The sequence below is a fragment of the Micromonospora olivasterospora genome, assembly GCF_007830265.1.
GTDB classification, from domain to species: Bacteria; Actinomycetota; Actinomycetes; order Mycobacteriales; family Micromonosporaceae; genus Micromonospora; species Micromonospora olivasterospora.
The window spans coordinates 2,640,796-2,754,298 of record NZ_VLKE01000001.1; the positions used below are offsets into that span (position 1 = coordinate 2,640,796).

Annotated in this window: 101 protein-coding genes, 4 tRNA genes, 6 pseudogenes and 1 riboswitch (2 of these 112 running past the window's edge); of the genes and pseudogenes, 65 read left to right on the top strand and 46 right to left on the bottom strand. The window is 72.2% G+C overall.

Translation table 11 applies throughout. The annotated features are described in order from the left end of the window. Together rnpA and rpmH are read right to left on the bottom strand one after the other, a co-directional pair. A protein-coding gene (gene rnpA / locus JD77_RS12040; RefSeq protein ID WP_145774389.1) for a ribonuclease P protein component crosses the window boundary here: on the bottom strand, positions 1-159 show its 5' end (the start). The gene continues 246 nt to the left of window position 1, outside the view; the window shows 159 of its 405 coding nt (coding positions 1-159); the start codon lies at positions 157-159; the stop codon falls past the left edge of the window. 36 nt (positions 160-195) lie between these two features. Further along, complete coding sequence (rpmH, locus tag JD77_RS12045) at positions 196-333, bottom strand: 50S ribosomal protein L34 (protein WP_013736606.1); 138 nt, start codon at positions 331-333, stop codon at positions 196-198. Positions 334-943: 610 nt separating this feature from the next. Here rpmH and dnaA point away from each other — a divergent pair. The 5 genes from dnaA (at position 944) to JD77_RS12070 (ending at position 7,502) form a co-directional block, all read left to right on the top strand. Beyond that, positions 944-2,827 (top strand): chromosomal replication initiator protein DnaA, encoded by a 1,884-nt coding sequence (gene dnaA / locus JD77_RS12050; RefSeq protein ID WP_145774390.1) that lies wholly within the window; start codon positions 944-946, stop codon positions 2,825-2,827. A gap of 841 nt (positions 2,828-3,668) precedes the next feature. Continuing rightward, positions 3,669-4,802, top strand: coding sequence for a DNA polymerase III subunit beta (dnaN, locus tag JD77_RS12055; protein WP_145774392.1), 1,134 nt, complete (start codon positions 3,669-3,671; stop codon positions 4,800-4,802). Positions 4,803-4,845: 43 nt separating this feature from the next. After that, positions 4,846-5,724 (top strand): phosphogluconate dehydrogenase (NAD(+)-dependent, decarboxylating), encoded by an 879-nt coding sequence (gene gnd / locus JD77_RS12060; RefSeq protein WP_145774394.1) that lies wholly within the window; start codon positions 4,846-4,848, stop codon positions 5,722-5,724. A 16-nt stretch (positions 5,725-5,740) separates the two neighbouring features. Then, positions 5,741-6,874: a DNA replication/repair protein RecF gene (recF, locus tag JD77_RS12065; RefSeq protein ID WP_145774396.1), complete on the top strand. Its 1,134-nt coding sequence runs from the start codon at positions 5,741-5,743 to the stop codon at positions 6,872-6,874. Then, positions 6,864-7,502 carry a DciA family protein gene (locus tag JD77_RS12070; protein WP_145774399.1) on the top strand — a complete coding sequence of 213 codons (639 nt, stop codon included), beginning with the start codon at positions 6,864-6,866 and terminating at the stop codon, positions 7,500-7,502. The genes recF and JD77_RS12070 overlap by 11 nt, the downstream gene beginning before the upstream one ends. A 145-nt stretch (positions 7,503-7,647) precedes the next feature. On the opposite strand, the gene JD77_RS12080 is transcribed toward JD77_RS12070, so the two are convergent. Then, positions 7,648-8,202, bottom strand: coding sequence for a hypothetical protein (locus JD77_RS12080; RefSeq protein WP_145774401.1), 555 nt, complete (start codon positions 8,200-8,202; stop codon positions 7,648-7,650). Positions 8,203-8,730: 528 nt separating this feature from the next. Between JD77_RS12080 and gyrB the strand changes: the two genes are divergently transcribed. From gyrB to JD77_RS12105, 6 genes and pseudogenes are all read left to right on the top strand, one after another. After that, complete coding sequence (gyrB, locus tag JD77_RS12085) at positions 8,731-10,674, top strand: DNA topoisomerase (ATP-hydrolyzing) subunit B (protein WP_145774403.1); 1,944 nt, start codon at positions 8,731-8,733, stop codon at positions 10,672-10,674. A 252-nt stretch (positions 10,675-10,926) separates the two neighbouring features. Beyond that, entirely contained in the window at positions 10,927-14,574 is a 3,648-nt protein-coding gene (gene gyrA / locus JD77_RS12090; RefSeq protein WP_387226988.1) for an intein-containing DNA gyrase subunit A, read from the top strand. Between the two features lie 3 nt (positions 14,575-14,577). After that, a pseudogene (locus tag JD77_RS12095) lies at positions 14,578-15,480 on the top strand (DUF3566 domain-containing protein). 146 nt (positions 15,481-15,626) lie between these two features. Then, positions 15,627-15,700 (top strand) — tRNA-Ile (locus JD77_RS12100). Positions 15,701-15,744: 44 nt separating this feature from the next. After that, positions 15,745-15,873 (top strand): DLW-39 family protein, encoded by a 129-nt coding sequence (locus JD77_RS32825; protein WP_211372543.1) that lies wholly within the window; start codon positions 15,745-15,747, stop codon positions 15,871-15,873. Positions 15,874-15,920: 47 nt separating this feature from the next. Next, positions 15,921-15,993 (top strand) — tRNA-Ala (locus JD77_RS12105). Between the two features lie 86 nt (positions 15,994-16,079). Here the strand turns inward: JD77_RS12105 and JD77_RS12110 are convergent. The 9 genes from JD77_RS12110 to JD77_RS12155 form a co-directional block, all read right to left on the bottom strand. Continuing rightward, on the bottom strand, positions 16,080-17,300 hold the full coding sequence (locus tag JD77_RS12110) for a tyrosine-type recombinase/integrase (protein ID WP_145774407.1): 1,221 nt from the start codon (positions 17,298-17,300) through the stop codon (positions 16,080-16,082). Between the two features lies 1 nt (position 17,301). Next, positions 17,302-17,487: a helix-turn-helix transcriptional regulator gene (locus tag JD77_RS12115; protein WP_145774409.1), complete on the bottom strand. Its 186-nt coding sequence runs from the start codon at positions 17,485-17,487 to the stop codon at positions 17,302-17,304. Then, on the bottom strand, positions 17,484-18,779 hold the full coding sequence (locus JD77_RS12120; protein WP_145777549.1) for a replication initiator: 1,296 nt from the start codon (positions 18,777-18,779) through the stop codon (positions 17,484-17,486). The genes JD77_RS12115 and JD77_RS12120 overlap by 4 nt, the downstream gene beginning before the upstream one ends. A 160-nt stretch (positions 18,780-18,939) precedes the next feature. After that, positions 18,940-19,875 carry a hypothetical protein gene (locus JD77_RS12125; RefSeq protein WP_145774411.1) on the bottom strand — a complete coding sequence of 312 codons (936 nt, stop codon included), beginning with the start codon at positions 19,873-19,875 and terminating at the stop codon, positions 18,940-18,942. Beyond that, positions 19,872-21,230 (bottom strand): FtsK/SpoIIIE domain-containing protein, encoded by a 1,359-nt coding sequence (locus tag JD77_RS12130; RefSeq protein ID WP_170286435.1) that lies wholly within the window; start codon positions 21,228-21,230, stop codon positions 19,872-19,874. The genes JD77_RS12125 and JD77_RS12130 overlap by 4 nt, the downstream gene beginning before the upstream one ends. Before the next feature lie 115 nt (positions 21,231-21,345). After that, positions 21,346-21,585, bottom strand: coding sequence for a hypothetical protein (locus JD77_RS12140; RefSeq protein WP_145774415.1), 240 nt, complete (start codon positions 21,583-21,585; stop codon positions 21,346-21,348). After that, positions 21,585-21,860, bottom strand: a complete 276-nt coding sequence (locus JD77_RS12145) for a hypothetical protein (RefSeq protein WP_145774417.1) — start codon at positions 21,858-21,860, stop codon at positions 21,585-21,587. Before JD77_RS12145 ends, JD77_RS12140 begins: the two co-directional genes overlap by 1 nt. A gap of 425 nt (positions 21,861-22,285) precedes the next feature. After that, positions 22,286-22,468 (bottom strand): hypothetical protein, encoded by a 183-nt coding sequence (locus JD77_RS12150; RefSeq protein ID WP_145774419.1) that lies wholly within the window; start codon positions 22,466-22,468, stop codon positions 22,286-22,288. Positions 22,469-22,557: 89 nt separating this feature from the next. Beyond that, positions 22,558-22,887 carry a hypothetical protein gene (locus tag JD77_RS12155; RefSeq protein ID WP_145774420.1) on the bottom strand — a complete coding sequence of 110 codons (330 nt, stop codon included), beginning with the start codon at positions 22,885-22,887 and terminating at the stop codon, positions 22,558-22,560. Between the two features lie 250 nt (positions 22,888-23,137). On the opposite strand from JD77_RS12155, the gene JD77_RS12160 reads away from it, so the two are divergent. After that, a complete protein-coding gene (locus tag JD77_RS12160; RefSeq protein WP_145774422.1) occupies positions 23,138-23,977 on the top strand; it encodes a GntR family transcriptional regulator in 840 nt (279 codons plus the stop codon). Positions 23,978-24,773: 796 nt separating this feature from the next. Then, positions 24,774-24,968 carry a hypothetical protein gene (locus JD77_RS12170; RefSeq protein WP_145774426.1) on the top strand — a complete coding sequence of 65 codons (195 nt, stop codon included), beginning with the start codon at positions 24,774-24,776 and terminating at the stop codon, positions 24,966-24,968. Positions 24,969-25,683: 715 nt separating this feature from the next. Here the strand turns inward: JD77_RS12170 and JD77_RS12175 are convergent. The 3 genes from JD77_RS12175 to JD77_RS12185 are packed head-to-tail and all read right to left on the bottom strand — an operon-like array spanning position 25,684 to position 26,787. Next, a complete protein-coding gene (locus JD77_RS12175; protein ID WP_145774427.1) occupies positions 25,684-25,929 on the bottom strand; it encodes a hypothetical protein in 246 nt (81 codons plus the stop codon). 16 nt (positions 25,930-25,945) lie between these two features. Further along, on the bottom strand, positions 25,946-26,491 hold the full coding sequence (locus JD77_RS12180; RefSeq protein ID WP_145774429.1) for a WXG100 family type VII secretion target: 546 nt from the start codon (positions 26,489-26,491) through the stop codon (positions 25,946-25,948). Positions 26,492-26,547: 56 nt separating this feature from the next. Continuing rightward, the gene (locus JD77_RS12185; RefSeq protein ID WP_145774432.1) at positions 26,548-26,787 is read right to left on the bottom strand and encodes a hypothetical protein; all 240 of its coding nucleotides are present in this window, start codon (positions 26,785-26,787) and stop codon (positions 26,548-26,550) included. A gap of 124 nt (positions 26,788-26,911) precedes the next feature. Between JD77_RS12185 and JD77_RS12190 the strand changes: the two genes are divergently transcribed. Continuing rightward, complete coding sequence (locus tag JD77_RS12190) at positions 26,912-27,451, top strand: hypothetical protein (RefSeq protein ID WP_145774434.1); 540 nt, start codon at positions 26,912-26,914, stop codon at positions 27,449-27,451. A gap of 16 nt (positions 27,452-27,467) precedes the next feature. On the opposite strand, the gene JD77_RS12195 is transcribed toward JD77_RS12190, so the two are convergent. Next, positions 27,468-27,728, bottom strand: coding sequence for a hypothetical protein (locus JD77_RS12195; protein WP_145774436.1), 261 nt, complete (start codon positions 27,726-27,728; stop codon positions 27,468-27,470). 208 nt (positions 27,729-27,936) lie between these two features. Here JD77_RS12195 and JD77_RS12200 point away from each other — a divergent pair, with 208 nt between their 5' ends. After that, positions 27,937-28,185 (top strand): GntR family transcriptional regulator, encoded by a 249-nt coding sequence (locus JD77_RS12200; protein ID WP_145774438.1) that lies wholly within the window; start codon positions 27,937-27,939, stop codon positions 28,183-28,185. A gap of 250 nt (positions 28,186-28,435) precedes the next feature. Here JD77_RS12200 and JD77_RS34715 read toward each other — a convergent pair whose 3' ends face one another. Then, complete coding sequence (locus tag JD77_RS34715; RefSeq protein ID WP_281292098.1) at positions 28,436-28,561, bottom strand: hypothetical protein; 126 nt, start codon at positions 28,559-28,561, stop codon at positions 28,436-28,438. 19 nt (positions 28,562-28,580) lie between these two features. Between JD77_RS34715 and JD77_RS12205 the strand changes: the two genes are divergently transcribed. From JD77_RS12205 to JD77_RS34720, 3 genes and pseudogenes are all read left to right on the top strand, one after another. Further along, positions 28,581-29,450, top strand: coding sequence for an alpha/beta fold hydrolase (locus JD77_RS12205; protein ID WP_145774440.1), 870 nt, complete (start codon positions 28,581-28,583; stop codon positions 29,448-29,450). A gap of 101 nt (positions 29,451-29,551) precedes the next feature. Next, entirely contained in the window at positions 29,552-30,514 is a 963-nt protein-coding gene (locus JD77_RS12210) for an L-threonylcarbamoyladenylate synthase (RefSeq protein ID WP_145777550.1), read from the top strand. 152 nt (positions 30,515-30,666) lie between these two features. Continuing rightward, a pseudogene (locus JD77_RS34720) lies at positions 30,667-30,774 on the top strand (CBS domain-containing protein); the annotation flags it as partial. 77 nt (positions 30,775-30,851) lie between these two features. On the opposite strand, the gene JD77_RS12220 reads toward JD77_RS34720, so the two are convergent. Together JD77_RS12220 and JD77_RS12225 are read right to left on the bottom strand one after the other, a co-directional pair. Beyond that, positions 30,852-31,709, bottom strand: a complete 858-nt coding sequence (locus JD77_RS12220; RefSeq protein WP_246140640.1) for an MBL fold metallo-hydrolase — start codon at positions 31,707-31,709, stop codon at positions 30,852-30,854. Positions 31,710-31,731: 22 nt separating this feature from the next. After that, on the bottom strand, positions 31,732-36,243 hold the full coding sequence (locus JD77_RS12225) for a cation-translocating P-type ATPase (RefSeq protein WP_145777551.1): 4,512 nt from the start codon (positions 36,241-36,243) through the stop codon (positions 31,732-31,734). Positions 36,244-36,469: 226 nt separating this feature from the next. Between JD77_RS12225 and JD77_RS12230 the strand changes: the two genes are divergently transcribed. The 4 genes from JD77_RS12230 (at position 36,470) to JD77_RS12245 (ending at position 39,258) form a co-directional block, all read left to right on the top strand. Next, positions 36,470-36,730, top strand: coding sequence for a hypothetical protein (locus tag JD77_RS12230; RefSeq protein WP_145774445.1), 261 nt, complete (start codon positions 36,470-36,472; stop codon positions 36,728-36,730). A 195-nt stretch (positions 36,731-36,925) separates the two neighbouring features. Next, on the top strand, positions 36,926-38,353 hold the full coding sequence (locus JD77_RS12235) for an MFS transporter (RefSeq protein ID WP_246140641.1): 1,428 nt from the start codon (positions 36,926-36,928) through the stop codon (positions 38,351-38,353). A 91-nt stretch (positions 38,354-38,444) separates the two neighbouring features. Further along, complete coding sequence (locus JD77_RS12240) at positions 38,445-38,639, top strand: hypothetical protein (RefSeq protein ID WP_145774446.1); 195 nt, start codon at positions 38,445-38,447, stop codon at positions 38,637-38,639. 70 nt (positions 38,640-38,709) lie between these two features. Continuing rightward, entirely contained in the window at positions 38,710-39,258 is a 549-nt protein-coding gene (locus JD77_RS12245) for a YbaK/EbsC family protein (protein ID WP_145774448.1), read from the top strand. Positions 39,259-39,310: 52 nt separating this feature from the next. Here the strand turns inward: JD77_RS12245 and JD77_RS12250 are convergent, their stop codons facing one another. From JD77_RS12250 to JD77_RS12275, 5 genes are all read right to left on the bottom strand, one after another. Next, positions 39,311-39,946, bottom strand: coding sequence for a DsbA family oxidoreductase (locus JD77_RS12250; RefSeq protein WP_145774450.1), 636 nt, complete (start codon positions 39,944-39,946; stop codon positions 39,311-39,313). 53 nt (positions 39,947-39,999) lie between these two features. Further along, positions 40,000-40,431 (bottom strand): SufE family protein, encoded by a 432-nt coding sequence (locus tag JD77_RS12255; RefSeq protein WP_145774451.1) that lies wholly within the window; start codon positions 40,429-40,431, stop codon positions 40,000-40,002. Between the two features lie 104 nt (positions 40,432-40,535). Continuing rightward, complete coding sequence (locus JD77_RS12260) at positions 40,536-40,961, bottom strand: CBS domain-containing protein (protein WP_145774453.1); 426 nt, start codon at positions 40,959-40,961, stop codon at positions 40,536-40,538. Between the two features lie 60 nt (positions 40,962-41,021). Next, positions 41,022-42,779, bottom strand: coding sequence for a proline--tRNA ligase (locus JD77_RS12265; protein WP_145774455.1), 1,758 nt, complete (start codon positions 42,777-42,779; stop codon positions 41,022-41,024). A 527-nt stretch (positions 42,780-43,306) separates the two neighbouring features. Further along, complete coding sequence (locus JD77_RS12275) at positions 43,307-44,809, bottom strand: hypothetical protein (protein ID WP_145774460.1); 1,503 nt, start codon at positions 44,807-44,809, stop codon at positions 43,307-43,309. A gap of 393 nt (positions 44,810-45,202) precedes the next feature. On the opposite strand from JD77_RS12275, the gene JD77_RS12280 reads away from it, so the two are divergent. Together JD77_RS12280 and JD77_RS12285 are read left to right on the top strand one after the other, a co-directional pair. Then, complete coding sequence (locus JD77_RS12280) at positions 45,203-45,970, top strand: SGNH/GDSL hydrolase family protein (protein ID WP_145774462.1); 768 nt, start codon at positions 45,203-45,205, stop codon at positions 45,968-45,970. Between the two features lie 37 nt (positions 45,971-46,007). After that, a complete protein-coding gene (locus JD77_RS12285) occupies positions 46,008-46,910 on the top strand; it encodes a sulfurtransferase (protein ID WP_145774464.1) in 903 nt (300 codons plus the stop codon). A 1-nt stretch (position 46,911) separates the two neighbouring features. Here the strand turns inward: JD77_RS12285 and JD77_RS12290 are convergent, their stop codons facing one another. After that, a complete protein-coding gene (locus JD77_RS12290; RefSeq protein ID WP_281292099.1) occupies positions 46,912-47,718 on the bottom strand; it encodes an MFS transporter in 807 nt (268 codons plus the stop codon). Positions 47,719-47,946: 228 nt separating this feature from the next. Between JD77_RS12290 and JD77_RS12295 the strand changes: the two genes are divergently transcribed. Next, complete coding sequence (locus JD77_RS12295) at positions 47,947-49,269, top strand: IS110 family RNA-guided transposase (RefSeq protein ID WP_145774470.1); 1,323 nt, start codon at positions 47,947-47,949, stop codon at positions 49,267-49,269. An 89-nt stretch (positions 49,270-49,358) separates the two neighbouring features. On the opposite strand, the gene JD77_RS12300 is transcribed toward JD77_RS12295, so the two are convergent. Then, positions 49,359-49,982 (bottom strand): MFS transporter, encoded by a 624-nt coding sequence (locus tag JD77_RS12300; RefSeq protein WP_246140643.1) that lies wholly within the window; start codon positions 49,980-49,982, stop codon positions 49,359-49,361. Positions 49,983-50,112: 130 nt separating this feature from the next. On the opposite strand from JD77_RS12300, the gene JD77_RS12305 reads away from it, so the two are divergent. The 8 genes and pseudogenes from JD77_RS12305 to JD77_RS12340 form a co-directional block, all read left to right on the top strand. Beyond that, positions 50,113-51,909 carry an HSP90 family protein gene (locus JD77_RS12305; RefSeq protein WP_145774472.1) on the top strand — a complete coding sequence of 599 codons (1,797 nt, stop codon included), beginning with the start codon at positions 50,113-50,115 and terminating at the stop codon, positions 51,907-51,909. Beyond that, positions 51,906-54,755 (top strand): hypothetical protein, encoded by a 2,850-nt coding sequence (locus JD77_RS12310; RefSeq protein WP_145774474.1) that lies wholly within the window; start codon positions 51,906-51,908, stop codon positions 54,753-54,755. Before JD77_RS12305 ends, JD77_RS12310 begins: the two co-directional genes overlap by 4 nt. A 68-nt stretch (positions 54,756-54,823) precedes the next feature. Then, complete coding sequence (locus JD77_RS12315; protein WP_145774475.1) at positions 54,824-55,435, top strand: TetR/AcrR family transcriptional regulator; 612 nt, start codon at positions 54,824-54,826, stop codon at positions 55,433-55,435. A 134-nt stretch (positions 55,436-55,569) separates the two neighbouring features. Beyond that, the gene (locus JD77_RS12320; protein WP_145774482.1) at positions 55,570-56,937 is read left to right on the top strand and encodes an acetyl-CoA carboxylase biotin carboxylase subunit; all 1,368 of its coding nucleotides are present in this window, start codon (positions 55,570-55,572) and stop codon (positions 56,935-56,937) included. Positions 56,938-57,185: 248 nt separating this feature from the next. Further along, the gene (locus JD77_RS12325) at positions 57,186-58,106 is read left to right on the top strand and encodes a hydroxymethylglutaryl-CoA lyase (protein WP_145774484.1); all 921 of its coding nucleotides are present in this window, start codon (positions 57,186-57,188) and stop codon (positions 58,104-58,106) included. A gap of 230 nt (positions 58,107-58,336) precedes the next feature. After that, positions 58,337-59,869: an acyl-CoA carboxylase subunit beta gene (locus JD77_RS12330; protein WP_145774486.1), complete on the top strand. Its 1,533-nt coding sequence runs from the start codon at positions 58,337-58,339 to the stop codon at positions 59,867-59,869. 119 nt (positions 59,870-59,988) lie between these two features. After that, positions 59,989-61,137 carry an acyl-CoA dehydrogenase family protein gene (locus tag JD77_RS12335; protein ID WP_145774488.1) on the top strand — a complete coding sequence of 383 codons (1,149 nt, stop codon included), beginning with the start codon at positions 59,989-59,991 and terminating at the stop codon, positions 61,135-61,137. A gap of 125 nt (positions 61,138-61,262) precedes the next feature. Continuing rightward, a pseudogene (locus tag JD77_RS12340) lies at positions 61,263-63,809 on the top strand (ATP-binding protein); the annotation flags it as partial. A gap of 248 nt (positions 63,810-64,057) precedes the next feature. Here the strand turns inward: JD77_RS12340 and JD77_RS12345 are convergent. Beyond that, positions 64,058-64,552: a MarR family winged helix-turn-helix transcriptional regulator gene (locus JD77_RS12345; protein WP_145774491.1), complete on the bottom strand. Its 495-nt coding sequence runs from the start codon at positions 64,550-64,552 to the stop codon at positions 64,058-64,060. Between the two features lie 99 nt (positions 64,553-64,651). Here JD77_RS12345 and JD77_RS12350 point away from each other — a divergent pair, with 99 nt between their 5' ends. Then, positions 64,652-65,233 carry a YceI family protein gene (locus JD77_RS12350; RefSeq protein ID WP_145774493.1) on the top strand — a complete coding sequence of 194 codons (582 nt, stop codon included), beginning with the start codon at positions 64,652-64,654 and terminating at the stop codon, positions 65,231-65,233. Between the two features lie 319 nt (positions 65,234-65,552). Further along, positions 65,553-67,031: a glutamate-cysteine ligase family protein gene (locus tag JD77_RS12355; protein ID WP_145774495.1), complete on the top strand. Its 1,479-nt coding sequence runs from the start codon at positions 65,553-65,555 to the stop codon at positions 67,029-67,031. Positions 67,032-67,038: 7 nt separating this feature from the next. On the opposite strand, the gene JD77_RS12360 is transcribed toward JD77_RS12355, so the two are convergent. After that, on the bottom strand, positions 67,039-68,400 hold the full coding sequence (locus JD77_RS12360) for a hypothetical protein (protein WP_145774497.1): 1,362 nt from the start codon (positions 68,398-68,400) through the stop codon (positions 67,039-67,041). A gap of 92 nt (positions 68,401-68,492) precedes the next feature. Between JD77_RS12360 and JD77_RS12365 the strand changes: the two genes are divergently transcribed. Further along, complete coding sequence (locus tag JD77_RS12365; protein ID WP_246140644.1) at positions 68,493-69,200, top strand: PASTA domain-containing protein; 708 nt, start codon at positions 68,493-68,495, stop codon at positions 69,198-69,200. Between the two features lie 85 nt (positions 69,201-69,285). Further along, positions 69,286-69,951 (top strand): PASTA domain-containing protein, encoded by a 666-nt coding sequence (locus tag JD77_RS12370; protein ID WP_145774499.1) that lies wholly within the window; start codon positions 69,286-69,288, stop codon positions 69,949-69,951. A 49-nt stretch (positions 69,952-70,000) separates the two neighbouring features. Here the strand turns inward: JD77_RS12370 and JD77_RS12375 are convergent, their stop codons facing one another. Both JD77_RS12375 and JD77_RS12380 read right to left on the bottom strand, forming a co-directional pair. Next, positions 70,001-70,426: a hypothetical protein gene (locus tag JD77_RS12375; protein ID WP_211372544.1), complete on the bottom strand. Its 426-nt coding sequence runs from the start codon at positions 70,424-70,426 to the stop codon at positions 70,001-70,003. Positions 70,427-70,528: 102 nt separating this feature from the next. Then, positions 70,529-70,813, bottom strand: a complete 285-nt coding sequence (locus JD77_RS12380) for a hypothetical protein (RefSeq protein ID WP_145774501.1) — start codon at positions 70,811-70,813, stop codon at positions 70,529-70,531. A gap of 635 nt (positions 70,814-71,448) precedes the next feature. Between JD77_RS12380 and JD77_RS12385 the strand changes: the two genes are divergently transcribed. The 3 genes from JD77_RS12385 (at position 71,449) to JD77_RS12395 (ending at position 73,153) form a co-directional block, all read left to right on the top strand. Beyond that, positions 71,449-72,327: a helix-turn-helix domain-containing protein gene (locus tag JD77_RS12385; protein ID WP_145774502.1), complete on the top strand. Its 879-nt coding sequence runs from the start codon at positions 71,449-71,451 to the stop codon at positions 72,325-72,327. Then, positions 72,300-72,518 (top strand): DUF397 domain-containing protein, encoded by a 219-nt coding sequence (locus JD77_RS12390; protein ID WP_145774505.1) that lies wholly within the window; start codon positions 72,300-72,302, stop codon positions 72,516-72,518. Before JD77_RS12385 ends, JD77_RS12390 begins: the two co-directional genes overlap by 28 nt. A gap of 224 nt (positions 72,519-72,742) precedes the next feature. Further along, positions 72,743-73,153 (top strand): hypothetical protein, encoded by a 411-nt coding sequence (locus JD77_RS12395; protein ID WP_145774506.1) that lies wholly within the window; start codon positions 72,743-72,745, stop codon positions 73,151-73,153. A 63-nt stretch (positions 73,154-73,216) separates the two neighbouring features. Here the strand turns inward: JD77_RS12395 and JD77_RS12400 are convergent, their stop codons facing one another. From JD77_RS12400 to JD77_RS12410, 3 genes are all read right to left on the bottom strand, one after another. Next, on the bottom strand, positions 73,217-74,020 hold the full coding sequence (locus JD77_RS12400; protein WP_145774508.1) for a WecB/TagA/CpsF family glycosyltransferase: 804 nt from the start codon (positions 74,018-74,020) through the stop codon (positions 73,217-73,219). Beyond that, positions 74,017-75,090: an NAD-dependent epimerase/dehydratase family protein gene (locus JD77_RS12405; protein ID WP_145774510.1), complete on the bottom strand. Its 1,074-nt coding sequence runs from the start codon at positions 75,088-75,090 to the stop codon at positions 74,017-74,019. The genes JD77_RS12400 and JD77_RS12405 overlap by 4 nt, the downstream gene beginning before the upstream one ends. 131 nt (positions 75,091-75,221) lie before the next feature. Next, positions 75,222-75,307: transfer RNA gene (locus JD77_RS12410), tRNA-Leu, on the bottom strand. A gap of 208 nt (positions 75,308-75,515) precedes the next feature. Here JD77_RS12410 and JD77_RS12415 point away from each other — a divergent pair. The 8 genes from JD77_RS12415 to JD77_RS12450 all read left to right on the top strand — a co-directional run bounded on the left by JD77_RS12415 (position 75,516) and on the right by JD77_RS12450 (position 85,454). Beyond that, positions 75,516-76,352: an FHA domain-containing protein gene (locus JD77_RS12415; RefSeq protein ID WP_145774512.1), complete on the top strand. Its 837-nt coding sequence runs from the start codon at positions 75,516-75,518 to the stop codon at positions 76,350-76,352. A 6-nt stretch (positions 76,353-76,358) separates the two neighbouring features. Next, the gene (locus JD77_RS12420; protein WP_145774514.1) at positions 76,359-76,844 is read left to right on the top strand and encodes an FHA domain-containing protein FhaB/FipA; all 486 of its coding nucleotides are present in this window, start codon (positions 76,359-76,361) and stop codon (positions 76,842-76,844) included. Then, positions 76,841-78,277: a PP2C family protein-serine/threonine phosphatase gene (locus JD77_RS12425; RefSeq protein WP_145774516.1), complete on the top strand. Its 1,437-nt coding sequence runs from the start codon at positions 76,841-76,843 to the stop codon at positions 78,275-78,277. Before JD77_RS12420 ends, JD77_RS12425 begins: the two co-directional genes overlap by 4 nt. 29 nt (positions 78,278-78,306) lie before the next feature. Then, entirely contained in the window at positions 78,307-79,794 is a 1,488-nt protein-coding gene (locus JD77_RS12430; protein ID WP_145774518.1) for an FtsW/RodA/SpoVE family cell cycle protein, read from the top strand. Then, positions 79,791-81,293 carry a peptidoglycan D,D-transpeptidase FtsI family protein gene (locus tag JD77_RS12435; protein ID WP_145774520.1) on the top strand — a complete coding sequence of 501 codons (1,503 nt, stop codon included), beginning with the start codon at positions 79,791-79,793 and terminating at the stop codon, positions 81,291-81,293. Before JD77_RS12430 ends, JD77_RS12435 begins: the two co-directional genes overlap by 4 nt. 1 nt (position 81,294) lies before the next feature. Next, the gene (locus JD77_RS12440; RefSeq protein WP_145774523.1) at positions 81,295-82,815 is read left to right on the top strand and encodes a serine/threonine-protein kinase; all 1,521 of its coding nucleotides are present in this window, start codon (positions 81,295-81,297) and stop codon (positions 82,813-82,815) included. Next, a complete protein-coding gene (pknB, locus tag JD77_RS12445) occupies positions 82,812-84,596 on the top strand; it encodes a Stk1 family PASTA domain-containing Ser/Thr kinase (protein ID WP_145774525.1) in 1,785 nt (594 codons plus the stop codon). Before JD77_RS12440 ends, pknB begins: the two co-directional genes overlap by 4 nt. Positions 84,597-84,866: 270 nt before the next feature. Further along, entirely contained in the window at positions 84,867-85,454 is a 588-nt protein-coding gene (locus JD77_RS12450; RefSeq protein ID WP_145774528.1) for a SanA/YdcF family protein, read from the top strand. An 80-nt stretch (positions 85,455-85,534) separates the two neighbouring features. On the opposite strand, the gene JD77_RS12455 is transcribed toward JD77_RS12450, so the two are convergent. The 4 genes from JD77_RS12455 to JD77_RS12470 all read right to left on the bottom strand — a co-directional run bounded on the left by JD77_RS12455 (position 85,535) and on the right by JD77_RS12470 (position 88,838). Beyond that, positions 85,535-86,185 carry an aminodeoxychorismate/anthranilate synthase component II gene (locus tag JD77_RS12455; RefSeq protein WP_145774530.1) on the bottom strand — a complete coding sequence of 217 codons (651 nt, stop codon included), beginning with the start codon at positions 86,183-86,185 and terminating at the stop codon, positions 85,535-85,537. Between the two features lie 4 nt (positions 86,186-86,189). After that, a complete protein-coding gene (locus JD77_RS12460) occupies positions 86,190-86,462 on the bottom strand; it encodes a hypothetical protein (RefSeq protein ID WP_145774532.1) in 273 nt (90 codons plus the stop codon). A gap of 2 nt (positions 86,463-86,464) precedes the next feature. Continuing rightward, positions 86,465-87,289, bottom strand: coding sequence for a class E sortase (locus JD77_RS33560; RefSeq protein WP_246140645.1), 825 nt, complete (start codon positions 87,287-87,289; stop codon positions 86,465-86,467). 742 nt (positions 87,290-88,031) lie between these two features. Further along, positions 88,032-88,838, bottom strand: a complete 807-nt coding sequence (locus tag JD77_RS12470; protein ID WP_145774536.1) for a DUF881 domain-containing protein — start codon at positions 88,836-88,838, stop codon at positions 88,032-88,034. A gap of 227 nt (positions 88,839-89,065) precedes the next feature. Here JD77_RS12470 and JD77_RS12475 point away from each other — a divergent pair, with 227 nt between their 5' ends. From JD77_RS12475 to JD77_RS12495, 5 genes are all read left to right on the top strand, one after another. Then, complete coding sequence (locus tag JD77_RS12475) at positions 89,066-89,329, top strand: cell division protein CrgA (protein ID WP_145774539.1); 264 nt, start codon at positions 89,066-89,068, stop codon at positions 89,327-89,329. 341 nt (positions 89,330-89,670) lie between these two features. After that, a complete protein-coding gene (locus tag JD77_RS12480; protein WP_145774541.1) occupies positions 89,671-91,869 on the top strand; it encodes a (Fe-S)-binding protein in 2,199 nt (732 codons plus the stop codon). Between the two features lie 251 nt (positions 91,870-92,120). After that, entirely contained in the window at positions 92,121-93,431 is a 1,311-nt protein-coding gene (locus JD77_RS12485; RefSeq protein WP_145777555.1) for a hemolysin family protein, read from the top strand. Then, the gene (locus tag JD77_RS12490) at positions 93,424-94,425 is read left to right on the top strand and encodes a hemolysin family protein (RefSeq protein WP_145774543.1); all 1,002 of its coding nucleotides are present in this window, start codon (positions 93,424-93,426) and stop codon (positions 94,423-94,425) included. The genes JD77_RS12485 and JD77_RS12490 overlap by 8 nt, the downstream gene beginning before the upstream one ends. A 178-nt stretch (positions 94,426-94,603) precedes the next feature. Then, positions 94,604-95,617: a C40 family peptidase gene (locus tag JD77_RS12495; RefSeq protein WP_145774544.1), complete on the top strand. Its 1,014-nt coding sequence runs from the start codon at positions 94,604-94,606 to the stop codon at positions 95,615-95,617. Between the two features lie 71 nt (positions 95,618-95,688). Here the strand turns inward: JD77_RS12495 and JD77_RS12500 are convergent, their stop codons facing one another. Beyond that, complete coding sequence (locus JD77_RS12500) at positions 95,689-97,728, bottom strand: N-acetylmuramoyl-L-alanine amidase (protein WP_145774546.1); 2,040 nt, start codon at positions 97,726-97,728, stop codon at positions 95,689-95,691. 214 nt (positions 97,729-97,942) lie between these two features. After that, positions 97,943-98,083, top strand: a riboswitch (cyclic di-AMP (ydaO/yuaA leader). A gap of 12 nt (positions 98,084-98,095) precedes the next feature. Here JD77_RS12500 and JD77_RS12505 point away from each other — a divergent pair. Further along, positions 98,096-99,136, top strand: coding sequence for a C40 family peptidase (locus JD77_RS12505; protein WP_145774549.1), 1,041 nt, complete (start codon positions 98,096-98,098; stop codon positions 99,134-99,136). 52 nt (positions 99,137-99,188) lie between these two features. On the opposite strand, the gene dcd is transcribed toward JD77_RS12505, so the two are convergent. Then, positions 99,189-99,767: a dCTP deaminase gene (gene dcd / locus JD77_RS12510; RefSeq protein ID WP_145774551.1), complete on the bottom strand. Its 579-nt coding sequence runs from the start codon at positions 99,765-99,767 to the stop codon at positions 99,189-99,191. A gap of 100 nt (positions 99,768-99,867) precedes the next feature. On the opposite strand from dcd, the pseudogene JD77_RS12515 reads away from it, so the two are divergent. Then, a pseudogene (locus JD77_RS12515) lies at positions 99,868-100,347 on the top strand (pyridoxamine 5'-phosphate oxidase family protein); the annotation flags it as partial. A gap of 147 nt (positions 100,348-100,494) precedes the next feature. On the opposite strand, the gene JD77_RS12520 reads toward JD77_RS12515, so the two are convergent. Continuing rightward, the gene (locus JD77_RS12520) at positions 100,495-101,478 is read right to left on the bottom strand and encodes a zinc metalloprotease (RefSeq protein WP_145774553.1); all 984 of its coding nucleotides are present in this window, start codon (positions 101,476-101,478) and stop codon (positions 100,495-100,497) included. A gap of 238 nt (positions 101,479-101,716) precedes the next feature. On the opposite strand from JD77_RS12520, the gene JD77_RS12525 reads away from it, so the two are divergent. Then, positions 101,717-101,790: transfer RNA gene (locus JD77_RS12525), tRNA-Gly, on the top strand. 181 nt (positions 101,791-101,971) lie between these two features. Here the strand turns inward: JD77_RS12525 and JD77_RS12530 are convergent. The 3 genes from JD77_RS12530 to JD77_RS12540 all read right to left on the bottom strand — a co-directional run bounded on the left by JD77_RS12530 (position 101,972) and on the right by JD77_RS12540 (position 103,625). Beyond that, positions 101,972-102,277: a VOC family protein gene (locus JD77_RS12530; protein ID WP_246140646.1), complete on the bottom strand. Its 306-nt coding sequence runs from the start codon at positions 102,275-102,277 to the stop codon at positions 101,972-101,974. 587 nt (positions 102,278-102,864) lie between these two features. Then, complete coding sequence (locus JD77_RS12535) at positions 102,865-103,200, bottom strand: hypothetical protein (RefSeq protein WP_211372545.1); 336 nt, start codon at positions 103,198-103,200, stop codon at positions 102,865-102,867. 44 nt (positions 103,201-103,244) lie between these two features. After that, on the bottom strand, positions 103,245-103,625 hold the full coding sequence (locus tag JD77_RS12540; protein WP_145774556.1) for a VOC family protein: 381 nt from the start codon (positions 103,623-103,625) through the stop codon (positions 103,245-103,247). 89 nt (positions 103,626-103,714) lie between these two features. Between JD77_RS12540 and JD77_RS12545 the strand changes: the two are divergent. The 3 genes and pseudogenes from JD77_RS12545 (at position 103,715) to JD77_RS12560 (ending at position 105,853) form a co-directional block, all read left to right on the top strand. Next, positions 103,715-104,280 (top strand): annotated as a pseudogene (locus JD77_RS12545) (GNAT family N-acetyltransferase). 139 nt (positions 104,281-104,419) lie between these two features. Next, a pseudogene (locus JD77_RS33565) lies at positions 104,420-104,710 on the top strand (LysR substrate-binding domain-containing protein); the annotation flags it as partial. Positions 104,711-104,959: 249 nt separating this feature from the next. Continuing rightward, on the top strand, positions 104,960-105,853 hold the full coding sequence (locus JD77_RS12560) for an LLM class flavin-dependent oxidoreductase (RefSeq protein ID WP_145777556.1): 894 nt from the start codon (positions 104,960-104,962) through the stop codon (positions 105,851-105,853). Between the two features lie 33 nt (positions 105,854-105,886). On the opposite strand, the gene JD77_RS12565 is transcribed toward JD77_RS12560, so the two are convergent. Further along, positions 105,887-106,435, bottom strand: a complete 549-nt coding sequence (locus JD77_RS12565; RefSeq protein WP_145774558.1) for a phosphoribosyltransferase family protein — start codon at positions 106,433-106,435, stop codon at positions 105,887-105,889. 189 nt (positions 106,436-106,624) lie between these two features. Here JD77_RS12565 and JD77_RS12570 point away from each other — a divergent pair, with 189 nt between their 5' ends. From JD77_RS12570 to JD77_RS12585, 4 genes are all read left to right on the top strand, one after another. Then, the gene (locus JD77_RS12570; protein ID WP_145774561.1) at positions 106,625-107,278 is read left to right on the top strand and encodes a septal ring lytic transglycosylase RlpA family protein; all 654 of its coding nucleotides are present in this window, start codon (positions 106,625-106,627) and stop codon (positions 107,276-107,278) included. Positions 107,279-107,403: 125 nt separating this feature from the next. Next, positions 107,404-108,531 (top strand): PP2C family protein-serine/threonine phosphatase, encoded by a 1,128-nt coding sequence (locus JD77_RS12575; RefSeq protein ID WP_145774562.1) that lies wholly within the window; start codon positions 107,404-107,406, stop codon positions 108,529-108,531. 218 nt (positions 108,532-108,749) lie between these two features. Further along, the gene (locus JD77_RS12580; protein ID WP_145774564.1) at positions 108,750-110,606 is read left to right on the top strand and encodes an acyl-CoA dehydrogenase; all 1,857 of its coding nucleotides are present in this window, start codon (positions 108,750-108,752) and stop codon (positions 110,604-110,606) included. A gap of 217 nt (positions 110,607-110,823) precedes the next feature. Continuing rightward, the gene (locus JD77_RS12585) at positions 110,824-111,093 is read left to right on the top strand and encodes a DUF6458 family protein (protein WP_088996804.1); all 270 of its coding nucleotides are present in this window, start codon (positions 110,824-110,826) and stop codon (positions 111,091-111,093) included. Positions 111,094-111,201: 108 nt separating this feature from the next. Here the strand turns inward: JD77_RS12585 and JD77_RS12590 are convergent, their stop codons facing one another. Then, positions 111,202-111,732, bottom strand: coding sequence for a SixA phosphatase family protein (locus tag JD77_RS12590; RefSeq protein ID WP_145774566.1), 531 nt, complete (start codon positions 111,730-111,732; stop codon positions 111,202-111,204). Between the two features lie 115 nt (positions 111,733-111,847). On the opposite strand from JD77_RS12590, the gene JD77_RS12595 reads away from it, so the two are divergent. Then, positions 111,848-112,135 (top strand): DUF6458 family protein, encoded by a 288-nt coding sequence (locus JD77_RS12595; protein WP_145774567.1) that lies wholly within the window; start codon positions 111,848-111,850, stop codon positions 112,133-112,135. Between the two features lie 93 nt (positions 112,136-112,228). Here JD77_RS12595 and trhA read toward each other — a convergent pair whose 3' ends face one another. Next, the gene (gene trhA, locus JD77_RS12600) at positions 112,229-112,906 is read right to left on the bottom strand and encodes a PAQR family membrane homeostasis protein TrhA (protein WP_145774568.1); all 678 of its coding nucleotides are present in this window, start codon (positions 112,904-112,906) and stop codon (positions 112,229-112,231) included. A 98-nt stretch (positions 112,907-113,004) separates the two neighbouring features. Here trhA and JD77_RS12605 point away from each other — a divergent pair, with 98 nt between their 5' ends. After that, a protein-coding gene (locus JD77_RS12605) for a 5-oxoprolinase subunit B family protein (RefSeq protein ID WP_145774569.1) crosses the window boundary here: on the top strand, positions 113,005-113,503 show its 5' portion. 113 nt of this gene lie beyond the right edge of the window; only the first 499 of its 612 coding nucleotides appear in the window; the start codon lies at positions 113,005-113,007; its stop codon lies off the right edge, out of view.

Genomic DNA, 113,503 nt, shown 5'->3' on the forward strand with positions numbered 1-113,503 from the left:
CTCCTCCGCACCGGTATTCCGCGCCGGCTCAGGCGTGGCCTCGGGCGTGGTGGGCAGGGTCAGATGGACGACGACGGAGCCTCGGCCCACGCGTCGGCCACTCCGGACCGCTGCGGCGAAGTCGCTGCTGCGCCGCAGTCGTTGCGCGGCGGCCAGCACGACTGCCCACGTCCCCCGAACCGGACCCGGTCAGCCTCAGGCCGACAGGCGGGCGCGGCCCTTGGCGCGACGGGTCGAGATGATGGCGCGGCCGGCACGGGTGCGCATGCGCAGCCGGAAGCCGTGGGTCTTCGCGCGCCGGCGGTTGTTCGGCTGGTAGGTGCGCTTGCTCACGTCAGGCTCTCCGTTTTCGTACGCCCCGGGCGCGGGACCGCCGGGGTCGTGTGGTGGTCCAGGCCACCTCGGCGGTGGCCCCCGATCGGTGCTGCCCGGCGGCGCGCAACCCGGCGATGCGGGGGCGGGCCACGCGGACAGCAAGCACACACCACCCTAGCAGAGGGCGGCAGAGCAGCCGCTCCAGCCTACGCAGGGGCGCAATGACCGTCAAACACCTCGGCGTCGGGCACACGAGCGCCCTGAGCGCGACCGATGGGACGGTTTTCGCTGATGCCGACAAGGGTGCCGGGGCGACGGCGGTTGATGTTTGCGCCCTCCCGCTGTTACCGTGCGCGTTTGCGGTCAGCGTCGTCGCCCGGTTGTCGTCGTCAAAGGCAAGGCCGGTTCTCGTCGGCAGAGGCAAGACCGGACAAGGCAGTGAATCGTTCGGCACGGTGAGCCCGCTTCAGCACCCGTCCAGACAGGGGGCAGGTCCGACCCGCGTCCGGCGGGAGGCCACAATCGGTCGGTACACACAGGCTGTGGATAACTTGTGGATGACGACCGGTCAGCCATCCGGGGCTGGACCAGCGGCGGTCGGGAGCAGAGGCGAGGGGGTGGCACGACGGTGGCCGGTACGACCGACCTTGCCGCGGTGTGGACGGCGACGACCGACGAGCTCGCCGACGAGATCATCTCTGCCCAGCAGCGCGCGTACCTGAGGCTCACCCGGCTCCGCGCGATCGTCGAGGACACCGCGCTGCTCTCCGTCCCGGACGCGTTCACCCGGGACGTGATCGAGTCCCGGCTGCGGCCCGCGATCACCGACGCGCTGACCCGGCGGCTGGGCCGGCCGATCCAGGTGGCGGTGACCGTACGGGTCGCCGAGGACCCCTCGGGCCGCCCGGCGGGCACCGTCTACCGCGCCGCCCCGGAGGCCGGCCCGGGTGGGCCACCCGGCTACGACCCCCCGCAGTTCGACGCCCGGGGGTACGACGGCGACGCCCGCGGCTACGAAGGGCCCGGCGGGGGCCGGCCCGAGCCGGAGGACGCCTTCTCCATCACCGGCTACCCGGGGCCGGGTGACCAGGACCACGCCCGGCCGGGGCGCGCCGAGGGAGACGACGCTCCCGAGCTCGGTCCCGCCGGGCCGGGCCTGGACGCCTCGCCCCGCCCGCCCGCCGCCGGCGGCCACCGGCCGGGGCTGATCCCGGCCAGCCGGGACGCCCAGGAGCCGCTGTTCAGCGCCAGCTTCGCCGACCCGCTGCCCACCCCCCGGTCAGCGCAGGAACGGCACGGCTTCGAGGACCGGCCCCGGGTCGACCCCGACGCCCGCCCCTACGAGCCCCGCTACCGCGACGGCGGCGCGCCGCCGCGACTGCCGCGGGACGGCGGCACGGACAGCGGCCCCGGTCGCGGCGCGCCCGATCACCGGCCGGGCGTACGGGACGACCGGAGGCTCCCCGGGGGCGCGGACGCCGGGGGCAACCGGCTCAATCCGAAGTACATGTTCGAGACGTTCGTCATCGGCTCGTCCAACCGGTTCGCGCACGCCGCGGCGGTGGCGGTGGCCGAGTCGCCCGCGAAGGCGTACAACCCGCTGTTCATCTACGGCAGCTCAGGCCTCGGCAAGACGCACCTGCTGCACGCCATCGGCCACTACGCCACGACGCTCGGCAACGCCCGCTCGGTCCGGTACGTCTCGACCGAGGAGTTCACCAACGACTTCATCAACTCCCTGCGGGACGACAAGACCAGCGCCTTCCAGCGCCGCTACCGCGACGTCGACATCCTGTTGATCGACGACATCCAGTTCCTGGAGAACCGCGAGCGGACCCAGGAGGAGTTCTTCCACACCTTCAACACGCTGCACAACGCCAACAAGCAGATCGTGATCACCTCGGACCGGTCGCCGAAGCAACTGGCCACCCTGGAGGACCGGCTGCGCACCCGGTTCGAGTGGGGCCTGCTCGCCGACATCCAGCCGCCGGACCTGGAGACCCGCATCGCGATCCTGCAGAAGAAGGCGGCCCAGGAACGCCTGTTCGCCCCGCCGGACGTGCTGGAGTTCATCGCCTCCCGGGTGTCGAACTCGATCCGGGAGCTGGAGGGGGCGCTGATCCGGGTCACCGCGTTCGCCAGCCTCACCCGGTCGACCGTGGAGCTGTCGCTGGCCGAGGAGGTGCTGCGGGACTTCATCCCCGACGGCGCCGGGCCGGAGATCACCGCCGACCAGATCATGGTCTCCACCGCCGACTACTTCGGCGTCAGCCTGGAGGACCTGCGCGGCCACTCCCGGTCGCGGGTGCTGGTCAACGCCCGCCAGGTCGCCATGTACCTGTGCCGGGAGCTGACCGACCTGTCGCTGCCCCGGATCGGGCAGGCGTTCGGCGGCCGGGACCACACCACCGTGATGCACGCCGACCGGAAGATCCGGCAGCAGATGGCGGAGCGCCGCTCGCTGTACAACCAGATCGCCGAGCTGACCAACCGCATCAAGCAGACGACCTGACCCGTACGCCCGGATACCGCACGGCGGGCGCAGCCCTGAGCCACGGCGGTGATCATGGGGGATGGCGGCAACAAATCGGACGTCGCACGGCCAACCCCCATGATCAGCGGACCGTAGGTGGCCGCCGGCCCCCGGGACGGTGGCCGGCGACTTGACCCTCGACCCGGTCGAGGCCTCACGATCGGGCCGTGACTGTCCACAGCCACCGCTCGTTGTCCACATCCCGTTATCCACCGACCGTGGAAAACTACCGTATGCGCCCTCCCGGTTACCCACAGCCTGTGGACAAACCCTGGGGACGGGGTGTGGACGACTGGGGATAACGCCGACGTTGTCCCCAGGCCGAAGGGGTGGCTGTGAGTTTCCTGTTGAAGGTTCTGGGGACAACGTCGATCTCACCGGCCCGGCCTGTCCACAGGACTGGGGAGAAAGTCGGTGGATAACCGGTGGATAACCGGTGGACAACTGTGGACAACCCGGTGGATCGGGCCGCCTGTGGATCGCGAGGCCGGTTGTACCCCGGGTTATCCACAGCGAACCCACCGGTGGATAACAGGTCTGACCTGCTCGAACGCGAGTTCTCCACAGTTTGCACAGGTGCGATGAAGACGATGAGTTATCTCTTCTAAGAGAACAAAAACCAATCATCACCGTTGGACTTCCTGTGGATCGGATCGGAACGGCCGCCCAGAGCCGGCCGGCACCGACGCGAACCACGGGGCCGGGCGCACAGCCGATGCCCCCGCGCCCTAAGGTGCGATGGGTACCCGCACGGTCGGGCGGGACGGTAAGCAGCGGTCGGCATGAGAGAGTTGTCGCTGACGTCGACGCGGAGGCATTGATGAAGTTCCGAGTGGAGCGCGACGCGCTCGCCGAGGCCGTGGCGTGGACCGCGAAGAGCCTGCCCAGCCGGCCGTCCGTACCGGTGCTGGCTGGTGTGATGCTGCGGGTCACCGACGGCAACCTGCAGGTCTCCGGGTTCGACTACGAGGTCTCCAGCCAGGTGACGGTCGAGGTACAGGGTGACGCCGACGGCGCGGCCCTCGTCTCCGGCCGGCTGCTCGCCGAGATCACCAAGGCGCTCCCGGCCAAGCCGGTGGACATCGCCGCCGTGGGCGCGCACCTCGAACTCGTCTGCGGCAGCGCCCGGTTCACCCTGCCCACCATGCCGGTGGAGGACTACCCGTCCCTGCCCGAGATGCCGGAGAGCGCCGGCACGGTTGACGCCGCCGTGTTCGCCGCGGCCGTCGCCCAGGTCGCCGTCGCCGCCGGCCGGGACGAGACGCTGCCGATGATGACCGGCGTGCGCATCGAGCTGAACGGCGGCATGCTCGCCATGCTCGCCACCGACCGGTACCGGCTCGCCCTGCGCGAGATGGAGTGGAACCCGGACGACCCCGAGGTGAGCATCAACGCCCTGGTGCCGGCCCGGACGCTGCACGACACCGCCAAGGCCCTCGGCCCGCTCGGCGGCCAGGTGACCATGGCCCTGTCCCAGGGCGCGGCCGGCGAGGGCATGATCGGCTTCTCCGGCGGCACCCGGCGCACCACGAGCCGGCTGCTCGACGGCGCCAACTACCCACCGGTGCGCTCCCTGTTCCCCAGCACGTACAACGCCGAGGCCCGGGTGCCGGTCAGCACCCTCATCGAGGTCGTCAAGCGGGTCGCGCTGGTGGCCGAACGCACCACCCCGGTGCTGCTCAGCTTCAGCTCCGACGGGCTGGTAGTCGAGGCCGGCGGCACGGAGGAGGCGCGGGCCAGCGAGGCCATGGAGGCCACCTTCACCGGCGAGCCGCTGACCATCGGCTTCAACCCGCAGTACCTGATCGACGGCCTGGCCAACCTGAACGCCCAGTTCGCACTGCTGTCGTTCGTCGACGCCTTCAAGCCGGCGGTGATCTGCCCCGCCGGTGAGGATGGCGAGGTCATCCCTGGGTACCGGTACCTCATCATGCCGATCCGCGTCTCCCGCTGATCGTGCTTTCCCCTCACCCAGACGCAGCGGAGGTAGAGACAAGATGCAGCTCGGCCTGGTAGGACTCGGCCGGATGGGCGGCAACATGCGCGAGCGGTTGCGCGCCGCCGGGCACGAGGTCGTGGGCTTCGACCAGAACGCGGAGTTGAGCGACGTCGCGAGCCTGGCCGAACTGGCGGAAAAGCTCGAGTCGCCGCGCGCGGTCTGGGTGATGGTCCCGGCCGGCGTGACCGACGCGACCATCGACGAGCTGGCCGCGGTGCTGGGCGAGGGCGACATCGTCATCGATGGCGGCAACTCGCGGTTCAGCGACGACGGCCCCCGCGCCGAGCGCCTGCACGAGCAGGGCATCGGCTACCTCGACGTCGGCGTCTCCGGCGGCGTCTGGGGCAAGCAGAACGGGTACGCCCTGATGGTCGGCGGCGCGCAGGAGCACGTCGACCGGCTCATGCCGATCTTCGAGGCGCTCAAGCCGGCCGGCGAGTTCGGCTTCGTGCACGCCGGCCCGGTCGGCGCCGGCCACTACGCCAAGATGGTGCACAACGGCATCGAGTACGGCCTGATGCACGCCTACGCCGAGGGCTACGAACTGCTCGCCAAGTCCGAGCTGGTGACCAACGTGCCGGGGGTGTTCAAGTCCTGGCGCGAGGGCACCGTCGTCCGCTCCTGGCTGCTCGACCTGCTGGACCGGGCGCTGGACGAGGACCCGGAGCTCGCCGAGCTCAGCGGCTACACCGAGGACACGGGCGAGGGTCGGTGGACGGTCGACGAGGCCGTCCGGCTCGCCGTGCCGCTGAACGTCATCGCCGCGTCGCTGTTCGCCCGGTTCGCCTCCCGGCAGGACGACTCGCCCGCGATGAAGGCCGTCGCCGCGCTGCGTCAGCAGTTCGGCGGGCATGCCGTCGTCCGGCGCAAGAGCTGACCGGTATCCACAGCCTGTGTACGTCCGCCGGCTCGAACTGGTCGACTTCCGCTCGTACGAGCGGGTCGGTGTCGATCTTGAGCCGGGGCCGAACGTCCTGATCGGCGCCAACGGCGTCGGCAAGACCAACATCGTCGAGGCGCTGGGCTACGTGGCGACCCTGGACTCGCATCGGGTCGCCACGGACGCCCCCCTCGTCCGGATGGGTGCGTCCTCGGCCGTGATCCGCTGCTCCGTGGTGCACGAGGGGCGCGAGCTGCTGGTCGAGCTGGAGATCGTTCCCGGCAAGGCCAACCGGGCCCGGCTCGGACGCTCGTCGGCCCGGCGGGCGCGGGACGTGCTCGGCGCGCTGCGGCTGGTGCTCTTCGCCCCGGAGGACCTGGAACTCGTCCGGGGCGACCCGTCGGAGCGCCGCCGCTACCTCGACGACCTGCTGGTCAGCCGGCAGCCCCGGTACGCCGGGGTGCGCGCCGACTACGAGCGGGTGGTCAAGCAGCGCAACGCCCTGCTGCGCACCGCGTACCTGGCCCGCAAGACAGGCGGGTCTCGGGGCGGCGACCTGTCCACCCTCGCGGTCTGGGACACCCATCTGGCCCGGCACGGCGCCGAGCTGCTCGCCGGCCGGCTGGAGCTGGTGGCCGCGCTCGGTCCGCACGTCGCCAAGGCGTACGACGCGGTTGCCGCGGGGCGGGGCGCGGCGAGCATCGCGTACCGGCCGTCGCTGGAGTTGCCCGACCCGGCGCCGGACCGTGCGGCGCTGGCCGAGGCGCTGCTCGCGGCGCTCGCGGAGTCCCGATCCGCCGAGGTCGAGCGGGGCATGACCCTGGTCGGCCCGCACCGCGACGACCTGGCCCTCGCCCTCGGCCCGCTGCCCGCCAAGGGGTACGCCAGCCACGGCGAGTCGTGGTCGTTCGCGCTGGCGCTGCGGCTGGCCGGGTACGACCTGCTGCGCTCCGACGGCATCGAGCCGGTGCTGGTGCTCGACGACGTCTTCGCCGAGCTGGACGCCGGCCGCCGGGAACGGCTGGCGGAGCTGGTCGGCGGGGCGAGCCAGCTGCTCGTCACCTGCGCTGTGGACGACGACGTGCCGGCCGGCCTGCGCGGCGTCCGGTACCAGGTGGGCGAGGGGACGGTACGCCGTGCCGGCTGAACCGAGGCGTCCGCCGTCGGGCGACCCGCCCACCGGCCCGACCCCGGCCAACGCAGCGGGTTCCGCGGGCGCCGACGCGTCTGCCGCCGGGCCGCGAGCCGGGAAGGCCGACGCGCCGGACGGCGTCTCCGGGCCGGAGCTGGCCCGCGCGGTGCTGGACGCCGCAAAGGCCCGGCGCGAGGCCGCGGCCAGGACGCGCCGGCGCGGCGCCGTGTCGGGGGACGGCGCGGGCGGCCGGCGGCTGCGCGGCTACTCCGGCCCGGGGCCGGACCCGCGCGACCCGCAGCCGCTCGGCGCGGTGCTGGCCAAGCTGGTCAAGGCACGCGGCTGGGAGCAGCCGGCCGCCGAGGCGACGGTCTTCGGCTCGTGGGAGCGGGTGGTCGGGCCGGAGGTGGCCCAGCACAGCCGCCCGGTCAAGTTGGAGAACGGCGAGCTGACCGTGGAGGCGCGGTCCACCGCCTGGGCGACCCAGTTGCGGCTGCTCGCCGGCTCGCTGTTGCAGCAGATCGCCCGTGAGGTGGGGCACAACGTGGTGCGCAAGCTGCACATCCACGGCCCGGCCGCGCCGTCCTGGTCCAAGGGGCCGCGCCGCGTCCGCGGCCGGGGGCCCCGCGACACGTACGGCTGACCGAGGCCGGTTACGGGCGCCGGGAGCGCGATCCGGCCGACGAGCGCAGCCTGGCCGTCACGCTGACGGCCAGCGGGCAGGCGCCGCGGGCCCGCGCGGAGGAGATCCCCCGCGTCTGCTTCGCGCAGAGGACCGGGCGAGGGGATCAGGCGTCGGCGTACACCGCGAAGCCGCAGTCGGCGCAGCGGCGGTAGAAGGCCGCCAGCACCCCGAGCTCGGCGCAGGCGAAGTCCCACTGCGGGGGGTCACCGTTCTCGTCGCGCAGCCCGTCGAGCCGGCTGTCCAGCCAGCGCAGCTGCTGCTCGGCCAGGCGACCGTCGGCGAGCAGGCCGCGCAGCACGGTGCTGACCGAGTCGAAGGTGACCGCCTCGCCGTGGGGCCGGTGCCCGGCGACGAAGCGCTCGATCCCCCCGGCGATCCACGCGCAGCCGTCCGGGTCGATCACCGGGTCCTCGTCCTCGGCGGCCGCGTCCGTGGCGTACAGCACATTTTCCAGCCCGAGCAGGAGGTCGACCAGCTCCGTGTACGCGGTCGCCCGGACGGTCCCGGTCTTGGCGATGTGTTCCGCGAGGGCGGCGGTCCGCGCCGAGATCCGCGGCATGTCGACGATTTCGCCGAAGTCGACGAACTCGGCCGGCGCGACCGGGTCGTAGAAGCGGCCGGTCCGCGGCCAGTGCACCGCGACGTTGTCCAGCCCCACCTGGCGTCACCCCTTGAGAGCACGTGTCGAAGCGTCCGCGTCGATCGTCCGGTTCCGACCGGAAAAGATCAAGACCGCCCGCGCGGGGCGCCGCGCTAAGGTACGCCCCCAACCGTCCCCGGCGCGACCCCGACCTTCGAGGGCCGACGCCGTCCGGCAGCGGCGGGGCCTCTCGATCCGGGCATCGCGTGTAGGGGGAGTCGCGGGGGGCGCAGTTCGGCCGGCTACGGAGTTCTCAGCCGCCGCGCAGGGGTGCCGAGTGGCGCTTCTGTCGTTGGCGCACAGTAGGATTGACGGCGAGACGAAGACCCGACACGGAGCGACGGACACGGGCCCGGCAGGGCCCGCGATCATTGTCCCACGTCGGGTCGAGCCGATCGCGATCCGCGGGCAACCGCGGCGACCGGCGCATCGGCCCGTACCCGGTTGTCCCCGGTGCCGGTCCGCGCGTCGACGTCGCGTCCTGTCCGCCGAACCCGCGCCCGACGCGCCGCTTGCGGCGCCGGTGGCGCGAGAAAGTGGCCGAGGGTGGCAGCGCAGGACAAGCAGGAGTACGGCGCCGAGTCGATCACCGTTCTCGAGGGGCTGGAGGCGGTCCGCAAGCGGCCCGGCATGTACATCGGGTCGACCGGCGAGCGTGGTCTGCACCACCTGGTGTGGGAGGTCGTCGACAACGCGGTGGACGAGGCGCTGGCCGGATACTGCGACACCATCGACGTGGTGCTGCTGGCCGACGGCGGCGTCCGGGTCACCGACAACGGCCGCGGGTTCCCGGTCGACCTGCACCCCAAGTTGAAGAAGCCCGGCGTCGAGGTGGCGCTGACCGTGCTGCACGCCGGCGGCAAGTTCGACGGCAAGGCGTACGCCGTCTCCGGCGGTCTGCACGGCGTCGGCGTGTCGGTCGTGAACGCCCTCTCCACCCGGATGTCGGTGGAGATCCACAAGTCGGGTCACGTCTGGCGGCAGCAGTACACCAACTCGAAGCCGACGCCGCTGGAGAAGGGCGAGACCACCGACCGCACCGGCTCGGCCGTCTCCTTCTGGCCCGACCCGGACGTCTTCGAGACCGTCGATTTCGACTTCCAGACCATCTACCGCCGCCTCCAGGAGATGGCCTTCCTCAACCGCGGCGTGACCATCCACCTGCTGGACGAGCGGTTCCAGGACGAGGACGGCAAGCCGCGCGAGGTCACCTTCTGCTACCAGGGCGGCATCGCCGACTTCGTCCGGCACCTCAACGCCTCGAAGAACCCGATCCACCGCACGGTGGTGGAGTTCGGTGCCGAGGAAGAGGGCATGTCGGTCGAGATCGCCATGCAGTGGAACGAGTCGTACGGCGAGTCGGTCTACACCTTCGCGAACACGATCAACACGCACGAGGGCGGCACCCACGAGGAGGGCTTCCGCGCCGCGCTGACGAGCGTCGTCAACCGGTACGGCACCGAACGCAAGCTGCTCAAGGGCGACGAGAAGCTTTCCGGCGAGGACATCCGCGAGGGGCTCGCCACGATCATCTCGGTCAAGCTGGCCAACCCGCAGTTCGAGGGCCAGACCAAGACCAAGCTGGGTAACACCCCCGTCAAGAGCTTCGTGCAGCGGGTCTGCAACGAGTGGTTGGTGGACTGGTTCGACCGGAACCCGACCGAGGCGAAGGTCATCATCCAGAAGGCGTCCCAGGCCGCCCGGGCGCGCATCGCCGCCCAGCAGGCCCGCAAGCTGGCCCGCCGCAAGTCGCTGCTGGAGTCCGGCTCGATGCCGGGCAAGCTGGCCGACTGCCAGTCCACCGACCCGCGCGAGTCCGAGGTCTTCATCGTCGAGGGCGACTCGGCCGGCGGCTCGGCCAAGCAGGGCCGGGACCCGCGTACCCAGGCGATCCTGCCGATCCGCGGCAAGATTCTTAACGTGGAGAAGGCCCGGATCGACCGGGTGCTGAAGAACAACGAGGTCCAAGCGCTGATCACCGCCCTGGGCACGGGCATCCACGACGACTTCGACATCGAGAAGCTGCGGTACCACAAGATCGTGCTGATGGCCGACGCCGACGTCGATGGCCAGCACATCCAGACCCTGCTGCTGACCCTGCTGTTCCGCTTCATGCGCCCGTTGGTCGAGCTGGGGCACGTCTACCTGGCCGCCCCGCCGCTCTACAAGATCAAGTGGAACAAGAAGGGCGACGACGCGCAGTACGCGTACTCGGACCGGGAGCGGGACGGGCTCATCGCGCTGCGCCAGCAGAAGAAGCCGAACGCCCGGCCGGACGACATCCAGCGGTTCAAGGGTCTCGGCGAGATGAACTACCCGGAGCTGTGGGAGACCACGATGAACCCGGCCACCCGCACGCTGCGCCAGGTCACGCTGGACGATGCGGCGGTCGCCGACGAGCTGTTCAGCGTGCTGATGGGTGAGGACGTCGAGGCGCGCCGCTCGTTCATCCAGCGCAACGCCAAGGACGTCCGCTTCCTGGACATCTGACGGGCCGGCGGGCCGTCCACCGGGCGGCCCGCCAATCCACAGAGTTATCCACAGCGCGCCCGGTTTCCACAGTCGTTATCCACAGCACAAAAACGACTCTCAGTCTGATAAGGGTTAACAGTGACCGATACCCCCGAGTCCACCCCGAGCGAGCCCGAGGTCCCCGAGACCGCCGCCGCGGTCGTGGCGCACGACCGGATCGAGCCGGTCGGGCTCGAGGTGGAGATGCAGCGCTCCTACCTCGACTACGCCATGAGCGTCATCGTGGGGCGGGCGCTGCCGGACGTCCGGGACGGGCTCAAGCCGGTCCACCGCAAGATCCTGTACGCCATGTTCGACTCCGGCTACCGGCCGGACCGCGGCTACGTGAAGTGCTCCCGCGTCGTCGGCGACGTCATGGGTCAGTTCCACCCGCACGGCGACTCGGCGATCTACGACGCGCTGGTCCGGATGGCGCAGCCCTGGTCGCTGCGGTACCCGCTGGTCGACGGCAACGGCAACTTCGGCTCGCCCGGCAACGATCCAGCAGCCGCGATGCGCTATTGCCTGTCCGGCGACGCCCGGATTCGTACCGCCGACGGGTCGGTCCGGATCGACCAGATCGTCGCCGACGCGGCGCCGGGCAGCGAGACCGACATCGAGCTCAAGGTTCGCGACCGCAACGGCGACCTGGTCCGCGCCTCCAAGTTCTTCCACTCCGGCGAGCACCCCACGCTGCGGCTGCGCACCCGCGATGGGTACGAGCTGACCGGCACCCACAACCACCCGGTGCTCTGCCTGGTGAGCGTGGCCGGCGTGCCGACCCTGCTGTGGAAGCTGCTCGCCGAGATCACCCCGGGTGATCGGGTGGTCCTGCAGCGCACGGTGCCGGACGAGATCGGCTACCCGATGCTGGAGCACGTCGAGGCCGCCGTCCTCGCCGGCGCGTTCGTCAGCGAGGGCTGGGTCTCCGAAGGGCGGGCCGGCTTCAACAACGTGGACCGGGAGTTCTTCGTCCGGGTCCTCGCGGCCTACGACCTCGCGGTCGGCGGTCCGCGCTACGTCGGTCAGCGCACCGTAGCCTCGGGCAGTGTGCTGCACGAGCTGGACATCCAGGATCCCTCGGCGCTGCACAGGAGCCTCCTCGGCGAGCTGGCCGGGGCACGCAGCGCGGGGAAGTTCGTGCCCGAGTTCGTCTGGCAGGGGCAGCCGGCGGTCAAGCGGGCCTTCCTTCAAGCGTTGTTCGAGGGCGACGGCTCGTCCTCGCTGCTGCCGCGTGACACCATCCAGATTTCGTACTCCACCCGCAGCGAGCGGCTTGCCCGCGAGGTGCAGCAGCTTCTGCTGGAGTTCGGCGTGGTCAGCCGGCAGATCCGGTACGACAACGGCGAGATCAAGATCGTGGTGACCAACCGCCGTGACGCCCGCGTCTTCGCCGCGCACATCGGCTTCCTCGGCCGCAAGCAGGCGAAGCTGGAGGCCGAACTGGCCAACGTCCCGGCCAGCAGCACGGCGCTCTCCAGTGACCACGTCCCGCTGGTCGGCGACTTCATCCGGGAGCACGGCGCCACCCGCTGGACCGAGCGGGACTGGCTGCGGCGGCACAACGTCGACCGCGTCGAGCGCTGGGAGCGGGACCGGGACGAGATCGCCGTCCGGATCACCGAGCGCGAGGTGCTCGACGTGGTCGAGCCGTTGGTCGACGGGCGGTTCTACTACGCCGAGGTGGCGAGCGTCACCGACGCGGGTGCGCAGCCGGTCTACAGCATCCGGGTGGACACCGACGACCACTCCTTCGTGTCCGACGGCTTCGTCAGCCACAACACAGAGTGCAAGCTCGACCCGCTGGCGATGGAGATGCTGCGGGACATCGACGAGGACACCGTCGACCTGCAGGACAACTACGACGGCCGGGCCAAGGAGCCCACGATCCTGCCGTCGCGCATCCCGAACCTGCTGATCAACGGCTCCGAGGGCATCGCGGTCGGCATGGCCACCAAGATCCCGCCGCACAACCTGCGCGAGATCGGCGCGGCCGTGCAGTGGTGCCTGGAGCACCCGGACGCCGACGAGGCCACCACCCTCGACACGCTGATCGACATCGTCAAGGGCCCGGACTTTCCCACGTACGGCCTGATCGTCGGCACGCAGGCGATCCAGGACGCGTACCGCACGGGTCGGGGCTCGATCCGGATGCGCGCCGTGGTGGAGGTCGAGGAGGACAAGCGCGGCCGCCCGGCGCTGGTGGTCAGCGAGCTGCCGTACCAGGTCAACCCGGACAACCTCGCCGAGCGGATCGCCGAGCTGATCAAGGAGGGCAAGCTCGGCGGCATCGCCGACATCCGGGACGAGTCCTCCGGGCGTACGGGCATGCGGATCGTGCTGGTGCTCAAGCGCGACGCGGTCGCCAAGGTGGTGCTCAACAACCTCTACAAGCACACCCAGCTCCAGGAGACCTTCGGCGCCAACATGCTGGCGCTGGTCGACGGGGTGCCGCGCACGCTGAACCTGGCGCAGTTCATCCGCCACTACGTCGAGCACCAGATCGAGGTGATCCGGCGGCGGACGGCGTTCCGGCTGCGCAAGGCCGAGGAGCGGGCGCACATCCTGCGCGGCCTGTCCAAGGCGCTGGACGCCCTCGACGAGGTGATCGCCCTGATCCGGCGCTCGCCCACGGTGGAGGACGCGCGGCAGGGCCTGATCCGGCTGCTGGACATCGACGAGGTCCAGGCAACCGCGATCCTGGACATGCAGCTGCGCCGGCTCGCCGCGTTGGAGCGGCAGCGGATCCTCGACGACCTGGCCAAGCTGGAGATCGAGATCGCGGATCTCAAGGACATCCTGGCCAAGCCGGAGCGGCAGCGGAGGATCGTCTCCGAGGAGCTGGGCGAGATCGTCGCCAAGTGGGGCGACGAGCGGCGGACGAAGATCGTGCCGTTCGAGGGCGAGGTCTCGATGGAGGACCTCATCGCCCGCGAGGACGTCGTCGTGACGATCACCCGCACCGGGTACGCCAAGCGCACCAAGGTCGACCTCTACCGGTCCCAGCGGCGCGGCGGCAAGGGCGTCAGCGGGGCGACGCTGCGGCAGGACGACATCGTCAGCCACTTCTTCGTCTGCTCCACTCACGACTGGATCCTGTTCTTCACCAACAAGGGCAGGGTGTACCGGGCCAAGGCGTACGAGTTGCCGGAGGCCAGTAGGGTGGCCAAGGGCCAGCACGTGGCCAATCTGCTCGCCTTCCAACCCGACGAGCAGATCGCACAGATCATCGAGATTCCGGACTACCAGGTGGCCCCCTACCTGGTACTGGCCACGAAGAACGGCCTGGTGAAGAAGACGCGGCTCGAGGAGTTCGACTCCAACCGTTCCGGCGGCATCATCGCGATCAACCTGCGCGATGAGGACGAACTGGTCGGTGCTGCCCTCGTCGCCCCGGAGAACGACCTGCTGCTGGTCTCGAAGAACGCCCAGGCGATCCGGTTCAACGCCACGGACGAGGCGCTGCGGCCGATGGGCCGGGCCACCTCCGGCGTGATCGGCATGCGGTTCAGCGAGGACGACGAACTGCTGGCCATGGAGGTCGTCCAGGAGGGGATGGACGTCCTGGTCGCCACGAACGGGGGCTACGCGAAACGTACCCCGATCGAGGAATACCCGGTCCAGGGCCGGGGAGGTAAGGGCGTGCTGACTGCGAAGATCACCGAGCGACGCGGTGGTCTGGTCGGTGCGGTGGTGATCGACCCGGACGACGAGCTGTTCGCGATCACCAGCAACGGTGGTGTCATCCGGACTCCGGTGAAGCCTGTACGCCGTACGCGTGACCGGAACACAATGGGGGTAAAGCTGATGGACCTCCCGGACGGCGTGACTATCGTGGCGATTGCTCGCAATGCCGACGAGCCTGACGAACAGGACTAGTTGATGACGGAGACACAGGCGAAGTCGGGGAACAAGGGGACCTCGGCCAACCCGGTCGACGAGGAGGCCGCCGGAAAGGGCGGCGCGGCCGCGACCGGCCGCGCGGCAGTGGGCCGGGCGACAGTCCCCGCCGACGCGCCTGCCCCGAAGTTCACCCGGGCCCCGGCATGGCACCCCCGCCGGACAAGCCCGGCGACGAATCGGGGGCGAGCGACAAGCCCGAGACAGTCGGCGCGGACAAGCCCACGTCCGCGACCGCACCGGTGGGGTCGATGGGCGGTGCCGCCGGCCCGGGCGCGACTCAGCCGATCAAGGCCGGCGGCGGCCAGGCTCCCGGTGCCGCGGTCACCGGCACCCTGCCCCGGCTGGGCCTCGGGCCGGCCAAGCCGCCGCCTGACGGCGCGCGGTCGGCCGGCACAAGCCGTCCCGTCAGCGGCGGGGACTGCCGCCGGGGGTTCCCGGCGCGGCCGCCGTCGGGCCGCGCGCGTGGGTGAGGCGGTACGCGCCGCGCGTACCTCGGTCAGCTCGGCCGCCTCCCGCGGGCCTCGCCGGGCCCGGCTGAACCTCAAGCGGATCGATCCCTGGTCCGTGATGAAGTTCGCCTTCGCCGTCTCCATCGTGCTGTTCATCGTGGTGGTCGTCGCCACCTCGGTGCTGTACCTGGCGCTGGACGCGATGGGCGTGTTCCAGAGCGTCAACGAGAGCCTGACCGACCTGGTGAACGCCGGCGGGCAGGGCGGCGGCGGGTTCCGGATCACCGCCAAGGGCGTGATCCTCAGCTCCGCTCTGATCGGTCTGGTCAACGTTGTCCTGTTCACCGCGCTCGCCACCCTCGGCGCGTTCGTCTACAACGTCTGCGCCGACCTGGTCGGCGGGATCGAGCTGACGCTCGCCGAGCGCGACTGACCGCACCCGACGCCGGGGCACCGTAAAACGGTCGCCCCGGCGTCGGCTATACGGGTACCTTCGTGGTGGCACGGGCGGAGGCGCGCCACGGGCACCCCGATTTGGGGCCGACCGTGGCGATGGGTTAACCTTGCTCGTCGCCATGCGGGGCTATAGCTCAGTCGGTTAGAGCGCAGAGCTGATAACTCTGAGGTCGCTGGTTCGATTCCAGCTAGCCCCACCGCACATCGGTCCGACGTTCTGTCGAGCGCAAGGGGTCGTCCCATGGTCAAGAAGCTCCTGATTGTCGCTGGCGTTATCGGCGTGGCCGCCCTCGTGGCCAAGAAAATCAAGGCTTCGAACGACGAGCGAGCCCTCTGGCACGAGGCGACCACCTCGCCGGACCTGCGCTGAGCGTCCCTTTTCGGACTGCCAGATCCCGGGCGGCCACGTCCGCCCTCGGGGCCCTAGCTCAACTGGCAGAGCACTGCCTTTGCAAGGCAGGGGTTAGGGGTTCAAGTCCCCTGGGCTCCACTCTTACCGCCTCTGACCAGGCGTTTAACCAAAGTAAGATCAACGGGCACAGTCTCGGCACAACCCAGCGTTGATCTTGATTCGTCTCAGGTTGGCGACGTGCGAGTCGCGGCGGCTTGCAGGACCGTCCCGACCAGACCACGCCGACGCTCCCGCTTCGGCCACCAGTGGACGTACGTCTCCAGCGTGATCCGCAGCGTTTTGTGCCGAAGCATCCGTTGGACTTCCTGCGGTTCGGCGTGGTTGGTGATGAGCGTCGTAGCGAAGAAGTGCCGCAGCGCGTGAAAGGTGCCGTGTTCCTTCGGCCAGCCGGCCGCGTCGCGCCAGTCGGCCCACTCCCGCGACCAGGTCCGATCGGTCAACGGGTTTCCACGCGTGGTGGTGAACAGCAGCGGCACCGACCGGCAGACCGGGTCGCCCGCGGTGATGTCGACCAGCTCCACCGCGACGGGCGGGAAGTCGCGGACGTGTTCGGCAAGGACCTTGCCGACGACGGGGTCCAGGTCGACGGTGCCGGACGATCCCGCTTTCGGCTCGCTGAGGTAGAACCCGCCGTACTGCTGGGGCGCGTACCGGAGCTGTTGAGCGATGTGCAGCTCTGCCCGCTCCTGGTCGACGCAGCGGGAACCGTCTTCCATCCCGAGCGCCTCACCCAGACGGCAGCCTTGACCAGCACCAAGCCAAATGGCCGCCCGGTAGCGGGGCGGTACCGCATCGAGCAGGGCTAGGACTTCGCCCTCTGTGGGAACCCACTTCGGAGCACGAGAGAAGCCCCGCAGCATCTGAGCCAGCTTGACACCGTCGCACGGGTTGTCCGCAATCATCTTGTCGGTCACGGCCGCGCTCAGCACCGCGTCAAGCAGCTCGAAGTACAGCTTGAGCGACGTCCGGGGCGTTCCCTCGTCCAAGCGCCGGGTCAGCCACTCCAACACCGAGGTCAGATGAATCGTCCGGAGCGGCCGGTCACCGAACGCCGGGTAGAGGTGGCACCGGAGGTTGGACTCCACCCGCTTACGGGTTTCCAGCGCCCAGCCGGCTTCACGGGAGAGCCGCCACCGTTCCCCGTACTCCCGCAGCGTCACGTTCCGCTCGGACTGCTGGACCTTCATCTCTTCGGCCACGCCGGCACGGACGCGGGCGTCGAAGGCTTCCGCGTCGGTCTTGCGCTCGAACAGCTTCTCTCGGGACTTTCCGGCGGCGTCGGCGTAACGGACCCGCCAGCGTTTGCCCCGGCCGTGTCGCTTGGAGGGGAGCCGCTTCTTGTCTGGCCCGCGTGTGGTCAGGTACCACAGGTCATCGATCGACATGTCAGGCCGCCTTCTTGTCGAACCAGGCCCGCACTTCGGCGGGGTCGTATCGGAGGTGCCGGCCGACGCGGGACGCGCGGGGGCCGATCCGGCGGTGCCGCCATTGGTAGAGGGTGCCGACCGGGATGCCGAGGAACGCCGACACGTCGGTGACGCTCCACAGGCGTTCGGTGGGGGTGGCGCTCATTCGGGTTCCTTTCTTGTCTGTCGTGCCGCCCGAATGCGATCACCGATCGCGGTGGCGAGTTCGAGTTGTTCGGGGGTGTCGTAGCCGATGCCGAGGATCTGCCAGTCGTTGACCACGATCACGTCGGTGTCTTCGGGAAGCCCGGCTTCGGTGAGCGCGGTTTGGAGCTGGTGCGCGCGACGTTCGGCGCGAAGGTGCTTAAAGGTCGTGCTGTAGATGCGGGACTTGGTGAGGAAGTGGCCGCGGAAGCCGAGCATGTGCGCCCAGTGGCGGAGTTTGAGTTCGGCGTATTGGTCGAGGCCGCCGAGGTCCCACGCGGTTTGGATCATGGCCCGGTGGTGGTCGGAGACCCGTAGTTGGTCGATGTGCATCTGTGAGCGGATGCGCCGGTCTCCGGTTTCCGTCGCCCCGGTGCCCTTGGTGGCGTACTTGGCGATGTAGCCGGCGAGCCTGGTGTCTGCCACCGCCTGGTCCTCGTCGTCGCTTCCGTCGCCGGGGATGTCGATGTCGGTGGCGGTGATGTCCTTGACGTCGACCTGAGTGCCCCAGCGCAGAGGCAGCGCGGACCCGTCGGGGCGTACGGTGCCCAGCTCGACGGACGAGGCCGCGGAACGGACCGCGTCGGCCAACACGTCGGGGGTGAGCCAGACGGGGGGCGACGAGTCCGGGCCGGACGGGCCGTCCGCGCGAATGACCGCGTGGAAGTGGACCAGGCCGCGCCCCTGATACTCGGCAACCTTGGCGTAGGAGATCCGCAGGTGCGACCCGGACTCGCGGACGGTGAGGCCACCAGCGGCGGCGACTGCCCGGCGTAGGGCGATGGTGAACCGGTGCCAGAGTTGGCCGCTGTGCGCCTGCCACAGCACCGCGCCCGTGTAGTCGTACGAGTCCGGATCGACCGGGCTCCCCAGCAGCCGATGCCCTTCCGGGTGCCAACGCCCGCAGGAGCAAGGCCGCTTGCCGGGCCGGTTGTGCACCGCGCCGAAGGACGGAGCTGTGAGCGTCACGAACAGCCGGGTAGACCGGGCGACGGACGACGGGACGCCCTTGCCGCCGGACATGCCCGCGTGAATCAGGTGCCAGGCGTCAGCGGCGTACCGGTCCGCGCACGTCGGGCAGACAGCCGCACGACGAGTGCCGCAGGAGGCCCACACCCGGCCCTGCCGAGAGGCGATCAGGTCACCGCTGCCGAGGTGTCGGACCTCGAACTTGCCGACCAGCCGGACCGGCTGGAGACAGCCCTTGACGCTCTCGACGCCGGCCCGCCATTCCTTGTAGGCCGGCGAGCGCATCCACCGGGCCAACTCCGCCTCAGGGTCGTATCCGTCGTGCGCCTGTCGAGGCGCGCGAGGTGGTGATGACATGGGGGTTCCCTCCGAAGACGGCCCTGCCGTGCCCCCGGTGGTGTCGGTGGGAGCACGGCAGGCCAGAGCGAGCGAGAAGGTACGAAGGTCAGTGCGCGTAGCCGTTGACGGCGACCGGAGCGAGCCGATCAGCGACCTTCGACGCGATCGACAGCGGTAGCCGAGTGGCCTGCTGGATGTCAGCCGCGGTGACCGGTCGATCCAGGTCCGCGACGAGCCGCCGGATCTGGGCTTGCATCCCGGTCGGGATACCCAACCCGTCCAGCGCCAGGGCCGGAGGCTCGGCAGCGGCGTCACTCGCCGGCGTTTCCTCCACCAGGCGGACCGGGACCGAGGGCGGAACCGTCACGGGTTCCGGAGCCGGAGCCGGGGGCGGGGCAGGCGGCGGGGGTGCCGGGGCGGCGGGTTCCGCGACGACGGCCGGCATGGTCACCGGTGCCGGTGCCGGTGCCGGGGCGTTCGTGGGCAGAGTGATGGCCCGTCGTGCTTGGGTGCAGCGTGCCTGCACGATCGGCATGACTTCGGCCAGGAAGAACACCAGGACCGGCACCATGATGTGCGCGGCCAGCATGCCCGCCCTGATTCCGCCCTCACGGGGCCACAGCGCCGGCACGACGTTCATGACGAGGGTGGAGCCGAGCAGGAACCGTTTGAGCCAGTCGACCGCCTTGGAGTCGATGTCGATGTCTCGGGCGATCATCGCGGCTTCCCACCGCAGGACAGTGATGAGGATGCCGACAAGGCAGGGCTCGACTCCCCAGCAGCCCCACCACACCGGATCGGCCGGGGTGAGGTGACCGGCCAGGAAGTCCTGAACGCCGGTCGTGGTGAACACCGACCCGACCGCCAGGAACAGCCACAGGGAACGGGTCACGCTCACCCGCAGCCGTTCGATGTCCACGATGTCCAGCGCGGCATCCTGCTCCAGGTCGTGAAGCTGCCGCGCCACATCAAGGCGCTTGCTCAGCTTGCGGACCGGGCGAGGCAGGCGAGCCGGTTTGTCATCCCGCCGTATGTCGCTCATCCGTGCCTCGCGGCGGCCAGCTCGGACACCGGCCAGCCGGCGACGCGCACGAGTTCGGCAATGTCGGAGTCGTCGCAGTAGGCGGCCCGGACGCGCACCGGAGTACGGGAACGCTGCTTGACGACGAAGCCGATACCGGCCGACTCCGGCACGTTCGGGATCTCGTCGGCCAGCGCGCCCCGGCGGCGCATGTCCTCACCGAGGACCATGTCGACGTGTCCGGCGGAGGTGGCCCGCAGGCACACCCGCAGGGAGAACAGGTCCCGCTGCGGGATCACGTCCTTGGTGGGTTCCTGGAGCGCGCCGATCACGCTGCCGCCCAGCGCCCGAGCCTGGGACAGGATCAGCGGCAGCGCGGCCTGAGCGCCGCGGGTCAGGGACCTGTCGCCGTACCCGGTCACCGCGCCCAGCTCATCGACCACCAGAAGATCGAGGGGGGTTTCCCGCGACATGGCGAAGGTCCGCCGGCCCTGCTCCGCCAAGACCTGCTTGCGGTCCTGCATCGTGCTCCAGAAGCCCTGGATGACATCCACGATGTCGGCGTCCGTCTCGGCGTACCGGTAGGACACCGGGCGCAGGGCGTTGAGTTCCGTGCCCTTCGGGTTGACCACGTGCAGGCGCACCAGGCCGTCGCGGATCAGCGGAGCGCACGCCCGAAGCGCCATCCAGGTCACCGAGTTCTTGCCCGAACCGGTGGCCCCCGCGATGAGCCAGTGTTGCCCGACCAGCGGCGCGTACCAGTCGGTACCGTGCTCCGTCTCGCCCAGGTACACCCGCGACAGGTCCACCGCGTCGGAGTCGGCCAGGATGTCCGGCGGGATGATCGACTCGGTGAACGGCTCACTGCGCTGGACGATCAGCGCGATCACCTGAGGACGTACCCGCTCGACGCCGACCCGCTCAGCCCGCAGCGCGACGGCCAGGGCGTCAGCGGCTTCCTCCCACATCTTCGGCGTCTGCCCGAGCAACAGCCGCACGTACACCGTCTCCGTTGACGGGGAGTGCGACCGCACGCGGATGATCCGGGGAACGTTGATCACACCCGTCGTCCGGTGCACCGTCACCAGGTTGCACGCCTCCACTACGCGGCTCCACCACGGCCCGAGGTAAGCCCTCGACAGCCAACGCCGGCGCACCGCCCGCAGCCGCGGAGCCGCCAACCGCGACCACGACTCCGGGTGACCCCGGTACCAGCCCACACCCGCCGCCACCGCACCCGCCACCACACCACCCGCCGTCACCGGCCCGAACTGGACCACGCCGGCAGCGGCAGCAGCCGGAGCCGCCACGAACCCCGGATGCCGAGCAGCCCACCCCGCCACACGCCATTCCCAACCCTGAACGCGCTTACCCATCTCTCGCACCTACCTTCACCAGTTGATATGTGATTTCGTCACGTCTGATTTTTGGGGCAAAGGAAAGGCCCGGATCGGATTACCAACCCGGGCCTTTCCGTCGAACAACTACCGGTCAGCGGACCGCCGAAAACATCTTCTTCGCGACCGCCGTGGCCCGCTTCGCCTTCTCCGTCTCCTCCATCCACGGCGTTGCCTCTTCGAGGAGGATCAGCAGTACCGCGACCGCCCGGCGAAGCTCGTCGTAGTGCTTCATGTAGCGGTACCGCTCCGGCATCCCCTTCATCGACCTACGCAGCAGCCGCATCGCCTGATCGATACCGTCGTAGGTGTCACTGATCCGATACGACGACATCAGCTCACCTTCCACGGCTTCGCGATCAGGTCCGCCTCATACGTCTTGACCCGCAGGTGAAACGCCCGCAGCGTTTCCACGGCCTGCTTGTGCGCGTCCTCCAGGTCGTCCATCCGGGCCGCGAACTGGTACAGCGTTCCCGGCGGCGGCTCACACGCCTTGATCAGGCTGTTCACACCGTCGAGCAGCATCGCCAGACCCTGCACGTTGCCCACCAACGCCTCATACCTGGCCCTGCCGGTCCACGCCTTCACCATCTCCGGCACCAAATCCATACCGACTCCCGTCCGGTCTGCAACCCACACGATCGGTGGGCACCACCCGCCCCCGGAAACGTGCTCCAAGGGGCGGATAGAAACCACCGAACAGCGGCGGCTACTCCCGACCGGTCAGACGCCACACCCGACGCCACCGACGCGTCTCACGACGGATCAACCCGACGTTCACAGCGACCGACAGCATCAGCAACCCGATAAGGGCCAGCTCGAAATCCGACATAGCAACCTCCCTCCGAAGAATCAATAGCGGCAATTCGCAAACGGCGACATTAGACCTGTTTCAGGCAAGGGTGTATTCACTGTGGAATTCTCAAAGAACAACCAGCCAAGGATGCAGCCAGACCACCGACCGCATTACCTCAACAAAGCGCCCCGACCCGACTCGAACGGGTCACCCACCAGAAAGGGGCGGGGCAGAGTGCCTACGAAGAACGCGACTGCCCGCGACTGCGCCGGGGCATCTCCTGCTCAAGGTGCCGCACCACCGCAGCCGGGCTAATCGGCACATCACCAAGGCCGTCCAGCAGGGCCGCGACCTCGCGCAACGTGTCGGCAAGCTCCGAACCGGTCGGATCACCCCTGTCGGCTACCATCGGGTACAGCATCTCCGGTCTCCTTTCAAGGACTGGTCTCTACGAACTGATGTCGGGATGCAGAGCCCCCGGACCGTTGCAGCGGCATGGGGGCTCAACCATCACCGCGACGCCGGCTTGAGGCCTTGCGCCTTCCACGACAACCCGGACCGGCCGTCCTTCTCCCAGTGCGACACCGTCGGCGCGATCAGTTCGACCACGTCGCCCTCCTCGATCCCCTCAGGGTTGGCCGAGAGCGTGACCTTGAACTCGTCACCCTTGCCCCGGTAGCCGTCCTCCGTCGCCACCGGCTTGGCGAACACGCCCACCACGTACAGCGGGTCATCCGTCCCGTAAGCCGTCTTGACCTTCCCGTCCTGATCCGTCTTGATCGACGGCTCCTCCACCACGCGCAGCTTGAAGCCAGCCAGGTTCACCGGAATGTTCCGCATGTCGCCTCGTTCTCCTTCGATGCCTCGTGCTTGTGTCGTCCCGCAGATGGGGAATTCGGCCCCGATCAAACCCGCCGTCCGATGTAACAGAGCGAATCAGCTTGGAGCAGAGGCTAACAGTTTGATTCAGTCTGCGTCAACAGATACACTCTGGTTCACGTAGACAGGCCGTTGACCTGCGAAAACATCAACCCGCGGGGTTGGCTCGAACACCCTTCGTAGTCGCAGGCTGTACGAAACGAGGAGTCGGATGACCACCCAGGCAGACCCCCGGGGCGAGTTGCAGCGAGGGACGAGCGCACTCGTCATCGCTCAAGCCATCCGGAACGACATCCAGTCCGGCCGGCTGGTGCACGGGCGGCAACTGCCCGGCACCAGAGCTCTTGCTGCGTCCTGGAGTACCAGCGTCGCCACCATCAACCGGGCGATGGCGATCCTGGCCGAGGAAGGGCTCGTCATCAACCGTGCTCGTTCAAGTCGAATCGTTCACAATCCCGGTGGAGCCCCGGGTAAGCCAGGACCCCGAGTGATCCTCATTGGAGGCTATGCGGGTTCGGGAAAGACGGAGCTTGGTCGCATCATCGCTCGCCAGACAGGCTGGGCGATTCTCGACAAAGACACAACCACCCGGCCCGTCGTTGAAGTAGCGCTAGAACGTTTGGGGCAATCTCCGCACGATCGAGAATCAGAGACCTATCTGTTGGGTATCCGGCCCGCCGAATATGAAGCACTGATGGCAACCCTTATCGAGAATTTGGAGTGCGGGGTGTCAGTAATCGTGACTGCGCCCTTCATCAAGGAGTTGCGAGACGAAGCGTGGTGTGATCGGCTAGCGGCCACGGTGGCAGCACACAACGGAACTCTTCAAGTTGTCTGGGTTTCCTGCGACGCCGACACGATGCACACCTACATTCGCCGCCGTGGTGCCGCCCGAGATGACTTCAAGCTTGGAAACTGGACCAAGTACGTCGATGGTCTTGACCTTATGTTCGAGCCCAAGATTCCGTACGTGAGCATCGACAACTCCGCAGGTGCTAGACCGCTACAGGAGCAAGCCAAAGAGCTGCTCGGCAAGATGGCTGCACTGTGAAAAGGGGACTCATTCTCTACGGCGCGCCCGCTACTGGCAAGGACACGGTAACCGCCGAACTTGTCCGCCGGGAGTCCAGACTTGAGCACTTCAAACGGCTGAAGCTCGGCCCTGGAAGAACCACCGGCTATCGGATGATCAGTGCGAGCCAAGCAGACGATCTACGCCATAGGCCAGGCGCGATTCTGTGGGAGAATAGCCGCTACGATGCTACCTACTTCGTTGACCGTTCTGGGCTGGAGCAGCTATGGACCTCAGGTTACGTGCCAGTTGTGCACCTGGGCCAGGTTGAAGCAGTCGAAGCAATAACCGGCGATGTAGAGACTGGGGCAAGTTGGACCGTTGTCGAGCTGTACTGCCGGCCCGCGCTACTGCGTAGCCGAATCCGGTCTCGGGCTACTGGCGACGAAGAGCAACGCTTCGCGGCCATCGAGCAGACACCGCACTTACCCAACGCGGATATCAGGATCGACACTGAGTCCGTGCCAGCAACCGAAGCAGCGAGGATGATCGTCCAACGGATGTTTGATCGGTCGTAGACGCTTGGAACGAGGCCAGCGCGCGGCCATGCCGAAGCAAGTCCGTACCGTAGTTGAGCGGTAATGAATAGGAGAGCCCGGAGTGACCACCCCGAGAGAGCGGGACGAATTCGAGCGGATGAGGCTTGTTGCCCAGATTGAGCGGGCTCGCGCCTTCATCACGCAGTACGAGGAGCACCAAGAGTTCTACCGACAGCAAGTCGAGGACAGCCGGTACGAGCTTGGTAGGCTCGACGAGCGGCTAGGAGGTTCGGACCATGACCGTTGACCAGCACATCCAGGCGCTACGCGACCTGCTGCGCGCCGACCATGAGGCATGGATCGCCGAGGTTCAGAGCTGGGCCGACGACGCGGAAGCCGCCGGTGACGTCGAGCGGCACCGACGCCATGCTGAGCACGTGGCACGGCTCAAGGCAATGCCCTACCCGTGGGAGCAGTCACGCGCCGCATAGCCGGTCATCGCTGTAGCCGGAGCGTAGTGTGTTCAGACTTTCTTTACTTGGTCAAGGGCGGGCCTTCGGCCCGCCGCCGTGTCGCGCCGGGGCGCGCGTGCGGCCTGGCGGCCGGTCACGCCCCGGCGCACGGCGCGACAGTGGGGAGCCGTAGAGACAGCCACACGGGCCAAGCCAGCCGGCGTCGACCGCGACCAGGAGCACGCGCGGCTCTGGCGTCAGCCTCGACCGGACGCCGCGGCAGTGGACACGGCGGGAGCGCGGTGGTCGCGCTGGCTGGGCACGCCTCCGGTGCCGTCGTGGTTCAGCTCTCGAAGACCGGGAAGAGTGGTCGCCCGGTTGCCGACTCGCGGTGACTCCTCACGCTGGCACCGATGCCGCCGGGTCCGCCGAGGTCATCAGTCGGTGGCTGGGGTTGCCCGATGTGAGATAGACGAGCTGTTGCCCGGTGAGCGCACGGGAGGACCGGCAAGCCCCAAGCATGGGGGCGGTGTCCGCCGTGCCCGAGCAGATGACCCCCACGCCAGCCGCTACCGCAGTCCGGGTCAGGTCAAAACCGGCACCTGGGAAGGGGGTGGTGGCCGCCGTGGTCGTGCCGGCCACCCAGGAGTCGACGCCGTAGCCGGTCGTGGTCAGGTCAAATGCGCCGCTGTGGCGGTGTCCGCCGGGGGCCGGGTCCGCGACACGAGAGCCAACAAATCTGCCAAGATCGAAACTAGGTTGTGCCCTGGTTTAGAGGTCGCGCAGATAGGTCAAGATCATGGGCGCCGGGCGCGCGGACCCGGTCACCGCCGCGGCGTTCGCGCAGCCGGGATTCCTGCTGGGCGGTCCACGGGTCGGCCAGTTCAGCGATCAGCTTGCCCAGCCTGCGCCGTGGGATGCCGGTACAGATACGATGAGAAAGGCAGTGCGGGCCCATCTTGACGTCACAATCATGATCGTCCCGCACGGCCGTTTCCATGATCGAAGCGGATCAGTCAGCTATCGCGCACTTCCGTCATCCAGCGCGTACGCGGCGGTAACGAGGCTGAGTTTTCGGAGCCGTCCGGTATGTCTTCCGTCATCCAGCGCGTACGCGGCGGTAACGAGGCTGAGTTTTCGGAGCCGTCCGTTATGTCTTCCGTCATCCAGCGCGTACGCGGCGGTAACGAGGCTGAGTTTTCGGAGCCGTCCGGTATGTAAGGTATCCGAGACAGACCGGGGACAGGCTGTTCCCGGGCCCAGTTGCCGGCCTGCATGGCGTTGTCGTCTTCGGTCGTGGTGGTCAGATGCGAGTACTGCTGCATGCTCTGGTTGAGCTTGTCCAGGCCCTGCTGGACCTTCCGCCAGCCGGCCAGCCACATCTTGACGGCCTCAAGGAACCGCGGCGAGGCCGTGTCGCTCGTCCACGATTTGATCAGCGCCTCGGTTGCGGCCACGACGTTCCGGTGGCTGTCACTGGCCTCGGTCTGGGCCTGAGCGAACGCCTTGACCATGCCGGTGATGGTCGCCTCGTCGGCCATCAGGCCGAACTCGCCACCCACGACCCGGTGCGGTGGACCTGCCCAACCGGATTCACCAGGCAATCTGTTGGGTGTTGTCATAATGACTCCTTGTCTGTCATTCGGCGGCTGTCGCGCCGGAAGGTCCGTGACGTGGTCGCGCCCGCCACGTCCGTCGGGTGGGTCGGGCCGCGGCGGCAGCAGCCGGGCCGGGACTCCGGGTCGGGGTGCCGCCAGGCCAGCGCGGCCTGCTGTTCCGCCGCGTACTGGCGGATCTGCCTCCTGGTCTGGGACAGGTAGCGGAAGGGGCCAGCCGCCGGAAAGGGTCTGGTGCTCACATCCCTTACACGGCTGTGAGCCGGAAAGGGTTGACCGGTACCGGGATCGAGACTGTTCGCACGGCTGATATGCCCCTAAAGCCCCCTAGCCCGTCCGATCGACAAGTCGATCTATGGTGCGGGAATGATCATGAGGGAGGGGATCGGCCGTCGCCGGCCGCGCAGGTGGTTGCTGTACCTCGCCGCCGGCCTGGCGCTGTGCACCGGAGCGCCGGCCGCCGCTGGCGTGGGCTGGACAACGGCGAGGACGTACGAGGCGGACCAGGGCCAGCCGTCGCCGGACAGTGCCGCAAACGTCTTCATGCTGGCCGTGTCGACGGGCGAGGAAATTGGGCTGCGATCAGCACTGGCACCGCAGCGCCGTGACGAGCTTCTCAACGAGTGGCGAGGCATCCGGCGGGACATCACCCGAACCGACCCGCAGCCGTCGAAGGTCAGCACGGGTGTCTTCGTCGTCGAGCACCAGGACGACGACCGCGCCCAAGTCGTGACCGACGTTCAGGCAGTGCGGTGGGGCGAGGGGTTTAGCGGGTCGATCACCGGCACTCCGCGCCCGTGGCGGTTCGAGGTGCACCGCGACGGTGGCGGGTGGCGCGTGTGGGCCGTCGACCCGCATCCGTGGTGCGGTGGGCACGTCCGCGCCAGCGCCTGCCAGCAGCCGTAGAGCCAACCTAGCCTCATCAGGAGCCCGCGCGCTGCCGGTCGGAGCCAGCCCGTTGAGCGGGGCGAAGACCGGCCAGCCGAACGAAGATCTCCCGCTTGTCCACCGCAGTGCCGCGGCTGTCGAGGACGTATCCGGTCAGCCAGGCCCACCCTTGATAGGTGGGCTTGGGACACACCGAGATGACCCGAAACAGGAAACGCTGGCTCACGAACTGCACCGACGCCTCCCGAGTGATCCACAGCTCTTGACCGGGCGCCGGGGGCCGAAGTTCTGTCATGGTGCCGCGTCTCCTCACCGCCTAGCCCTGCCCTGCCCGGCTAGGTCCGGGGAGCCCAGCCGGGCAGGGAGTACCGCCGCACCGGGGCGGGTTCGGGTCCTCCACGGCCAGCACAGCGGGATAACCGCACCGTACCCACGCTGGTCTACATACGTCTAGGTACGTAGAAGGATGAGGCTGATCGTGTCGAGACTTCTACCGTCAAGTGGTGGAGTTCGACCCGGATGCCAGCATCGAGCACGGCGCGCCCCTGCCGCCCTACCGCCAACTGGCGGGCATCCTCGCTGCCCGGATCGGACGCGGTGACTGGCAGCCGAACCGGTCGATCCCGTCAGAGTTGCGTCTCGTTCAGGAGTACGGGGTGGCCCGCGCTACGGTGCGGCGTGCCGTCGCCGTATTGGTGGATCAGGGCGTGCTGTTTGTGGTGCCGCAGCGCGGAACATTCGTGAAGCCGTAGAGGGATAGCCCTCGATGCCTGCTCAAGATCATCGGGCACAGATCCGGCACAACTGAGACCGAAAACCCGTGTAAAACGTCGAAAGACGCTGAGTGCTCCGACCCTGGTCGGAGGCCAGATCTGCCCGATTCCGGATGATCTTTACCCGGCCTGTGGCATTAGGGGTTCAAGTCCCCTGGGCTCCACCATCCAAGCTCCCTACCTGCGGTTTTTCATCGCGCTTGATCGACTAGTACAACGTCAGTACAAATCAGTTCTGATCTTGGCCTAGCGCGGACCGTAGGACGCCCCCGACGATGCCACGGGGCCGGTCCCGCTTCGGCCACCAGTGCACGTACGTCTCCAGCGTGATCCGCAGCGTCTTGTGCCGGAGCATCGACGGCAGAATGTCCAGTATGGAATTTACCGTCGACGTCCAGCATCCGTACCGCCTGTGGGCACGCGCCGTCGGCCCCGTCGACGCCCCGCCGCTGCTTCTCGTGATGGGGGCGAACGCCAGCGGACTGACCTGGCCGACGGCCCTGGTCGACCGGCTCGCCGCCCGGCACCGGGTCATCGTCTACGACCACCGGGACGCCGGCCGTTCCACCTGGGCGTTCGACGAGCATCCGTACGACGTCAAGGACCTGGCCGAGGACGCGGTCGCGGTGCTCGACGCGGCCGGTGTGGCGCGGGCCCACGTGGTCGGCATGTCTCTGGGCGGGATCCTGGTCCAGTTGCTCGCCCTCGACCATCCCGACCGGCTGCTCACCGCGACCGCGTTCTGCACCGCCGCGCTCGGCACCGCCTGGGGAGACGGTTCCGCCCTTCCCGACCCCGATCCCCGGCTGCTGGAACTCTGGACCTGCCTGGCCGACGAGCGGGACCGCGAGGCGGAACTGGACTTCCGGGTGGAGCACTGGCGGATCCTCAACGGCGACGTGCTTCCCTTCGACGCGGCGTACTTCCGCGCGATGGAGGAAGCCTGCATGGACCACGCCGGGACGCACCGCAACCCGGCCGCGCACGCCCGCGCCGGCCTGGACGGGCTGGAGCGGGGCGCGGAGTTGGCCGGGATACGCGTGCCGTTCCTGGTCGTCGAGGCCCCGGAGGATCCCATCAACCCGCCGCCCCACGCCCCCCACCTGGCCGGACTGATCCCGTCGTCGCGGCTGGTCACCATCCCGGGGATGGGACACGCCCTGACCGCGGAGGTGCTGGAGCCGCTGGCCGGGGCGGTGCTGGAGCACACGGCCGGCGGCGGTGCGAGTGCGGGGCGGCGGTAACCGGAAATCAACGTCCCCCGACGGAAGCGCGACGGACCCCCGACAGGGCCGACCGGGCCGCACGTTAGCGTCGGGGTGTGAGCACCGGAAATCCGCGCGTCCTGCCCGTCGACGGCGGCATCGCCGAAGCCGCCTCCGTCCTGCGCGCCGGGGGGCTCGTCGCGTTCCCCACCGAGACCGTCTACGGGCTGGGCGCCAACGCCCTGGACGCCCGCGCGGCGGCCCGGATCTTCGAGGCCAAGCAGCGGCCGAGCTTCGACCCGCTGATCACGCACCTGGCCGACGCGGCCGACCTGACGCCCCTGGTGGGGGCGGTGCCGCCGGCGGTGGCCGAGCTGGCCGCGCGGTTCTGGCCGGGGCCGCTCACGTTGATCGTGGACCGTCCCGCCGCGATTCCGCCGATCGTCACCTCGGGGCTGGAGACGATGGCCGTGCGGGTGCCGGACGAGCCGTCCGCGCGGGCGCTGATCGCCGCGGCCGGGGTGCCGGTGGCGGCGCCCAGCGCCAACCGGTTCGGTCAGTTGAGTCCCACCCGCGCCGAGCACGTGGTGGCCGGGCTGGGTGCGGCGGTCGACGTGGTGCTCGACGGCGGGCCGACCCGGTGTGGCATCGAGTCGACGATCGTCGACGCCAGGGAGGGGCAGCCGGTGGTGCTCCGGCTGGGCGCGCTGCCCGTGGAGGCCCTGGTCGAGGCGGTCGGCCCGGTGACCGTACGCCCGGGCAGCTCGGGCCAGCCGGTGGCGCCCGGCACGCTGGCGGCGCACTACGCCCCGCGTACGCCGCTGCGGGTCGTCGCGGGGGCGGAGTCGGCGGCCGGCGGCGGCGGCCGACGGGGTCTGCTGGCCTTCCGGGAGCGGCCGGTGGGTGGTGCCTGGGCGGCGGTCGAGGTGCTCTCGCCCGAGGGCGACCTGACGGTGGCCGCCGCCCGGCTGTTCGACGCCCTGCACCGGCTGGACGCGGCCGGGGTGACCGAGATCGTGGCCGAGCGGGTCCCGGACGTCGGGGTGGGGCGGGCCGTGAACGACCGGCTGGGCCGGGCGGCCGCCACCTGGCACCAGGACTGACTGTGCGCGGGCGAGCCGCCGGGGCGCCGCTGGCGCCAGGGGCGACGACCGGGCGGAGCGCAGCGCATGGGACGCCGGGGTCGGGGTAGGAGGAACGGCGACAACTCTCCCGGAAGTGAGGTGTGCTGCCGATGCCGACCGCGCGCGACATCATGACGAGTGACGTGGCCTGCGTACGCGAACAGGACGACCTGCGGACCGCCGCCCGGCAGATGGCCCGGCTGGGAGTCGGCTCGCTGCCGATCTGCGGCGACGACAACCGGCTCAAGGGCGGGCGGTGGGACACGGGCGCGCGCACCTCACGGCAGGAGGCGCGCGCCCGACCGTGTTCCGGGCGTCAGGGGTGGCGGCGTACGTGGACCTCGGCGGGCGGGTTGAGGCGGTCGATGTCGCCCACCACCGGCGGGGCGAGGGCAACCGTCTCGCCCCGGGCGATGGCGCGCACCCGGTCGCCGAACCCGCGCCGCCGGATCTCGGCCAGGAAGTGGCCCAGCGGGGACCGGAACACCGGGTAGTCGTCGTAGTGGATCGGCAGGGTCAGCCGGGGCCGGATCAGCTCGGTCAGGTCGGCGCCCTGGCGGGCGTCCATGGTGAGCAGGATGCCGGCGATCCTGGTGCCGCCGAGATGGACCAGCATGGCGTCGATGTCCGGGTAGCGCCGCGGGATCTCGGCGAGCATCGGCCGGTTGAGGGTGTCCCCCGTGACGTACAGCCGGAACCCCGGGCAGCCCGGCCGCTCCAGGTCGATCATCGTGCCCATCACGTCCGGCAGCAGCCAGTCGATGATGCCGGGCCCGTGCCGGCCGGGCATCGAGGTCAGGCGCAGGGTCTCGCCGTCGCGGCGCATCTCCCGCGTACGCCAGGTGGGCAGCCCCTCCGCCGCCCGGAACCCCCAGCGGCGCAGCTTCCGCTCGGCCGAGGGGGTGGTGACGATGGGCAGTTCCCGGTCGAGTTCCCGCCTGGCCACCCGGTCGAAGTGGTCGCCGTGCAGGTGGGAAAGGACCACCGCGTCCAGGGCCGGCAGCTGGGCGATCCCCAGCGCCGGGTCGGTGCGGCGGCGCGACCACAGCCCCTTGCCCAGGTACGCCCGCTGCCCCCGGTGCAGGAAGTTCGGGTCGGTGAGCAGGGTGAACCCGCCGAGCCGCAGCACGGTGGTGGCGGTGCCGATGAACGTGACACTGGGCTGCTCCGTCAACTTTCCACCTCCGGGTGAGGCGTTACCCGGGATCAGCCGGGGCATGCGGCGGGCCGGGAGGGGCTGTCCCCGTACCGTCGGCAGGGCCGCTGCCGGACTGGGGCAGGCGTTCGAGGAGGCGGGTGAGGGCGCCGTTGGCGAACGTGGCGCCGAGCGCCGACCCCGTGGCGATGCCCCAGCCGACCGGCCCGAGCGGGGTGCAGCCGAAGAACTGGCTGACCCCCGGGGTCTGCACCACGGCGACCAGCACCCCGATCGACGCGGCCGTGGAGGCGAGCACGGCCGGACTGGTCCCGCCGGCCAGGACGGTCTGCCCGAGCTGGGTGCCGACCAGCGAGGCGAGCGCGATGGTGCCGGCCCGGCGCGGCGTGCCGCCGGTGTACCGGGCGAGCGTCCAGCCCGCCGTCGCGCCCAGCGTGGTGGACGCCGCCCGCAGCCCGATCTCCCGAATGAGCGTCTCGCCGAGCGAGGTGTCCGGGCCCTCCCGCAGCAGGTGGTCCGCGTGGTCGGAGGCGGGCGGCCGGACCGCGATGGCCAGCGCCGGCGCGAGGTCGGTGAGCAGGTTGACCAGGAGCAGCTGCCGCCCGGTGAGCGCGGACCGGCCGGTGGCGGCGGCGCTCAGCACGCTGAACGCGATCTCGCCGAGGTTGCCGCCGACCAGGATGCTCAGTGCGTGCCGGACCGACGACCACATGGCCCGCCCCTCGACGAGCGTGGCGATGATGGTCTCCAGCCGGTCGTCGGTCACCACCAGGTCGGCGGCGGCGCGGGCGGCCGGGGTGCCCCGCTGGCCGAGGGCGATGCCGACGTCGGCCAGCCGGATCGCCGGGGCGTCGTTCGCCCCGTCCCCGGTCATCGCCACCGTGCGGCCGACCTTCTGCAACGCCTGGATGATCCGGACCTTGTGCGCCGGGGTGCAGCGGGCCACCACGTCGGTACGGGCCAGCCGCTCGGCCAGCGCGTCGTCGTCGAGGCGGTCCAGCTCGGTGGCGGTGACCACCCGCTGGCCGTCGTCGGGGCTGATGGTGGCGGCGATCGCCTCGGCCGTCGCCGGGTGGTCACCGGTGATCATGATGGTGTGCACGCCGGCCTGCCGGATCCGGCGGACGGCGGGCGCGGCCGACTGCCGTACGCCGTCGGCGAGCGCGAGGAGGCCGACGAAGACCAGCCCGTCGACCTCGTCGTCGGTCACCGCCTCCCCGCCGACCGGGCGCTCGGCGACGGCCAGGATGCGGTGCCCGGCCCCCGCCCGGTCGGCGAGCATCCGGTGCAGCTCGTCGCGGCCGGCGTCGTCCAGCGGCTCGTCGCCGCCGTCGACCCGCCGCCGGGCGGCGCAGCGCGGCACCACCGTCTCCGGCGCGCCCTTGACGCTGAGCAGCAGTCCGTCCCTGGTCCGCCCGATGGTGGCGTGGTAGCCCCGGGACGGCTCGAACGGCAGGCCGCCCACCGCCCGCCACCCGTCCGCACCCGCCTGCTCGTCGACCCCGGCGGCCAGCGCGCCCCGCCGGACCGCCCGGTCCGTGTGCTGCGGCAGCTCGTCCGGGTCGTCCGCCTCGGGGGTGGCGCGCAGCGCGGCGGCGAGGGTCAGCCGAGGCGACCCGTGCAGCTCTTCCGGCCCGGTGCAGCGGGTGCCGGTGGCGTCGCCGACGCCGGCGAGCCGGAGCTGTCCCTCGGTGAGGGTGCCGGTCTTGTCGAAGCAGAGCACGTCCACCCGGCCCAGCGCCTCGATGGTGCGCGGGTTGCGGACCAGCGCGCCGTGCTCGGCCAGCCGCCGGGCGGCCGCGAGCTGGGCGGCGCTGACCAGGAACGGCAACCCCTCCGGCACGGACGCCACGGCCAGGTTCGCGGCCGTCGCGGCCGTCTCCGACAGCGGTACGCCGCGCAGCAGCCCCGCCCCGGCGACCGCCACGGCCGACCCGGCCGCCAGCGGGATCGCGGCGTTTGTCAGCCTGCCGAGTCGGGCTTCCACGCCGCCGGCCGGGGGCGCCTGCCGGGCCATGGCCAGGCTGCGGCCGGCCTCGGTCTGGGCGCCGGTGGCCACCACCACGGCGGTGCCGTGGCCGGCGGCGATCGTGGTGCCCTCGTACACCATGGAGTGCCGGTCGGCGACGGCGGCGGCGACCACCGGCTCGCTGTTCTTGCCGACCGGCAGCGACTCGCCGGTCAGCGACGACTCGTCCGCCTCCAGCCCGTCCGCGGTGAGTACGCGGCAGTCCGCCGGTACGGCGTCCCCCGGGCCGAGCACGACCACGTCCCCCGGCACCAGGTCCTCGGCGGCCACGGTTCGCTCCTGCCCGTCCCGCCGGACCAGGGCGGTGACCGCCGAGCGGGACAGCAGCTCGGCCAGCGACCGTTCGGTGTTGCGCTGGTGCACCGCCCCGACCAGCGCCGATCCGGTGACCACCCCGCCGACGAGGGCCGCGTCGACGAGCGAGCCGAAGCTCGCGGAGAGCACCGCCCCGGCGGCGAGCACCGGCGTGAGCGGGTTGGCCAGCTCGTCGAGGAACGCGCGCAGCAGGCCGGCGGGGCCGGGCGCGGCCGCAGCGTCACCGCCGTGGCGGCGTTCCGCCTCGGCGGAGCTGAGCCCGTCCGGGTCCGAGCCGAGCTGGCTGAGCACCGCGTCGGCCGGCATCAGGTGCCACGCGGTGACGGCCGGCGCCGGGCCCTCCGCGTGGTCGGACAGCCGGCCCGCGCGCCACACCCCGTGCAGGAAGGACAGGGCCGCGGCGCCGTTGACCGCGGCCAGCGTCCGCCCCGGCAGCAGGTGCGGGGGCGAGATGAACGCGTTCAGCGCGCCGAGCCCCGTCCCCGCCATCGACAGCCGGATGTTCTGGGCGGTCATCCGGCGGGCCACCCCGGCCGCCTCGATGATCAGCGCGGGGATCCGCAGGTCGGCGCCGACGAGCAGGTGGGCGCCCCAGGGCGGCAGGTCCTCCGGGTCGGCCAGCCCCAGCCCGCAGTCGGATGCGCCGAGCGCCGCCCGGTCGGCGGAGAGCAGCATCACGACGCCACCCTCGCGCTGCAACTGCCGTACGGTCTCGGCGAGCCGGGGGCCGCCGGGCAGCACCGCGTCGGCGAAGCCGTATCGGCCGTCGTCGTCCCCGGCCACGACCAGGCGCAGGCCGGCGCGCCGGGCTGCGGCCGGCAGGGCGTCGACCCCGGGGGCGGGCTCCGGCGCCACCCGGAGCAGGGCGACCAGGGTGTCGTCCTCGGCGAGGCCGAGCAGCGGGCCGTCGCCCGCGCGCAGCCGCCGGCTGTCCGGGGTGTCGCCCGGGTCGGCGGCGTCGATCTCGTCCAGCGGGCCGAGCTGCCACCCGTCGGCCCGGTGCATCCGGTCCGGCGCGTCCGGGTCGAACAGCGCGAAGGCGCGGGCCGCCACCTGCCCGGTGTCCGCCCCGGCCAGCGGGGCCAGGTCGGCGAGCACGTCCCGTTCGGAGCCGAGGACCGCCGCGTCCAGCACCACCGTGTCGATCCGGTCCAGCTCGCGCAGCACCCGGCGGTCCATGGCGATGACGCCGCGCCGGGCGAGCATCCGGCCGAGCTGGGCGGCGTATCCCTCGCGGCCGCTGCCGGGGGCCTTGGGCAGGCTGGACAGCGCCACGGAGGCGGCGCGTTTCGGGCCGACCACGGGGATGGCCGCCGCGCCGGCCGCCGCGCCGGCCGGCAGGATCCGGGTGGCGTACCGTTCGACCGGGCCGTCCGGCTTCGGGACCACGCGGGTGGCCGTCGGGGCGCGGGCGACGGCGCGCTCCGGGTCGCCGGTGAGCCGGGGCTCGGCCTTCGCCCAGGCGGCGAGCTGGGCGCGCGCCTCGCCCCACTGCACGACGCGTTGCGCGCCGTCGAGCACGATGCCGGCCCAGCCGCCGGTCAGGCCCTGCACGACCGCCTCGGCGAGGGGGAACAGCACGTCGGCGCGGGGGTCGGCGCGCAGCCCGCGGTCGGCCAGGGCGTGCAGCTTCGGGTGCAGGTCGACGGCGCCGAGCAGCCCGGCCACCTCTCCGGGCACGGGGGTCAACGGCAGGATCCGCATTGCCGCGGAGATGGTCAGGCCGAGCGCGTCCGAGGCGAGCCCGCCGAGGGTACGCGGCGTGCGGGGGCCCTCCTCGGGCGGGTGCGGGGGCGGGATCTCCGGGTTCGGCTCGTGTTCGCAGGTCTGCTCGGTCCGGGCGACGGTGGCGATCAGGTCGCGCAGCCTCGGCTCCGGCGGCTCGACGGCCACCACCACGCGGCCGGAGGGGGCGTTCACCCGGGCCCAGGCGACGCCGGGCAGCCGCTCCAGCGCCGCCTCCACCTGCCGGGCCAGTTGGTCCCCGCCCTGCTGGCAGACGCCGTGCACCTCGATGTGGTGCCGCCCGTCCCGGGACCAGACCCGGCGCTTGGCCAGCCCGGACGCGCGGGCCAGCCGGGTGGCGGTCGAGCCGACGGTACGGGACGCGTCCCCGACGAGGTGCGGTACGGCTCGGGACACCTCGCCGACCAGGTGCGGCACCGCCACCGACAGCAGGCGGCCGGGCAGCCGGCCCAGCAGGCTCATCGAGCGGTACGGCCGGAGCATCGCCGGCCGGGCTTCCCGGTGCCGTTGCTCCCGCCGTACGCCATCTCGCCTCCCACGCTCGGTTCCGGCGGCCTGCCTTCCCGGCCGGGCGTCCGTTATGCCCCCTGTCCAGGGGGAAGTTTCCGTCGACCGTGGGGCATGGACGGGGCCGGCGGTGGAACCCGGACGAGGTCATCACCAGCGCGGACGAACCGGGGAGGCCGGGATGAGTGCGATCACGCGAAACCTCAGCGGCGCGCGCGAGATGGTCGAGACGTACTGCCGCCGGGTCGAGGTGCCGGTGCTGGGCGAGGTGGCCGTGCCCCCGCCCGACAAGGTCGCCTACTACGCCGGGCTCGGGGTGCTCGCCGCAGTCGGGGTCATCGAGTGGCCGATGGCGCTGGTCATCACCGCTGGCCACCTGCTCGCCGACCAGCATCTCTCCGGGCTGGCCAAGGGGCTCGGGCAGGCGCTGCAGTCGGCCTGACGGCCGCACTCGGGCCGACATCCGTTCAGCTTCGGGAGTTGACCTCAATCCAGGTTGAGGTCGCATGCTGGACGGTATGCCGTTCGAACTGCTGAGGCGCGAGGCGAGCCGGGAGCCGGGGCCCGACGACGGGCGCCGCCGTCGGGGCGTCCCCGGTCCGGGTCCGGCCCGGGTGTTCCGTACGGCCGGTCGCCGGTGACCGCCGCCGTCGCGCCCCCGGCCGCGCCCGAGCACCTGTTCGCGCCGCGCCTGCGGGCCATGACGGTCGGCGTGGTGGCCCTGGTCTCGCTGCTGGCCTTCGAGGCGCTGGCGGTCGGCACCGCGATGCCCACCGTCGCCCGCGGTCTCGACGGGCTGTCGCTGTACGGGCTCGCCTTCGGCGGGGCGTTCGCGTCCGGCGTGCTCGCCATGGTGGTCTCCGGGATCTGGTGCGACGTGCGCGGCCCCCGGCCGCCGGTGTGGCACGGGGTGGGCTGGTTCGTGCTCGGGCTGGTCCTCGCCGGGACGGCGTCGACGATGGGCATGCTCGTGCTCGGCCGGGTGGTCCAGGGGTTCGGTTCGGGCCTGCTCTCGGTGGCGCTGTACGTGGTGGTGGCTCGGGTTTACCCGGAGGCGCTGCACCGCCGGATCTTCGCCGCCTTCGCGGCGGCGTGGGTCGTACCGTCGCTGGTCGGTCCCGCGCTGGCCGGGCTGATCGTCGAGCATTTCGGCTGGCGCTGGGTCTTCCTGGCGGTGCCGGCGCTGACGGTTCCGGCGGTGCTGCTGATCCAGCCCGGGCTGCGGACCGTCGACCCGCCCGTCGGAGTTCGGCTGCCGGCGGGCGCGGCGGCCCGGATCGGCTGGGCCTGCGGGGCGGCGGCGAGCGCCGCACTGCTGCACTACGGGGGGCAGCAGCGCGGCGCCCTCGCGGTGGGCCTGGTCGGGGTGGCCCTGGCCGGACTGCTCAGTTCCGCCCCGCGCCTGCTGCCGGCCGGGTTCCTGCGCGCCGGCCGGGGCCTGCCGACGGTGGTCGGGCTGCGCGGCCTGGCGTCCGCCGCGTTCGCCGGCGCGGAGGTGGTGATTCCGCTGATGCTCTCCCGGGAACGGGGACTCTCGCCGACCGCCGCGGGGATGGTGCTCACCGTCGGCGCGCTCTCCTGGGCGGCCGGCTCGTGGCTCCAGGGCCGGCTGCCCGCGCCCGGCTCCGCCCCGAGGGACGGCCGGCGTTGGCCGCCCGCGCCCCGCTCGGCCGCGACGCTGGTGCGCGCCGGGCTGGCCTGCGTCGCCGCCGGGACCGTCGTGGTGGCTTTCGTGGTACGGCCGGAGGTGCCGGTGCCCGTCGGGGTGCTCGGCTGGGCGGTCGCCGGGTTCGGCATGGGGATGCTCTATCCGTCGCTGTCGACGCTCACCCTGGAGCTGTCCGCCCCCGGCGAGCAGGGGCGCAACAGCTCCTCCCTGCAACTGTGCGACTCGCTGTTCGCCGCGACCGTGCTGGCGCTGGTCGGCGCGGTGCTCGCGATCGGGTCGGCCCCCGGGCCGGGTAGCTATACCGTGACCCTGGTGCTGGCGGCCGGCCTGGCCGCGGTCGGCGTGCTGCTCTCCGGCCGGGTGCTCCCGGCCCGCGTCGGCGCCGGCGTCGCCTGACGCCGATGGTCCACGCGGGCGGGCGACACGTACGGGGGAACCGGCCGGAAGTGAGAAGTTTCCCCGTTCATGTTCGGCCTACGGTGACGCCATGTTGGTCTTCGTCACCGCCGTCATCCTGTACGTATTCGGTTTCGTCTTCCTCTACGGGGTGATCCGGATCGCCGTCCGGCACGCCTGCGAGGATCTGGAGATCCGCCGCGCCCAGATGCTGCACGACGAGCGGGCCGCCTCCACCGACGACCGGACGTTCGTCCGGGCGAACCCGTTCGTCACCAACGGCTGACCCGACCGCTGGACACCCGGGGGGCTCGGGCCGGTGGCCTACCTGCGCGGGTGCGAGGATCGCACCCGTGATGGGGACGCTGAAGACCGAGCCCGCCCGGACCCGACCCGACCTGCTGGCGCCCCCGGTCGCCGCCGCGATCGGGCGGTGGCCCGCCGACGCGCCCGTGGACGTCGACGACGTGCTCGTCGCGCCGATCGACGCGGAGCTGGCCGACACCGCCGCGTTCTGCGCCGCGTACGACGTGGGGCTCGACGTGTCGGCGAACTGCGTGGTGGTCGCCGGCAGGCGGGAGGGCGAGATCCGGTACGCGGCCTGCGTCGTGCTCGCCACCACGCGGGCCGACGTGAACGGGGTGGCCCGCCGGACGTTGGACGTCCGCAAGGCGAGCTTCGCCCCGATGGCCGACGCGGTCGAGTTGACCGGCATGGAGTACGGCGGGATCACGCCGATCGGGCTGCCGGAGGACTGGCCGATCCTGGTCGACGCGCGGGTGATCGCCACCCCGTACGTGATCGTCGGCTCCGGCGTACGGCACAGCAAGATCACCCTGCCCGGCCCGGCGCTCGGCGCTCTTCCCGGCGCCCGCGTGGTGGAGGGGCTGGCCAGGCCGGCCTAGACCTTCACCATTATCGATACCGTTGCACGTGAAACATCGCGCCCGGCGGTGATCAGGGTGCCGTCGACTCCAGGCGCTCGACCTCGGCCAGTGCGGCGAGCAGCGTCTCCGGCTCCTGCGCGCCCGTGACCGCGTACTTTCCGGCCAGCACGAACGTCGGAACGCTGGTCACGCCGAAGTTCCGGGCGGCGGCCAACTCGGCGGCCAATTCCGGTGCCCCCCGCTCCGAGTCGAGGTAGGAGCGCGCCTCCGTCTCGTCGAGGCCGACGTCGGCGGCGATCCGGGCCAGCGCCTCGCGCGACCCCACGTCCACCCCGTCGGTGAAGTGCGCCCGGTACAGGGCGTCCACGGTCTCCGCGGCGCGGCCCCGCTCGGTGGCGTACCGGACGAGCCGGTGGGCGTCGAACGTGTTGGCCATCACCGCACGGTCGAAGTGCAGCCGCAGCCCGGCGTCCGCGGCGACCCGGGTCACGTGGGCGAACATCTGCTCGGCCCGCTCCCGGCCGCCGAACTTCGCGGCCATCCCCTCGACCAACGGCCGGGGCGCCGGCACCGGCGACGGGTCGAGCTGGAACGGGCGGTACCGGACGCTCGCCTCGCCGTCGTACGACGCCAGGGCCTGCTCCAGCCGGCGCTTGCCGATGTAGCACCAGGGGCAGACCACGTCGGCGTAGATCTCGATCTCCATGACCCGCCACAACCTCCCGGCCAGCGGTTCTGTTCCCGCCCGGGGCGCGAGTCTCAGCCGGCCGCCTGCTCGCGGACCTGGCGCTTGAGGCGGGCGAGGATCGCGCTGCCGCCCCGGATCCGCAGCGGGCTGATCGCCTGGGCGAGCCCCATCCGCTGGTAGAGGTCGTCCGGCACGGCGAGCACCTGCTCGGCGTTCGCCCCCGCCAGCCCCTCGGCGAGGATGCCGGCGAACGCGCGGGTGGTCGGCGCCTCCGGGGGGCAGTCGAACCAGGTGGTCACCGTCCCGTCGGGGGTCACCTGGGCGCGCAGGAAGAACGGGGTCTGACACTCGACGACCTGCTCCATGCCCTCCCGGCCGGCCAGCTCCGGCGGCAGCGGCGGGATGACGTCGGAGAACTCCAGCAGCATCTCCAGCACCACGTCGCGGGGCGCGGCGGCGAACTCGTCGACGATCTCGGCCAGCTTGCTGGGCATCTCCGACATGCCGTCAGGCTACCGCTGCCCGGGCTGCTGCCCCCTCCGCCGCCGCTGCGGGAGATGGGCGAGGCGGCGGCCCGCGCGAGGCGTCGCGGCGGGGGCAGCGAGGTTCAGCTGGTCGGAGACTTCTCGCTGATGTCGCTGAGCGCCGACTCGGGGTCCAGCCGCATCGCCAGGTCGCCGAGGGAGACGATCCCGACGAGCTTGCGCTCGGCGTCGCAGACCAGGACCCGGCGGATGCCCCGCTCGCGCATCAGCGCCGCGGCCTCCCCGGCGGTCGAGTGCTGCTCGATCATCACCACCTCCCGGGTGACGATCGACCCGATGGTGGTGACGGCCGGGTCGCTGCGCTCGGCCACCGCCCGGACCACGATGTCACGGTCGGTCAGCATGCCGGCGAGGCTGGCGCCGTCGGTGACCACCACGTCGCCGATGTCCGACTCCCTCATCACCCTGGCCGCCTCGTCCAGGGTGGTCTCCGCCGGCAGGTACACCACCTGCTTCGTCATCACGTCGCTGACCCGGTAACCGGTCATGAGAGCCCTCCGCGTATGCGCCTGCGCCGATTCAGGGACCCGTACCCAGTGACACCGTCGCTACACCAGGTTTCCGGGTCGGGACAGCAGTCGGCCGACCAGCCCGTCCACCGGCACCTCGGCCCGCTCGCCGGTGGCCCGGTCGCGCACCTCGACGTACCCGTCGGCGAGACGGCGGCCGACCACGACGGCGCGTGGGATGCCGATCAGCTCCGCGTCGGTGAACTTCACCCCCGCCGAGACGTGCGTGCGGTCGTCGACCAGCACCCGCAGGCCGGCGCCCGCGAGGCGCCCGCCGAGGTCCAGCGCCGCGTCGAGCTGCGGCCCCTTCCCGGCCGCCACCACGTGTACGTCGCACGGCGCGACCGCCGCCGGCCAGACCAGTCCCCGGTCGTCGTGGTGCTGCGCGGCCACCGCCGCCACGGCCCGCGAGATCCCGATGCCGTAGCAGCCCATGGTCGGCCGGACCGGCTTGCCCTCCGGGCCGAGCACGTCGACGGCGAACGCGTCGGTGAACCGCCGGCCGAGTTGGAAGATGTGCCCCACCTCGATGCCCCGGCGCATGGTCAGCTCGCCGGTGTCGCAGGCCGGGCACGGGTCACCCGGGCGCACCTCGGCCGCCTCGATCGTGCCGTCCGGGACGAAGTCCCGCCCGCAGACCACGTCGACCGCGTGGCGGCCGGGCTCGTTCGCCCCGGTCAGCCAGGCGGTGCCCGTCACCACCCGCGGATCGACCAGGTACCGGACGCCGAGCTTGCCGAGGATCTGCGGTCCGATGTAGCCGCGGACCAGCTCGGGCTGCCCCGCCCAGTCCTCGAAGACGGCCACGGTGGCCGGGTGCAGGGCCGCCCCGACCCGCTTCAGGTCCACCTCCCGGTCCCCGGGCAGGCCGATCACCAGCAGCTCCGCCGCCTCCGCGCCGGGGCGGCGGACGGTCAGTACCACGTTCTTGAGCGTGTCGGCGGCGGTCCAGTCCGTCCGGCCGCCCAGCTCGCGCGCGTTGGCCAGCTCGACCAGCGAGGCGATGGTCGGCGTCTCCGGGGTGTCGTGCACCTGCGCCGACGGGTGGGCGTCCGGGTCCCCGGCGGCCGGGGCGCAGGTCACGACGGCCTCCGTGTTCGCCGCGTACGCGCAGGCGGTGCAGCCGACGAACGTGTCCTCGCCGACCGGCGTGGCGGCCAGGAACTCCTCCGACGCCGAGCCGCCCATCGCCCCGGACATCGCGCGCACCACCGTGTAGTCCAGCCCGAGCCGGTCGAAGACCCGCTGGTACGCCTCCCGGTGCCGGTCGTACGCGGCCTGGAGCCCCGCGTCGTCCAGGTCGAACGAGTACGCGTCCTTCATCAGGAACTCGCGCCCGCGCAGCAGGCCGGCCCGGGGCCGCGCCTCGTCCCGGAACTTCGTCTGGATCTGGAACAGCGTCACCGGGAAGTCCCGGTACGAGCTGAACAGGTCCTTCACCAGCAGTGCGGCCATCTCCTCGTGGGTCGGGGCGAGCAGGTGCTCGGCGCCCTTGCGGTCGGCCAGGGTGAAGATGTCGTCGCCGTACTCGGTCCACCGGCCGCTGGTCCGATAGGGCTCGGCCGGCAGCAGCGCCGGGAAGTGCACCTCCTGGTCGCCGATCGCCGCCAGCTCCGCCCGGACGATCTCGGTGATCCGATCCAGCACCAGCTTGCCCAGCGGCAGCCAGGTGTAGCCGCCCGGTGCGGCGCGGCGGACGTAGCCGGCGCGGAGCAGGAGCCGGTGGCTCGGCACCTCCGCGTCGGCCGGGTCCTCGCGCAGGGTCCGGAGCAGCAGAGTCGACATGCGCAGGAGCATTGCCGCAGCGTACGACCGGTGCCGCCGGCCGGGCGATCCAATTCCGGGCGCGTGGGCCCGGTCGTGGGCCATGGCGGCGGGCGGGGATGCCGCCACGTCGCCGACATTGCGCTGTCCGTGGGCGGGGATGCCGCCACGTCGCCGACATGGAGTGGATCAATCTCCGGTCACGCGGATCTCGCAGCGAAGTAGGTGGTGTTCAGAGGTGGATGTGGTTCCGGATGTCCCGGGCGAGGGCTGCCTGGCTGTCGTCGTCGACACCCAGGACGCCGTTCTCAGCCATCACGGCATGGAACTGCCGCTGGTGGTAGGGCACCCCCGGCGGTAGGGGTGCGAGGTGCCAGTGCGGGTGGGCGTTGCCACACTCGGCGCATGTACTGCTCGAAGTCGAACGCGGTCTTCTCGGGTTGTTCGTACGACGGCCCGACACCGCGAGAGCTGTTCGACCGTTTCGTCGCCTGGGCCCGTACCGGAGAAGGGGCGGCCGACCGATGACCGCCCCTTTCCGTGCTCGGCGTCGCCCGACCTCAGCGCGCCTCGGCCTTCACGTATGCGGCCCACTGCTTGGCGAAGTCGCCGTACGACACGCCGAGAACCTCCCGCGTGACGTCCTCGACGGTCTTGCCCCGGTAGTGCTCGATGACCAACTGGAAGACCTTCTGCTCGCCGTACCGCTCGGCGACGTAGCTCATCGTCGAGTGGGCCAGCCAGTAGTGGTAGCTCCCGCGCCCCGCCATGTTCCACCCGCCGTTGCTCGGCAGGGGCAGGTCGTAGTTGAGGGAGCGCAGCACCTCCTTGCCGGAGGCCGCGCGGTCGCTCGCGGTGAAGGGCTGCTGCCCGTAGCCCAGGTACTCGGCGAACCCCTCGACCACCCAGTGTTCGCGGCGGTCCAGGGCGGTCGCCCGCGGCCCGTGGTCGGCGAAGTTGTTCATGATCGCGTGGGCCAGCTCGTGCCGGAACAGCACGGACGGCGACTCCTGCGCGCCCGCGCCGAAGAAGGACCGGTCCGTGACGTCGATCAGCACGCGGCTGCCCCCGACGTCCGGGCCCTGGTCGTCGTCGACCGCTGACGCCGGCGGGAAGCCGAGGGCCAGCCCGGACTCGCCGGTCGCCGGCTCCTTCCTCGTCTGGTAGAGCGCGGCCAACTCCTTCTCACCCTTCACCAGGCTGATGACGAAGCCCTGGGGGAACTCGGCGGTCACCCCGCCGTCCCGTACGGCGGCGAGGGTCTGCGCGGCGGCCCGCTCGGCCACCGGCGCGTACCGCTGGGCCTCCGCCCGCAGCGACGCGTCGACGATCAGCACCGTGTGCGGCGTCTTCTCCACGTGGAGTTTCTGCCATTTGTCCCAGGGCGCCGGGTAGTAGCTCAGCTCGGTCTGCCTGAAGCCCTGCGGGATGTGGCCGGCCTCGGTGATCTTCAGCGGGGCGCCCTTGTGGGGGCGGACGACGGTCCAGGTGTACATCTCCCCGACCGGCGCGCGGTCGTACTCGAACCGGTGGTTGAACGACACCGTCAGTTCGACGCTGTGCCCCGCGCCGACCGGCGTGAACTCGCCCGTCCGCAACCGCACGAACCCGGCCTCGGCCAGCGGGACGTCGCTCAGGTTCCGGAACAGGGTGGTCTGCTGGGCGACCAGCTTCTTGTCGGCCGGGTCGAACGGGGCCAGGAACGCCTTCAGGTCCCGGTCCTTGAGCGCCCGGGTGTGCTCGGCGAGCAGGGCCTCGATCTCGGCGGGCCGGATCGGGTCGTCCCCCTCGTCCAGCGCCGCCGACGTGGCGGTCTGCCGGTCGACGTAGGTCTTCAGCGCGAACGCCGACCCGGCGCAGAGCGCCAGGACCACCAGCACGGCCGTGAGCGAGATCCAGAGCCAGCGCCTCGACCGCTTGGCCGGAGGCGGCGGCGCGTACGGCCCGGCGGGGCCGAACTGGGCCGGAGGCGGCGGCGCGTACGGCCCGGCGGGGCCGAACTGGGCCGGCGGCGGGTACGGCGCCGGCGGTCGGTACGACCCGGGCGGGGCGGGCGGCCCCACGCTCCCGGCACCGGGGGACCCGGCGGGGGCGGGACAGGCGCGGAGGGTGGTCCCTCGGTCATGTCGGATCCTCGCTGCTGTTCGTCGGACCGGGAAGCGCGCACACGCGAGCGTCGACGCGTGACCACACCCGGACGGGATCGGCGACATTATTGCCAGCGACCCGCGGCCCTTCTGCCCCGTCCCGCCCACGATCGGCGTTCGCTGGTGACCGTGGGCGGTCGCCGGCCGGTGACCGCCCCTCCGGCCGTGATCCGCAAGAATTCCTCCCGAACGGCGTCGCCGCTCCGGCCTGGGACATCGGACACGTCCCCTCGGGCCGGTACCCCTGGCCGCGCCCGTCGGTGCCAGACTGGGCGCCGCGGGGCGATCCGAGGACGCGGGAGGGACGCAGTGCGCTGGCGCAGCTTCGTGGCGGTGGGCGACAGCTTCACCGAGGGCATGGACGACGCGTACCCGGACGGCACCTACCGCGGCTGGGCGGACCTGGTCGCCACCCGGCTGGCCGCCGAGGCCGGCCCCGACTTCCGGTACGCGAACCTGGCCATCCGGGGTCGCCTCTTCCCCAACGTCGTCGCCGAGCAGGTGCCGGCCGCCGTGGCGATGAAGCCCGACCTGATCAGCTTCGCGGCGGGCGGCAACGACGTGCTGCGCCGTACGTTCGACCCGAACGCCCTGGTGGCCCGCTTCGACGACGTCGTCGGTGAACTGCGCTCCACCGGCGCCGACCTGGTGCTGTTCCGGTTCGCCGACCTGATGGCCCGGCTGCCCGGCCAGCGCCTCGTCGCCCCCCGGATCGCGCTGCTCAACAAGGCGGTCGGGGAGACCGCCGAGCGGCACGGGGCGATCCTCGTCGACCTGTACGCCGACGACACGTACCTGAACCCGATGCTGTGGAGCACGGACCGGCTGCACCTCTCGCCGGCCGGGCACCGGCGGGTCGCCGGGCAGGTGCTCGCCGCGCTCGGGGTCGGCTGCGACGAGGAGTGGCTGATGGTCCCGCCGTACCCGGCCCCGACGCCCTGGCTGGCCGCCCGCGCCGCGGACCTGCGCTGGGCGGGGCAGCACCTGATGCCGTGGGTCAAGCGCCGGCTGACCGGCCGCTCATCGGGCGACACCATCACCGCGAAGCGCCCGTCGCTGACCCCGATCGGCGACTGACCGGTCCCGCGGCGCGATCCGGCGTACCTTGGGGATCATGGCTGTGCCGAGTGATCCCGACCCCCGCCTCCAGTCGTACGCCGACCCCCAGCGGCTGGTCACCACCGAATGGCTCGCCGAGCACCTGGGCGACGAGGGACTCGTCGTCGTCGAGTCCGACGAGGACGTGCTGCTCTACGACACCGGGCACATCCCGGGCGCCGTCAAGGTCGACTGGCACACGGAGCTGAACGACCAGGTCACCCGCGACTACCTGGACGGTCCCGCCTTCGCCGAGTTGTGCGCCGCCAAGGGCATCGGCCGCGACGACACCGTCGTCTTCTACGGCGACAACTTCAATTGGTGGGCCGCGTACGCCCTCTGGGTCTTCTCCCTGTTCGGGCACCCGGACGTGCGGCTGCTCGACGGCGGCCGGCAGAAGTGGGTGGCCGAGGGGCGGGGGCTGACCCGCGAGCGGGTGGCCCGGCCCCGCGCGCAGTACCCGGTGCCGGTGCGCGACGACGCGCCGATCCGGGCGTACCGGGAGCAGGTGATGACGCACGTCGCCGCCGGCCGGCCGCTGGTCGACGTCCGGTCGCCGGGCGAGTACACGGGCGAGATGCTGCACATGCCGGACTACCCGCAGGAGGGGGCGCTGCGCGGCGGGCACATTCCGGGCGCGGTGAACAAGCCGTGGAAGTCCGCGGCCAACGACGACGGCACCTTCAGGTCGCCGGACGAGCTGCGCGGCATCTACGCCGACCAACTCGGGCTGAGCCCGCACGACGACGTGATCGCGTACTGCCGGATCGGCGAGCGGTCCAGCCACACCTGGTTCGTGCTGCGCCACCTGCTCGGCTGGCCGCAGGTGCGCAACTACGACGGCTCGTGGACCGAGTGGGGCAACCTGGTCCGGGCCCCCGTGGTGCGGGGCGACCAGCCGGGCGGCCTCGCCGGCTGACTCAGCCGCTGCCGACCCGGGCCGCCGGTTCGGCGGCAGCGACATCAGCGGTGGCGACATCAGCGGCGGGGACATCGGCGGCGGCGACATCAGCGGCGGGGACATCGGCGGCGGGGACATCGGCGGGGGCGTCACCGGCGGGGCGGAGGGCGCGCCAGCCGACGACCGTGGCCAGGGCGAACGTCGCCGCGGCGGCCCAGCCGACCGGTGCCACCCCGTACGCGCGGCCGGCGAGCCCGGCCAGTGCCGCGCCGACCGGCGCGGTCAGCAGCCCCGCCACGCGCTGCGCCGCGCCGACCCGGCCGAGCAGCGCGGGCGGCACGTGCCGCTGCCCGTACGACGCCGAGAGGCTGTTCCAGACGGACGTGCCGGCGGCGAGGCCGGCGAGCGCGAGCCCGCCCGGCACCGGGTGCCGGGACAGGGCGAACCCGACCAGCGCCAGCGTCTGCCCGGCGAGGACCAGGCGTAGCACGGGCAGCGTGCCGTACCGGGCCGCGAGGCGGCCGGCCCCGAGCGCGCCGGCCAACCCGCCGAGCACCACCCCGGCCAGGAACACCCCGTACGCCCGCTCGGGCACGTGGAGCACGTCCAGGGCGTAGAGCACCAGCACCGCCATCAGGCCGCTGATCGCCAGATTGGTGATGGCGCCCACCCCGGTAGCCCGCCCCACCACCCGATCCCGCCCCACCCAGACGACCCCCACCCAGGCCTCCCGCCACACCGCCCCCCACCGCTCCGCGATCTTGCACTTTCGGCCCCCGTCTTGTCCTATTTGTATGGATGTGTCGGGGCAGCAAGTGCAAGTCACCCGGTCTTTTCGGGACGCCTCGCAGGCGTGAAAATGGTGGACAGGTCGCCCGCCGACGCCGATCGATCTTGGTCTAGTTGAGGCCGTCTGCAAGTCTGGCGCCGGGGCCCGGACTCTTGTGGGTCACGCACTGTTGCTTCGAGCACGCCGGTCAGATTTTCGGTTCCCGACCGAGGCCCCCGGGCGACCTACCCACTGGTCGATCACGGTGAGGAGGGACGCGGGCGGATGCGCGGGTTACCCGAAGAGATCCCGGACGCTGACAGCGAGAAGGTCTGGGAGCGGGTGTGTGCGGTCGATGTGGCCAAGGAGTCGGGGATGGTGTGTACCCGGCTACCCGCCGCGGGTGGGCGGCGGGTGAGCCGGGTGTGGCAGGTGACGGCGACCACGAACGCGGTCAGTGACCTTGCCGCCGATCTGGTGGCGGCGGGGGTGGAGAGGGTCACCGTGGAAAGCACGTCGGACTACTGGCGGATCTGGTTCTACCTGTTCGAGGCAGCCGGGTTGGACGTGCAGTTGGTCAACGCCCGTGACGTCAAGAACGTGCCCGGGCGGCCGAAGACCGACAAGCTGGACGCGGTGTGGTTGGCCAAGCTCACCGAGAAGGGCCTGTTGCGGCCCTCGTTCGTGCCTGCGGCTCCGGTGCGGGTGTTGCGTGACTACACCCGGATGCGGGTGGATCTGGTCCGGGACCGGACCCGCTACTGGTCGAGGTTGGAGAAACTGCTTGAAGACGCCCTGATCAAGGTGTCGTCGGTGGCCTCCACCCTGCGGACGGTGTCGACGCGGGACATGGTTGAGGCGTTGATCGCCGGTCAACGTGATCCGGCGACCCTCGCCTCGCTGGCCCACGGAGCGCTGCGCCGCAAACGCAACGCCCTCATCGAGGCACTCACCGGCCGCTTCGACGACCATCACGGCGAGTTGGCCCGGATCCTGCTCGACCAGATCGACCGCCTCGACACCGAGATCGCGAAACTCACCACACGGATCGGGCAGATACTCGACGACATCGACCCACCGTCCCAGCCGGGCGGCGGCGACGGCGACACCCCGGCGCCAGACGCCCGGCGGCGCCTGGCCGAGATCCCGGGCATCAGCACCGAGTCCGCGCAACTGATCATCGCCGAGATCGGTCTGGACATGACACGGTTCCCCACCGCGGCGCACCTGGTGTCCTGGGCGAAGCTGTGTCCGCGCACCATCCAGTCCGGTACCAGCCTCACCGCGGGCAAGACAGGCAAAGGCAATCCGTACCTCAAAGGCGCCCTCGGTATGGCCGCAGCCACCGTCGCCCGCGGCAAGGGAACGTTCCTGTCCGAACGCTACCGGCGTCTGGTCACACGTCGAGGCAGAGGCAAGGCCAAGGTCGCCGTCGCCCGCTCCATCCTCGTGATCATCTGGCACCTGCTCAACGACCCAACCGCCCGTTACCACGATCTCGGCGCCGACTTCCACGAACGCCGTATCAACACCACCCGGAAGATCAACAGCCTGGTCCGGCAACTCGAAGCCCTCGGCCACACCGTCACCCTGCAACCGACAACCTGACCCCACACCCCCACCCCGCCCGGGCTGGCCATCAACACCGGGCCAGCCCACCGCGCCCAAAACCCGTCGTGGTACAGGTCATTTACCGGTCAGATCGCGGGGCGGCTCCGGTGAGGGTGAGGGCGAGGAGGGCGGCGGTGGCGAAGGTCAGCGCGTCCAGGGCGAAGGGGAGGGGCGGGGCGGCCGTGAAGAGGAGCCCCGCCACCGGGGCGCCCAGCAGGCCACCCGCGACCGCCGTACCGGCCTGGAGGCGGCCGTTGGCGGCGGCGAGTCGGTCCGGACGCACCACCGAGGGCAGGCACGGCGAAGCTCGCCGCGTCGAACAGCGTGCCGAGCGCGGCCAGCAGGAACGCGGCCAGCGCCAGCATCCCCGCCCCCGCCCGACCGGTCGCGACGAGGACGGCCAGCGCGGCCACCACGGCGGCCCGCAACCCGTCCACGGCGGCCATCGTCCGCCGCCGGTCCCAGCGGTCCGCGTACACGCCGCCGAGCAGGCCGAACAGCATCGGCGGGAGCTGCGCCGCGATGGTCACCACGACCACCGCGCGGGGGTCGCGGGTCAGGGTCGCGGCCAGCAGCGCCAGCGCGGGCGTACGCAGGCTGTCGCCGAACCGGGAGGCGACGGCGGCGGACCAGAGCAACCGGTAGTCGCGGCCGAGCCGGTCCGAGCGGGAGCCCTCGGCGGGGGCGCGGGTCGGGGCAGGAGGCGTCATGCCCGGCACCCTTGGGCCTCGACCAGGTCGAGGGCCAAGCGGAACGGGCCGCCCGGCAAAATCGGGGCAGCCGAGCGTCGGTGCTCACCGGTACGGTGAGCGCCGGCATCGGACCGGGGAGCAGACAGCGTTGGACCGCACCTTCCAGGTCGACCTCCGCGGCGTGGTCGACCTGCTCAGTCATCATCTTTACGGCAGCCCGCGGGTCTACGTCCGCGAGCTGATGCAGAACGCGCTGGACGCGATCACCGCGCGCCGCGCCACCGAGCCGGACGCCCCGGCGCTGGTCCGGATCGAGCCGCCGGAGCTGACCGGCGACGGCACGCTGCGGGTGCATGACACCGGCATCGGGCTCACCGAGGCGCAGGTGCACGAGCTGCTGGCCACGATCGGGCGCAGCTCGAAGCGGGACGAGCTGGGCTTCTCCCGGCACGAGTTCCTCGGCCAGTTCGGCATCGGGCTGCTCTCCTGCTTCCTGGTCGCCGAGGAGATCCGGGTGGTGACCCGGCACGCCGACCAGCCCACCGTCCTCTGGACGGGCCACTCCGACGGCCGGTACTCGGTGGCCCTCGCCCCGGCCGGCGAGCAGCGGCCGGAGCCGGGCACGACTGTGATCCTCGCGCCGCGCCGCGACGCCGACCAGTGGTTCGCCACCCCGACCGTCACCGAGTTGGCCCGGCTCTACGGCTCGCTGCTGCCGGTGACCGTCCGGGTGGGCGACGTGGTGACCACGACCGGCGAGCCACCGTGGCCGACCACCCCGGGCGCGCCCGTCGACCGCCCGGCCCTGATCCGGTACGCCCGCCAGGTCCTCGGCGTCGACCCGTTCGACGTGGTGCCGCTGTCCGTGCCCGAGGCGGGGCTGACCGGGGCCGCCTTCATCCTGCCGACCCCGGTGAACCCGGCGGCCCGCGCCGGCCACCGGGTCCACCTCAAGCGGATGCTGCTCACCGAGCACGCCGACGGACTGCTGCCCGACTGGGCGTTCTTCGCCCACTGCGTCGTGGACGCCACCGAGCTGCGGCCCACCGCCAGCCGCGAGGCGCTCTACGAGGACACGCTGCTCGCGGCCACCCGGAACGCGCTCGGCGAGCAGGTGCGCGGCTGGCTGGTCCGGCTGGCCCGGCACGACCCGCGCCGGCTGGCCGAGTTCCTCCAGGTGCACCACCTCGGCGTCAAGGCCCTCGCCCTGCACGACGACGAGATGCTCCGCCTGGTCGACCAGTGGTGGCCGATGGACACCAACGTCGGCACACTCACGCTCGCCGAGTTCCGGCAGCGGCACGGCGTGCTCCGGTACGCCGCCAGCCTGGACGAGTTCCGCCAGCTCGCGGCCGTCGCCGCCGCGCAGGACCTGGCCGTGGTCAACGCCGGCTACACGTACGACGCGGAGCTGATCGAGCGGCTGCCCAGCGTGGACCGGTCGGTGCTGATCGAACGGCTGGAGCCGAGCGACCTCACCACCCGCTTCGACGGCCTGGATCCGCAGGTCGAGCTGGCCCTGCGGCCGTTCCTCGCCGGGGCGCAGCGGGCCCTGGAACGGCTGGGCTGCGAGGTGGTGGTCCGGGCGTACGATCCGGTCTCGCTGCCCGCGCTCTATCTGGTCAGCCGGTCGGCGGCGTTCCACGACCAGCTCGCCGCGAGCCGGGACCGGGCCGACGAGCTGTGGGGCGGGGTGCTCGACGCCCTGGCCGCGTCCGCCCCGCCGGACCGGCCGCAGCTGGTGCTCAACCACCGCAACCCGCTGGTGCGCCGGGTCACCACGCTGGACGACCCGGAGCTGGTCGCGCTCGCGGTCGAGGCGCTGTACGGGCAGGCCCTGCTGCTCGGGCACCATCCCATCCGCGCGGCGGACGCCGCGCTGCTGAACAGTTCATTCCTCGGCCTGCTCGGCCGGGCCGTGCCGGGACGGGAGGTCGGGCGATGAACGACGACGAGCTGTGGCGGATGCTGCACGAGGCCAGCTCCATGCCGTACGGGGCAGGGCAGACGGCCGCCGTGGAGCAGTTGCTGCGCCGGGCCGACGCCGGCGACGACCGGCACCTCGCCTTCGCCGCCCGGATGCAGGCCACCACCTCCTACGTCTACGGCGGCGAGCCGGCCAAGTCCTTCGTCACGTTCTCCTGGTGCCTGGCCGAGTTCGACCGCGACCCGCAGCCCTACCACCGGCGCTACAGCCACCAACTGCTCTGGCACTTCAAGTACATGGTCAACGCGATGCTGAAGTTCCCGGAGCTGCCCCTCGACCGCACGTACGCGGCGCTCGACGACATGGAGCGCCGCTACCGGGACTCGGGGCACAGCCTCCAGGCCGTGTACAAGTACCGGTACTGGGTCGCGGACCACGTCGGCGACGCCGAGGCGGCCGAGCGGTGGTACCGGCTGTGGATGACGACTCCCCGCGACGAGCTGTCCGACTGCGCCGGCTGCGACCCCAGCAGCCAGGTCGGCCACCTCAGCTCTCTCGGCCGATACGAGGAGGCGGTGGCGCTGGCCGAGCCGGTCCTCGCCGGCCGGCTGAGCTGCACCGAGCAGCCGCAGGCGATGCTCACCAGGCTGCTCGTGCCGTACCTGCGCACCGGCCGGCACGACGCCGCCCGGGACGCGCACCGGGAGGCGTACCGGCGGCTGCGCGGCAACCTCTCGGACCTGTGGGAGATCGCCGACCACGTCGAGTTCTGCACGCTGACCGGCAACGAGGCCCGGGCCGTCGAGATCGTCGAGCGGCACCTGGACTGGCTGGACCGGGCGCCCACCCCGGCCGCGGCGATGCACTTCGCGGCCACCGCCGCCGCCGCGTTGCGCGGGGCGGCCGGGGCCGGTGACGTCGTGCTGCACCGCCGCGCCTCCGGCGACCGCCCGGCGGGCGACGTGTCCGCCGACGTGCTCGCCGCCGAGCTGGCCGACACCGCGACCGCGCTGGCGGCCCGCTTCGACGCCCGCAACGGCACGACGAAGCAGTCCGGGTGGATCGCGCGGCGGCTGGCCGTCCGGCCCACCGGGGAGCACCTGCCGCTGTCGGCCAGCCTGCGCCGGCCGGCCCGCCCGGGTGGCCCCGTCCGGGTGCCGGCGGCCGCCCCGGCCGTCGAGGTGGCCGTCCCGGCCGGCGCCACCGCCGAGGAACTGCTCGACCTGGCCGACGAGTGCCTGCGTACCCATCGGCGGGAGGGGCTCCTCGCCGCCCTCGCCGCGTACGACGAGCGGTTCGGCGCGGTCGAGCTGTCGCCCCGTACGACGGTACGCCGGCTGGAACTGCGCGCGGGCGAGCTGACCCACGCCGACGGCCCCGAGGCGGCGCGGCAGGCGAACCGGGCGGCGCTGGCCGCGTACCGGGAGCTGCCGGACCCGGTCCGGGAGCAGGTGGTCGCGGGCCGGCTCGGGGTGCTGCTCTGCATGGGCGGGGAGGAGCCCGAGGAGGGGCTGTCACTGGTTCGGGGTGCGGCCGACTTCTTCGACGGGCACGGCGACGCCAGGGAGCGGGCCGCCGCGCACGACCGGGTCGCCCTGGCGCTGGTGCACCTCGGGCGCTGGGAGGAGGCGCTCGCCGCCGTCGACCGGGCGGCGACCGAGGCGGACGTCGACCCGTGGCTGGCTGCCCGGGTGGCGGTGCACCGGGCCCACATCCTGGAGGAGCTGGAGCGGCCCGAGGAGTTCCGGGCGGCGGCCGAGCGGGCCTGCCGGCTGGCCCGGGAGCTCGGCGTCGGCGAGCTGATCGTGGACGCCGCGCTGGCGTACGCGCGGGCGGTGGACGACCCGGCCGAGATGGTGGCCGCCTGCGACGAGGCGCTGCCGCACGCCCCGGCGGAGAACCGCCTGCCGGTGCGGTTGTTCCGGGCCCGGGCGCTGCTCGCCGCCGACCGGCCGGCCGAGGCGGTGGAGGACTTCGTCGAGGCGGTGACCCTCTGCGTCGAGCAGGGCGCCGACGGGGACGCCTTCCTGCGCTGGGAGTTGGCGAACGCGTACCGGGTCGCCGGGCGGCCCGCCGAGGCCGCCGAGGTGGCCGAGGAGGCGGTGCTCGGGCTGGACCGGCTCGGCGCGCAGGCCGAGGCGGACCGGTGCCGGCACCTGCTGGCGGGGATCTACGTCGACCTCGGCGAGCTGGATCCGGCGCTCGACCTGTTGGAGCAGCTGGCCCGCAACCTCGACGGCCCCGACAACCTGCCGCACCGGGCGCAGGTGCTGGAGGAGGCCGGTGACCTGCTCTACGACGCCGACCGGGACGCGCTGGCCGCGCAGCGGTTCGCCGAGGCGGCGGTCGCGTACCGGCTGGCCGGGGCGGCGCTCGACGAGCTGCGTGCCCGGCGCCGGGAGGCGGACGCGCTGTCCTGGGCCGGCGACGTTCCGGCGGCGGTACGCGCAATCGACGTGGTGGACGGGCTGGCCGCCGCGCTGACCGGCCAGCCGGAGGAGCCGCCGGTGGTGACGTACGAGGTGGCACTGGCGGCCGAGGTCGCGGCCCGGGTGCTGGCCGGTGACGGGCGTCCCGACGAGGCACTGGACAGGCTGGCCGGGGTGCCGGCCCGGCTTCGGTCGATCGAGGCGTTCGGGGAGGCGGCGCGGGTCGAGCTGCTGACGGGTGAGCTGCTGGCGCGTGCGGGCCGGCTCGGCGAGGCGGAGCCCCTGCTGCGCGAGGTGCTCGGCGGGCTGCCCCCGGGCTCCCGACCGGCCGCCCGGGCTGCCTGGCTGCTGGCCGGGGTGCTGGACGAGATGGGCCGCCCCGACGAGGCGGCGGCGGTGCGCGAGGAGCACGGCCTGACGGCCGGTGAGGGCTGAGCCGGCACGCGGCGACCGACGGGTAACCGAGCGACCACGCCGGACCGGCGCGGGTCTACGCTTGCCCCGTGACTGTGGAACAGCAGGCTCGGGGAGCGGCGGGCAGCGGGCGGCGACGGTCCCGACGGGACGAGATTCTGGAGATCGCGGTCGGTCTCTTCGCGGCGCGGGGCTACCACGGGGTCTCGATGGACGACATCGGCGCCGCCGCCGGTGTGACCGGTCCCGCCCTCTACCACCACTTCGCCGGCAAGGAGGCGATGCTGGCCGCCGCGTTGATCCCGGTCAGCGAGGAGCTGCTCGCGGGCGGCCGGGAGCGCTCCGCCGGCCACCCGGACGACCCGCGCGGCACCCTGGAGTCGTTGATCGATTTCCACGTCGACTTCGCGCTGGCCAACCCGGCGGTGATCGCTCTGCACCTGCACGAGCTGGACCGGCTGCCGGACGAGCCGCGCCGCCGCATCCGCCGGCTCCAGCGGCTGTACGTCGAGGAGTGGGTGACCGTCCTGACCGCGCTGCATCCGGGCCTGCCCGACGGGGAGGCGCGGGTGCTGGCGCACGCCGCGTTCGGCCTGATGAACTCGACGCCGTTCCTCGGCGGTGAGGTCGACCGGCGGCGGCGGGCCGCGCTGCTGCGCGCCGCCACGCTGGCCGCCCTGCTCGCCGAGACGGGCGCCTGAGCCGGAACATGCCCCACCCGGGCCCGTGCCTGCCGCTGCCGACCCATGGGCAGCGAGGCGGTCACGGTCGCCCGCCATCCGTCCCCACCCCGGACGCTGACATCCGTCCCCACCCCCGGACGCTGGAGGAGAACATGATCGAGTCGCTGCTGGTGGCCAACCGGGGCGAGATCGCCCGCCGGATCATCCGTACCGCGAGGCGGCTCGGTGTCCGTGCGATCGCGGTGTACTCGGAGGCCGACGCCGACCTGCCGTTCGTGACGGAGGCCGACGAGGCGGTGTGTGTCGGCCCGGCCAACCCGGCGCAGAGCTACCGCAACGTCGAGGCGATTCTTGCCGCGGCCAAGTCCACCGGTGCGCAGGCCGTCCACCCCGGGTACGGCTTCCTGTCGGAGAACGCCGAGTTCGCCCGTACCGTCGAGGCCAGTGGGCTGATCTGGGTGGGGCCCGGCGCGGACGCGATCAGCGCCATGGGCGACAAGATCAACGCGCGGAACCTGATGGCGGCGGCCGGCGTGCCGGTCGCGCCCGGGACCACCGACCCGGCCGCCGACCTGGACGCGGCCGTCGCCGCCGCGGCCGAGATCGGCTACCCGGTGATGGTCAAGGCCGCGGCCGGCGGCGGTGGCATGGGCATGGGCGTGGCGAACGACGAGGCCGCCCTGCGCACCGAGTACGACAAGGTGCGTTCCTTCGCCGAGCGGATGTTCGGCGACGGCTCGGTGCTGATCGAGCGGTACTTCCCCCGGGTGCGCCACGTCGAGGTGCAGATCCTGGGCCTGGCCGACGGCCGGGTGACAGCCCTCGGCGAGCGCGAGTGCTCGGTGCAGCGGCGCAACCAGAAGCTGGTCGAGGAGTCGCCGTCCCCGGCGGTCTCCCCGGAGCTGCGGGCGCGCTTCCTGGCCGCCGCGGTGCGGGCCGGCGAGGCGGTCGGCTACCGCAACGCGGGCACGGTGGAGTGCCTGTTGGTCCCGCGCCAGCGGGACTTCGATGGCGATGGCCGTGCGTCCGAGGAGTTCTTCTTTCTGGAGATGAACACACGTTTGCAGGTCGAGCACCCGGTGACCGAGCTGGTCTACGGCGTGGACCTGGTGGCGGAGCAGCTGCGGGTGGCCGCCGGGCTCGCCCCCGGGTTCGACCCGGACGCGCTCGCGCCGCGCGGGCACGCCATCGAGCTGCGGATCAACGCCGAGGACCCGAAGCGCTTCCTGCCCGGCCCCGGCGCGGTCACGACGTGGAACGAGCCGGCCGGTGAGGGCGTCCGGGTCGACTCCGGGTACGTCGCGGGGAACACGGTCACCCCGTTCTACGACAGCCTGATGGCCAAGCTGATCGTCACCGGCGCCACCCGCGCGGAGGCGATCGAACGGGCGAGGGCAGCGGTGGCCCACTTCGAGATCGCCGGCCCGAAGAACAACCTCCCGTTCTTTGCCGAGCTGCTGACCAACGAGGAGTTCCTCTCGGGCGACTACGACACGAGCATCGTCTCCCGCATGCGCTGACGCCTTCGCTGGCTCCCGCCAAGCTGCGGCGATCAAGAGGTTTACGTCAGGGTTCGCGCCCGGAACGACGCAAACCTCTTGATCGCCCTCGTTGCCCGCCCGGCGGGCGGGTGGGTTCGTCCCCGACCGGGGGGGCGGGTGGGGCTCGTCCCCGCTCGGGGGCGGGTGGGGCTCGTTCCCGCTCGGGGGCGGGTGGGAGGCTGGGGGTAATCAGCCAGCACAGTCTGCGTCACAGTGAGGTGACCCCCATGACGGAACTGCCGGACCACGTGTCCATTCGCGAGGTCGGGCCCCGCGACGGGCTCCAGAACGAGGACCCGATTCCCACCGACGCCAAGGTGCGGCTGCTCGACGCGCTCTCCGGCACGGGCGTACGGCGGATCGAGGCGGTCTCGTTCGTGCACCCGAAGGCGATCCCGCAGATGGCCGACGCCGACGAGGTGTGGCAGCGGGCGGCGAAGGCGGACGGCGTGCGCTACTCGGCGCTGGTGCCGAACACCCGGGGCGCGCAGCGGGCGCTCGCCGCCGGGTTCACCGAGATCGAGGTGGTGGTGTCGGCCAGCGGCACGCACAACCGGCGCAACGTCAACCGGTCCACGGCGGAGTCGCTGGACGACATCGCCGAGCTGATCGACCTGCTGCACGGCGCGGGCGCACGCGCCGAGGTGATCGTGGCGACCAGCTTCGGCTGCCCGTACGAGGGCGACGTCGACCCGCAGCGGGTCGCGGGCATCGTCGACCGCGTCGTCCGCGACGGCGCCGACCGGGTCGCGTTCGGCGACACCACGGGCATGGGCACGCCGCGCCGGGTCCGCGAGCTGATCACGGCGGTACGCGACCGCAACGCGCACATTCCGGTACTGCTGCACTTCCACAACACCCGGGGCACCGCGCTGGCGAACCTGCTCACCGCCCTGGAGCTGGGAATCACCGAGTTCGACGCCAGCGTCGGCGGTCTGGGCGGCTGCCCGTACGCCCCGGGCGCCAGCGGCAACCTGGCCACCGAGGAGGCGGTGCACATGCTGCACGACATGGGCATCGACACCGGCATCGACCTCGACGCGCTGGTGGAGGCGGCCGAGTTGGCCGAGGAACTGGTCGGCAAGAAGCTGCCCTCCGGCGTCCTGCGCGCCGGCCCGCGTACCCGCCTGACAGTGCTGCCGGCGTAGGCGCGCCGGCTCCCGCTGCCGGCCGGCCCGCTTCCCGTCGACCCGATCAAGAGGTTCGCGTCAGGTTCCAGCCCGGGCCTGACGCAAACCTCTTGATCGACGCGTTCCGGCGGGGCGGGTGCGGTGGGTCGCCGGGGGGTGTCCCCATGCGCTAGCCTAACGATCGTTCAGGTCACTTGCCGTGCCGCTCCTGGGGCGGTACGGCCGGGTCAGGCGGCGAGGGAGTCGGCGTGACGCTCGACGGTGAGGCACTGGAGCAGCTGCGCAAGCGGGCCCGGGCCGGTGGTGCGGACAAGTACCACGCGGCGAACGCGGCCAAGGGCAAGCTCTTCGCCCGCGAGCGGGTGGCGCTGCTGGTCGACGCGGGCTCGTTCGTCGAGGACGGCCTGTACGCCAACGCGCTCGCCGAGGGGCTGCCCGCCGACGGCGTCGTCACCGGCACCGCCACGATCGACGGCCGCCCGGTCTGCCTGATGGCCAACGACTCCACGGTCAAGGCCGGCAGTTGGGGCGCCCGCACGGTCGAGAAGATCATCCGGATTATCGAGCGCGCGTACACGGCGGGCGTGCCGATGGTCTACCTGGTCGACTCGGCCGGCGCGCGGATCACCGACCAGGTCGAGCTGTTCCCCGGCCGGCGCGGCGCCGGGAAGATCTTCTGGAACCAGGTCCGCGCCTCCGGCTCGATTCCGCAGGTCTGCGCGCTGTTCGGGCCGAGCGCCGCCGGCGGGGCGTACATTCCGGCGTTCTGCGACGTGGTCGCCATGGTGGACGGCAACGCCAGCATGTATCTCGGCTCCGACCGGATGGTCGAGATGGTCACCGGCGAGAAGACCACCCTGGAGGCGATGGGCGGGGCCAAGGTGCACTCCGCCGAGTCCGGCGTCGGGCACTTCCTCTGCAAGACCGAGGCCGAGGCGCTGGACGTGGTCCGGCGCTACCTGTCGTACCTGCCGGCGAACTGGACCCAGCAGCCGCCCACGGCGCCCGCGGTCGAAGCGCCCGAGAAGGCCGACCTGGCCGCGCTGGTGCCGGCCAGCGAGCGGCAGGCGTTCGACATGCGCCGGTACGTCAAGGGCCTGCTCGACGAGGGGTCCTTCTTCGAGATCCAGGCGCTCTGGGCCAAGGAGCTGACCATTGGCTTCGGCCGGCTGAACGGCGAGGTCGTCGGCGTGGTCGGCAACAACTCGATGTTCAAGGGCGGCGTCCTCTTCGTCGACTCGGCCGACAAGGCGACACGCTTCGTGCAGCTCTGCGACGCGTTCAACGTGCCGCTGCTGTTCCTCTCCGACGTGCCCGGGTTCATGGTCGGCAGCGCGGTGGAGAAGCAGGGCATCATCCGGCACGGGGCCAAGATGATCACCGCGATCTCCGAGGCGACGGTGCCGAAGATCTGCGTGGTGGTCCGCAAGGCGTACGGCGCGGGCCTGTACGCGATGGCCGGCCCGGGCTTCGAGCCGGACGCCACCATCGCGCTGCCGACCGCGAAGATCGCCGTGATGGGCGCGGAGGCGGCGGTCAACGCGGTCTACGCCAACAAGATCGCGGCGATCGCCGACGAGGCCGAGCGGGCCGCCTTCGTGGCCGCGAAGCGCGAGGAGTACGAGCGCGACATCGACATCGTCCGGCTCGCCAGCGAGTTGGTGGTCGACGCCATCGTCGAGCCGCACGAGCTGCGCGCCGAGCTGGTCCGCCGGTTCGCCGCCGCCCGCACCAAGGACCGCCACTTCTCCCGGCGCCGGCACGGCGTCACCCCGGTCTGACCGGGCCGCCACCGCGCCCGCCCGACCCGACCCGGCCAGCACCCCGCGCCACCCCGACAGAGGCCGTACCAAAGCGGCGTCACGAGCGCCCGGCGGAGGAACCCGTACAGGAGGAACCGATGGACTTCCGGCTCACCGAGGAGCACGAGGCGCTGCGGGAGAGCGTGCGGGAATTCGCCCGCGAGGTGGTCGCCCCGGTCATCGCCGAGCACTACGAGAAGCACACCTTCCCGTACGAGATCGTCCGGCAGATGGGCAAGATGGGCCTGTTCGGCCTGCCCTTCCCAGAGGAGCACGGCGGCATGGGCGGCGACTATTTCGCGCTCTGCCTGGCCCTGGAGGAGTTGGCCCGGGTCGACTCCAGCGTGGCGATCACCCTCGAGGCGGCGGTCTCCCTCGGCGCGATGCCGATCCACCGTTTCGGCACGGCCGAGCAGAAGGCGCGGTGGCTGCCGAAGCTCGTCAGCGGCGAGGCCCTGGCCGGCTTCGGGCTGACCGAGCCGGGCTTCGGCTCCGACGCGGGTGGCACCCAGACGCGGGCGGTCCTGGACGCCGACGAGTGGGTGATCAACGGCTCGAAGGCGTTCATCACCAACTCGGGCACCGACATCACGGCGCTGGTCACGGTCACCGCCGTCACCGGCACCCGCCCGGACGGCGCCAAGGAGCTGTCCACGATCATCGTGCCGTCCGGCACCCCCGGCTTCACCGTCGCGCCCGCGTACTCGAAGGTCGGCTGGACCGCCTCGGACACCCACGAGCTGACCTTCGACGACTGCCGGGTGCCGGCCGCCAACCTGCTCGGCGAGCGCGGCCGGGGCTTCGCCCAGTTCCTGCGCATCCTCGACGAGGGACGGATCGCCATCGCCGCCCTGGCCGTCGGCCTGGCGCAGGGCTGCGTCGACGAGTCGGTGAAGTACGCGAAGGAGCGCCAGGCGTTCGGCCGGCCGATCGGCAACTACCAGGCGATCCAGTTCAAGATCGCCGACATGGAGATGAAGGCGCACACGGCCCGGCTCGCGTACTACGACGCCGCCGCCCGGATGCTCGCGGGCGAGCCGTTCAAGCGCCAGGCCGCGATCGCCAAGCTGCACGCCAGCACGGTGGCCGTCGACAACGCCCGCGAGGCCACCCAGATTCACGGCGGCTACGGCTTCATGAACGAGTACCCGGTGGCGCGGTTCTGGCGGGACTCCAAGATCCTGGAGATCGGCGAGGGCACCAGCGAGGTGCAGCGAATGATCATCGCGCGCGACCTGGGCATGTGAGCGGAGGCCCCGCACGGACGGGGCTGCTCTCGCCGCAACCCGCTGTCGGATATCCGCCCCGAGGGGCGTCGGCAGGGCGACGCTTGGCTGCCCACCGTCGTACCCGATCCGTACCCTTCCTGCCCATGGCTTCCGATCATGATCGTCCGCCGGCTGCGGGCGGTCGTACCGGATTGTCGGACCTGCTGCGCGCGTACCGCCGCGTCGCCGGCCTCACCCAGGCGGAGCTGGCGGCGCGGGCGGGCATCGGCGTGCGGACGGTCCGTGACCTGGAGCGCGGCCGGTCGGCGCGGCCCCAGCGGACCACCGTCGACCTGCTCGCCGGCGCCCTCGACCTCGCCGGCCAGGCCCGCGCGGAGTTCGTCGCCGCCGCGCGCGGCGGCGTCCCTCCGGCCGGTGCCCCGGCACCGCCCGGCGGCCGGCCCGCCGCGCCACCGTCGTGGACCCGGCGATCCTCCGCGGGCGGCGGGCCGTCGCCCGTCCCCCTCCCCGCCGGTACGCCGATCGCGCTCCCGCCCCCGGTCGAGCTGATCGGCCGGGAGCGGGACGTGACCGAACTGGTCGAACTGCTCACCGCCGACCATGCCCCCGGGGTGGTCAGCCTGGTCGGGCTGGCCGGGGTAGGCAAGACCGCGCTGGCTCTGACCGTGGCGCACGCCGTCGCCGAGCGGGCCCCGGCCGCCGTCGCCGGGGTGCTCGTCGGGGAGGGCTCGGACGTCGCCGACGTGCTCTCCACGGTGGCGGCCGTCTTCGGCGCGGCCCGCCCGGGCGACCTCGCCGCCCGGCCCGCCGGACGGCCGGCACTGCTGCTGATCGACGCGGTGGAGCGGGCGCCGGACCCGGTGGCGGAGGCCCTGCACTGGCTCGCCGGGGCCGTTCCGACGCTACGGGTGCTGGTGACCGGCCGGCACCCCGTCGGCCTGTCCGGCGAGCGCGTCTGGCCGGTGACGCCGCTGGACGTACCGCCGCCGGAGCTGGACCCCGCCGGGCCGGAGGCGCTCGCCGGCTACCCGGCGGTGGCGCTGTTCGCCGCGCGGCTGGCCCAGGTGCGGCGCGAGCCGCCGGAGCCCGCGGAGCTGCCCGCCCTCGCGGCATTGGTCCGCCAGCTGGGCGGGCTGCCGCTGGCCATCGAGCTCATGGCCGCCCGGGGGCGCATTCTCGACCTCAACGAACTGCTCGACCGGTACGGCGACCGGGTGCTCGACCTCGCCACCCCGCCCGCCCCGGCGCCCGGGTCGGGCTGGGCGGCGGCCGAGCCCGTGGGCGCGCACCTCCCCCGACCGCGTGACCCCGCAGCCGGGGTCGTGCCGGGCGGGTCGGTCGTCGGCACGGGTTCGGCCCGGGGCGGGGCGGTCACCCTGCGGGACGCGGTGGCGGCGAGCTACCGGCTCCTCGGCCCCGACGAGCGCGCGGCGCTGCGGCGGCTCTCGGCGTTCCGCAACCGCTGGTCGGTGGAGCTGGCCGAGGAACTGCTCGCCGACGCCCCCGAGCCCGCCGTCCCGATCGATCCGGTGCCGCTGCTGGACCGGCTGCTCCAGCTCGGCCTGCTCAGCGTCCGGGGGACCGGCCCGTTCCGGTTCCGGCTGCTCGACGCGGTCCGGGAGTTCGCCGCCGAGCAGGCCGCCGGCGCCGGGGAACTGCCCAATGTCCGCCGGCGGCACGCCGAGGTGGTGGCCCGGCTGGTGGCTCGTACGGCCGCCGAACTGGTCGGCCCCCAGTCGGCCCCGGCGCTGCGCCGGCTCGACGAGGCCACCGGCGACATCAGGGCGGCACTGGCCCATGCCGCCGTGGACGACCCGGTCACCGCGCTGCGGCTGGCCACCGGTCTGGTGCGCTGGTGGCGGTACCGGGGCCGGGACGTCGTCGGGCGGCAGTGGCTGGGCCGGCTGCTGGCCGACCCACGTACGGCGGACGTCGAGCCGGTGCTGCGCGCGTGGGCGGCGCTCGGCGCGGCCCGGCTGGCCGTCGAGCACGGCGCGGCGGAGCAGGAGCTGCCCGCGGCCCGGGCCGCCTGGGCGGCGTTCCACCGGGCCGGCGACGTCGGTGGGGAGGTGGAGGCGCGGACGGTGCTCTGCGCGCTGTTGGCCGCCACCGGCGCGCACGACGAGGCGCGGGAGCAGGCGAGCGGCGTCCTCGCCCTGGCCACCCGCCACGGCCGGGTACGCGACATGGCGGTGGCGCAGCGCGAGCTCGCCCGGCACGAGCTGCGGAGGGGTGACCTGCCGGCCGCCCGCCGTCGCCTGGCCACCCTGGACCGGCTGGCCGCCCAGTGCGGGGAACGGCGACTGCGGGTGCTGGCCCGGGCCGACCTGGCCGAGGTGGCCCGGCTGGAGGGCCGGTACGCCGACGCGGTGAAGCAGGGACGACGGGTGGCCTCCGCGTTGGCGGAACTGGGCGATCCGGGGCACCGGCGCCGGGTCCTCGGCACGGTCGGGCTGGCGCTGGCCCAGGACGGACGCCCGGACGAGGCCGGTCAGGTGCTGGCCGACCTGCGCTGCTACTCGGAGGGGGAGGCCCTGCCCGGGCGCGCGGGGGTGCGCCGACCGACCGCTGTCCGCCCCGAGGACGGGATCTGCGCGCTGATCGAGGCATACGTGGCCCTGCACCGGGGTGACCGGGAGGTGGCGGCGGAGTGGTTCGCCGCGGCGGCGGAGGCGGGCGTCGAGAACCGGGTGGGCCCGTCAGGGGGGTGAAAGCGGGGGTGGCGCGAGCGAAGTAGCCCCCTGGCGAAACCCCTCACTCATCGCTCGCGCCGGCACCCCCAGTGCCCCCCCGCTTGAGAGCACAGTAACCACAGCGGGCGAGACGGTTCGTCCGCTACGCCCGGATAACTCCGGCTGAACGGGCAGGTTCTGCCGGTTTTTCTGCCGGTGCCGGGCGGACTTGGGGTGGCGACGCGAGCGCGGCCGGGGCGGCGGAATCAGCAGCCGTCCTCGCCGACAGTCCCGGTGCTGCCCGCGGTCGCTCCCGGGTGTACGGCGTCGCGTACCTGCCGGAGGCCTTCGAGGAGGACGCGCAGCACATCCGGCTCGAGTTGCCCGGTGAACCACTCCTCGATGATGCGCAGGTGCCCCGGAAGGGTCTGGTCCAGGCGCTCCAGGCCGGCCGCGGTGACCACCGCGTACGAGCTGCGCCGGTCTGACGGACAGGCCCTGCGGCGGATGAGGCCGTCGCGTTCCATCCGGTCCACCACGCGGGTGACGCCGCTGGTGGAGAGCGAGGTCTGCGCGGCCAGGTCGGTCATCCGCAGTTGGTTGCCGGGCGAGCGGGCGAGGCGGGTCAGCACCTCGAACTCGACCGGCGAGAGCCCGTGCTGCTCGAACTGGGCGGCGAACCGGGCGGACAGCCCGGCGTGCGCCTCGACGAGCAGGCCGACCGCGGTGATCCGCGGGTCCTCGAACACGTTCTGGTCCACGCGCCCATCCTAGCAGTCCTTGACGCGGGGAATATTGTTATGGCTATAGTTGCTACGTCAGCCGTTGGGCTACTCAAACACCCCCTGGAGGAGAGCACCATGACCAGCAGCACCGGATCGGTTACCCGCGAGTGGGACGGCCTCACCATCCCGACCGCCGGCACCTATCTGCTGGACGCGGCGCACAAGCGGGTCGGGTTCGTCGCCCGGCACATGATGGTCAGCAAGGTCCGCGGTGAGTTCGCCGAGGCGACCGCCACGATCACCGTCGCCGAGGACCCCCTGGAGTCGTCCGTCGTCGCCACCATCCAGGCCGCGAGCATCAACACGGCGCAGGCCGACCGCGACGCCCACCTGCGCAGCCCCGAGTTTCTCGACGCCGAGTCCTTCCCGACCCTGGAATACCGGAGCACGGGCGTCAAGTCCCGCAACGGCAACGAGTTCGTCCTCTCCGGCGAACTGACGGTCAAGGGCGTCACCCGGCCGGTCGACCTGGAGGTCGAGTTCGAGGGCGTCGGCCGTACGCCGTTCGGCACCGACGTCTTCGGCTTCACCGCCACCACCGAGATCGACCGCGAGGAGTTCGGCCTGACCTGGAACGTCGCCCTGGAGACGGGTGGCGTGCTGGTGGGCAAGAAGATCAAGATCGAGATCGAGGGCGAGGCTGTCCGCCAGGCCTGACCACAGCGAACCACGAGGCCCCGGGCCCGCGCCGCACCAGTCGGCGCGGGCCCGTCGCCGTCTCCGCCGCCCGCGCCCCGCAACCACCAGCCGGTGGTGCGATTCGTCACGCGTCGCTCACCGCCGTGGATGGTGGCGGGCCCGGTGAGCTGGGTAGAGATTCCGGCCGGGAGCGCGTTCCGGTCGGGTCGTGGTCGTCCGCCGCGGTGATCGCCCGGCGTCGACCTCTGGCCCGGCACGGTGGGCGCTTTTACCCTAGATGGTTCACAATCCGCTGCGGGGAAGCTCCAGCCCGTAGCGCCTCGCGCCGGGAGGGCACATGGGCAAGGACGTCGAGCAGGGTGCCTTCTCCCGGGAGGACCGGGTCCGCTACCGGCAGAAGGTCCGGCGGTGCCTGGACGTCTTCGCGCTGATGCTGGACGACTTCGGGTTCGACGCCGACCGGCCGATGACCGGCCTGGAGATCGAGCTGAACCTCGTGGACGCGGCCGCCGAGCCGGCCATGCGCAACGAGGAGATTCTCGCCGCCATCGCCGACCCGCTCTTCCAGACCGAACTGGGACAGTTCAACCTGGAGCTGAACGCCCAGCCCCGGCTGATCGAGGGAACCGGCTTCGCCGACTACGAGCGCGAGCTGCGCAACAGCCTCGACCGGGCCGACGAGCGGGCGGCCCGGTCCGACGCCCGGATCCTCCTGGTCGGCATCCTGCCCACCCTCACCGAACGCCACCTCGTCGTCGACAACCTCTCCACCAACGCCCGGTACCGGGTGCTCAACGACCAGATCGTCGGCGCCCGGGGCGAGGACATCGAGCTGGACATCCGGGGTGTGGAGCGGCTGCGGACGCACACCGACTCGATCGCGCCGGAGGCGGCCTGCACCAGCCTCCAGTTCCACCTCCAGGTCGCGCCGGACAGCTTCGCCGACTACTGGAACGCGTCCCAGGCCATCGCCGGGGTGCAGGTCGCGATCGGGGCCAACTCCCCGTTCCTGTACGGGCGGCAGCTCTGGGCCGAGACCCGCATCGCCCTGTTCCAGCAGGCCACCGACACCCGTCCCGACGAGCTGAAGGCCCAGGGCGTCCGTCCCCGGGTCTGGTTCGGTGAGCGCTGGATCACCTCGATCTTCGACCTGTTCGAGGAGAACGTCCGCTACTTCCCGCCGCTGCTGCCCGTCTGCGAGGACGAGGACCCCGTCGAGGTGCTGCACGCCGGCGGGGTGCCCGAGCTGAGCGAGCTGCGGCTGCACAACGGCACCGTCTACCGGTGGAACCGCCCGGTCTACGACATCATGAACGGCCGCCCGCACCTGCGCGTGGAGAACCGGGTGCTGCCCGCCGGGCCGACCGTGGTCGACATGCTCGCCAACGCCGCGTTCTACTTCGGACTCGCCCGAGGGTTGGCCGAGGCGGACCGGCCGATCTGGAGCCAGCTCACGTTCAGCTCGGCGGAGGAGAACTTCCACGCGGCCGCCCGGCGCGGCATGGACGCCGTCCTGCACTGGCCCCGCCTCGGCGACGTACCGGTGACCAAGCTGGTGCTGGACACGCTGCTGCCGACGGCCGCGACCGGGCTGGACCGCTTCGGCGTGGCCCCCGCCGAGCGGGACCGGCTGCTCGGCATCATCGAGCAGCGCTGCCGTACCGGCCGCAACGGCGCGGTCTGGCAGACCGAGGCGGTCTGGGCCGCCGAACGCCACCGGCGCATGGACCGCGACACTGCCCTGCACCACATGGTGCGGCGCTACGCGGAACTCCAGCGCGGCAACGAGCCGGTGCACACCTGGCCGGTCGACTGACCGGCGGTCAGCGGGCGCGCCGGGCGCCGCGGGACCTCGGCGCCGGCCGCTCCGCCGCCACGTCACCCCCCGCCGCGGGTACGCCGCCCGCGTCGCCGGGGCCAGTTTCGCCGGCGGCCCGGGCCGTGCCGGTCGTGGCGCTGCCGCGGGGCACGGCCGATCCGACCGGCACGGGGGACGTGAGCGGCTCGGCCGGCCCGGTGGACGGCACAGCCCCGCCCGACCCGACCGGCTCGGACGGCGGCCCGGCGGGGGCGTCGTCCACCTCGCCGGTACGCTGCCGCGGTATCGCCACCGGCACGTCCGGGACCGCCACCGGCACGTCCGGGACCGCCACCGGCACGTCCGGGACCGCCACCGGCACGTCCGGGACCGCCACCGGCACGTCGGGGCGGCGGCGCGCCGCCCGTTGGGCCAGCGCGGCGGCCAGTACCGACCCGGCGAAGCCGGCGACGACGGCGTACGGCGCGACGAGGTGCGCCGACACCTGCTCCCGGCCGATCGCGGTGAGCCCGGGCACGGCGAGCAGGTAGGCGAGCGCGACGAGCAGCGGGCCGGCCGCGCCCGAGGCCGCCGCCCCGAGCCGGCGCTGCGGCGACCGGGCGGTACGCCGGGCGGCCAGCGACCCGATGAGCACCGCCGAGCCGAGCGCCAGCACCGCCCCCGGCCAGTAGAACCAGCCCCGGATCCAGAGGCTCGGGCTGTCGGCGCCGAGCTGCCAGATCCCGAGCTGCGCACTGCTCAGCCCGCGCCCGGACAGCACGCCGTCGAGCACGGCGACCACCGCGAGGACCCAGAGCCAGCCGACGGTGGCGATCACGTTCGCGGCGGCGGCCGGCGAGCGCAGCGCCCAGACCGCCGTCAGCAGCCCGACCAGCAGGCCAGCCCCGGCGTAACAGGCGGCCACGGTCTGCGGCGCCGCGACGCCCGGCACGGTGACCGCCCGGGCCGGCACGGCCACCAGCAGCATGGTGAGCAGGGCGCCGACGGCGCCGGCCAGCGCCAGGGCGATCGCCGTCGCCGGGCCACCGTCGTCCATCCGCCGGGTCGCCGGGTCCTCGGCCGTCGTACGACGGGTCGCCGGGTCCTCGGCCGGCGAGGGTGCGTCGACGGGGCCGACCGCGACCTCGCCGGGGCCGGCGGGCGCCCGCCGCAGCCGCTGGGCGCAGACCGCGCCCGCGATCGTCGAGGTGCCCGCGATCCAGGTCGACCAGGCGAGGCTGGCCAGCCAGGCCGCCTCACCCGTGGTGGCGTCCGTCGCCCAGTCGATGATGCCCAGCCCGTAGCCGAAACCCAGTTGGGCCGCGCCCGCGCCGGCGGCGACGCCGGCAGCGGTGGCGATCGATCCTCCCCAGCCCAGTCTGGCCATGCCGGGCAGCGTAACCCTCCTCGGCCGGCCCGGCGAGTCGCGGCGGAAGAGCCCCGGCCGGAGCGCTTGGCGCGGTCCCGGTACGGTCGCCGGTGAATGAGGTGGTGGGCGCGATGACCGACGGGATCACCGGTGGGGAGACGTACCCGGGCGAGCCGGCGACGGACGGGCCGGGACGGCTGACGAAGGCGCTCGGCGCCGGCCTCGCCGTCGCGCTGCTCGCCACGATCGGCGCGACCGGCGGCTGGCTGCTGGCCGGCGACGAGGGCACCCCGCCCGCGCCACCGGACGCGGGCGCCGGCGCGCGGGTCACGCCCTCCGAGGCGTCGCCGCCGACCGTCCGGACGCCCGCGCCGACGCATCGGACCAGCGCGCCCGCCCAGGCCAGCGGCCTGACCGTCCCGCCCGTGGTCGGCACGGACTTCGAGGACGCCCGGGACGAGCTGCGGGACCGGCGCCTCGGCTGGCGGCTGGTCTTCGGCACGGGTACGGGGCGGCAGGTGGCCCGCAGCACCCCGCCGCCGGGCGCGCCCGTGAGCCGGGGCACCACCGTCACGCTGTACGTCGCCGGACCCGCGCCCACGCTCACCGTGCCGGACCTGCTCGGCGACGACTGCGACGACGCGGCCGACGAACTGGTCGACGAGGGCTTCTACCCGCGCTACCGCACCGGCCGCAAGGGCACCGTCACCGCCCAGCACCCCGGCCCCGACACCCCCGCCTCCTGGAACGACGAGGTGGCCCTGACCTGCGGTGACGAGCCGTCCGACCCGACCGGGGAGCCCACACCCACCCCGTGACGGGGAACGCGGTGCCGATCCCGGCCGATGTGGCGCGCAGCGACTAGCGTGGATTCCGAGCCGCCCGGTTGGGAAAGGACTTGCAATGAGCGACGACCGCGACGAGTCCTCCCCCGCCGACGAGCCGACCCGCCCGCTGCCCCGACCCGGGGAGACCGCCCGTCAGGAGCCCGCCCCCGCGGTGTGGTCCGGGCGGGCCGGGGTGCCGGCACCGCGCCCGACGGAGTACCGCGAACCGGCCGGCGGCGGCTGGTACGCCGAGGAGCAGGCCGGCGGGCGCTGGTGGGCACCGATCGTGCTGGGCATCGTGGCGCTGCTGCTGCTCGGCCTGCTCGGCGTCGGTGTCTGGCTGATCCTCCGGGCGGAGGAGAGCCCCGGCCCCCGGCAGGGTGCGTCCGTCCGCCCGACCACCGCCCCGGCGAGCAGCGGGGCGCCGACGACCGAGGCGACGACCGGTGGCCCGAGTACCACCCCGCCGGCCACCACCCCGGCCGCGGTGCCGATGCCGCCTCTGGTGGGGCTGTCCCGGGCCGACGCCGAGCGGATCCTGGACGAATTGGGCATCGACCACCGGGTCGAGACGCGGGCGTCCGACCGGCCGGCCGGCACCGTGATCGAGACCGAACCGGAGGCAGGGCGACTGGTGCCCGCCGGGCAGGAAGCCGTCCTGGTGGTCGCCGCACCGCCCGCGCCGACGACCAGCGCGGCGCCACCGACCACCGGGGAACCGACCGCCACCCCGACGCCCTGACGCCCTAGCGGGCCGAGGGCCGACCGCCACCCGGACGGCCCCGGGAGCCTCACCACATCCGGCGTCTGGTTCCCACCAGCCCGAGCCCGGCGAGGGAGATGGCCAGGCCGATGACGCCCGACCAGAACAGCGAGCGGCTGACCTGGTCCCGGCGGACGTCCGCCGCCGCTGTCGCCGTGCCGCCGCCGGTACCCGCCTCGGCCCAGTCCGCCACGCCGGCACCGGCCTCGGGCGGCTTGGCCGGGTCGGGCCAGCCCGGCTCGGCGGATGCCCACCATCCCGGGTCGGCCCGTTCGTCGATCACGGTGATCTCCGGCGCCGGGACCGGGGTGCCCAGTTCGGTGGCGGACGTGGCCGGGTACCGGGCCGCCATCACGAGGATGGTCGCGGCGCCGAGGAGCGCCAGCAGGGCGAAGGCGTAGAGAGTACGGGACCTGTGGTGCCGCCGCGCGGTGGGCAGAGTGACCATGACCATCCCAGGTTCAGGGTCCGGGATGCGCGGGGTGGAGACGTTTCGCCGGGGTGGCGTACCGATTCTATGGCGTCGCCGCGCGCCCTGACCTGGGATTGGGCCGGGTCAGCCCACCCGGACGGGAGTGCGGACCAGTGGGCGGCGCGGCCGGACGGTGTGCTGCCGGGGCTGTGGTGTGACGCGCAACTGGCGCAGCCCGGCCGCCTGCACGAAGATGGACCGCCGGCTGACCGCGTCCCCCGTCGCGTTCAGCTCGTAGCCGTCGAGCCACATCCAACCGTCGTACGTGGGCCAGTCGTGTACCCGGATCACCCGGAACATGATGGGTCTGAGGAACTGGACACTCGCCGCGCGAGTCACGTGCAGTACGTCACCGGAGCGGGGAAGCACAAAGGGCTCCTGGGAAGATCGGCCGGCGGCGGGCCGGCGGGAGCGGGCTTTTCGGGGGATCGTGCGGCCCGGCGTCGGAGTCGTGCCCCTGGACGGGTCGTGCGGGTGGTGGTGGTCGGGTCGTACCCGCTGGTGGCGTGCCGTCGCCCGACCATCACCCGGCTGCTCCCGGTCGTCGCGCCCGCCGCCACAGCCGTCCGGCGTCCAGCGGCGGGGTCTTGAGCCCGAGGGCAGTCTGTCGTGCGGTGCCCGGGCCGGGACGCTCGACCGGCGCCTTCCGTCGCGACGGAAGACCCCCCTCCCCGGCGGCCGACCGGAACGGTGAGTGACCCGAGCCCTACGGACAGACTGCATCAGTGGCGTGCCTCATGCAAGTTGCATGTCGACTTTTGCCGATACGTGAACGCCCCCCGCAAATAGACGCTTGATACCCTCGTCGCGAGGGCGGCAGACTGGACGCCGGTTTCGCCCGCCGCGGCCGGCCGACGACCGGCACCATCCCCGCCGCGAACGCTCGCCCGCCGCTCGACGGTCGCGCCCCCGGCGGGCGTCGAGCCCCGAGCGCGATCGACCGGAGGTGGCCGGGTGAGCCCGAGCAGCGAGCGGTCCCGACAAACGATCCGACAGGTGACGCCGTGAGCGAGCGGCGCAGCCCCACCATCCGGCGTCGTCGGCTCGGCGCCGAACTGCGCCGCCACCGCGAGGCGGCCGGCATCACCATCGAGGGGGTCGCCGAGCGGCTGGAGTGCTCCGCGTCGAAGATCTCCCGCATCGAGACCGGTCACACCACGGCCACCCCGCGCGACGTCCGCGACATGCTGCTCATCTACGGGGTGACCGGCGTGGAGAGCGACGAGCTGGTGCAGATCGCCCGGGAGGCGCGGCAGAAGGGCTGGTGGCACCCGTACAGCACCGTGCTGGTCGGGGCGTACGTCGGCCTGGAGGCGGCGGCCAGCTCGATCCGGGCGTACGAGCAACAGGTCGTGCCGGGGCTGCTCGAAACAGAGGAGTACGCCTCTGCGATGATCCGGGCCGCACGGCCGGATTTCACGGCCGAGCAGGTTCAGCAACGGGTGCGTGTCCGTCTGGGCCGTCAGTCGTTGTTGACCCAGGACGATCCGGTCGATCTGTGGGTGGTGCTCGATGAGGCGGTGCTGAGCCGGCCGGTGGGCGGCGACGCGGTCATGCGTGGTCAGCTCCAGCGGCTGGTGGAGGTGGCGGAACTGCCGAATGTGACGCTCCAGGTCCTGCCCTTCGAGGTCGGGGCGCACGCCGGCATGGACGGCACGTTCACCATTCTCAGCTTCCCCGAAGCGGGTGATCCCGATGTCGTGTACGCGGAGAACGCCACGGGTGGGCTCTTTCTCGAGAAGAGCGACGAACTGCAGAAGTACAGCTTCATCTTCGATCACATTCGAGCAGCGGCCATACGCCCGGAGGAATCCGTGGCACACATCGCGAAACTGGCAGAGGAGCCGTTGTGGAAGTGGCGACCAAGGGGTCCCTGGACCTGACGCAGGCAGCATGGTTCAAGAGCTCGAAGAGCGGGCCGAACTGCGACAACTGCGTCGAGGTGGCGTACGTGACCGGTGCGGTCGGGGTGCGGGACTCGAAGGACAAGACCGGGCCGGCCCTGATCTTCTCGCCGGCTGACTGGCACGCCTTCGTCGCCGGTGCCAGGGGCGGTGCGTTCGTCCGGGAGTGATCGACACCCGGACAACGGCGGGCGCGGCCCGTCCGGCAGCGCCGCCGGGCGGGCCGCGCCCGCCGCGCGTACGGCCTGGATCGCCCGGAGCTCGCCCTGCTCACGGCCGCGACCAATCGCGCGGGAGCCGTCGCCCCCGCCGTCCCGGCTCGTTGTACCCCTCGGTACGGCGCTGGTCGACAACCCGCCGCACGGATCGGCAACCGAGCGAGGCAGGCGAGACGATGACGACGATCGGGTCAGACAACCTCACCAACGGTCCGGGCAAGCCGGAGCGGTTCGGCGGCAAGTACCGCGGGGCCCGGCGGGACACCGTCCTGACCGAGGTGGTCTCCGGCGACACCGAGATCGGCGATCGGGACGGCGGATCGGGGGTCGCCGACCAGTCCGCGCCGCTGTCGCTGCCCTCGCTGGACCCGAACCCGCTCACCGAGCCGTCGTTCCCGCCGGCGGGCTGGTCCGTCGAACCGACGGTCACGGAGTCCCTGGCGGACCATCCGTTGCTGCGCGGCCTGCTCCTGGAACTGCCGCCGCGGGGCAGCGTGCCGCCGCCCGGCTGGCTGGACCGCTGGTTCGAGGCGACGCGGGCCATCCTGGAGCTGCTGTACGTGCAGGGGACGGGCCGGTCACGCTGACCAGCGCCGACGGTGCCGGGCAGGCCCTGGCTGCCGCTCGAGGTGGCGGGCGGGTGAGCCCGGTCAGACGGCGAACGTGGCGGGACGGTCGGTGGCCGGGGTGGGCGGCTTGGCCTTCCACAGCCCGCTCTTCTGCGCCGCCAGGCGCCCGAGGTAGGCCGGGTTGAGGATCACGTAGCGGCGCCAGAGCCGCTTGGGCTCCAGGCCCAGCCGCCAGAACCACTCCAGGCCCGCGCGCTGCATCCAGGCGGGTGGTCGCTTGAGCAGGCCGGCGTGGTAGTCGAAGGCCGCCCCGACCGCCATCAGCGGCATGTCCAGCAGGGGCCGCATGGCGTACGCGAAGATCTCCTGGCGCGGGCAGCCGAGCCCGACCAGGACGAGCCGGGCGCCGCTGGCCTTGATGCGGTCGGCGATCTCCACGTCCTCGCCCGGCTGCACGGCGCGGAACTTCGACGGCTCCACCCCGGCGATCTTCAGCGCCGGGAACATCCGCTCCAGCGTCGGGATCAGCCGGGACAGGGTCTCCTCGGTGGAGCCGTAGAGGTAGACGGGCAGGCCCTCGTCGGCGAACCGCCGCAGCACGTGCAGGGTGAGCAGCGGGCCGTAGACCCGGTCGGTGAGGTTGGCGTGGTGCAGCAGGTTCAGCGCCCAGCGCACCGGCTGCCCGTCCGGGGTCACCACGTCGAAGGAGTTGAGCCGGGCGTTGTGCGCCGGGTCGAGGACGCCGGTCATGACGCCGTGCACGGCGAGCGCGGTCAGCGCCAGCGGCCGGCGCTCGCGCGCCGCCGTGACCACCTGCTCTGTCGCCGTGTTGTAGTCGGTGGCGTCCACGAGCACACCGAGGACGTTGCGCTTGGTGGAGCTCATGCGGCCGGCACCCACTTGTCCACGTTGGCCTCGTAGATCTCGCGCATGATCATGGGTACGTCGTAGACCTGCTTCCACTCCGGATAGTCGGCCTGGAACGCCTCGTTGGAGCCGATCCACCACTTGTGGTCGCCGATCCGGTTCGCCTCGACGTACTCCGTGACCATCTCCTGGCCGGTGATCTGCTCGGCCAGCGCGAACGCCTCCCGGTTGGAGGTGTTGGAGTGCCGGCCGCCGCCCAGGTTGTAGACCGCGGCCGAGCGCGGGTTGCGGAAGAACGCCTCGAACGCGGAGACCACGTCGGAACTGTGGATGGCGTCCCGGACCTGCTTGCCCTGGTAGCCGAAGATCCGGTACGTCCGGCGTTCCATGTTGGCCCGCATCACGTACCCGAGGAAGCCGTGCAGCTCGGTCGCGGAGTGCGCCGGGCCGGTGAGCGTCCCGCCCCGGAAGCAGGCCGTGCGCACGCCGAAGTAGCGGCCGTACTCCTGCACCATCACGTCCGCGGCGACCTTCGAGGCGCCGAAGACCGAGTGCAGGCAGGCGTCGATCGACATGTCCTCGCGGATGCCCTGCTCGTACGGGTGGCCCGGCTCGATCTCCCAGCGGGTCTCCAGCTCGACCAGGGGGAGGCTGTTCGGCCGGTCGCCGTACACCTTGTTGGTCGAGCAGTGGATCACCGGCGCCTCGATGCAGTGCTCGCGGACGTTCTGGAGCACGTTGAGGGTGCCGACGGCGTTCACGTCGAAGTCGGTGAACGGGTCGCGGACCGCCCAGTCGTGCGACGGCTGGGCGGCCGTGTGGATCACCACGGCGACGTCGCCGCCGTACCGCGCGAACAGCTTCGCCAGCGAGTCGCGGTCCCGGATGTCGATGCTGTGGTGGCTGTACGCCCCGCCCAGCTCGTCGGCGAGCCGGCGGACGTTCCACGCGGTCGACGCCTCCGCGCCGAAGAACTCCTGCCGCATGTCGTTGTCGATGCCGACGACGTCGAGGCCGAGGCCGGCGAAGTGCCGCACCGCCTCGGAGCCGATCAGGCCGCCCGACCCGGTCACCAACGCGACACTCACACGCCACTCCTGGTTCATCTGAGGCAGCAGGGAACGATTCGGAGCATAGCGTGACGTCCGGCACGGCCGCCGATGCGTTGCGGAGCTTGACAACGACGCAAGGGCCCCGCATTCCTGCGGAGCCCTTGTGCTGGTGGGGAAGGAGGGAGTTGAACCCTCACGCCCTTTCGGGCACACGGACCTGAACCGTGCGCGTCTGCCATTCCGCCACTTCCCCGTGGCCTGACCTGGGAAACTGTAGCCTGCCCCGGTTCCGCTGTCTCCAGCGGGTCCGGCACATCCTACGGCGTTTCCGGCCCTCGCCGCGACCTGTTACCGCTCGCGGCGGACGAAACTGTAGCACGCCTGAAGTGGCCCCTCCGGACGGGCCGGTCGCGGACGGCCGAGCGGCGTGTGAGCTGCGAGCGCGCCGGCCGGATACCATCATGTCCTCGGGACCCGAGGAGGAGCCGGTGAGCGTGCTGCAACGCTTCGAGAAGCGTCTGGAAGGCCTGGTCGAGGGAGCCTTTGCCAAGGTCTTCAAAGGGGTGGTCCACCCCGTGGAGATCCTCAACGCCATGCAGCGGGAGGCCGAGGCGCACAAGGCGATCCTGGCCGGTGGGCGCACGTTGGTGCCCAACCGCTACGTGATCGATCTCTCGCCGTACGACCACAGCCGTCTGGCGCCGTACGCCGCCGCGCTGGCCCAGGAGTTGGCCCAGTCGCAGGCGGAGTTCATCGGCGAGCAGGCGTGGACGGTCTACGGCGACGTGATCGTCGAGATCGAGCGCGGCGAGGGCCTGGACACGGGCATGTTCCGGGTCACCGCCGAGGTCTACACCGGCGGCGACGTCGCCCCGGTCTCGGCGCCCGGCGGCTACGAGCACGGCGGCTACGACCAGGGCGGTTACGACCATGGCGGCTACGACGCGGGCCCGCCCGCGTACCCGGCGTACGACCAGGGCGGCGGCTACGGCCCCCCGCCCGGGCACGGCGGTGCGCGCAACGTCCGACTGGTCTCCGGTGACGGCCGCACCTACCCTCTCCAGATGGGCTCCACGGTCATCGGTCGCGGCGATCAGGCCAACCTGCGCCTGCCCGACGTCGGCATCTCCCGCCGCCACGCGCGGCTGGACTTCGACGGCGGCCAGGTCGTGCTGACCGACCTCGGCTCGACCAACGGCACCATGGTCAACGGCCAGCGGGTCTCCGCCGTGGCGCTCAACCCCGGCGACATGATCCAGCTCGGCACCACCACCCTGACCTTCCGCGTGGACGGCTGATCCGCCTTGCCCGAACTCGTCATCACCGTCGCCCGGTTCGGGTTCCTCATCCTGCTGTGGATCTTCGTGTTCACGGTGGTCGGCGTGATCCGTCGGGACCTGTTCGCCGGCGCCCGGTCGGGTCGACTCGTCGCCGCGCCCCGGGGCGTGGGGGCATCGACCGGGCAGGGAGCGAAGCCGGCGAAGGTGAAGCGGGGCAGGGCCGCCCACCAGCTCGTGGTGACCGCGGGCCAGCTGGCCGGCACCCGGATCACCCTGGGCGAGTCCCAGATCACCATCGGCCGGGCCGAGGATTCCACCCTCGTCATCACCGACGACTACGCCTCCGCGCGACACGCCCGACTCGTGCCGCGCGACGGTCAGTGGTACGTCGAGGACCTCGGTTCGACTAACGGCACCTACCTGGATCGCGCTAAGGTCACCGGACCGACCCCCGTCCCCCTCGGCGTGCCGATCCGAATCGGCCGCACCTCTCTCGAATTACGGCCATGACTCTGACCCTGCGCTATGCGGCCCACAGCGACCGCGGTCTGATCCGAGACGGTAACCAGGACTCCGTCTACGCCGGGCCGCGGCTTCTCGCCGTCGCCGACGGCATGGGCGGCATGGCCGCCGGTGACGTCGCCAGCAACATCGTCATCGGTGCCATGGCGCCGTTGGACGAGGACGTCCCGGGCGACGCCCTCGTCGACGCGCTGCGTTCCGCCGTGGGCACCGCCAATCAGCAGCTCCGCGACACCGTGGACGCCAACCCGCAGCTGGAGGGGATGGGCACGACGCTCACCGCGACCCTCTTCTCCGGCAGCAAGCTGGGAATGGTGCACATCGGCGACTCGCGGGCGTATCTCCTGCGCAACGGCGAGTTCGCGCAGATCACCAAGGACGACACGTACGTCCAGATGCTCGTCGACGAGGGGCGGATCAGCGCCGAGGAGGCGAGCAGCCACCCCCAGCGCTCGCTGCTCACCCGGGCGCTGGACGGCCGCGACATCGACCCGGAGTACAGCGTCCGGCAGGTGCTGCCCGGCGATCGCTACCTGATCTGCAGCGACGGCCTCTCCGGCGTGGTCAGCGCCGAGACGATCGCCGACACCATGCGCGAGTACACCGATCCGCAGAAGTGCGTCGAGCGGCTGGTGCAGCTCGCGCTGCGTGGCGGCGGCCCGGACAACATCACCGTGATCATCGCCGACGCCACCGACGCGGACATCGTCGAGGCGAGCCCGATCGTCGGCGGCGCCGCCGCCCGCGACCGGGGCATGGCCACGTCCGCCGACGTCTCCACCCCCGCCGCCCGCGCCTCGGCGCTCTCCGCGCCGCGTCCGCCCGCGCCGGAGGATCCGGGGGACGGCGACGACGACGCGGACCGGCCGCGGCGCCGCCCGCTGCGTACCGCCGCGATGGCCGTGGCGCTGCTGGTCATCCTCGGCGGCGCGCTCCTCGGCGGGTGGAGTTACACCCAGCGGCAGTACTACGTCGGGGCGACCGAGGACGGCCAGGTGGCCGTCTTCCGGGGCGTCCAGGGGCAGATCGCCGGCCTGGACCTCTCCACCGTGCACTCGCGGAGCGCCACGAAGCTCGACGACCTCACCCTGGCCGCCCAGGAGCAGGTCAAGCAGGGTATCCAGGCCCGGAGCGAGCCGGACGCCGAGCGCCGGCTGGCCGTTTTGATCAGCGACAGTCCGACCAACCCGAACCTCAAGCCGATCTGCCCGCCCAGCCCCACCGCCACGCCCGCCCCGGTGACGGCCGCCCCGACCCCGGGCGCTGCCACCCCCGGCGCGACCCGCACCGCCGCGAACGGCCCGTCCGCCGCCCCCAGCCCCAGCTCCTCCGCCACCCCCGCGCCCACCACCACACCCGACGCGTCGCACTCCGACACCGTCCCGCCGGCCGACCCGGCCGGATGCCGGTCGCCGGAGTGAGCGTCGGCTGAGAATCCGAGGACGCATCCGTGACCGCAACGGCCACCCCGGCAGCCTCGCCCGGCACGACGGGCGAGCAGCCCGGCGTACGCCTGGCCCGGTCCCGCCGCAACGCCGAGCTGTCGCTGTTGCTGCTGGCCCTGGTGCTGGTGGCCGCGTACGGTGCGACGGTCGAGGCGACCGTGCTCGACACGGTCACCCCGGACTTCTGGGTACCGACGGCGGTGCTGGCCGCGGTCTTCCTCGCCCTGCACGTGGCCATCCGGTTCCTGGCGCCGTTCGCCGACCCGGCCCTGCTGCCGGCGGTAGCGCTGCTCAACGGCATCGGCGTGGGTTTCCTGCGCCGGCTCGACCTGGGCAGGGCCGCCCCGGAGGACCGCGAGTCGCTGGCCATCTTCGCCGGGCAGGGCGGGCGGCAGTTCGCCTGGACGCTGGCGGCGGTGGTCCTCGCCGCCGCGCTGCTCGCGATCATGCGCGACCACCGCTCGGTCTCCCGGTACGCGTACACGCTGGGCCTGGCCGGCATCGTGCTGGTGATGATCCCGGCGGTGCTGCCCCCGAAGTACTCGGAGATCTACGGCGCGAAGCTGTGGATCAAGATTGGCGGCTTCACCATCCAGCCGGGTGAGTTCGCCAAGCTGGCGCTGCTCGCCTTCTTCGCCTACTACCTGGTGCGCAAGCGCGAGGTGCTGTCCCTGGCCAGCCACCGGGTGCTCGGCATCGACTTCCCCCGCGGGCGGGACCTCGGGCCCGTGCTCGCGGTCTGGGTGCTGAGCCTGCTGGTGCTCGTCTTCGAGAAGGACCTCGGCACCTCGCTGCTGTACTTCGGCATGTTCGTGGTGACCCTGTACATCGCCACCGAGCGGGTCAGTTGGCTGCTGATCGGCCTGCTCCTGTTCTTCGGCGGCGCGTACCTGGCCTACGTGCTGGGCGGCACGGTCGGCGGGCCGTTCGCGAACTTCCACCTGCGGGCCGAGATCTGGCTGGACCCGTTCGCCAAGCCGTACGACGACGGCTACCAGCTTGTCCAGGGGTTGCTCGGGCTCGGCAGCGGCGGCCTGTTCGGCGCCGGGCCGGGTGGCGGGGAGCCGCTCGAGATCCCCGAGGTGCAGAACGACTTCATCTTCGCCGGCATCGGCGAGGAGATCGGCCTGTTCGGGCTCTCCGCCCTGCTGGTGGTCTACCTGCTGATCGTGGAGCGGGGGCTGCGCGCCGCGCTGGCCGTCCGGGACTCGTTCGGCAAGCTGCTCGCCGGCGGCCTCGCCTTCACCCTCGGCCTCCAGGTCTTCGTGATCGTGGGCGGGATCAGCAAGCTCATCCCGCTGACCGGGCAGACCACCCCGTTCCTCTCCGCCGGTGGCTCGTCGCTGATGGCGAACTGGCTGCTCATCGCGGTGCTGCTGCGGGTCTCCGACGCCGCCGGTCGGCCGGTGGCTCCCGGCGGCCCGGCGGCCCGACCCGGGGGCGGCCCGCCGGAGCAACTGCACGGGGCCCCCACGGAGGTGATCCGGACATGAACGCACCCCTGCGCCGCGTCGGCGTGGTCGCCATGGTCCTGTTCGGCCTGCTGTTCGCGAACCTGAACTGGATCCAGGCGTACAAGGCCGACGAATACCGCAACAGCGACTACAACGGCCGCGTCCAGGTGGCCGAGTACAAGCACCGGCGGGGCAACATCGAGGCCGGCGGCACCGCCCTGGCCACCAGCAAGGAGACCGAGGGCAAGTACAAGTACCTGCGCACCTACCCCGGTGGGGAGAAGTACGCGCACGTGCTCGGCTACAAGCCCGTCAACCTGGCCGAGACCGGCATCGAGCGGGTCGAGAACGAGTACCTGGCCGGCACCAGCGACGCGCTGATCGCCAACCGGATCAAGGACATGTTCACCGGCAACGAGACGGGCGGCGGCAACGTGCTGCTGACCCTGTCCAAGCGGGCCCAGGACGCGGCGTACAACGGGCTGGCCGACAACCAGGTCGGCGCGAAGAAGGGCGCGGCGATCGCGATCGACCCGCGTACCGGGGCGGTGCAGGCGCTGGTCTCCATGCCGAGCTTCGACCCGAACCCGCTGGCCAGCCACGACTCGGACGAGGCGCAGGCGGCGTACGACAAGCTGGACAAGGACGCGGGCCGCCCGCTGACCAACCGGGCGCTGGAGGAGGTGCTGCCCCCGGGCTCGACCTTCAAGATCGTGATGGCCGCCGCCGCGCTGGAGAACGGCATCGGCAAGAACACCAAGATCCCGGCGGGCTCCAGCTACACCGCGCCCACCTCGGGCACCCCGATCCGCAACGCCGCCGCGTCGATCTGCCCGGAGTCGGAGGTCACCCTGGCCGAGGCGGTCCGGGAGTCCTGCAACACCGGCTTCGCCCAGCTCGGCGTGAGACTCGGGGCCGACAAGGTCAAGGAGAAGGCCCGCGAGTTCGGCTTCGAGCAGGAGGACCTCTCGGTCGGCCAGCTCGGCGAGGGCGGTTTGCCCGTGGCGGCCAGCCGCACCGGCGACATGCAGAACCCGGACGGTGGCACCGACCCGGCCGCGCTGGCCCAGTCCTCGATCGGGCAGAACAACGTGCGGATGACCCCGCTGCAGGGCGCCCTGATCGCCGGGGCGGTCGCCAACAACGGCACGCAGATGCGGCCGTACCTGGTCAAGCAGCTCCTCGCCCCGGACCGCACCACCACGTACACCGCTGACCCGAAGAAGCTGCGGGAGCCGGTGAGCGCGCAGGTCGCGTCGGACCTGCGCGACATGATGGTCGGCGTGGTCGAGGGCGGCACCGGTCGCAACGCGCGTTTCAACGGCTACACGGTCGGCGGCAAGACCGGCACCGCCCAGTCCGCCCCGGACCGTCCCGACCACGGCTGGTTCATCGGGTTCGCGCTGGACAAGAACGGCACCCCGGTCTCCGCGGTCTGTGTGGTGCTGGAGCAGGCGGGCAGCGGCGGCAGCGCCGAGGCGGCCCGGATCGCCGGCAAGATCATGCAGGCGGCCGCCGCCGACGCCGGGGGCCGCTGACATGCTCAGCCCCGGCGTCCAGCTCGGCAACCGCTACCGTCTCGACGAGCGGATCGCCAGCGGCGGCATGGGCGACGTGTGGCGCGGCACCGACCAGGTGCTGGGGCGTACGGTCGCGGTGAAGAGCCTGCTCCCGGCCCTGCTCGACGAGCCGGGATTCGCCGAGCGGTTCCGGGGCGAGGCCCGCACGATGGCCACCATCAACCACCCGGGCGTCGTGGACGTCTACGACTTCGGCAGCGACCAGCAGATCGCCTTCCTGGTCATGGAGTACGTGGAGGGCGACCCGCTCTCCGCCACGCTCAGCCGGGTGGGCCGGCTCACCCCGGCCCGCACCATGGCCCTGGTCGCCCAGGCCGCCGACGCGCTGCACGCGGCGCACGTCAAGGGGATCGTGCACCGCGACGTGAAGCCGGGCAACCTGCTCGTCCGGCCCAACGGCACGCTCGTGCTCACCGACTTCGGCATCGCCCGGTCCGACCTGGTCGGGCAGCTCACCGCCGCCGGCTCCGTGCTGGGCACCGCGTCGTACATCTCGCCGGAGCAGGCCACCGGTGCGGTCGCCACGCCGGCCTCCGACGTGTACGCCCTCGGCGTGGTGGCGTACCAGTGCCTGGCCGGGCGGCGACCGTTCGAGGGGGACAACCCGCTCGAAATCGCCATGAAGCACGTCCGGGACAGCCCGCGGCCGCTGCCGGTGGACATCCCACCGCAGGTCCGGGCGATCGTCGAGCGGGCGATGGCGAAGGACCCCACCGCCCGCTGGCCCAGCGCCGCCGCCCTCGCCGGGGTGGCCCGGCAGGCGAAGCTGGCGCTCGGCCAGCAGTCGCGCACCAGCGGGCACCTCGGCCAGGTCTCCGCCGTGCCGGCGCCCCCGGCCGGCCCTCAGGCCCGCGCCCAGGTCTCCGCCGTGCCGGCGCCCCCGGCAGGCCCTCAGGCCCGCGCCCAGGTCTCCGCCGTGCCGGTGTCGCCGGCCGGCGCTCAGGCCCGCGCCCAGGTGCCGCCCGCGTCGCGCCAGCAGCCCCGCCCGCCCGCGGTCGCGCAGCGGCCGGTCACGGCGTCCGCCCCCTTGCAGTCCCGCCCGCCCGTCGCGGCACCCCGCCCGCCGGTCGCCCACCAGCCGGCGCACCCGCCGGTGGCCGCGCCGCGCCCACCGGTCGCCGCCAGTCCGGCGTACCCCCGCGGCGCCGCGCCCGTGCCGGCGGCCCCGGTCCACCCGGTCGGCCCGGCGGCGTACGCCCGCCAGCCCGGCCCGCCGCCCGTCCCGCCGGCGCGTACCGGCTCGGGCCGGGTGCTGCTGGTGGTGCTGCTGGCCGTACTGGTCCTGATCTGTTCCGGCGTGCTTTCCTACAACCTGCGGAAGAACACCGGTGCCGGTGACCTCGGCCCGCGGACAGTGACGTCCGGCGCGCTGAGGGCCGACGGACGCGACGATGCGCCCGGCACGTCGTACCGTCGGATGGAACGGCTCCTGCCGGGCGGCGGCGAGACGACGACGAGCGAAGGACGACAGACGCGATGACAGCGCAGGCCCGCCTGCTCGGTGGCAGGTACCAGGTCGGCGAGCTGCTCGGCTACGGCGGCATGGCCGAGGTGCACCGCGGCCGCGACCTCCGGCTCGGTCGGGACGTCGCGATCAAGATGCTCCGGACCGACCTGGCCCGGGACGCCACGTTCCAGATGCGGTTCCGCCGCGAGGCACAGAACGCCGCCTCCCTCAACCACCCGGCCATCGTCGCCGTGTACGACACCGGCGAGGAGACGGCGCCGACCGGCGAGACGCTGCCGTTCATCGTGATGGAGTTCGTCAACGGGCGGACCCTCAAGGAGGTGCTGGGCGCCGAGGGCCGGCTCCAGCCGCGCCGCGCGCTGGAGATCTGCGCCGACATGTGCGCCGCGTTGGAGTTCAGCCACCGGCACGGCATCATCCACCGCGACATCAAGCCGGGCAACGTGATGCTCACCCAGACCGGCCAGGTCAAGGTGATGGACTTCGGCATCGCCCGGGCGCTGGCCAGCGGCGCCACCACGATGACCCAGACCAGCGCGGTCATCGGCACCGCGCAGTACCTCTCCCCGGAGCAGGCGCGCGGCGAGGCGGTCGACGCCCGCTCCGACGTGTACGCCGCCGGTTGCGTGCTGTTCGAGCTGCTCTGCGGGCACCCGCCGTTCGTCGGGGACAGCCCGGTCAGCGTGGCGTACCAGCACGTGCGCGAGGCCCCGCCGACTCCGAGCGACATCAACCCGGACGTGAACCCGGCGGTCGACGCGATCGTGCTCAAGGCGCTGTCGAAGAACCCGCTCAACCGCTACCAGAGCGCCGGCGAGATGCGCGCCGACCTGCTCCGGGCCGCCGCCGGTCGGCCGGTGCTGGCCACCCCGGTGTTGCGCGAGAGCGAAACCGTCCCGATGGCGCAGGCCGCGGGCTACCAGACCCAGGTGCTGGGCCCGCAGGCCCGGCAGCAGGTCCCGGCCCGGGTCGGGGACCCGCGCAAGCGGAAGAGCTCCTCCTGGGTGATCGCCGTCTTCGCCGCCCTCGGCGTGCTCGCGGTGATCGCCCTGGTCGCCGGCATCCTGCTCAGCCAGGGCAGCGGCAAGGTCCGGGTGCCGAACCTGGAGGGCAAGAGCCGGGACGCGGCCGTCGCCGACATCCAGAGCGCGGGGCTGGTGCCCACGGTCGGCGATGCCGTCTTCAACAGCACCTGCAAGGTCGACACGGTCGCTCAGCAGAGCCCGTCACCGGACACGGAGTTGGAGAAGGGCCAGGGGGTCACCGTCCAGCTCTGCGGCGGCAAGCCGGAGGTGACCATCCCGCGTGTCATCGGGTCGCCGTTCGACAACGTCGAGCAGCAGCTAAAGGACCTGAAATTTGTGGTGAAGGAGAAGCCGGTCGACAACGACGCGCCGGCGGGGACGGTCGTCAAGGTGACCCCGAAGGAGGGCACCAGGGTTGCCGAGGGCAGCGAGGTGACCGTGGAGGTCTCCCGCGGCAACATCCGCACGGTGCCGCGCGTCACCGGGCTGACGGAGGCCGAGGCGAAGCGGGAACTGGAGCGGGCGGGCTACCAGTGGAAGGTGCGCGACGGCAACGAGGTGCCGGCGGACCAGGCCGGCAAGGTGAGCGACCAGAACCCGCGGGCCGGCGAGAAGCTGGAGAAGGGGAAGACCGTCACCATCGAGGTCGACGTCCCCCTGCCGACCGCGGAGCCGTCCGAGCCGACGCCGACCCCGTCGAACACCCCGACCGAAGGCGGCGGGGGCGGTCTGTTCCCGCCCCCACCGGGCCGCAGTGAGGAACGCTGACGCGAACCCGGCCTCCTCGGAGGAGCGGGCGAGACGCCCGCAGGGATCCAGCGATCGGCGGTGCCGGCCGTCGGCCGTGCGGTTCGCCCAGGTTTGGGTGGCGGTGACGCGTACCGGAAGGACGAACGGGGTGGATGCCAGCGTTCCCGCCGGATACCACTGGTGAGAGCAGCGGCGGGCCGGGAGGGTCGGGCGAACCGGCGGTGGCGACGCCTGGCCCGCGCGGCGTTTCTCAGTCTGGCCGCGCTGCTTCTCGCCAGTCTTCCCTGGATGTGGACCACCGTCGCCGCCCGCGGTCATCTGTACGACGAGGCCAGCGCACCGGCCGCCGACGTCGTGATCGTCCTGGGCACGGCTGTGGCGGCGGACCGGCGCCAACCGGGCGACCGGCTCACCGGCCGCCTGGAAACCGCCGCCGAGCTGGTGCGCAGCGGGCGGGCACGGGTGATTCTCGTATCGGGCGACGGGGGCGGAACTTCCGGTGACGAGCCGGCGGTGATGACCTCCCACCTGACCGACCGGCTGGGTGTCGATCCCCGTCGCGTCGTGGCCGACCCGTTCGGGCTGGACACCTACGACAGCTGCGCCCGAGCACGCGGCGTGTACGGCGTCCGGCGCGCGCTGGTCGTGACCCAGTCGTACCACCTCGCCCGGGCGGTTACGCTGTGCCGGCAGCTCGGGCTCGATGTCGACGGGGTGACCGCGCGGTGCCCCGGCTGCGGGCGGGCACTGCTCGTCGAGAAGGCGGTACGGGACTACTTCGCCAGTGGCAAGGCGGCGTGGGACGCGGTCCGACGCCGGCCGCCTGCGGTCAGGTCGCCGGCCGACCCGGCGGTTGCGGACGCGCTGAAGGGCTGACCGCCCCCTTCGCGGGCCTACTCACGCGATCATCCGGTCTGAAGACGGCCCGTCTCAGCCGGTGGCGAAGGCGGCCCGTCTCAGCCGGTGGCGAAGGCGGCGCGGCGGCGGGCGTCCACCTCGGCGGCCAGCTCCGGGGCGCGCTCCAACGCCTCCGGATGGCCGCAGCTCGCCAGCCAGTTGGCCAGCATCAGGTGCCCGCCCTCCGTGAGCACCGACTCCGGGTGGAACTGGACGCCCTCGACGGGCAGCGTCCGGTGTCGCATGGCCATCACCACCCCGGAGCCCGTCCAGCCGGTGACCTCCAGCTCGTCCGGCAGGGTCTCGGGCAGTACGGCCAGCGAGTGGTAGCGGGTGGCGGTGAACGGGTCCGGCAGCCCGGCCAGTACGCCGACCGAGTGGTGCCGCACCTCCGAGGTCTTGCCGTGCAGCAGCTCCGGCGCGCGGGCCACGGTCGCCCCGAACGCCTCTCCGATCGCCTGATGCCCCAGGCAGACGCCGAAGATCGGCAGCTCGCCCGCGTACCGGCGGATGACGTCGAGGCAGATGCCGGCCCGGTCCGGGCTGCCCGGCCCCGGGGACAGCAGCACCCCGGCCGCCCCGACCCGGCCCACCTCGTCCAGCTCGATCTCGTCGTTGCGCCGAACCTCGCAGTCCACGCCGAGCTGGCCGAGGTACTGCACGAGGTTGAACACGAACGAGTCGTAGTTGTCGATCACCAGGACGCGCATCGGTTCACCTGCTCGGGGAGGGGGGCGGGGTGTTGTTCTGCTCGGTGTCGTAAGGCAGCTCGTGCCCGTCGCCCGGGGTGTCCCCCGGCACGCCCGGGTCGGAGGCCGGGTCGCCGGAGTCCTGGGTGACCTGCACGTCGTCGAAGGGGAGCAGCGGCTCGGCCCACGGGAACACCACGTACCAGAGCAGGGCCACCGTGGCGGCGACGAGCGCGAGCGAGCCGATCAGCTTGCCGGGCAGGCCCAGCGGAAGCTTGCGCCAGATCCAGGCGTACACCGTCAGGCCCCCAGCTCCGCCGGGCGGCCGGACGCCTTGGGCTGGGTGCGGTCCAGCTCGGCGTGGACGATCAGCCGCTGATAGTTGTCGAACTTCGGGTTGCAGGTGGTCAGGGTGAGCAGCCGCTGCTTCGGCTTCGCGCCCGGCTCCATCGGCACCGGCGCGACCACCTCGACCTGGTTCGGCCGGACGATCCGGCTCTTGTAGACCTTGTAGACGTACCACTCGGTCTTGCCCTCGACCACGATGGCGTCGCCGGGGTGCAGCTCGTCCAGCCGCCAGAAGGTGGCCCGGTTGCGGTGGCCGGCGACGGAGAAGTTGCCCAGCTCACCCGGCATCGCGCTGTCCGGGTAGTGGCCCGGGGCGTACCGGATGTCCTGCTGGGTGACCCCCTGCACGACGACCCAGTGCTTGTCCAGCTTCGGGATGTACAGCCCGGCGAGTGGCTTGCCGTGGGCCGGCGGCTTCGGCTTGGCCGTCGGGCCGGTCGGGGCCACGGTCGGATCGTCGCTCGGGTCCCACGCCTGGGCGAGTTGCTGGTTGAGGTCGTTCTGGTGGGCGTCGACGATCGCCGACTTGCCCCACACCTCGTAGCCGGCGAAGAGGAGCACCACGAGGCCGAAGGTGATCAGCACCTCGCCGGTGACCCGTACGCCCGTGCGCAGCCGCGACCAGACGGAGGGGCGGGTCAGCTCGGAGTAGACGCTCTTGTAGCCCTCCCCGGTCTGCGTCGCCCGGAGCTGGATCACCCGCTCGCCGCGCCGTGGCCTGGGCGGCTCGGTGGGCCCCGTCTCGGCGGGATCGTTGACGGCCGGGAGCCGTGGCACGGCGCCCATCAGCGCGGTCGAGTCGAGGCGGGGGTCGGGGGCCGGTGGCCCGCCGGGGACCGGCGGGATCAGCGCGGTGGCCGCCGGGTCGGCGGGGCCCGGGGGCGGGCCCGATCCCGGTGCGCCCGATCCCGGTGCGCCCGGCGCCGGGGCGCCGGCGGGCGGCGGGGGCGACGCGGGACGGGGGCCGACGGTCGGGATGAGGGCCGTGGGCGCGTCCGTCGGGGCCGCCGGGTGGCGGCTGCCCGACCCGGCGCCGGAACCGCCCCCCGGGCCGTACGGCGGCGCGCCGGCCGAGGCCGGGCCGTACGGCTGCGGGGCGGACGGGTCGCCGGACCCGCGTCCGGCCGGGCCGGGCCGGGAGGCGGCGGAACGTCCTGCGGTCCCCGGGGGTGGCTGGGCGGCCGGCAGCGTCGGCGGCTGGGTCGCCGGATACGGCGCGGGCGGCTGGGCGGCCGGGCGCAGCGGAGGCTCGCCGGGGCCGGCGCCGGGCCACGGCGGCGGGGCGGCCTGCCGGTGCGGCTGCGGTGAGCGGGGGGCCGCCGCGCGGGGCGGTAGCACCGGGTCTGGCCAGGTGCCGCCGGAACCGTGCGGCGCCTGGGCGGAGTGGTCGACCGGGGCACCGAGACCGGGGCCGGCTGCGGGCCGCGCTGCCGGCTGTCCGGCTCGTGCTGCCAGGCGTCCGGCTGGTGGCGCCAGGCGTCCGGGTGGTGCCGCCAGGCCTCCGGGTCGCTCGCCCGGCTCAACGGGGCACCGTCGCCGAGCGCAGGGCGGTCGAGTCCTCGAACGCCGGCACCGTGACCGTCGATGTGGTCTCCCGGTACCCCAGGTGGAAGTCGCGGACGTCGTCCATGAACCACTGGACTCCCTCGGAGGCGGCGAGGGCCTGCTTGAGGGCAGCGGGATCGCCGATTGCTACGATCTTGAATGGTGGGGAGTACACCCGGCCGTGGAGCAGCAGGGTGTTACCCACGCAGCGTACCGCGCTGGTCGTGAGCACGCGGACGTTCATGATTGACATCGCCTCCGCGCCGCCGGCCCAGAGCGCATTCACCACCGCCTGGACGTCCTGCTGGTGGACCACCAGGTCGTCGTTCGTCGCCCCCGGGGGCAGACCCTGGTCGGGGCGCCGGGGAGCGTCGTCGAGCTCGACGGTCACCCCTGTCCCGGTCAGCGCCGTGAACCCGGCGGCCTGCCGGCTCGCGGCCGCCCGGTCCCGCTGCTCCCTGATCGGGCCGTCGGAGTCGGCCAGTGCGGCGGTCTCGTCCTCGACCTGGGCCCGTAGCTGCGCCGCCTGCTGCTCGCTCGCCTCGACCTGCTTCCGCCGGTCCTCGATGAGCTGCGTGAGTTGGGGGCGGCGGTCCTCGCGCAGCGCGGTGCCGTCGGCGGTCGTCGCGCTCGTGGTGAACAGCAGCCCGGCCGCGACGGCGATCAGGGGCACGCCCACCGACCAGCCTGGGCGCCGTTGCCGTGGGCGCCGGGGCAGGAGGACGGCGACCGCCCGCCGGAGGGCCTTCTGCCAGGAGGCCGCGCCGGATGTGTACTCCACCGAGCGTTCCTTCCGCGTCGTCTGGTGTCGGCCGTCAGGGCGAGGGCCGGTGCTGCGGTGACCGAACAGTCCCGCCAATTTCGGTCACTCCGTGCATCGGTCTGACCCCATTCATGGCTAGGGCGGCCCTTCCGGACTACGCTAGCTGTCGAACATTATTGGCCATGGACCGTCGCCCCCGCGCCCGGTTGTCAGGCCGGACGAGGTCGTCACCCCTGGAGAGCGTCGTGCCCAAGTCTCAGGTCCGCAAGAAGAAGGTGTACACCCCGCCGACGGACGTGCGTCCGACGGCGACGGCGGCGACGCGCAAGCCCAGCCCGGTCTGGCTCCCGATCACGGCGGTCGCCCTGATCGTCGCCGGAATCGGCTGGCTGGTGGTTTACTACCTCTCCGAGCAGGCGTACCCGGTCGCTTCGTGGGGTTACTGGAACCTCGCGGTGGGCTTCGGCGCGATGGTCGGCTCCCTGGTGCTGCTCTCCCGTTGGCGCTGACCCGTCTCGCGCCGCCGGCCTGATCCATTCCGCCGTCCGGCAGGCGGCGGACCATGCCTCCACCGGGCATCCGGCCCCGTGATGTCGCACTTCGCGCGGCCCCTGCCGGGTGCTTCGGCGCCGGGGCACCCTATGGTGTCCGCAGGGCGGCGCGGCCGGCTGCGAGAAGACTCACGTTACTGCTGGGTAACCTTGCGCGTAGGCTGCACTGCATGACCGAGTGGAGCGAGGTCATCGACCGGTCCGGTCGCAGGGCGCGGCAGCGGCACCACGCCGCCATGCCCTGACCCGGGCCCGATCGCCGAGCCGCTCGACAGGCAGCAGACCGGGAGGCCAACTCGATGGGCAGCGTCCAGATCGTCACGACGATCCTCGCGGCCGCCATCACCGCGGTGGCGGTGTGGCTTGCGGTACGCGCGGTCATGAAGATGGTGGCAGTGATCCGCCTGGGTCAGCCGGACCCGCAGCGGTTCACCGACAAGGGCGCCCGGACGAAGACCGTGCTGGCGGAGACCGCCGGCCACACCCGCATGCTCAGGTGGAGCGTGGTGGGTGCCGCGCACTGGTTCGTGATGGTCGCGTTCATCGTGCTCTCGCTGCTGGTGCTGGAGGCGTACTTCGAGGTCGTCAGCCCCGGTGGCGGCCTGCCGGTCGTCGGGCACTGGACGGTCTTCGGCCTGGCCACGGAGCTCATCGGCGTGTTCGGCCTGGCCGGCATCCTCGTGCTGATGGCGATCCGGCTGCGCAACCGGCCCACCCGGCCCGGCGGGCGCTCCCGGTTCACCGGCTCGACCATGTGGCAGGGCTACTTCGTCGAGTGGGTCGTGCTGCTGGTTCTGATCTTCGGGTTCCTGATCCGCGGCTTCAAGGTCGCCACCGACCAGTTCGAGTACCCGGTCTGGGCCACCCCGGTCAGCCACGCGCTCGGCGGCGCGCTGCCCGCGTGGGAGGCCGGCGTGAGCGTCGCCGCGCTGATCAAGATCGCCATCTCGATGACCTGGCTCATCGTGATCTCGCTGAACGTCACCATGGGCGTCGCCTGGCACCGGTTCCTGGCGTTCCCCAACATCTTCTTCAAGCGCGAGCCGGCCAAGCCGGCCGGCTCCGGACTCGGCGCGCTGCGGCCGATGATGAGCGAGGGCAAGCCGCTCGACTTCGAGGAGGCGGACCCGGAGTCCGACCAGTTCGGCGTCGCCCAGGTCGAGCAGTTCACCTGGAAGGGTCTGCTGGACTTCAGCACCTGCACCGAGTGCGGCCGGTGCCAGTCGCAGTGCCCGGCCTGGAACACGGGCAAGCCGCTGTCGCCGAAGCTGCTCGTGCTCAGCCTCCGCGACCACGCGTACGCCAAGGCGCCGTACCTGCTGGCCGGTGGCGGCAAGGACCTGACCGGCGAGGAGAAGGCGACCGCCGCCCAGCTTGCCCACCTGGACGTGCTGGCGCTGGCCGAGGCCGACAAGCCGCTGATCGGTGGGGCCGAGGAGGGCGGCGTCATCGACCCGGACGTGCTCTGGTCCTGCACCACCTGCGGCGCCTGCGTCGAGCAGTGCCCGGTCGACATCGAGCACGTCGACCACATCGTCGACATGCGCCGCTACCAGGTGCTGATCGAGTCGAGCTTCCCGTCCGAGGCCGGCGTGATGCTGCGCAACCTGGAGAACAAGGGCAACCCGTGGGGCGCCCCGCAGAACACCCGCGAGGACTGGACCAAGGGCCTCGGCTTCGAGGTGCCCCGGGTCGGCGAGGTCGACGACTTCGAGTACCTGTTCTGGGTCGGCTGCGCCGGCGCGTTCGAGGACCGGGCGAAGAAGACCACGCGCGCGGTCGCCACGCTGCTGCACGAGGCCGGCGTCTCCTTCGCGATCCTCGGTGAGGGTGAGACCTGCACCGGCGACCCGGCCCGCCGGATCGGCAACGAGTTCGTCTTCCAGATGCTCGCCCAGCAGAACGTCGAGACCCTGAACGAGGCGTTCGAGGGCAGGGAGAAGAGCAAGCGCAAGATCGTCGCCACCTGCCCGCACTGCTTCAACACCCTCGGCAACGAGTACGGGCAGCTCGGCGGGGAGTTCGAGGTGGTGCACCACACCCAGTTGCTGGCCCACCTGGTCAGCGCCGGCAAGCTCACCCCGGTGCAGCCCGTCGACGGGGGCGTCACGTATCACGACCCCTGCTACCTGGGCCGGCACAACCGGGTCTTCGCCCCGCCGCGCGAGGTCCTCGGCAGCTCCGTCCGGGGCGAGCTCACCGAGATGCCGCGCAACAGCGAGCGCTCCTTCTGCTGCGGCGCCGGCGGTGCCCGGATGTGGATGGAGGAGAAGATCGGCAAGCGGATCAACGTGGACCGGGTCGAGGAGGCCATGTCGACCGGGGCGAAGACGATCGCCGTCGGCTGCCCGTTCTGCTCGACCATGCTCAACGACGGCGTGAACGGCAAGGGCGCCGGGGAGCAGGTCGAGGTCGTCGACGTCGCGAGCGTGCTGCTGCGCTCGGTCAAGCCCGACCAGACGCACGGCGACAGGGAGGCCGAGCCGGTCGCCGGCTGACGCCCGGCCCGGGCACGGTGCCAGCCCCGCGCCCGTTGACCAAGAGGTTTGCGTCAGACCAGCCCCGCGCCCGTTGACCAAGAGATTTGCGTCAGATTGGAGATCAGCTCTGACGCAAACCTCTTGATCATCCGTTCCGGGGGGTCGAGCGCGCACGTCCACCCGCGCGGGGTTGTGTGCGGGGCGGGCGGGCCGTGGAACAATCGCGCCGAGGTGAGCGCATTATCGACAGTCCGCTATTGACCACCCTGTTGCCCCTTGTCGGCTTCGTGCTGCTGACCGCGGGCAACGCGTTCTTCGTCGCGGCCGAGTTCGCCCTGGTCACGGTGGACCGGCCGGAGATCGACCGGCGGGCCTCGGCCGGCGACGCCGGGGCGACGACCGTACGCCGGGCGCTGCGGGAGCTCTCCTTCCAGCTCTCCGGGGCACAGCTCGGCATCACCATCACCGCCCTGCTCACCGGTTACCTCGCCGAGCCCGCGCTGGCCCGCCTGTTCGCCCCGCTGCTGCACCCGCTCGGGGCGACCGCCGAGCGGATCAGCCCGTTCCTCGCACTGGCCCTGGCGACCCTCGTCTCCATGCTCTTCGGCGAGCTGGTGCCGAAGAACCTGGCGCTGGCCCGGCCGATGCCCGCCGCGCTGGCCACCGCCCGCGGCATGCGCGGCTTCTCCCGCGCGTTCGGCTGGCTGATCCGGGGCCTGAACGGCTCGGCGAACGCGCTGGTGCGGCGCCTCGGGGTGGAACCGCAGGAGGAACTGGCCAGCGCCCGCTCACCGGAGGAACTGGGCCTGCTCGCCGCGATCTCGGCCCGCGCCGGGGCGCTTCCCCCGGACACCGCGATGCTGCTGCGCCGCACCATCCGCTTCGGCGAGAAGCGGGCCGCCGAGGCGATGACCCCCCGGGTCGACGTGATCGCCCTGCGCGCCACCGCCAGCGTCGCCGAGCTGCTCACCCTCGCCCAGCAGACCGGCCGCACCCGGTTCCCCGTCTTCGAGGAGACCCTCGACCTGGTCACCGGCGTCGCGGGGGTGTCGGACGCGCTCGGCGTACCGCCGGCCCGCCGGGCCGCCACCAGCGTCGCGTCGGTCGCCCGGGAACCGGTGTACGTACCGGAGAGCCTGGACCTCGACGGGGTCCTGGCCGCCCTGCGGGCCGCCGGCGCGGACCTGGCGATCGTGGTCGACGAGTACGGCGGCACCGACGGCGTCGTGACCGTCGAGGACCTGGTGGAGGAGCTGGTCGGGGAGATCGCCGACGAGTTCGACCCGGACGCGGTCGACGACGGTGGCCCGGTCGAGCTGACCGTGCCGGGCGGTGAGCGCACCGCGCTCGTCGACGGCGTGCTGCGCGAGGACGAGCTGGCCGAGCAGACGGGCTTCCAGCTGCCCGAGGGCCCGTACGAGACGCTGGCGGGCTTCCTGATGGCCCGCCTCGGGCACATCCCCGTGGCCGGCGAGTCGGTCGAGGAGAACGGCTGGGAGTTCACCGTGGTCGAAGTGGAGCGGCACCGCGTCGAGCAGGTGCGGGTGGTCCGCCCGGAGGAGCCCGGCGACGATGCTTGAGCTGCTGGTGACCGTGCTGCTGCTGCTCGGCAACGCCTTCTTCGTGGGCAGCGAGTTCGCGCTGATCGCGTCCCGCCGGACGGTGATCGAGCCGCTGTCCGCCACGTCGAAGCGGGCCCGGTGGGCGCTGTCGGCGATGAACCAGATCCCGCTGATGATCGCCGGGGCGCAGCTCGGCATCACGATCTGCTCGCTGAGTCTCGGCGCGATCGCCGAGCCGGCGCTGGCCCACCTGCTGGAGGTGCCGTTCCACGCCGTCGGCCTGCCGCGCGGCGCGGTCCACCCGGTGGCCTTCCTGCTCGCCCTCGGCATGGTGGTCTTCCTGCACACCGTCGTCGGCGAGATGGTGCCGAAGAACATCACCCTGGCCGGGCCCGAGCCGTCCGCGCTCTGGCTCGGGCCGGCGATGCTGGCGTTCTGCACGGCCACCAAGCCGCTGTTGCTGGCGATGAAGTGGTCGTCGCGGCAGGTGCTGCGGCTGTGGCGCGTCGAGGCGACGGACGCGGTCAAGACCGTGTTCACGGCCGAGGAGCTGGCCGGCCTGGTGTCCCAGGCGCGGACCGAGGGGCTGCTCGACGCCGAGGAACACGCGCGGATCACGGGCGCGCTCGCGCTGCACAGCCGCACGGCGGCCGACGCCCTGCGGCCCTGGTCGACGGTGACCACCGTCGCCGAGGACGTCTCCCCGGCCTCCCTGGAGGTGCTGGCCACCCGGACCGGCCGCTCCCGTTTCCCCGTGGTGCAGCGCGCCACCCGGCGGGTGCTCGGCTTCGTGCACGTCAAGGACGTGCTGGGGTACGCCGGGGCGGACCGCCGCTCGCCCGTACCGCCCGAGGTCTACCACCCGCTGGCCGTGGTGCCGCCGGACCGTACGCTGGCCGACCTGCTCCTGTCGATGCGCCGGGAGCGGCGGCACATGGTCCTGGTGAGCGACGGTCGCCGCCCGCTGGGCGTGGTGACCCTCGACGACGTGTTGATGGCCATCGTCGGCTGACCCTCGCCTCGGTTTTGTCGCACCCGGTGTGCGCACACCGTTGCCGGCGCATGACGGTCCGCCGGGCCGCCTTGATTCCCCGCGTGCGCTTCCCTAATGTGGGGCGCTGACCGCTGTGGGTTGTCTGCCTCGATCTTCCCCCTCGCGAGGCTCCCGGCGGTCGGTTGCGAAGGAGTCGATGCCGGTGGCAACCATGCCCCCTCATCGTCGTGCGCCGGGACTGCCGCCCACTCGTGGCCGCGCCCGCCGGGTCGTACACCGCCTGCTCACCGTGGTCGCGGCGGTCGCCGTCGGCGCGGGCATGCTGACCGCGCCCGCGTACGCGGCGCCGTCGGTGGACGAGATCGAGGCGCAGATCGACAAGCAGTGGGAGCAGCTCGAACCCACGATCGAGCAGTACAACAAGGTGCGCGCCCAGCTGAGGGTCAACAAGCAGAAGTCGGACGAGCTGCAGAAGAAGATCGAGCCGCTCGCGCTGGAGACAGACCTGGCCATGAGCCGGGTCAGCGACCTTGCCTCCCGCTACTACATGTCCGGCCCCTCCCAGGAGCTCAGCGCGCTGCTGGTCAGCACCAAGCCGGGGACGCTGGCCGAGCAACTGACCCTCCTGGACCGCCTCGCCGCACACGAGCGCAAGCAGCTCGAGGGGGTCATGGCGGTGCGCGCCAAGTACGACGCGCAGAAGCAGAAGCTGGACGCGCTGATCGCCGACCAGGAGAAGAAGACCAAGGAGCTGGCGGCCAAGAAGACGCAGATCAACGCGGAGATCAAGCGGTTGCAGGGCCTGATGCCGAAGACCGTGGTGGTCACGGAGGGCTGCCCCACCATCACGGGCGTGGTCAGCTCGGCGGCACGCACCGCCATCCGCACCGCCTGCGCCCAGGTCGGCGACCCGTACGTCTGGGGCGCCACTGGCCCGAACGCGTTCGACTGCTCCGGCCTCACCCAGTACGCCTACAAGGCGGCGGGGATTCACCTCACGCACTTCACGGGTGCCCAGTGGAACGAGGGCCGGGCCATTCCGCGCTCCGAGGCGCGCCCGGGTGACCTGGTGTTCTTCTTCAGTGATCTGCATCACGTCGGGCTCTACCTCGGCAACGACAAGATGGTGCACGCGCCCCGGGCCGGCAAACCGGTCAACGTGAGCAGCATCAACACGATGCCGGTCGCCGGCTTCCGCCGCCCCGGCTGACGCCGACGCAGCTACGAGGAAGGCCTGCGCTCCAAAGCAGCGAGCGGGGGCCTCCCTCGTGCGGGTGTAGGTCAGCGCGGCGCGCCCACCGCCGAGGGCAGCAGGTCGACGTCGTTCTCGTTGACGAACATGACCCGGTGACCGAACTGGATCTGCACGTACCGGTTCTCGCCCCGGATCACCGTCCAGTCGCCGGGGGACGAGCCGTCGAACGTCACGGCCCGGTAGTACTCGCCGGGCAGCACACCGCCGACGGCGTACCGCTGCCCTGCCGAGAGGGTGTACTGCAGCGGCGAGACCGCCTGGTACGGCACCCCGGCCGGGTACGCCGCCGCCTCGGGGTACGCCCGGCCGTACACCGGGATCGTGGCCTTGCCGGCCTTCGGGACGGCCACGAAGCCCTGCGCCCACTTCGCGCTCGGCGCCGAGGCCGGGTTGTAGAACCAGGCCTTCTGGCCCAGGTACCAGATCGCCGTCCAGTCACCCTCCTGGCCCGCCAGCGCGTACGTCTGGCCGGCGGCGGCGCGGGCGCCGTGGTCGGAGATGTACATCGTGTTCGGCGTGCCGTTCGGCCGCAGCCCGCGGTCGTTCACCAGCGGCGCGTCGGCGCTCGGCGCGGTGCGCAGGATGACCGAGGACGCGGGGCGCAGCGGGCAGGGCGCGATCGGCGGCGGCGGGGTCGGGACCCCGGGCGGCTGCCGGTTGCAGCCGGTGAACGCCGGCTGGTTGTTCGCGTAGTCGGGGTCGATGGTGACCAGCCCGGTGCGCGGGGTGCCGGTCGAGTGGAACGGCGCCTTGAGCAGGTCGAAGTAGTGCGACCAGTCCCAGTACGGCCCCGGGTCCCAGTGCATGCCGGCGACCGTCGACGCCACCGTGCCCGGGACGTTGTCGTGGCCGAGAATGTGCTGCCGGTCCAGCGGGATCTGGAACTTGTGCGCCAGGTGCCGCACGAGCTTCGCCGAGGTGCGGTACATCGCCTCGGTGTACCAGGTGCCGTGGCCGGCGAAGCCCTCGTGCTCGAGGCCGATGGACTTGGCGTTGACGTACCAGTTGCCGGCGTGCCAGCCGACGTCCTTGGCCTTGATGTGCTGGGCGATGTAGCCGTCCACCGAGCGCAGCGTGTAGTGCCAGCCCAGGTAGTCGGCCCGCTTCACCAGGTTGACGCTGGGGGTGAAGTAGCCCTCCGTGTCGTGGATGATGATGTACTCGATCTTCTGGTCCGCCGGCCGGTTGGCCAGGTCGTGGTTGCCGTAGCTGCCGGCAGCGGGGCCGGTCTTCGCGTACGGTGCCGGGATCCACTCGCAGGGGAGCCCGACCGGGCACTCCAGGCCGTCCGGCCGCTCCGCGCGCCGCAGCCCGAGCCGGTTCACCGCGGACTCGTCGGGGTCGACCGCCCGCGCGGCCAGCGTCACCCGGTGACCGTCGTCGGTGGTCCGGCTCGCGCCGAGGCTGATCTGGTCGTACACCTCTGCGGCGAAGGCCGCCGCGGCGTCCTCGGTGTCCGCGCCCGAGTAGCGGGCCACCGCGCCGTACCAGGACGCCGGGTCGCTGTCCGCGCCGACCGGGCTGTTCAGTTCCTCCTGGTACGACGCGAGCAGCGCCGCCCCGCCCCGGATGTTGGTGGCCGCGTCGGCGATGAGCGCCTCCTCGCTGGCGCCGGTGAGTTCCGCGGCGGTCTCCAGGGTGTGCAGTCCGGGCAGCGCCGGGGCCGGCTCGGCCGGGCCGGACTCGGGGACCACCAGCGGCCGGGAGTCGTCGCCCCGGGGGTCCTCGCCCTCGTCGACGTGCGCGCTGGCGGCCTCGTTCGAGGCGACCCGCTCGGCGTCGGTCAGGTGCATCGGGCCGAACCCGCCGCTCGTGCTCGGGTGGCCGGCGTGGGTGTCCCAGCGGGACTCCAGGTAGGAGACGCCGAGCAACACGCTCTCCGGCACGCCGTACTCGGCCGCCGCGGCCGCGTACTGCTGCTGCCTGTCGCTGATCGCGTCGGCGGACCCGGTGCCGATCGGTTCGGCGGCGACGGGCCCGGCGGCGAAGGGTAGGACCGCGGTGGCCGCTGCCACCACGGTGGCGAGCAGGACGCGTCTGCTCGCCGGTAGGCTGGATCGGGGCATCGAACCTCCCGAGTGAGGGTCTGGGTGAGGTCACCCTCCCGCCGCCGCCCCTCGCGGTCAATACCTTTCCGGCTATCGATATTGGATGAAAAAAAGCTACGGCTGTCGCAGCCGTACGGAGTGTCACCGCCGGGCGGGTTGCGAATCGGTAACGGCCGTCTCTACTCTGGTCAATCGTCGGCCGGTCACAGCGCCGCCCATACGGGGCGGTGACGGTCCGACACCGTCGAGTCGCCTCCGGGCGATCCGGGGACCCAGGTACGCCGGGGTGAATCCGCAGCCTCGCTGCGGTAGGGCGCTCTCCCTTCCCGCCCGAACCCGTCAGCTAACCCGGTAGGCGGTACGGGAAGAAGGAGAACGGAGCCCGGTGGCACACCATGCCCCGCGGCGCCCGTCGCGCCGGTCGGCCCACGCCGACCCGGTGCCGGTTGCGCCGCGTCCACGCTGGTCACGCTTCACCACCGCCCTCGCCGCCCTCGCCGGCGCCGCCGTCGTCCTGACCGGCGCCCCGCCCGCGGCCCACGCCGAGCCGTCGGTCGCCGAGATCGAGCGGCAGATCGACGAGGACTGGAACAAGCTCGAACCGCTCATCGAGCGGCACAACGCCACCCGCCAGGACCTCGCCGCGAAGCGGAAGCAGGCCGACGCGCTCGCCCGGCAGATCGGGCCGCTGGAGCGTCAGGTGGACCAGGCGATGGCAAAGGTCAACGGCCTCGCCGTCGAGGCGTACAAGGGCGAGAACCTCTCGGCCGTGAACGCGCTGCTCGGCAGCCGCTCCGCGAGCCAGATGCTCGGGCAGTTGGAGATGCTCGACCAGTTCGCCCACCGCGAGCAGCGCGGCGTCCAGGCGGTCGTCGACCTGCGCGACCGGCTGGCCGCGAAGAAGCAGCCGCTGGACGAGATGGTCGCCCAGCTCACCCGCACCGAGGCCCAGCTCGCGGCGAAGCGCAAGCAGATCGACGACGAGATCGACCGGCTGCAGAAGCTCCGGATCAAGGTGTACGGCAACGGTGGCGGCGGGCCGCTGCGGCCCGCCCCCTGCCCGGCGACCTACCCGGGCGGCGGCGCCGGGATCGCCGTCAAGTTCGCCTGTGCCCAGATCGGCAAGCCGTACGTCTGGGGCGCCGAGGGCCCGAACGCGTACGACTGCTCCGGCCTCATGCTGGCCGCGTGGGCCAAGGCCGGCGTCTCGCTGCCGCACAACGCGGCCCGGCAGCGGGCCGTGACCGCCCGGGTGAGCCGCGCCGACCTGCGCCCCGGCGATCTCGTCTTCTACTACTCCGACCTGCACCACGTCGGCATGTACGTGGGCGGCGGCTGGGTCGTGCACGCCTCCCAGGCCGGCGCCCCGATCAAGATGAAGCACGTCGACGACGGCCAGGTCAACAGCTACGGCCGCCCCGGCTGACGGGTACGGGGCCCCTGCGGGACGGGGGCCCCTGCTCGCCGCCGGGCCGGCGTCAGCGGGTCGGCCAGGTGCGCCAGTTCTGCCAGGACCGGCTCGGGGTCGGGCCGCGTTGCCCCTGGTAGCGCGAGCCGTAGACGGCCGACCCGTACGGGTGCTCGGCCGGCGACGAGAGCCGGAAGATGCACAGCTGCCCGATCTTCATTCCGGGCCACAGGGTGATCGGCAGGTTCGCCACGTTCGACAGCTCCAGCGTGACGTGCCCGGAGAAGCCGGGGTCGATGAAGCCGGCGGTCGAGTGGGTCAGCAGCCCGAGCCGGCCCAGGCTCGACTTGCCTTCGAGGCGGCCAGCGAGCTGGTCGCCGAGCGAGATCACCTCCAGTGTCGAGGCGAGCACGAACTCGCCCGGGTGCAGCACGAACGGCTGGCCGTCGGGCACCTCCACCACCGACGTCAGGTCGTCCTGCTGCACGGAGGGGTCGATGTGCGTGTAGAGGTGGTTGTTGAAGACCCGGAAGAGCTTGTCCAGGCGTACGTCGATGCTCGACGGCTGCACCAGGGTCGGCTCGAACGGCTCCAGCGCGAGGGCGCCAGCCTTCAGCTCGCTGACGAGGTCGCGGTCGGAGAGCAGCATCGCCACACCATAGCGAGCCTGGCCGTGGGCATTGCGACCGGTTCGGGTGACATGCGTGTCGTGGACGGCGTGTCGAACATTTGTTCGATAGAATGCCGGCATGGCTTCCTGGTCCGAATTCGCCGCTGACGAGCCACGACTCGCCGACGGGATCCGCCTCCTCATGCAGCAGTACGGGCCGGGCTTCGGCTACCTGGCCACCGTCCGGGCCGACGGCGGGCCCCGGGTGCACCCGGTCTCCCCGGTCATCACCGACGAGGGTCTCTTCTGCTTCGTCATCGACTCGCCGAAACGGCGCGACCTGGAGCGCGACGGCCGCTACGCCCTGCACTCCTTCCCGCCGGAGGACAGCGACGACGAGGCGTACGTGGCGGGGCGCGCCCGGCCGGTGACCGACGAGGCGCGCGTGGCCCGGCTCGCCGAGATCGGGCGGGCCGCCCCGCAGGTCGACTGGCGGCTGTTCGAGTTCACCGTCGACGTGGCGATGCTGACCCGGCGGGGTCAGGGCGTGGGCGTGGCCGGCCCGGGCGACGGCGCGGGGCGGCCGGCCGTGCAGGTCTGGCTCGACCCCGGGCGGCCGGGGCCGCGGGTGGTGCCGCCGTCGACGTACCCGATCAACGGCCGGCCCGGCGCGCACATGGCGCCCACCGGGCGGCGGCCTGACCCCGAAGACGCCGATGCCGGCCCCGTCGTGGGCCGGCACCGGTGTGTCAGTAGCGGTGGTGCGTCAGGCCGCGCGGTAGGCGTTCCACGCGGTCAGCATCCGGCTCGCCTGACCGGGGGTGAACTGGTACATGCACGAGTCGTAGGTGTAGTCCATGAAGTTGGTGATCGGGTCCAGGCCCGTCGCGGTGCAGGTGTCCCGCCCGGTCGGGCACTGGAACGCCGGCGAGGCCTCGGCCGGGGTGTCGCCGACGCCGTCGCCGGAGCCGGTGCAGCCGCCCTGGAAGGTGTGGTACAGGTTCAGCCAGTGGCCGACCTCGTGGGTGCCCGTGTCGCCCTGGTTGTAGTTGGTGGCGGTGCCGCCCGGCAGCGACTCGCTCAGCACGACCACGCCGTCCATGCTGTTGAGCTTCTTCTGCGGGAACGTCGCCCAGCCGAGCAGGTCGTCGCTCAGCTCGCCGAGGTAGATGTTCAGCGTGTTCTTGCCGCCCTCGCGCAGGGTGGTCTTCATCGAGCGCTCAGCCGACGAGCCCTGCACGATCGGGTACCAGGCCGGGTTGGTGACCCGGTTGATCCTCTGAAGCTGGAAGCCGAAAGCGGTGGCCGCGCCGCCGGTGGCGCCGGCGTAGGCCTCGTTCAGCACGCTGATCTGCTGGGTGATCATCGAGTCCGGGATGTTGCCGCCGGCCCGGGTGCTGTCCCGCTGGATGACGTGGACGACGACCGGGATGGTCACGCTCGCCACCGGCGTGGCCCCGGCGCCGGGGCGGAAGTTGGCCCGCTCGCGCAGGGCGGCGGCCAGGTCTGCCTCGCGCTCACGGACCTGGGCGGAGGTCAGCTCGTTCGGCTCGTGCTTGGCGTGGCCACCGGCCTTGATCCGGGCGTCCGTGTGGACGTCGGCCGGCTCGACGCAGGCGTCCGACGGGGCGGCGGAGAAGGCCGAAGCGGTCGGGACGACGCCCACTGCGGCCGTACTCAGCAGCAGCGCGAGGGTCGTCGACGCGACGCCGGCGGTACGCCGGGTCAGCAGGTTGGGACGGAGTCCCATGGGCCCACCTCTTTCTGACGGCGCGACAGGGGGTATGTCACACCGGGGCTGAAATGTGAGGGTGACGCTACATCCGATCGAGGAATTTGAGAACGGCTATGTGTTGCCGGGACGAAAACTTCTCCTGGTCGAGCCGGGTGGGATGTCCGGTTTAGGGGTGCTGCGAGGGTCGGTGACGCGCCCGAGGGGGGTACCTGGGTGCAGCGCGCCGGCGAACTCAGGTACAGTGGTGCCGCCTGCGGGTGTAGTTCAATGGCAGAACATCAGCTTCCCAAGCTGACAGTGCGGGTTCGATTCCCGTCACCCGCTCCACGATCGAGGCCCTGGCCAGGACGACAGTCCCAGCCAGGGCCTTCGATGTTCCAAGGTCGAAGGATCATGCGGCGTGCCATCGGGCATCCCTGGCCGGGCAGCCCGCCGCGCCGTGGTCAGACGTCGAGATCTTGTCGGCGGCTGTGGGGTGGCGGCTGCGCCGATCGTTTCGGCAAGGCCGTCAGAGTGGGTCGAGGCGGCGCCTGAGCAGGCAAAACTCGTTGCCTTCCGGATCGGCGAGGACGTGCCAGGACGCCTCGGCGGGCTGACCGATGTCGACGAGTTTGGCCCCGGCGGCCAGGAGGCGCTCGAGCTCGGCGTCCTGATCGCGGTCGGTGGGGTTGACGTCGATGTGCAGCCGGGCACGCCCGTTCTTCGGCTCGTCGTCGCGGATGAGGAAGATCGTCGGCTGCGGGCCGCCGAACCCTTCGCGCGGGCCAATCTCCGGCCGCACGAGGATCTCATGGGCTCCCTGCAGCGAGAACAAGCTCGCAAGCTAACGGGCGAGGCGAGCGGGGGTCGAACCAATTTCGGGCTCTCGCCTGGCCGGGGCACCGGGCGAGGACCGTAGGGCGCGCAGTGGGGCAGTTTGTGAACACGGTGAGCGACGCATCCGAGCGGCGGAGCCGGGCCATGGTCTACCCCGGCCCTCGAAGCATGGAACCTGTGGCCCGAGCAGTTCCTGCACCTCTGGCAGACGGGCGGTCCGAAGTAGCAGCCAGCCTCGCCGCGAACCCGCCGCCAGGGGGCCGTGTCCAACGCCCAACTCGATTCCCGTCACCCGCTTCGGGCTTGCCGTCGAGCCGCACGATGCGGCACATGCCGGACCGGGTGCGACCGTACGGTTACGAAGGCGTGCGGTACGTCGTCGCCGTTGGCCTGTCGGCAGCCGGTCTCCTCCCGCTCTGCGGCCTTCCCGAACTCGGCCTGCCTGGGCCGCGGTCCTGGACGCCCTCAATTCGTACCGCTGACCGCCGCTCGGACCAGCACGCCAAGACTCGGATGCCGATCCGGCGGGAACGGGTACGGCGATGGCCGCAGCAGCGTGCGGCCATCCCCGGCAGAGTCGACGGTTCAGCAGGTGGTGTTGCGGGCCGGGACCCAACCGTCCAGTGCGGGGTCTTCGGCGCCGTGCCCGTAGATCCAGACATCGTCGTCGATGCCCCAGGCCTGGCCGTGCCAGCGGAACCCGCGCCCTGCCGTCAGGGTGCGCAGAATGAACGAGCTCTGCGGCGCGGCCCGGAGCCAGGTGTTCTCCCTGAGGTTGCAGACGAAGCCGGGCGCGTCGCTGGCCGAGGCCGGGGCGGCCGCCACTGCCGTGCCGGTGAGAATGACAGCCCCGGCCGTCAGTGCGTGCAAGAGTCGGCGTTTCACTCGTGTCCTTTCGGTCTGGCCCGTGACGCTGTCCATTGTCGACAATGCGCACGTAGGCCGGTATGGCAGCCTTCACCAAGTCAGCTCTCGACGAAGAGGCAGAACGGGTGGCCGGCCGGGTCGAAGTGCACCCGTACGTCCTCCTGCGGCTGGAAGTCCGCCACCGTCGCACCGGCGGCCACCGCGTGGGCGGAGGCCACGTCCAGGTCGTCGACCTCGATGTCGAGGTGCGCCATCAACCGCGGCTCGTGCGGGCCGCCCGGCCAGACCGGTCGGACGTACGCCGGCTCGGTCTGGAAGGACAGGCCGGTGCCGCCGCCCGGCGGTCGCAGCACAACCCAGTGCGGCTCGTCCTGCTCCCGCGACCAGCCGAGCAGTCGCTCGTAGAAGGCGGCGAGCTCCTGGGCGTCGGGCGCGTCCAGCACGGTGGTGGCCAGCGCCAGCCGAGGTCGATGCGTCATGGCATCGCCCGTACCCGCGGATCGGCCCTCCGTACCGCCCCTCGGCCGGGCGGGCGGTACGGAGAGTCCCCCGCCGGTACAGTGCGCTGGTGTTCGCGATCAATCTGGACGAGGGGGCCGAGCTGCGCCTGCTGGAGCCGTGGCAGGCCGAGGAGTTCCTCGCCCACATGGACCGGGCCCGCGCCGCGGTGGACCCGTGGATCCCGTGGGCGACCCGGAGCACCGACCTGGACTCGGCCCGGGCCACCCTCCAGCGGTTCGCGGACCTCGCCGCCCGCGACGCCGGCCGGCTGTACGGCATCTGGCTGGACGGGACGCTCGTCGGCGGGGTCATGTTCGTCTCGTTCGACGCCGCCGCCGGCAAGTGCGAGGTCGGCTGCTGGCTGGAGCCGGCGGGGCAGGGCCGGGGCTGGTCACCCGGGCGGTCGGGCACCTCGTCGACTGGGCGGTGCGCGTGCGGGGCATTCACCGGATCGCGTGGCTCTGTCGCCCAGAGAACACTGCCAGCAGCAACATTGCCCGGCGGCTCGGCATGCGACGCGACGGGGTGCTGCGCGAGGAGTTCCTGTACCAGGGTGTCCGGCACGACACCGAGGTCTGGTCACTGCTCGCGCCCGAGTGGCTCGCCCGCACCCCCGCCGACGCCGCCTCGTGACACCGGGCGGATCAGCCACGTGGTGAAGAAGCTGGAGCGCCGGGTCGGCGCGCCGCTGTTCGCGCGTACCAGCCGGGTCGTGCGGCTCACCCCGATCGGCAGCCGGCTCGCCGACGACCTGCGCCCGCTGGCGGCGGGAATGGAGGAGGCGGTCCGCCGGGCCGTCGAGGCGGGTCGGGGCGTGACCGGGCAGCTGCGGGTGGCGTTCTTCGGTGAGTGGACCGCCCCGGTGCTGCTCGACGCGGTGGCGCTGTTCACCGAGCGGCACCCGGACTGCGAGGTGCATGTCCGCGAGGTGCAGCTGGGCAACTCCCGGGCGAGCCTGCTCAACGGCTCGGTGGACGTGCTCATCGCCTCGTACCCCTTCGACGGGATGGCGTGCGGCCCGCCTCTGCTGACGGAGAACCGGGCGCTCGCGGTGGCCGCCGGGCGTCCGCTGGCTCGCGAGGAGTCGGTCTCCCTGGAGGTCCTCGCCGAGCACCCCGTGGCTGGTACGTGCTGGTCGGCGCCCGCGACCAGCGGATCACGCCCGACCCGGCGGAGATCCACGGCGTGCGGTGGTGGACGCCGCGCGAGGTGGCCGAGGCCGCCCCCGGGACCGTGGAGCCGCACCTGGGGCGGATGCTGGCCAAGCTCGCCGTGCTGTGAGCCGGGCACCGCGGGCCGTACGCTGGTGATCATGCGGATTGGCATCGTGATCCTGCCCGACCAGCGCTGGTCGGAGTCGCAACGCCGGTGGCGGCAGGCGGAGGAGTGGGGCTTCGACCACGCCTGGACGTATGACCACCTGGGCTGGCGGGACCTGGTCGACGGGCCGTGGTTCGACTCGGTGGCGACGCTGACCGCCGCCGCCACGGTGACCTCCCGGATCCGGCTGGGCACCCTCGTCGCGTCGCCCAACTTCCGGCACCCCGCGGCGTTCGCCCGCCAGGTCACCGCCCTCGACGACGTCTCCGGTGGCCGGTTCCTGCTCGGCCTCGGCGCGGGCGGCATCGGCTTCGACTCCGCCGTCCTCGGCGGCGAGACGCTGCCGCCGCGCCACCGGGTCGACCGGTTCGCCGAGTTCACCGAGCTGCTCGACCTCATTCTGCGCGAGGACGGCACGACCTGGCGCGGTGACTGGTTCGCCGCCGTCGACGCCCGCAGCAACCCGGGCTGCGTCCAGACCCCGCGGGTGCCGTTCGTGCTGGCCGCCAACGGTCCCCGGTCGATGCGCCTGGCGGCCCGGTTCGGCCAGGGGTGGGTGACCACCGGCGCGGGCGGTGATGACCTGGAGGGCTGGTGGGGGACGGTGGCGACGCTGTCCGACCGGATGGACCGGACGCTGGCCGAGGCGGGCCGCGACCCGGCGATGCTGGACCGCTACCTCTCCCTGGACTCCGCCCCGGTGTTCTCGCTGAGCAGCGCCGACTTCTTCGCCGCGCAGGTTCGGCGGGCCGCCGACCTCGGCTTCACCGACGTGGTGACGCACTGGCCGCGCGTCAGCAGCTGGTACGCCGGGGACGAGGCGGTCCTGGTGGACGTCGCCACCCGCCTCCTGCCGGAGCTGCGTGGAACTGGTGCCCGGGGGTGAGAGGGGCTGCCCTCCTCACCTGCCGAGGTCGCCTCAGCCGAGCCGCTCGGCGTCGACCAGGCCGCGTACCCGCAGTTCGGTGGCGAGGGCGGGCGGGCAGTCGACCACCACGGCGGACGTGCCGATGACCCGGGCGCCCCGGGCGGCGCAGATCGCGTACAGGGCCTGGAGTTGGGCGCCCGTGGCCACCCAGTCGTCGACCACCAGCACCCGGTCCCCGGGCCCGAGGTGCCGGTCCCGCACCCCCAGGTCGACCCGGCGCCCCCGGAAGTCCGGCGGGCTCTGCGCCCAGGTCGTCGGTCCGGCCGGCGCCCGTCCGTCCCCCGCCTTGTACGCCGGCACGAACCCGACCCCGAGCGAGGTCGCGGCGAGCGGGCCGAGTAGCAGCCCGGTGACGGCCGGGGCGAGCACCACGGTCGGCCGGGCGTCCCGGAACGGCGCGGCCAGGGCCGGCCCGAGCCCCGCCAGCACGGCCGGGTCCCGCCACCAGCCGGAGACGTCGCTGACCAGGTGGTCGCTCTGCGGGCCGGGATCGATCCACCGGAACAGCTCGACCAGGCGTTCGCTCAGCTCAGCGGGCATGCCGACCATCGTCCGGCATCGCCGCGAGCCGGCGGGGACGGCCGGGGCCGTGCGGCCCACCTCGCCTCGGATGATCGGGTACACGTATGCGGGCAATTTCGCACATACCACAATGATCACGTTGACTTCGGAAGTGCTTCTCTCGTTACGGTCCGGCCGGTTCATGCAGTCGACGAAAGGACCGGACCGGTGGCTGGCAGGCACGCCCGTACCCGCTTCTCCTCCTCGCCCGCCGCGATCGCGGCCAGCGCCGCCGTCGGCCTCGCGCTCGTCGTCGGCGGGACCGTCGGTGCCGTGCACCTGACCTCCGACGAGGCGGCCTCGCCGACGGCCGCCGCGGAGACCCCGGCGGACATCCTCGCCGCCACCCCGGTCGCGCCGACCGGGTCGCCCAGCCCCAGCCTCTCGCCCAGCCCCAGCCTCTCGCCCAGCGCCAGCCCGTCGCCCAGCGCCAGCCCGAGGGCCACCCGGAGTCAGGCCGTCTCCCGGAGCAAGCCGCGGACCGCCGCGCCGAGGCCGACCGCCACGACGAAGAAGGCGGCACCGACCAGCAAGGCCGTCGACAGCGGAACCTGCGGCGCGTCCTTCTACGACGAGGGGCAGATGACAGCCAACGGGGAGACCTTCGACCCGAGCGCCCTCACCGCCGCGCACAAGACGCTGGCGTTCGACACGAAGGTCCGGGTGACCAACCCGGCGAACGGAAAGTCCGTCACGGTGCGGATCAACGACCGCGGCCCGTTCGTCGCAGGCAGGTGTCTCGACCTGTCCCGAGCCGCGTTCGCGGCCATCGCGTCGGTCGACCTGGGCGAGCTGACCGTCCGGTACGAGGTGTTGGGCTGACGCTCCATGCTCGATCGGCGGTGGCGCGGATGACCGGTGTCGATCAGCCTGCCGTCCCCGTCCGCCCGGGTAGAACATCCTCGGACGACGGGTCAGGTTCATTCACCCGTCCATCTGGATCAGGCATGCTGTCCCTCGTACGTACGCATGCCTTCCAGTCGGGCCGCCGCCCGCTGAGCCCAGGGTCCCGCGCCGGCCTCGGCGCGGCCCTTGTTCTGCTCGCGATCGTCTCGGCGGTGGAGCTGGCGGACGGCCGCCCGGCGCACTACATCGCGCTGATGGTCGCCGCGCCGTTCCTCGCCGCCGCGCTCGCGTCCTGGCGTGTGGTGCTCGGCGTGGGGGCGGTCGCGACCGCGATCGGGTCCACGTTCGCCCTCACCGAGCCGAACACGTCTCTGGTCACCGCGGTCAACGTGGCGGGCATCGCGTTGGCCACCGGGATCGCCGCGGCCGTGGCGGCGGTGCGGCAGCGCCAGGCCGAGCGGATCGCCGAGCTGTCCAAGCTGGCGGCGGTGGCCCAGCAGGCGGTGCTGCGCCCGCTCGGCCCGCAGGTCGGCACCCTCATGGTGGCCGGACGGTACATCTCCTCCAGCACCACTGCCGAGATCGGCGGCGACCTGTACGAGGCCATCGACACCCCGTACGGGGTGCGAATAATCATCGGCGACGTACGCGGCAAGGGGCTGGACGCGGTCCGGCTGGCGAGCATCGTGCTGGGCTCGTACCGGCACGTGGCGTACGAGCGGGCCGACCTGCGGGCCGTGGTGGCGGACCTGGACCGGGCGGTGGCCCGCAACGTCGGTGACGAGGACTTCGTCACGGCCGCCCTGGTCGAGGAGCGGGGCGGGACGCTCACGATCGTCAACTGCGGCCACCCGCCGCCGCTGCTGCTGCGCCGGGGCGCGGTGATCCCGCTGGAACCGCCGGCCCCGGCCCCGCCGCTGGGCTTCATGCCGGTGGTCCGGCCCCGGGTGGAGCGCCTGGAGCCGGGCGACCGGTTGCTGCTGTTCACCGACGGCCTCGGCGAGGCGCGGCGGGACGGCGAGTTCTTCCCGACGGCCGACCGGGCGTGGCGGCTGCTCGGCCACGGCACGGTCGGCGACGGGCTGGCGTCGCTGGAGACCGCCCTGGTCGAGTGGGTGCACGGCCGGCTCGACGACGACATCGCGCTGGTCCTGATGGAGTACGCGGGCCCGGTGAGCGACGCGACCGCCCCCGTGCCGAGCTGGGAGGTCGGCGCCGCCGAGGGGTAGGCGCGACGGCCGGCGGGCTGCCTGACGCCGGGTCGGACGCGGCTTCCCGCTCAACTTTCTGCCGGGCGTCCGGGCAGGTCGGTCGGCAAGCCTCGACGGGCCGTCCCGGCAGGTGTAATCGCCGTCACTTCCGTGAGTGGCTTGTCGCTTCCTACCGACGAGTAATACAGTCGGGGTTACTGATCGGTAACACGTGTCCGGAAGCGGGGCCTGCGAGCATGACCCACTACAAGAGCAACCTTCGGGACCTCGAGTTCAACCTGTTCGAGGTCTTCGGGGCGGACCGGACGTTCGGCCAGGAGCCGTACGCGGATCTGGACGTCGACACCGCCCGCAGCTTCCTCTCCGAGGTCGACCGCCTGGCCCGCGAGGACCTGGCCGCCAGCTACACGGACAGCGACCGCAACCCGCCGGTCTTCGACCCGGCCACGCACACGGCGCCACTGCCGGAGTCGTTCGCGAAGTCGTACCGGGCGTTCATGGACTCCGAGTTCTGGCGGCTGGACCTCCCCGAGGCGTTGGGCGGCACCAACGCCCCGCGCGCCCTCTGGTGGTCGCTCGCCGAGCTGGTGCTCGGCGCGAACGCCCCGATCTGGATGTACGCCTCCGGCCCGTCCTTCGCGCACGTGCTGCACGTCGAGGGCACCGAGCGGCAGAAGAAGTGGGCCAAGCTCCTCGTCGACAAGCAGTGGGGCTCCACGATGGTGCTCACCGAGCCCGACGCCGGCTCCGATGTCGGGGCCGGCCGTACCCGCGCCATCCCGCAGCCGGACGGCTCGTGGCACATCGAGGGTGTGAAGCGCTTCATCACCTCGGGCGAGCACGACCTGTCCGACAACATCGTCCACTACGTGCTCGCCCGCCCGGTCGGCGTCGAGGGCGTGGGCGGCCCGGGCACCAAGGGCCTGTCGCTGTTCGTCGTGCCGAAGTACCACTTCGACGAGGAGACCGGCGAGCTGGGCGAGCGCAACGGCGTCTTCGCCACCAACGTCGAGCACAAGATGGGCCTGAAGGTCTCCAACACCTGCGAGATGACCTTCGGCGAGCACGGCGTGCCGGCGAAGGGCTGGCTGCTGGGCGAGAAGCACGACGGCATCCGGCAGATGTTCATGATCATCGAGTACGCCCGGATGATGGTCGGCACGAAGGCCATCGCCACCCTCTCCACCGGCTACCTGAACGCGCTGGAGTACGCCAGGAACCGGGTGCAGGGCGCGGACCTGGCCCGGTCGGCCGACAAGGCGGCCCCCCGGGTCACCATCACCCAGCACCCCGACGTGCGGCGCTCGCTGATGCTGCAGAAGTCGTACGCCGAGGGGTTGCGTGCCCTGGTCTGCTACACGGCGTCCTGGCAGGACAAGGTGGCCATCGCCGAGACGGCGGGCGACGAGAAGGCCACGAAGCTGGCCAAGCGGGTCAACGACCTGCTGCTGCCGCTGGTCAAGGGCGTCGGCTCGGAGCGGGCGTACGAGCTGCTCGGACACGAGTCGCTGCAGACCTTCGGCGGCTCCGGCTTCCTCCAGGACTACCCGGTGGAGCAGTACGTCCGGGACTCCAAGATCGACACTCTGTACGAGGGCACCACCGCGATTCAGAGCCTCGACCTGATCTTCCGGAAGGTCGTCCGGGACAACGGCAAGGCCCTGATGACGGTCGCCGGGGAGATCCAGGAGTTCATCACCTCCGAGGGCGGCAACGGCCAGCTCAAGGAGGAGCGGCAGGCGCTCGGCAAGGCGCTCGCCGAGGTGCAGGACATCCTCGGCGTGCTGACCGGCTGGCTGGGCGAGGCGCAGGGCGGCGAAGCCCGCGCGCTGTACAAGGTCGGCCTGGGCAGCCGGCGGTTCCTGCTGGCGGTCGGCGACCTGGTCGTCGGCTGGCTGCTCCAGCGGCAGGCCGACGTCGCGCTGCGCGCCCTGGCCGGCGAGGTCTCCACCGCCGACAAGGCGTTCTACACCGGTAAGGTCGCCGCCGCGAGGTTCTTCGCGCGCGAGGTGCTGCCCCGCATCGGCGCCGACCGGCGGATCATCGCCAACGCCGACCTGGACCTCATGGATCTTCCGGTGGAGGCGTTCTGAGCCGCTGAAAAGCCAGCTCAACGACACCGGCGGCCGGCGGGCGGACAGCTCGCCGGCCGCCGGTGTCCGGCCTTTCCGTCGCGTCGCCCACGTGCCGGTCCGCGTGGCCTGTCCGCTATTGCGGACGCCGTCCCGGGTAGTTGCCGGCCCCGGCGGGTAACCGTGGCCCGGACGTAAGTGAACGCCCAGAGCCACCGCACGGGGGAGTGCAGCGCACATGGGCATTGGTAGCGGAATCTTCCTCATCGCCATCGGCGCGATCCTGACCTTCGCCATCCGGGCCAACGTCTGGTGGATCGACCTACGCGCGGTCGGCTGGGTGTTCATCCTGGCCGGGCTGGCCGTGCTGCTCACCACGCTCTGGTTCTGGCAGGACCGGCGCAAGCGGGCGCGCACCCTGATCGTCGAGGAGAACCGGCTGTCGCATCCGACCGCGATGATGCCGCCGCCGCCCGACCCGCCGCCGCCCACGGCGCCGCCGTCCTGATCCACCCCGAGACGCAGGGGCCCCGGTCGCACCGGGGCCCCTGCCGGCTCTGCGACGGCCGGCGGACGAGCCGGGCGGCGGGTGCCGACAGGGCTGCCTACTCGCGCCTCAGCCGCGGGCGGTGTGGCGGGCGGTGATGGCGGCGTTGTCCAGCTCCGCCCAGGGCTGCCGCGTCCGGTGCACGACCACGTCCGTGGTACGCAGGCCCTCCTCGTCGGCGCGCACGGGGTCCAGCAGGGCGGAGAGCAGCGAGATCCCCGGGTTGTGCGCGATCAGCAGCACCGTCGCCGCCTGCGTCGGCAGCGACCGGACCAGCGTCAGCAGGTCCCCGGGGCGTGCCTCGTACACGGCCGCCTCGTAGCGCACCACCGGTGCGGATCCGGCGGGCCCGGCCTCGTCCGGCGAGCCGGTCATGCCCAGCGCCACCCCGTGCCACGTCTCCCGCGTACGCCGCGCGGTCGAGCAGAGCACCAGGTCGGGTAGCAGGGCGTGCCGGGCCAGCCAGGCGCCGGCCGCCGCGGCGTCGGCCCGCCCCCGCGCGGTCAGGGCCCGGTCGGCGTCCGGGGCGTCCCCCGGCGGCTCCGCCTTCGCGTGCCGCACCAGCAGCAGCGTCCGTTCCGTGCCTCCGGGGTCCGTCATGGCACCAGCTTGCCCGATTGACGATCACGCCGCCTGGGTATGTCGATGCGTGCCGCAACCTCATCCATGGCCGCGGCGGGTAGAAGCGCCAGCTGATAGCCAAGGAGGCGACAAGATGGGCATCGGTGCCAGCATCTTCCTCATCGCGGTGGGTGCGATCTTCGCGTTCGCCGTGCAGGCTGACCTGGGGTGGCTGGACGTCAGCGTCGTCGGCTGGGTGCTGATGCTCGCCGGTGTCGTGGGCCTGCTCACCACCCTCTACTTCTGGAACAACCGGCGGCGCACGGTGGTCGCCACGCCGGTGCGCGAGGACCGCGTGGTCGCCGACCGGGTCGTGCCGGTGCAGGACGACCGCGTCGTGGAGGAGTACCGCGAGGTGCGGCGCCCGCGCCGCACGGTCTGACTCCCCAGCCGAGACTGCGGGGGCCCGCGAGGGGGCGGGCCCCCGCACACGCGTCCGGGTCGGCGGCCCGGCGCCCGGGTGCCGGGCCGCCGCTCAGGCGAAGAGGGCGAAGTAGATCGCGATGTGGTGGCAGATCGCCGCCAGCAGCGTGCAGGCGTGGAAGAACTCGTGGTGGCCGAAGACCGTGGGCCACGGGTTGGGCCGGCGCAGCGCGTAGAAGACCGCCCCCACGGTGTAGACGGCGCCGCCGACCGCGAGCAGTACCAGCGCCGTCACCCCGCCCTCCCGCAGGATCTGCGGGAGCATCGCCACGGAGACCCAGCCGAGCGCCAGGTACAGCGGGGCGGAGACCCAGCGTGGGGCGTGCGGCCAGACCATCTTCAGCGCGACGCCGGCCAGCGCGCCGCCCCAGACCACGGCCAGCATGACCGTTGCGTGCCCGGCGTCCAGCAGCAGGAGGCAGAACGGGGTGTACGTGCCGGCGATGAACACGAAGATCATCGAGTGGTCCATCCGGCGCATCACCTGGTATCCGCGCTCCGACCACACCCGACGGTGGTAGAGCGCGCTGGTGCCGAAGAGCCCGCAGACGGTGAGGCTGTAGACCAGGCAGCTCACGAGGGGGGCCCAGCCGGGGCGGGTGGCCGCGATCGAGCAGAGCACGATGCCGCAGACGAGCGCGACGAAGAACGCGTACGTGTGCAGCCAGCCGCGCATCCGGGGCTTACCGATGTCGACCGGCCTGAGTCGAGGCGGTGCGGAGGTCGTCACGCACTCAGGTTACGACACCGTAGGTTACTTGCAAGTAGTGACATGCGTCGCCGTCCCGGAGGCCCCTGGCCCGGCCGCCGATCGGGGATCATGGCGGGATGCGGATGCGGCCCGTCGGCAGGAACGGCCTGCTGCTCGACTGCGACGACCCCGACCAGGTGGAGGCGTGGCGCGCCGAGCTGTGGCGCCGCCGGGCGGCCGGCGAACTGATCGCCGTCGACATCGTCCCGGCGGCCCGTACCGTGCTGCTCGACGGCGTCCCCGACCCGGACCGGACGGCCGCGCTCGTCGCCGGCTGGACCCCACGCCCGGCCGACCCCGCCGCGCCCACCGCCGAGGTCGAGGTTCCCGTCACGTACGACGGGGAGGACCTGCCGCTCGTCGCCGGCCACTGGGGCGTGGACGTGCCCGAGGTGATCACCCGCCTCACCGCCACGCGGTTCCGGGTCGCCTTCTGCGGCTTCGCACCCGGGTTCGCGTACCTCACCGGACTGCCGCCCGAGTGGGCGGTGCCCCGGCTGGCCACGCCCCGGCCCCGGGTGCCGGCCGGCTCGGTCGCCCTGGCCGGCGAGTACGCGGGCATCTACCCCGGCGCCT

What these genes read in the sequence shown, in the direction of transcription:
- JD77_RS12495 (WP_145774544.1), top strand. Translation starts at nt 94,604, where the DNA reads ATGCCGGTGGCAACCATGCCCCCTCATCGTCGTGCGCCGGGACTGCCG.
- JD77_RS12230 (WP_145774445.1), top strand. Translation starts at nt 36,470, where the DNA reads ATGAGTGCGATCACGCGAAACCTCAGCGGCGCGCGCGAGATGGTCGAG.
- JD77_RS12245 (WP_145774448.1), top strand. Translation starts at nt 38,710, where the DNA reads ATGGGGACGCTGAAGACCGAGCCCGCCCGGACCCGACCCGACCTGCTG.
- JD77_RS12375 (WP_211372544.1), bottom strand. Translation starts at nt 70,426, where the DNA reads ATGGTCATGGTCACTCTGCCCACCGCGCGGCGGCACCACAGGTCCCGT.
- JD77_RS12240 (WP_145774446.1), top strand. Translation starts at nt 38,445, where the DNA reads ATGTTGGTCTTCGTCACCGCCGTCATCCTGTACGTATTCGGTTTCGTC.
- JD77_RS12520 (WP_145774553.1), bottom strand. Translation starts at nt 101,478, where the DNA reads ATGGGACTCCGTCCCAACCTGCTGACCCGGCGTACCGCCGGCGTCGCG.
- JD77_RS12260 (WP_145774453.1), bottom strand. Translation starts at nt 40,961, where the DNA reads ATGACCGGTTACCGGGTCAGCGACGTGATGACGAAGCAGGTGGTGTAC.
- JD77_RS12360 (WP_145774497.1), bottom strand. Translation starts at nt 68,400, where the DNA reads ATGGCCAGACTGGGCTGGGGAGGATCGATCGCCACCGCTGCCGGCGTC.
- JD77_RS12145 (WP_145774417.1), bottom strand. Translation starts at nt 21,860, where the DNA reads ATGGATTTGGTGCCGGAGATGGTGAAGGCGTGGACCGGCAGGGCCAGG.
- JD77_RS12565 (WP_145774558.1), bottom strand. Translation starts at nt 106,435, where the DNA reads ATGCCCGCTGAGCTGAGCGAACGCCTGGTCGAGCTGTTCCGGTGGATC.
- JD77_RS12140 (WP_145774415.1), bottom strand. Translation starts at nt 21,585, where the DNA reads ATGTCGTCGTATCGGATCAGTGACACCTACGACGGTATCGATCAGGCG.
- JD77_RS12285 (WP_145774464.1), top strand. Translation starts at nt 46,008, where the DNA reads ATGGCTGTGCCGAGTGATCCCGACCCCCGCCTCCAGTCGTACGCCGAC.
- JD77_RS12155 (WP_145774420.1), bottom strand. Translation starts at nt 22,887, where the DNA reads ATGCGGAACATTCCGGTGAACCTGGCTGGCTTCAAGCTGCGCGTGGTG.
- JD77_RS12415 (WP_145774512.1), top strand. Translation starts at nt 75,516, where the DNA reads ATGTCCTCGGGACCCGAGGAGGAGCCGGTGAGCGTGCTGCAACGCTTC.
- JD77_RS12425 (WP_145774516.1), top strand. Translation starts at nt 76,841, where the DNA reads ATGACTCTGACCCTGCGCTATGCGGCCCACAGCGACCGCGGTCTGATC.
- dcd (WP_145774551.1), bottom strand. Translation starts at nt 99,767, where the DNA reads ATGCTGCTCTCCGACCGCGACCTCGTCAGCGAGCTGAAGGCTGGCGCC.
- JD77_RS12190 (WP_145774434.1), top strand. Translation starts at nt 26,912, where the DNA reads ATGATCATGAGGGAGGGGATCGGCCGTCGCCGGCCGCGCAGGTGGTTG.
- JD77_RS12125 (WP_145774411.1), bottom strand. Translation starts at nt 19,875, where the DNA reads ATGAGCGACATACGGCGGGATGACAAACCGGCTCGCCTGCCTCGCCCG.
- JD77_RS12590 (WP_145774566.1), bottom strand. Translation starts at nt 111,732, where the DNA reads ATGACGGACCCCGGAGGCACGGAACGGACGCTGCTGCTGGTGCGGCAC.
- JD77_RS34715 (WP_281292098.1), bottom strand. Translation starts at nt 28,561, where the DNA reads ATGCTCCGGCACAAGACGCTGCGGATCACGCTGGAGACGTACGTGCAC.
- JD77_RS12435 (WP_145774520.1), top strand. Translation starts at nt 79,791, where the DNA reads ATGAACGCACCCCTGCGCCGCGTCGGCGTGGTCGCCATGGTCCTGTTC.
- JD77_RS12455 (WP_145774530.1), bottom strand. Translation starts at nt 86,185, where the DNA reads ATGCGCGTCCTGGTGATCGACAACTACGACTCGTTCGTGTTCAACCTC.
- JD77_RS12440 (WP_145774523.1), top strand. Translation starts at nt 81,295, where the DNA reads ATGCTCAGCCCCGGCGTCCAGCTCGGCAACCGCTACCGTCTCGACGAG.
- JD77_RS32825 (WP_211372543.1), top strand. Translation starts at nt 15,745, where the DNA reads ATGGTCAAGAAGCTCCTGATTGTCGCTGGCGTTATCGGCGTGGCCGCC.
- gnd (WP_145774394.1), top strand. Translation starts at nt 4,846, where the DNA reads ATGCAGCTCGGCCTGGTAGGACTCGGCCGGATGGGCGGCAACATGCGC.
- JD77_RS12195 (WP_145774436.1), bottom strand. Translation starts at nt 27,728, where the DNA reads ATGACAGAACTTCGGCCCCCGGCGCCCGGTCAAGAGCTGTGGATCACT.
- gyrA (WP_387226988.1), top strand. Translation starts at nt 10,927, where the DNA reads ATGAGCGTCATCGTGGGGCGGGCGCTGCCGGACGTCCGGGACGGGCTC.
- JD77_RS12370 (WP_145774499.1), top strand. Translation starts at nt 69,286, where the DNA reads ATGAGCGACGACCGCGACGAGTCCTCCCCCGCCGACGAGCCGACCCGC.
- JD77_RS12580 (WP_145774564.1), top strand. Translation starts at nt 108,750, where the DNA reads ATGACCCACTACAAGAGCAACCTTCGGGACCTCGAGTTCAACCTGTTC.
- JD77_RS12130 (WP_170286435.1), bottom strand. Translation starts at nt 21,230, where the DNA reads ATGGGTAAGCGCGTTCAGGGTTGGGAATGGCGTGTGGCGGGGTGGGCT.
- JD77_RS12585 (WP_088996804.1), top strand. Translation starts at nt 110,824, where the DNA reads ATGGGCATTGGTAGCGGAATCTTCCTCATCGCCATCGGCGCGATCCTG.
- JD77_RS12300 (WP_246140643.1), bottom strand. Translation starts at nt 49,982, where the DNA reads ATGACGCCTCCTGCCCCGACCCGCGCCCCCGCCGAGGGCTCCCGCTCG.
- JD77_RS12575 (WP_145774562.1), top strand. Translation starts at nt 107,404, where the DNA reads ATGCTGTCCCTCGTACGTACGCATGCCTTCCAGTCGGGCCGCCGCCCG.
- JD77_RS12480 (WP_145774541.1), top strand. Translation starts at nt 89,671, where the DNA reads ATGGGCAGCGTCCAGATCGTCACGACGATCCTCGCGGCCGCCATCACC.
- JD77_RS12350 (WP_145774493.1), top strand. Translation starts at nt 64,652, where the DNA reads ATGACCAGCAGCACCGGATCGGTTACCCGCGAGTGGGACGGCCTCACC.
- JD77_RS12560 (WP_145777556.1), top strand. Translation starts at nt 104,960, where the DNA reads ATGCGGATTGGCATCGTGATCCTGCCCGACCAGCGCTGGTCGGAGTCG.
- JD77_RS12175 (WP_145774427.1), bottom strand. Translation starts at nt 25,929, where the DNA reads ATGGAAACGGCCGTGCGGGACGATCATGATTGTGACGTCAAGATGGGC.
- JD77_RS12115 (WP_145774409.1), bottom strand. Translation starts at nt 17,487, where the DNA reads ATGAGCGCCACCCCCACCGAACGCCTGTGGAGCGTCACCGACGTGTCG.
- JD77_RS12355 (WP_145774495.1), top strand. Translation starts at nt 65,553, where the DNA reads ATGGGCAAGGACGTCGAGCAGGGTGCCTTCTCCCGGGAGGACCGGGTC.
- JD77_RS12490 (WP_145774543.1), top strand. Translation starts at nt 93,424, where the DNA reads ATGCTTGAGCTGCTGGTGACCGTGCTGCTGCTGCTCGGCAACGCCTTC.
- JD77_RS12205 (WP_145774440.1), top strand. Translation starts at nt 28,581, where the DNA reads ATGGAATTTACCGTCGACGTCCAGCATCCGTACCGCCTGTGGGCACGC.
- JD77_RS12540 (WP_145774556.1), bottom strand. Translation starts at nt 103,625, where the DNA reads ATGACGCATCGACCTCGGCTGGCGCTGGCCACCACCGTGCTGGACGCG.
- JD77_RS12335 (WP_145774488.1), top strand. Translation starts at nt 59,989, where the DNA reads ATGGACTTCCGGCTCACCGAGGAGCACGAGGCGCTGCGGGAGAGCGTG.
- JD77_RS12310 (WP_145774474.1), top strand. Translation starts at nt 51,906, where the DNA reads ATGAACGACGACGAGCTGTGGCGGATGCTGCACGAGGCCAGCTCCATG.
- JD77_RS12295 (WP_145774470.1), top strand. Translation starts at nt 47,947, where the DNA reads ATGCGCGGGTTACCCGAAGAGATCCCGGACGCTGACAGCGAGAAGGTC.
- JD77_RS12595 (WP_145774567.1), top strand. Translation starts at nt 111,848, where the DNA reads ATGGGCATCGGTGCCAGCATCTTCCTCATCGCGGTGGGTGCGATCTTC.
- dnaN (WP_145774392.1), top strand. Translation starts at nt 3,669, where the DNA reads ATGAAGTTCCGAGTGGAGCGCGACGCGCTCGCCGAGGCCGTGGCGTGG.
- JD77_RS12250 (WP_145774450.1), bottom strand. Translation starts at nt 39,946, where the DNA reads ATGGAGATCGAGATCTACGCCGACGTGGTCTGCCCCTGGTGCTACATC.
- pknB (WP_145774525.1), top strand. Translation starts at nt 82,812, where the DNA reads ATGACAGCGCAGGCCCGCCTGCTCGGTGGCAGGTACCAGGTCGGCGAG.
- JD77_RS12255 (WP_145774451.1), bottom strand. Translation starts at nt 40,431, where the DNA reads ATGTCGGAGATGCCCAGCAAGCTGGCCGAGATCGTCGACGAGTTCGCC.
- JD77_RS12150 (WP_145774419.1), bottom strand. Translation starts at nt 22,468, where the DNA reads ATGCTGTACCCGATGGTAGCCGACAGGGGTGATCCGACCGGTTCGGAG.
- JD77_RS12535 (WP_211372545.1), bottom strand. Translation starts at nt 103,200, where the DNA reads ATGGACAGCGTCACGGGCCAGACCGAAAGGACACGAGTGAAACGCCGA.
- JD77_RS12450 (WP_145774528.1), top strand. Translation starts at nt 84,867, where the DNA reads ATGTGGACCACCGTCGCCGCCCGCGGTCATCTGTACGACGAGGCCAGC.
- JD77_RS12120 (WP_145777549.1), bottom strand. Translation starts at nt 18,779, where the DNA reads ATGCGCTCGCCGGCCTACAAGGAATGGCGGGCCGGCGTCGAGAGCGTC.
- JD77_RS12265 (WP_145774455.1), bottom strand. Translation starts at nt 42,779, where the DNA reads ATGCTCCTGCGCATGTCGACTCTGCTGCTCCGGACCCTGCGCGAGGAC.
- JD77_RS12500 (WP_145774546.1), bottom strand. Translation starts at nt 97,728, where the DNA reads ATGCCCCGATCCAGCCTACCGGCGAGCAGACGCGTCCTGCTCGCCACC.
- JD77_RS12160 (WP_145774422.1), top strand. Translation starts at nt 23,138, where the DNA reads ATGACCACCCAGGCAGACCCCCGGGGCGAGTTGCAGCGAGGGACGAGC.
- JD77_RS12320 (WP_145774482.1), top strand. Translation starts at nt 55,570, where the DNA reads ATGATCGAGTCGCTGCTGGTGGCCAACCGGGGCGAGATCGCCCGCCGG.
- JD77_RS12400 (WP_145774508.1), bottom strand. Translation starts at nt 74,020, where the DNA reads ATGAGCTCCACCAAGCGCAACGTCCTCGGTGTGCTCGTGGACGCCACC.
- JD77_RS12225 (WP_145777551.1), bottom strand. Translation starts at nt 36,243, where the DNA reads ATGAGCCTGCTGGGCCGGCTGCCCGGCCGCCTGCTGTCGGTGGCGGTG.
- JD77_RS12325 (WP_145774484.1), top strand. Translation starts at nt 57,186, where the DNA reads ATGACGGAACTGCCGGACCACGTGTCCATTCGCGAGGTCGGGCCCCGC.
- JD77_RS12170 (WP_145774426.1), top strand. Translation starts at nt 24,774, where the DNA reads ATGACCGTTGACCAGCACATCCAGGCGCTACGCGACCTGCTGCGCGCC.
- JD77_RS12395 (WP_145774506.1), top strand. Translation starts at nt 72,743, where the DNA reads ATGACGACGATCGGGTCAGACAACCTCACCAACGGTCCGGGCAAGCCG.
- JD77_RS12110 (WP_145774407.1), bottom strand. Translation starts at nt 17,300, where the DNA reads ATGTCGATCGATGACCTGTGGTACCTGACCACACGCGGGCCAGACAAG.